Raw genomic sequence first — 95,569 nt, forward strand, 5'->3', positions numbered from 1 at the left:
ACGCGAGGAAGAACCATAACACAACTGACCGGCCGATCACAGAACTTTTCCGTGCGGCCGGGTCAATGCTGCCATGCGCAGAACATTCTTCCACGCTATTTCAAGGCCTTTTCAGGCGCTTAACCGATCAGTCGCCGGTGCCGGGCGCCTCGGACAGAAGTTCGGTCTTGCCCGTTTTGCCATTCCATTCATCGGCATCTGACGGTGCATCCCCTTTACGGGTAATGTTTGGCCAGATTTCGGCAAATTTACGGTTAAGTTCAAGCCAGTTATCCAAATTCGGTTCCGTATCGGGAATAATGGCTTCAGCCGGACATTCGGGTTCGCAGACACCGCAATCAATGCATTCATCAGGGTGAATAACCAGGAAGTTTTCACCTTCATAGAAGCAATCGACGGGGCAAACCTCGACGCAGTCCTGATACTTACACTTGATGCAGTTTTCCGTCACCACATAGGTCATGGTGTAACTCCGTACAGGTTGCGGGGCCTGTGGCGGCTGCGCCCACCGTCGGCCTATTGTTCTCTCTCTCGGGCATTGGTTATCACGCAGGGGGGCGGTGTGCAACTCCAATAAAACACTACTTTTTTTAGTAGTATTAATTTCAAAACCACCATTCGTGCCAATGTTATGAATGCGACATCATTTTGTAATTATTGTAAAATAATCCATCCCCAAGCAGGAATTATTTTGCCCTGCACACGCCCCGGAAGCCTTGCAACAATTGCAATTCTGCTGCCCTTAACATACTGTTTGCTTCCATGAATGGTCGTAGAACCATGTTTTGGGGTGTGGATAGCGGAGGCCAGCCTGAAAAATGCGCGGCTCCAGTGGCAGAATCGCCTGTCTTTCAAGCAGGCGCGGGCCGCTGTCATAATTACTTTGCTGATTGGTGTTGGCTTCAGTGCGCTCCAGATTCTCTGGGATTTGCATGGAGAACGTAACCAGATTGACAGGACCGTAAACCAGGTTCTGTCAACGGTGCGGGAATCTGCGACCCAGGCGGCCTATGGGCTTGATGAAACCCTGGCTGAACGCGTGGTTTCCGGCCTGTTTGAATATGAACCAATCTATCAGGCTCTTCTGCGCGATGATTTTGGCAATGTTCTGGCCAAACAGCAGCGCCAGCAGGCATCATCAAGCCTGAACTGGCTGACATCGATGATGTTTGGCGACAACCAGCATTACGAAATCCCGCTGACGATTGGCGACTCCGGCGATCTGGTCGGCTATCTGGAAATCGATGTGGATACCGGGCTGATTGCCGCAGGCTTCATCAACCGTTCCGCCATGATCCTGGCATCCGGGCTGGTGCGCAATTTCCTGCTGGGCATTGCCCTGACGGTCTTTTTCTATATTGCCCTGACCAAGCCCCTGTTAAGGCTGGTGCATTCGCTGCGCCAGGTGGACCCGGCCAGCCCCGCCACCACCAAGGTCGATATCCCCAGCAACCATTCGACCGATGAACTGGGCCTGCTTGCACAGTCGGCCAATGGCCTGCTGATGGAAATTGACGATAATTTATGGCGCCTGCGCGAGGCAGAACAAAACCTGCGCGAACGCGAAAGCCGCCTGCGCGGCATCATGCAGAACGTGGCAGACGGTATCCTCAGCATCGATTCGGATTGCCAGATCCTGCAATGCAACCCGGCCTGCCTGCAATTGCTGCATCTGCCCGAAGACACCGAACTGGTCGGGCATAGCCTGTATGACTATATCGTCGATGCTTCCCAGCTTAATCTGGCTCAGGTTCTTGAAAAGAACGAACGCGACGGCGATTCCTTCCGCCCGGTTCTGGACCGGTCTATCGAACTGGTTCTGCGCTGTGCCGATGGCAGCAAAATTCGTGTTGCGGCGGTTTTCCGCCCCATGCAGTTTGAAGAAAACCTGCTTTATACCGTTGTCTTCCACGATGTAACTGCCCAGCGCCGCTATGAAGAACGGCTGGTCTATATGGCCAACCATGACCCGCTGACCGGGTTGCCCAATCGGGCGATGCTCGAAATCAGCCTGCGGGAGGCCCTGCACAATTCTCACAACCCGGCAAACCCAACCTCCGAGGAGCAAAACCCCCGCCTGACGGCAACGGCCGTTCTGTTTATTGATCTTGATCGGTTCAAACTGATCAATGACAGCCTGGGACATGACTTTGGCGACCTTTTGCTCCAGGAGGTGGCCGATCGTCTGCGGGGGATCATGCGGCGCAGCGACACGCTGGGGCGTCTGGGCGGCGACGAATTCCTGATCATCGTGCCCCATCTTAGCGAAACGCAGGAAGCCGCGACACTGGGACAAACCGTAATTGACGCCTTCTCGCCCGCCTTTGAAATTCGTGGTCGGCACCTTTTTGTCACCCCGTCCATCGGCATCGCGCTGAGCCCGGCGGATGGTGACGATTTTGCCACCCTGATGCGCAGTGCTGATGCGGCGATGTATAGTGCAAAGGCGCGCGGCGGCGGGGCCTATCATTTCTTTACCAAGATGATGAACGAAAGTGCCGCCGCGCGGCTGGCAATGGAAAACGACCTGCGCGACGCCATCAAGCGCGAACAGTTCGAGGTTTATTATCAACCCAAAATCCACCTTGCGACCGGTCGCCTGTCCGGGCTGGAAGCCCTGTTGCGCTGGAACCGGCCAGGACGCGGGTTTGTTTCGCCCATGCAGTTTATCCCCGTTGCCGAAGAAACGGGACTGATTGGCAAAATCGGTGAATGGGTGCTGCGCCGCGTTTGCCAGCAGATCATCGAATGGGATGCCCAGGGTGTCAGCCCTGTGGTGGTTGCCGTCAATCTTTCCACCCGGCAACTGATCGAAGGCCGGATCACCGAAACCGTTGCCAACATTCTTCGGGAAACCGGTGTTCCACCTTCGCGACTGGTTCTGGAAATTACCGAAACCGTTTTGATGCAGGGCATGAACCGCGCCGTTGCCCTCCTGAGCGAAATCCGGCGTCTGGGTGTCCAGATCGCCATTGACGATTTCGGTACCGGCTATTCATCGCTGACCTATCTGAAACGCCTGCCAATCAATTCCATCAAAATCGACCGGTCTTTCATTCGCGATATTACCACCGACCCGGACGACGCCGCGATTACCAATACCATCATCCTGATGGGGCGAAACCTTGGTTTGCGCGTGATTGCCGAAGGGGTGGAAACCCCCGAACAGCTTGAATTCCTGCGCGCACATGATTGCGACGAGATCCAGGGTTTTCTCATTTCCGAACCCCGCCCCCCCGCCGAGATCGTGCCCCTGATGGAACAACTGGAACAGGCAGGGCAAACTGCCTTATACTAAACCATCAACACGCCTGTAGAAAACACCCGCCAGGTCTTTTGCTCCACCAGCTTCACGCTGCCCCAATTTGAGGATTTCATGTCACATCCCCGTTCCGTTCTTCTGGTTGATGACAGCAAATTTGCCCGCCTTTTGATCAAGGCCTTTATCGAAAGCGGGTTTCCCGGCTGGTCGGTTGACGAAGCCGCCGAAGCAAACAGCGCACAGCAAAAAGCCGATAGCAGCCGCTATGATTATTTTGTGATCGATTTCAACATGCCCGGCAAAAACGGGCTGGAACTGGGCGCGGATATCCGCAGGCAGCACCCCGATGCGACTGTCGCCCTGCTAACGGCCAATATCCAGCAGGACATTCAAAACCAGGCCGAGGCCCTTGGCATGGATTTCATTGCCAAGCCGCCCACGCAGGAAAAAATCACCGCCTATTTTTCAGCCAAAGAAGCCGCTCATGATTGATTTGTCCGATCTCGAACGCGATACCATTACCGAACTGATCAATATCGGGGTCGGACGGGCGGCAGCGTCACTTTCCGAAATGGTGGATCAATCAGTCGAACTGACCGTCCCCTCGATCAGTTTTGTGCAGCGTTTTTCCGATGCCAACCTGATTGCGGCCCCCGGTGAAGTTGTTTCCGCTGTCACGCAAAGTTTCAATGGCCCGTTTAACGGCGATGCCCTGCTGGTTTTTCCCGAAAAACGCAGCCTGGAACTGGTGCGTCGCCTGTTACAGGTCGATGTACCGCTCGACAGCTTGGGCGATCTGGAACAGGAAGCCCTGATGGAGGTTGGCAATATCATTCTCAATGCCTGCCTGGGCAGTATTTCCAATATCCTTGGCCATCCGATCAATTGTTCGATGCCGATTTTCCGCAAATGTGAAACCCGCAATCTGATGCCCGATGCCTGCCCACCCGGCACGTCGGAAACAGAAACGACCGCACCGTTTCTGTTGATTTTGCATGTTCAGTTCATGCTGCGGGAAAACGATATTGATGGATATGTGCTATTTGTTATGGACCTGGATTCAATCCAGACGTTAAAACGCATGGTAAATCGCTATCTGGAGAACGCACTCGGTTAGGATTATTCCGGCACCGCGTGCGACCGTCGCACCCGGCTGCAAGGAGCATCATAGCAATGTCTGATGGCAACAAAGACGGCCCGGCCAATATAAACCGTTCTTCAGCAAAAGACAGCGGAACGGTTTTGCACGACATTGCTGCATCATCACAGTCCGGCACTCCCCCCGCACCGGTGCAAACTACCTCCGGCCGCCCCGCATCATATGCGTTGCCAGATGCCAATCTGTCCCTTGCCCTGCTTGAAAACAGCGATGTTGGCATCATCGCGATCCGACGGGACGGTACCATATGTTTTTGGAATAGCTGGATGGAGCAAACCGCCGGCTTTAAAGCGGCTGATGTTTTTGGCAAAACCCTGAATGACGTTTTTGGCACGGCCCTGCCCAACCGCCTTCACACCGCGATTGACGACTGTCTGTCACTGGGAATGCCGGCGATGATTTCGCCTTCCCTGAACAAATCGGTGTTGCCCCTGCGCCCCCAGTCGCAATTTGCCCAAAAATTCCCGCAAATGCAGCAGTCGATCCGCATTCAGCCGGTTTCATTAAGCGACGAGGACGTTATTTGCGCCATTACCGTGCGCGACGTCACCCTGGCGGTACAGCGCGACCAGCTTTTGCGCCGCCAGGCCGCCGAACTGGCCGAACTCGTCACCAAAACCCGCCGCAGCGAGGACCGCACCCGCGCCATTTTGCAAAACACCATTGATGCCATCCTTGTCGCCTCCGAAGATGGCAACCTGGAACCGCTTAATGCCCGCGCCCAGGAGCTATGCGGTCCCCAGGGCGATCCGGAAATCAAGAATATCATTCAGTTTCTGCTGCCCGACTGCGGCAATAACCCGCCGCCCAAGCCCCCCAGCGACCGCCTGCTGACCGACCTTGGCACCGGGGTGATCGAAATTCTGGCCTGTCCGGCCAACGGGCACAATATTCCTCTCGAAGTCGCCATCAGCCATTTTACCGCCTATGGCCGCTATCATTACATCATTACCCTGCGCGATATTTCCCAGCGCAAACGCCACGAACTTGAAATCCAGAACACCATGCAGGAGCTTGAAAACTCCAATGCGGAACTGGAACAGTTCGCCTATGCCGCCTCGCACGATTTGCAGGAACCGCTGCGCATGGTCTCAAGCTATACCCAGCTTCTGGCCCGGCGCTATCGCGGGCAGCTTGATGATACGGCAGATGAATTCATTCACTATGCCGTGGATGGCACCCAGCGCATGCAGCGCATGATCGACGACCTGCTGACCCTCTCGCGGGTGGGGCGGCATGGCAAACCGTTTCAGCCAGTCCCCCTGACCGGCCTGTTTGACGCGATCGAAGCCAACCTGAAACGCGCCGAAGCCGCACCCGCGGGCAACGTCATCCGTCAACCCGGCCTGCCTGTTGTGACGGGCGATCCCAGCCAGCTTTTGCAGCTTTTTCAGAACCTGGTCTCAAACGGCCTGAAATACAGCGACCCGACCCATGCCGAAGTGCATATTTCCGCCCGCGAATTCGATAGCTTCTGGCGCATTTCCGTCTCCGATAACGGCATTGGCATCGACCCGCAATATCACGCCAGCATCTTTGAAATTTTCAAACGTCTGCATGGTTATGGCGATTATGCCGGAACAGGTATTGGCCTTGCGCTTTGCAAAAAAATTGTCGAACGCCACGGCGGCAATATCCATGTGGAAAGCGCACTTGGGGAAGGCAGTACCTTCCATGTCGATCTTCCCAAAGAGCACAACGTATTGTGATTGGGGATAAAACCGTGTAGTTTTCGTTTACGTAAGCGTAAACGTTAAAGATATTTCATGACCGACAGTTTTTCGATTACCGATCTTGCCCGCGAATTTGATGTCACCACCCGCACGATCCGCTTTTACGAGGATCAGGGCCTGATCGCGCCTGATCGCCAGGGACAAACCCGCATTTACGGCCAGCGCGACAGGGTGCGCCTGCGCCTGATCATGCGCGGCAAGCGACTGGGATTTGCGCTAAAGGAAATTCGCGACCTTTTGGACCTTTATGAAACCGACCGCAGCGAGATTACCCAGCTCACCATCCTGATCAACAAAATCGACGAACGCCGCGATACCCTGCGCAAACAGCGCGCCGATATTGATGCCACCCTTGAAGAACTTGATCTGCTTGAGGAAAACTGCCAGCAGGAACTCCGTCGCAAATCAGGCTGATGCCTTAAGATGCGGACTGATCGGTTTCTGGCAGGGGGACACGCGGCACCGAAGGACGGGAAAACAGAAAAACACATACCGGAATCGCCACCGCCAACTGCACCAGCGGCACCCAGTGCACCTGCACAAAAATCATCGACATGCCGATCATAACGGCAAAGGTCGCCGCCGCCATAATTTTGGCCCGCAGGCTGATCACACCATGATGTTTCCACTGCAAGATCGGCGGGCCAAGGCGCGGATGTTCATGCAGCCAGCGATGCAGGCGCGGCGACCCCTTGCCAAAGGCCCATGCCGCCAGCAACATGAAGGGGGTTGTCGGCAGCAATGGCAGAAAAATCCCCGCCACCCCCAGCCCGACAGACAGCCATCCCAACGCAACAAAAAGATGTCCCGGATGCAAAATTCAGCTCCTTGTACCGCCCGGCCCATTTGACGGGTTTCATTCTTTGGAATCTAGGGCTAGCATCCCTAAAGTTCAACTATTTGCAAATCATTATCAACACGACATGGCATATTTTCACATTTTTCCCGCTATCCTGCCCTGTTCCCGTGCCGGAGAACCGGCATGATTCAGGTTGGGAACGGCCTTTTTCTGGATGAAAGTCATCTGGAATTTCATTTTGTTCGGTCATCGGGGCCTGGCGGGCAAAATGTGAACAAGGTTTCAACCGCCGTACATATGCGCGTGCGGGTCAGCGAATTGACCGAATTGCCCGAACGCGTGCGCATCCGTCTGCGCGAACTGGCCGGCAGCCGTTTGACCAATGGCGATGAAATCATCATTGATGCCCAGCGTTTCCGCACCCAGGAACGCAACCGCCAGGATGCGATTGACCGTTTTGTCAATCTGGTACGCAAGGCCGCCGAGCGCAAGAAATTCCGTGTTAAAACCCGCCCGTCCCTCTCGGCCAAACGCAAGCGGGTCGATGCCAAGAAAAAACGCGGTGATGTCAAAAAGATGCGCCGCAGCCCCATCGACTGATCCTGTCGCCAACAAACCGGCCCCACCTATCCAACCTGTCCGGATAATACCTGGCCGTATCCTTATGGCGCATTGCAGCACGGGCATGGCCTGCCTATGGTTAAGCTATCACCCTGCGTTCCGAAAAAATGTGGAAACCGTCATGACCCCGGACTGGTCCCGAGTTGCACAGGCCCAAATGCCCGCCAATTGCGGATGGCAAGGCCATTATCGGGTGCGATATTCCGAAATTGGCGCAAATGGCCGTACCACCCTGCCCGCCCTGGCCGATTACATGCAGGATTCTGCCGGTTGGGGCGCAAAAGACCTGCAATTGGCCTATGACGATACGGTCTCGCGGGGTGTGGCATGGGTTTTGGCTCGCATGGTCATTCTGGTGCATCATTACCCGTCCAATGGCGAAGCACTGCGCCTTGAAACCTGGCCGTCAGGGTTTTCCCATCGCATGGCAAGCCGCGACTGGCGCCTGTATGATGAAGCTGGCGATATTTGTGCCGTTGCACAAAGTTTCTGGGCGCTATTCGACCTGAAACAACGGCGGGCGGCTCCCTGGCCGGACTGGCTGGTGGCACGCCTGCCCGATCCGCCCGGCCCCAAACTGCTTGAGGTATCGCCGCGCCCGGCTTCTCCGCCGGAAGATCTGGTCGCCCGCAACACCATGATCGCCCAGGCGTCGGATCTGGACATTTACGGCCATGTCAACAATGTCAGGCTGATGCAGTGGATCCTGGGAACAACCAATAACGGTCTTGCCAATTTTCAACCCAACGGCATCGATATTCAGTTCCGGGCCGAATGCCGCCTGCATGACCGCGTGATGATTCGTCAAACCGACGATTATGCAGCAATTTCCCGAACCGAAAATACCAGCGCGGCCGGTCATGCCCTCCCGACCGATCTTGTCCGCGCCCGGATCATGCGCTAACGCGATTTGTTTTGACCTCAGGCCTCTTCCATCGCATCGCATAACAGGGCAATAGGTTTAAAACTGCGGCGGTGATGAACCGTTGGCCCGGCATCGGTCAAGCCAGCCATATGTTTCTTCACACCATAGCCGGCATTGCCTTCCCATCCATAATGGGGGTAACGCACAGCCAGACGCGTCATGGCGCGATCGCGCACCACCTTGGCAACAATTGATGCCGCCGCGATAGAGAGCGATTTGCCATCGCCCTTGACCACGGTTTGCACCGGGCACGGCAGCCCCGGGTCCCGATTGCCGTCCACCAGCGCCTGATCGGGCACTTGCGGCAAACGGGCCACAGCCCGGCGCATGGCAATATAAGTCGCCTGCAAAATATTAACACGGTCAATCTCGCGCACCGACGCCGCCCCGATGCCAACAATCGCACAATCCATAATCCGGGCTGCCAGCAGGTCGCGCTTTGAGGCCGACAGCTTTTTGGAATCATTTAGCAGCGCGTACAAATCGCCAATGCGGGCGTCCTCGCGCGGTAACACCACGGCAGCCGCCACCACCGGCCCGGCCAGCGGCCCGCGTCCTACCTCGTCGATCCCGGCAATGATACCGCGATACTGATCTTCAATTTCAAAGTCGGGCATGGCTGTTATCGATCTGTGTTGCACTTGGTCTTACGGGTTGACTGACATCAAAGTCCCCTTGGTGACCCGCCCTTCATATCACGGGCCATACACCGAAAAACAGGGCGTTTTGGCGCATCGTTGCCTCTCGCCTAGTCTGGCCCGTAACAGACAGCCTGCAGTTTATTGCCATCCGGGTCGCGCACATAGGCGGCATAATAATCCGGCCCGTAATGCGGGCGTTCGCCCGGTGCGCCTTCATCCATACCGCCATTTTTCAATGCCAATTCGTGAAAGGACCGCACCTGTTCACGGCGTTCCGCCAGAAAGGCAATATGGGTGCCGTTGCCCCATGTTGCCGGGCGACCATCTTCGGGGCTGTAAATGTAAATCGTCGGCATGTGACTATCCCGTTCATAGGCCAGCGGCTTTTCAGGGGGTTTTGGCAGGCGGTCAAAACCAATTGCCCCCAAAACCGCATCATAAAACCGGGCCGACCGGGCCTTGTCATTGGTTCCCAGGGTAATGTGGCTTAGCACTGTCATCGAACGCGCGCCCCTTGTGTGGCATTAAGTTTTGTCTGCCCATGTCGGTCTTTGACACAGCATACCAGAAACCGCGCGCGGGTGTTTTCGCAAAAACCAGTGTGCAGAAACCCGCAAGACATTCCACCGCCCCAAACAAAACACCGGCCCTGCTGCCAGAACCGGTGTTTTTCATTTTCATGCCCAACAGATCAGAACGTCGCCTTCAGTCCTGCGGCAGTTTGCCCGGATCCCGGGGCTGTTCCTCGGGGTCACGCACATCAAAAGTGGCCCAGCCTTCGGCTTCGCCGGTATGGGGCAAATCATCCTTTGGGTCGACATGGCGCAGCAAATAGGCCTTGCCAATCAAATTCGCCGTGATCGGTGCGGTCAGAAACAGGAAAATCGTGATCAGCAATTCATGAATGGTAAATGTGCCGCGTTCAACCCAGAAAAACAGCATCGATGCAATCAGGATGGACCCGACCCCCACCGTCGTTGCCTTGGTCGGGGCATGAAGACGCATCAAAAGATTGGGCAGCTTGACCAGCCCGAACGACCCGATCAGGGTAAAAAGGCCCCCAATCACGATCAGAACGGAAATGACGAGTTCAACAATAAATTCCATCACATCCATTCCTATTCGATGATGTCGCCGCGCAGGACGAACTTGCAATAGGCCACGGTCGAAACAAACCCCACCATTGCAAACAGCAAGGCCGCCTCGAAATACATCGATGTGGCCCGGCCAATGCCATAGAGCACCAAAAGCGCGATACCGTTAATCGCCATCGTATCAACCGCCAGCACACGGTCGGCAATGGTCGGCCCGAAGGACAAACGCCACAGATTGATCAGCAACGCCAGGCCTGCGCAAACAAACGCAAAGTTCAGGGCATATTCAATCATTCAAAAATCTCCTTCAAACGGCGTTCGTAGCGCGATTTGATATCGTCAACCACACCTTGCGGGTCCGGGGCATGCAGGCAATGCACCAGAAGCGAGCGGGCATCACGCGATAAATCCACCGTTACGGTACCCGGCGTCATGGTGATGGTCCCGGCAAGGGCGGTAATCGCCTCGGGCGAGGTTAAATCCAGCGGCACGGTCACACTGGCCGGTTGCAGGCTATCGGCCTTGCGAAACAGCACCAGCCCCGCCACCACGACATTGGCAACCAGAATATCCCACAGCACAATCAGGCCATATTCGCAAATCGCCCAGATATTGCCGACCTTGGGCCGCCCCGGCCAGAAGCTCTGGCTGATCAGGGGAATAACCACCGCCAGAATAACCGCAAACAGCACGGTTCCGACCGAAATCTCGTTGGCCAGCATCACCCAGATACCAACCAGAGCCACACTCAGCAGCGGGTGGGGAAGATAACGTTTCAACATCATCACTGTCCTTTCTGCTGCTTATTGTGCAAAGGGCGCAACGGTGGTGACTTCGGCAACAGGGGCATCAGCCCCCATCACCGCACGAATATAACCGGTCGTATCAAACAGTTCGGCACTGGTATCATGCAAATACCCCGTGACCGGCCCGGCAAAAACCGTTAACGCCACCAGCATCGCCAGCATCATGCCCGTGGCGATAATGGCCTGTGGCGGAAAAGTCTGGTCCGATGCGGTTTGGATCTCGCCTTCGGTGGCCGAACTTTTCCAGAAAAGCACACTGCCCGCCCGGCCAAAGCCGATAATATTCAAAAGCGAGGTGCCCAAAATCGCCGCCCAGATCCAGATCATGTGGGGCGAATTTTGTGCTGCACTCAGGATTTGCAATTTACCCAGGAACCCCGAAAGCGGCGGCAGGCTGGCCATTGCAATCGCCCCCATGAAAAACAGGGCCGCGATCAGGCCGCTTTGACGAATTTCCGGAGCGGCATGCAAAATGCCGCCAAACTGCCCGCGCCGCGAAATCACCAGATCGGCAATCAAAAACAGCGCCGCACCGGCAAAGGTGGAATGCAGCATGTAATACAGGCCCGCTGCCACGGAATCCGGGGTAAACAGGGAAATTGAAATCATCAATGTCCCCATCGATCCAACAACAGCAAAGGCCACCATCCGGGTCAATTGTTTGGCCGCCAGCACACCGACCATCCCCACCACCAGCGTTACAAGCGCGGCTGGCAACAAATAAGGTGCGACAAGCCAGGAAAGGTCCCCTGCCGTTCCGCCAAAGGCCAGCGAATACAGCCGCAAAATGGAATAGGCCCCGACCTTTGTCATGATGGCAAACAGGGCCGCCACCGGCGCCGGAGCATTGGCATAGGTCCCGGGCAGCCAGAAGTGCATCGGCACCATTGCCGCCTTGATGCAAAACACCAAAAACAGCACCAGCGCCCCCGCCTTGAGCAAGGCCAGGTCACTATCGGGCACCAGCGGCACCTTCAGGGCCAGATCGGCCATATTCAGCGTACCGGTAACAGAATAAATCAGCCCCACGCCAATCAGAAACAGGCTGGAACCGGTCAGATTGACAACAATATACTGCATCCCGGCCTTAAGGCGCTCACCCCCGGCCCCATGCAGCATCAGGCCATAAGATGCGATCAGCAGGACTTCAAAAAACACGAACAGGTTAAAGAAGTCGCCGGTCAGAAACGCGCCATTGATGCCCATAAGCTGGAACTGGAACAGGGCATGAAAATGCTTGCCGCGTTTGTCCCATTCGCGCGAGGCATAAAACCAGACAATAATCGCCAGGATAGAGGTTAACAGCACCATCATCGCCGACAGACGATCCAGCACCAGGACAATGCCAAACGGCGTCGGCCAGTTGCCCAGCGCATACATTTCCGGCCCGGTATGGGCAGCATATGACACCAGGGCAATCGAGACGGCCAACAAGGCAACCACGGTAAAAGCCGAAAAAACGCGCTGCAATATCAGGTCATGACGGACTGCCAGAACAGTCAGTGCCCCCATAACCAAAGGCAGCACGACGGGAACGATCATCCAGTTACCCATTATTTCGTTTCTCCGGAATCAGTCGGGCCGCCGGGCAGGCCATCAACATGGTCATTACCGATTTCAAGATAGGTGCGCAAGGCCAGCACTACGATCACGGCTGTCATGCCAAAGGAAATCACAATCGCGGTCAAAACCAGCGCCTGGGGTAACGGGTCGGTATAACCGGTCGCGCTGTCGCTCAGGATCGGTGGCATATCCACCTGCAACCGGCCCATCGCGAACAAAAACACATTGACCGCATAGGACAGCAGCGACAATCCGATCACCACGGGAAAGGTCCTTCCGCGCAACAGCATGTAAACACCACATGCGCTTAAAAGGCCGATACTGCTTGCTACCAGAAATTCCATGATGATCAGACCTCGTTTCGCTGTGGCGACGTCAGGGGACGCGCCGTCGATGGATCATGGTCCATCGGTTCCGTATTGATGTCGCTATGTTCGGCCATGCGTTCCACCTGCGAGAGTTTGGCAAGGGCCAGCATCACAGCGCCCACCACCGTCAGGAACACGCCAAGGTCAAAGCCCATCGCACTGGCGAGTTCGATATCGCCAACAAATGGAATATGGAAATGTCCGAACGTGCTGGTCAGGAAGGGATAACCCAAAACCCAGGACGCCATGCCGGTAATCGCCGCCGCAATCACGCCCAGCGCAATCATCGCATGATAATTGGCGCGCATGCGGTTTTGCGTCCAGCCAAAGCCCGAGGCCATATATTGCATGATCAGGGCGATGGACACGACCAGACCGGCAATAAAGCCACCACCCGGTTCGTTATGACCACGCAGGAAGATGTAAACACCCACCATCAGGGACAGCGGCAGCATCACGCGTGTTGCAATCACCATCATCAACGGGTGGCGTTCGGCAGATTCCCGGTGTTCCTTCACCCAGTTCGCCAGCCTTTCGGCGGCTTTGCCGCTGGCAACACTTTCGATCAGGGCGAAAATCGTCAGCGCGGCAATACCCAGCACCGTAATTTCGCCAAAGGTATCGTAACCACGGAAATCAACCAGAATAACGTTCACAACGTTATGCCCACCGCCCTGCAATACCGAATTTTGCAGGTAATAATCGGCAATCGTCGTGCCATCGCGGGTCATGACCGCCCAAACAGCACCGCCCATGCCCAGGCCCGCCACTGCCGCAATCAGCAAATCGCGGAAACGGCGGCCCGATGTGCTTTCCTTCGGGGTTTCCTTCGGCAGGATGTTGAGCGCCAGCAACATCAGGATCACGGTGACAACTTCAACCGAAATCTGTGTCAGGGCCAGGTCCGGGGCCGAAAGGTAAATAAAGCCCAGCGAAACAATCAGGCCAATCACGCCGACAAACAGCAAAACCAGCAAACGGTTATAATGCAAAATCAGCGTTGCCGCACAGGTCAGCATCAAAAGTGCCCAGCCAATGACCACCGGCACACTGACCGGCAGCAATTCGCGCGTGCCCGGCATAAAGCCGTCATGGGTGAAGAACCCGGTAAAGCCAATCGCAACCGCCGCCAACAGCATAAATGCCAGATAAAACTGCAGTGATCCGCTATGGAACAGGTCGGTAACACCGCGTGCAACCCCCACCAGTTTCTGGATAAAGCAGTCAAACATGGCCTTGGCTTCGGGCCGTGACAGGTTTTTGGTCGCATTCATCAGGCCGCCATGCCGCCACAGCAATAACAGGCCGCCAGCAAGCGCAATCGCGCTTAACATCAGCGGGGTGTTAAAGCCATGCCACAGGGCAAGATGGAATTCCGGCAATTCACCGCCAATGACCGCGCGCGATGTCACATCCACCAGCGGCCCGGCAACCGCCGCCGGGAACAGGCCAATCAGCACCACCAGCACGGTTAACAGCGCAGGCGGGCCCCACAGACCAAATCCCGGGTCATGCGGATGATGGGGATATTCCTTCTGTTTCGGGCCAAAAAACACATGCACGATAAACCGGAAGGAATAGGCCACCGAAAACAGCGCACCAACCGTAACCAGCACCGGGAAAACCCAATCCTGCCCCAGCCACGCGGTATGCAGCGACTGATCCAGCATCATTTCCTTGGACAGGAAGCCGTTAAAGGGCGGGGTACCGCCCATTGATGCGGCGGCGATAATGCCAATGGTGGCGGCAATCGGCATCAGGCTGGCAAGCCCGCCCAGGCGGCGAATGCTGCGCGTGCCCGCCTCATGGTCAATAATGCCCGCCGTCATAAACAGGGCCGCCTTGAAGGTGGCATGGTTGATGATGTGAAACACACCGGCCACAGCCGCCAAAGGCGTGCCAAAGCCAAACAGCATGGTAACAAGGCCCAGATGGCTGACCGTCGAATAGGCCAAAAGCCCCTTGAGGTCATCCTTGAACATCGCAATCCAGGCCCCCATCACCATCGTGATCAGGCCCGATGTGGCGACGATATAAAACCATTCATCCGTACCCGACAGCACCGGCCACAAACGCGCCATCAAAAACAGCCCCGCCTTGACCATCGTGGCAGAATGCAGATAGGCCGAAACCGGCGTCGGGGCTGCCATTGCATGGGGCAACCAGAAATGGAACGGAAACTGTGCCGATTTGGTCAGACAGCCCAGCAGGATCAACACCGTTGCCAGGGCATAAAGCGGCGATGATTTGATCAGATCGCCATTCTGCAAAATCACGCTGATGTCATAAGAACCCACGACATGGCCCAGTATCAGCATCCCGGCAATCATCGAAAGCCCGCCGGCCCCGGTGACGGTCAGCGCCATCCGCGCGCCCTGTCGCCCTTCGGGCAGGTGTTTCCAGTAACCAATCAAAAGGAACGAGCTAAGCGAGGTCAGTTCCCAGAAAATCAGCAACAGCAGGATATTGTCGGATGTGACAATACCGACCATTGCGCCCTGGAATAACAGCAGGAACACATAGAACCGCCCCATCGGGTCATTCTTGGACAGATAAAACCGGGCATAAATGATAATCAGCAGCCCGATTCCCAAAATCAGGGTGGCAAACAGCAGCCCCAACCCGTCCAGGAAGAAATTCACATTCAGCCCCAGCGCAGGCAGCCATTCATAACGAACGTGTATAACCTCGCCCGCCATCACGGCCGGTGCCAGTGACGCCAGCAAAATCAGTGCCGTCAGCGTAACCGCACCCGTCGCGGTTGCACAGGTGTTGCGCCCGGCCCTTATCAGGATTGCTGGCAGCAACGCACCAAGAAAGGGGAGCAAAACAATGAGGGTAAGACTCATGAAAGACCCTTGTTTTTAGGAGAATGACGCAACGCCCCGACGCGCGCGGCAAGAAAATTCTGGCAGAACCTAATATTTGTGCGAAATGTGGTCAAGAAAACCCCACACGCTTTACTTTTCTTGCTTAGGGCGCAGACCCGGAGGGGTCAAGTGAACCTGATCACCCAAGAAAAAGCGATGTTTTTGCCGTTCTGGCAATAAGTTTTTCTGATTTTTCCATATAAAAGAAAGACTAACGCCGTCCGCGGGCCAGTTTTCGCGCATCGGGCATCGCCCGCAGGCGCGCCATTGCCATTACCCCCATCACAGGGCCAACCGCCAGCATGGCAAAGGATACCCACCAGCCAAAGGCATCGGCGACCACAGGCACCAGATGGATCGAGACCAGGGCAATGAAAAAACCCACCGCATTTTGCAGCGTCAGCGCGGTGCCCACATGGTCCGGTTCGGCCAGTTCAATCACGCAGGACGAAAACTGGGCGGAATCCGCAATCACGGAAATCCCCCAGATCAGGCAAACAATCACCAGTACCGGCAGGGGCGCCGCCGCCAGTGCGCCTGTGAACAGGGCGCACAGGCCGCTTATGCTCATGGCGGAAATGGTAATGGTGGTACGTCCCCAACAGTCCGCCCATATCCCGCCCAGCAAACTTCCCAGCGCACCAATGCCAATAATGGCAAAGGTGGTTAAGGCCGCCCACAGCGACGCATCATCAACGCCCCGTGCCTGATAAGTGCGAAACAGAAACAGCCCCGTCCAGCCCCACATGGCATAAAGTTCCCACATATGGCCGAAATAACCATAACCGGCATGGCGCAACGCCTTATTGGCAATGATATGCCGAACCGCGCCCGGATCAAACCGGGGGGACCGGCCAACAGCCCCGCCCAGTTTGACAAACAACACCCCCAGGGCCGCCAGCCAGGCCGATCCGCTTGCTGCGACCATCACCAGCCGCCAGTCCAGCGGTAGGGCGACCGAAAATAAATGTGGCAAAGCCGAACCCAGCGTAAGCGCCCCCACCAGCAAACCGACCAGAAAGCCGGTATCGCCCCGTGCCCAGGTCGCCACCATTTTCATGCCAATCGGGTAAATGCCCGCCATGCAAATGCCGGTTAACAACCGCAGGAACATAACCGCGATGCCATCCACCGGCACCGCCAAAATCAGGATATTGGCACCCCCCGCCACCAGCGCGGACAGGGCAAAAAAGCGCCTGGGATCCAGCCGGTCGGCCAGACCCAAAAAGGCGCTGGCAAGCGTGCCCAAAATAAAACCCATCACCACCGAACTGGTAAAAAGCGAGGATTGCACGGCCCCCAAATGGAATTCCGCCCGCAATTGCGGCAACACCGCCGTTGCCGAAAACCACAGCGACAATGCCAGCAACTGGCACACCGTGATCAGGCTGACGTCAAAGACTTTTTTCATGTCCACAACAGGTTGCCCATGCTGCCCCCATTTGTTGTCCAAACCTCCCGGCACGCCCGCCACGCCGGAAAGCCCCCAAAATCGTGATGTTACATAATTTCTGAAAATCAGGTTCACGACAATCGGTTGCCAGCGTCAAAAAACCACTCGACTTAACAGTCTTCCTGCCAATCAGCAAAACTATCAGGAACTCTCTCATGACGTCGAAACCCCAACTCAAAATTACAACATCACCGCTAACGGCTGATGGATTTCCCTATAATTACAACACGGTTTACAAAGACATCATTGATAATGCGGTGTCCGGCGGTGAAGGCACGCAATACTATTTGCAACATGTTGGAAAATTTGCCGATTTTGCCTCCTATTTACAAAAAAAGGGCGATGCGGCCTATCACTATGAAGATGGCCCGAACGGATCAAAACAGACGACGGCGACCGACGGGCAAACCACCTTGCGCATCAATCTTCAACTCGCCGGGCCGAACGACACGCCATTATATGCCGCCGCCCACGACACCATGCCGCCACCGGCACACGGTCTTGCCACCATTCAGCTTCAACTTCCCGCGCCGGAATCAATTAACAAAATCATCAATTTGGCCGTCGGCCTTGCCGAACTGCCGCCAGGCATTGCAGCAGGCAAAGCCCTGATCGACGCATTGTTCAAGCCGATCCTCAAAAAACTGGCAAACATGTTTCAAAAATGCCTGGATAACTGGGCAGACATGGAACTGGACGGCGATCTGGATGCCGCAGGTGACGCAATCAGCGATGCAGCCGCCGACGCCGCAGACAGTGTTGGCGAAGATGCCGCCGAAATTGTTGTGGAAGACGTCGCAGCCGATGCCCTGATTGATCTTTCAGCGGTGGCCCCGCCACTTGCCATTCTGGGCGCGGTCATTGCCATTCCCTTTATCGTCGGTGCCCTTGAAAAGAAATTCATCCTGCATTTTGAAGTCGATAACTTCACGGATTATGACGTTGTCTGGAAGGTGGAATATGTCGATGAAGGCTCCATGACCTCCCAGCCCAAAGAAACCACCATTCCCAAGCTGGGCAAAGCCACGGACATTTGGGGCGATGAAACAACAGTCAGTGTCGCCTACCAGGCCAATTACAGCTCGATGAATAAAAGCGGCTTTACCGGAATTGGCCTGGTGCTGCATCTCACTCCCCAAAATGCAGGCCCGGAAACCGATATTGCCGCCGTCATTTCCATCCCCTGGATTGCAGACAATGTCCTGTGGCTTGGCGATGTGCCTGCCAAACCGGACTGGCAACAGATTTACGATAATGCCGCGCGCCGCGACGCCAAAATCACGGTCGAACATACCAATCTGAAATTCTACACACGACTGGCGATCAATGCCCTGTCGGGCAATCATGACGAATATTACTGCGTCATTCGTCTTGAAGCATTGTGAGGCGGAAATTCCCATGACACAGCAAGTTAGCAGCGACACACTTCAGGTGCGCTATGCCCCGATTACAAACGGGTTTCCCATTCTGGAAACCGAACAGCTTTCCACCACCCTGAATGCCGCCCTTCAGGGCGGTGAACCCACAAAAGACTTCTTTTCCCAACTGAACCAGACCGCCATTTTCTGGCAGGACATCGCCGCGGGGACTCTCTCCTTTGTCGATGGACACGATAGCGCCGGTCAGCCGATCGTCATGGCGTCAAGCGGCAACATCAACATGCGGATTTTGGCCGAATGGTCCGGTCGTCCATTCACGCCTGATACGCCGATCGGCACCATTTTTGTTGAACTTGGCAATACTGAAACCAAAGTTCAGCAACTATTGGCCGCAAGTATCATGCTAGACAGTCAGCCGCCCGCAGGCACGATAGACGAGCCGTTTTTCAATTCGCTTCGTCCGACCCTGTATGCAGGGTTTGCTGATTTGTTGAAAGGCATTGCCGGTCAGCTTGCCAGCATGGCGTCAACCGAAGATCCCTCGATTGATCCGCAAACGGCCATTGTCAGCATCATTACCACGGCATCACAAAAAACCATCAGTGCGCTGGGTTCCCTGGCAAGCTGGGGACTTAAAAAGGTTCTCGCAGATTTTAACGAAATGGCCTTCAGTCTCGGGGTTGTTGCCCCCTTGATGGCGGTCCCCCTGGTTTTTGAATATTTGTCCCATCCGATGTTTTTATCCGTGATGGTCATCAATAAAAGCAACAGAACCATTGATCTGACACCACTTGACCAGATCCATGGCAAGGCTTCGGTGAACTGGCCTGCATCCAGTTTGCCCGTCCCGGCAGAGGTCCCTGGTAATGCCAGTGGCACCCTGACGGGCACCCTTCTGCAAACGGCACTGTCCCAATATATCAACAGCAACACCTATGGGGCGATCGGCCTCGTCCTTTCCTGCACAGGCACGGCAGAATCCCCCATTCGCGACGTTATCTCCGTGCCCTGGTCGGGTGACAATACCATTTGGGCCGGCGCGTCCAATGAAGATGCGGCAACAATCTGGGAGAGTCACAGCGGGTCCCCGCATCAACTGACATACCATACCGATGCCCAAAACCTGCAAATAGATATGGCAATCAGTGCGCTAAACGGCACCACGGATGACAGGTACTGGTATGGCGTTCTGATCGTCATTTCCTGACATCCAACTTTTCCACAATCCGATTTTTCATCAACGGAGCATTCTCATGTCTGCGAACGATACCAATACGGCCAAACTCACCACCAAACCGATTACAAGGGGCGGTTTTCCCAATGTTGTGAACGAAAATTTCAGCAAGGTGATCAACGAAGCCAAGGCCGGTGGCGATGCCTTGCAGAATTTTTATGACAGCATGAACCAGACATCCGATTTCTGGGGCTGGCTTGCCACCAATGCGCAAAGCCAAGACAACCCCTTTGCACCAGGCAAAGACAAGGATGGCAACCCCATCATGATGGGGTCCAATGGCAATGTCGATATGCGTTATGGCGCCTTCTATCGCGGCAATACCATGGCTGCCAGCGCGGATGCTGCGGGTGACAGCGATAACCCGCCGGTTGTTGGCGTGGCGACCATTCAAACGGGCAACACCACCAATGCCCTGTCAAAAACCATGTCCTTTGCCGTTTCGGTTGCCGGGCTTCCGGCAGGTATTGTACTGTCGCAAAAGCTGTTTGCCGACCTTCTGAAACCGCTTTATGGCAATATGAAAACCTGGCTGACGAAAAACGCCGAAACCATTCAGGAAGAATCCAGCGTCGAGGACCCGGCGGTTGACCCCGAGGAAGCCGCCGACGATGCCCTTTCCGATGCCTCGGAAGCTGCCGAAGAAGTGGGCGGTGAACTGGCAGAAGAAGGTGTTGAATATGCGACCATTGACTGGGCATCGGCGGGTCTGGAAGTGGCCGGTATGGGTGCAATTGCCGCCTTGCCGCTGATCGTTAGTGCCCTGGGCCATAAAATGATCAACTCGGTCTTGATCATCAATGAAACCGAATATGATTTTGCCTGGGACATCGCCTATCAGGATGCCGGCAAGACATCGGTTTCCCCCAAAACAGATAACGGCAAAATCATCCCGCAATTGTCCTACTATACCGACATGTGGGGAGATGAAACCTCGGTCAAATGTGCTTACGAGGCCTCGTTCCAGTTCATTAATTCCAGCGATCTGGGCTCGATTGGCAATCTGATTACGCTAACGCCCAAAAGTGGCTCTTCCACGCCAGCAAACCTTGTCATCTCTATCCCGTGGGACGGGGAAAATACCGTATGGGTCGGTGAAAGCAGCGGCAGCGCGAAAGATACCTACGACGCCAATTCACAATCGAACGGCAAGCTCAGCGTCACGCACGATTTTGACTGCTACAGCGTTACGGCGGCCATCAGCAAACTCGATGGCGAAACCAAGGGGCAGTATTTCTACGGTGTTCTCGTTCACATCACCCCGAAACAGTAAACCGTTTCGAACCTTCATTCCGTCCCGATTTCAAACAATTCCGCAGGAGAAATCCAATGGGTTATGGCGCCTTCATGAAAGTCACGAACAACCGTGACGAAGCGATGAAAACCTACGTCACCGACGTGAACTGCATGTATCAGAATGGCGGTGATGGCAGCCATCTTGAATATTTCAATGATCTTACGATCCAGGCAAACAGCAGCTATCCCGCCTCCGGCCACGGGGAATATATCGAGGCCAAGAACAGTGGCAGTTGCTTTTTTGAATCTGCCAGGTTCAAGATCAAAATTACCAACCCCACAACGGGGGTGAATTTTGGCACCCTCAGTTTCAGTGACAGTTCAGCCGATTGGAACCTCACCGACAATACCAACGAGGATTCCATTTACGTCAATATCGACAATTCGGGGGATCAGGCAGTCATTGCCATCACCCTGGCCTCGTCGGGCTGATCTTATCCAATCGGAGAATGCGGCCCGATTGACCCAAACCGGGCCGCATTTTAACCGTGCCTTATGTCAGGCCGCAAACCGGACTAACCATGCCGTGCGACCATTTCGACAATCGGTTCCAGATCGGCCCACAAATCTTCTGGGTCTTCCATGCCAATCGACAGGCGCAGGACAAGGCCATCGGGGGCATTACCGGCAAACTGGCGCATCTCGCCAATTGCCATTGGCACCATCAGGCTGTGCGTCCCGCCCCAGGATGCACCAATCGAAAAGGTTTTTGCCTGATCAATCAGGCTATTCAGCTCGCTTGCATTGTCCGCCGGGACGACAATGCTGAAAAGCGCGCTGGCCCCGGCAAAATCACGCTTCCACATTTCATGTTGCGGGTGGCTGGACAGGGCCGGATGCAACACCCGTTTCGGGTCCATCTTTTTGGCCATGCGGGTGGCGAAATCCAGCGCAACCGCGCTGCCATGTTTCAGGCGCACCGCCATTGTTTCCATGCCGCGCAACACCAGCGTGCAATCGTCAGGCGATACCCCGATGCCCAGCATGTGCAGGGTCGATTTCAATTTTGCATGCAGGGCATCGTCATTGACCGAGACCGAGCCCATCAGCAAATCCGAATGTCCGGCGAAATATTTGGTCAGGGCCTCGACGACAATGTCGGCACCAAAATTCAGAGGCTTGAAATGCAGCGGGCTGGCCCAGGTATTGTCAATCGCCACCGGAATGCCCCTTGCACGGGCGGCCCCGGCAATGGCGGGCAGATCCTGTACTTCCATTGTTGCCGAACCGGGGCTTTCCACCCAGACCAGTTTAACGCTGTCATCCAACATACTGGCAATATCGGCACCAATCAGCGGGTCATAAACCCGATGCGCAATACCACGTTCGGCAAGGTACCCGTTACACAGGGTGCTGACCGGCGGGTAGGCGCAATCAGGCACCAAAACCGTATCGCCCGGCTTTAACAAAGCCAGAAAGACCAGCGAAATGGCGGCCTGCCCGGAAGGTTGCACCATCGTGTATTTTGCGCCTTCAAGGGCCGAAATCGCGGCTTCGAGCGTGCGGGTGGTCGGCGTACCATGCAGCCCATAAACATACCCCTTATCGCCACGCTCCGCCCGGCTGGCATAGGCCGCCGAATTTTCAAAGGCAATGGTAGAGGCACGATAAGTCGGTGTTGCCAGGCTGGCAAAACCTTCATGGGATATTTCGGGCGGACAAACACAAACGGTTTGGTCTTTCATGTGGGGCGCTCCGTGGTGGCGGTAATTTCAGGGTATGACGGCAGACAAATGATGACGCGGACATCCGGACCGGCAAGGTAAATCCTTGCAATCCTTCCGCTTTGGCAAACAGTATTCATAACAGATCGCATTTCATCATACCATGCAAGGCCCGATAGCACGTAAGCCGCCCCAAATCGCAGAATGCAAAAAAAAGCTGTGCGAGGTCATCGCACAGCCAGGTAATTCCCGAGCGGGAATGAAAGTCCGGCACGGACAGAAATACGCCGGACTTTTTCAAATATAGCAATCAGATTTCAATTATAGTCGCGCTGATCATCGATCACCTTGCCATCATTGGGCAGGCTGCCCGGTGTGGCCGGTTCAACAATGCCGCGCAATTTGCATACATCATGCACGGTGGCCGCCACCGCATCGGCATCAAACCCGCTGGCATCGGTTTCACAGGCCAGTGTCATGACATCATTGTCATTCACCCGCGACACAACCAGCCGCGCCCTGGCAATTTCGGGGTGACGGCGCACCACCTCGGCCACTTGCTCCGGATGGACAAACATGCCTTTTACCTTGGTGGTCTGATCGGCCCGGCCCATCCATCCCTTGATGCGCTGGTTGGTGCGCCCGCACGGGCTTTGCCCTGGCAAAATGGCGGAAAGATCGCCGGTGGCAAAGCGCACCAGCGGATAATCCATATTCAGCGACGTCACCAAAACTTCGCCCACCTCGCCATCCGCCACCGGAATGCCCGTTCCCGGACGCACGATTTCCAGGATAATATCCTCGGCCACGATCATGCCGTCACGGGCCTCGCTTTCATAGGCAATCAGGCCCAGATCGGCACTGGCATAACATTGCAGCATGGTCACACCGCGTTCGGCAAACCAGCCCCGCAGGGATTCCGGCAGGGCCTCGCCCGAGACCAGCGCCCGGCTGATGGAGGACACATCCGCCCCCATTTCATCGGCCTTTTCGATCAGGATTTTCAGGAAGGACGGGGTGCCGACATAGCCGGTGGGGCGGATATCGGCGATCGCCGTCACCTGGCTTTCGGTTTGTCCAACACCCGCCGGAATCACCGCACAGCCACAGGCGCGCGCGCCACTGTCAAAAATGAAGCCACCCGGGGTCAGGTGATAGGACATGCAATTATGCACCACATCACCGGGCCTAAATCCGGCGGCATAATAGGCCCGGCCCATACGCCACCAGTCATCCCCCTTGCCCTCCGGGTCGTAAATCGGACCGGGGCTTTGAAAAACACGGCCCAGCGCACCAACTGGTGTGGCATTCAACCCGGCAAAGGGGCGATTTTCAGCCTGCATGGCAATCAGATCGGATTTGCGAGTAACCGGCAATTTTGCCAGTTCCGCCCGGTTGGTCACGGCCCCACTCGCCACCCCCTGCAAAATGGTGCCAAAGCCTTTGGTCTTGTCACGGGCATGGGCAATCAGGCCCGGCAATGATGCCATCAGGCGACCTTCGCGGGCGTCCGGGGCCAGGGTTTCCTTGTCGTCAAAATAGGTTTGCAATGTCATGGCCTGTTCCGTGTGCTTGAAAAGTGCCGGTGCGCCGTCCAAACGGCAATTCTGTCGGAACGCCGCATCACAGCCAGCGTTTGCGCCGTTTATAGGATTTGATGTTCTTGAAGCTTTTGCGGTCTTCCGACCCGCCGCCAAGGTAAAATTCCTTGACGTCCTCGTTATTCAAAAGCTCGTCGCGGGTACCATCGAGCACCACCTTGCCGCTTTCCATGATATATCCATAATCGGCAACCTTCAGGGCAAAATTGGCATTCTGTTCGACAATCAGCATCGTGATACCCTGATCACGGTTGATCTTTTCAATGATGCCAAAGACCTCCTTGACCAGCAAGGGTGACAGCCCCATCGAGGGTTCGTCCAGCAAAATCATTTTCGGGCGCGCCATCAGCGCGCGACCAATGGCGAGCATCTGCTGTTCCCCGCCCGACAAATAGCCAGCCAGCCCGGTGCGTTCACGCAGGCGCGGGAAATAGTCAAACACCATGTCGATATCGTCTTTAACGCCCTTGTCCTTGCGGGTATAGGCGCCCAGACGCAAATTCTCGAGGCATGTCATATCCTCGATAATGCGGCGGCCTTCCATCACCTGGAAAATGCCGGACCGCACAATATCTTCGGGGTAACGGTTGGAAATGGGCTGCCCGGCAAAGGTAATTTCGCCGCGCGTCACCTCGCCATCCTCGGTTTTCAAAAGACCCGAAATCGCCTTGAGCGTAGTGGATTTCCCCGCCCCGTTCGGCCCCAGTAACGTCACAATGCTGCCCTGTGGCACATCAAGCGACACGCCGCGCAAAACAAGGATCACGTCGTCATAAACGACTTCGATGTTATTGACCGACAACAGCGGCGGCGCGGTTTCAATTTTGCGGGCGGGTTCGGACATGGATCACCTTCGCAACAGCAGCTAAAAATAAAAAACAAATCAATACACTGAATAAGTATCCGGCGATGGTGACGCCGCCACCAGGGTGCCGGAACCGTTTTGGGGAAAACAGCTGGTTCCGGCACCCGGCGGGAGACATCGTTTCACACCGAAAGGCGACAGGTCCTAGTAGCCCAGCCAGTCATCACGACGCGGTAGGGTCACGGTTTCCAGTTTGGTAACTTTCACATCACCGCCGTGGGCTTCACCGCTATAGATATTGACGGTGTTAATGCCGCGATGGTCTTCGGCCGTCCAGGTGGCGGGCATGCAAACGCCTTCCAGACCTTTGGGCACCCAATCGGTGCGGGCATACATGCCCTGCTTGATATTCGCGCCGGTAATGCCGCCATTTTCCTTGGCCCATTCCATGGCTTCTTTCATGTAATAGACCGAGCAAATGCCGCGAATATAATGGTGGGTACGGAACTGCTCGCCGGTTTTATCCGATTCCATTGAAATCTTGCGCACCAGTTCCATGCCCGGCACCCCTTCGTCCGTCCAGAAGCTGGTCATGACCGGGAAAACATAATTATCAACATCGCCAATGGTTTTAAGGGTTTCGTAGTCCCCCGCCCAGATATTGGCAAGCCAGGTCGGATCAACCCCCACCGTGCCACAGGATTTCACCAGCGACACCACCGACGGCCCAAGGTTGCCAAGATAGCCATAATCGGTCCCCGCTTCTTTCAGGGTCAGGCACTGTGCCTTGAAATCCCCCGGCTTCATCGACACCACAACCGGGCTGGTCACATCAAAACCCAGCTCGGTGGCATATTCCGCGCAGGCTTCTTTGGGGGCATTGGGATAAGGGTGGTTGTCGCCGATATGGCTGAATACCGGTTTGCCCTCGCCGCCTTTTTTCTTCCAGTCCTCGGCAGCCCATTGCACCATTGCCCGGCAGGCATCGGAATAGGACGCCCCATAGAAAAAGTTATAGGGGGCCGGTTTTGCGGTTTTCGGGTTTTTGCCCGTCGGGTCGGTCAAATGGCCGGAATAGGAGGCCGAATAAACCGGCACTTCATCCTTGGCAACAAAGGAAATCAAAGCTTCGGTATCGCCCGTTCCCCAGCCCTGCATCGCGATCATATTGTTGCGCGAACGCCACTTTTTGTAATTGGCAATCGCCTGGGGCACCTTATAGGCGTAATCGACCGATTCAAATTCCAGCGGGGTGCCGTCAATCCCGCCATTTTCCTTGATATAGGACAGCGCATCACGCACACCATCGGCATAGAACTTGCCGATAAAGCCGGTTGCCCCGGTAATATCCATCAAATGGCCGACAAACACGCTGTCTTCCGCCTTGGCCGCGCCAACCGAAAGGCCGGTTGCCATCATCGCGGTTGCCGCAATCAGTTTCTTCATCTCGACGTCTCCCTTGGACGTTTCATTGAACACAAAAGCCTCCCGGTCTCCCCCGTATTTTTATTGTCCAGGCGGGGTTTAATCGCCCGCCCAGTGGGGGTTTGGTCAGTACGAGAAGGGATAAAGCTTCCAGTACGCCCTGATCTGTTGCCAGCGGTGAGCCAGACCGTCGGGTTCAAAAATCAGGAACAGGATGATGGCCAGACCGATCGCCATCTCCTTGATATAGGCCAGGCCATCGGTCACAGCGGTGCTGTTGGCCCAGTCAAAAACACTAAGTGCACTAACGCCGGTTTCCATCACTTCGGGCAGCAGCACCATAAACACGGTGCCCATCAGCGCCCCTTTAACCGACCCAAGGCCACCAATAATGATCATGCCGAGAAACTGGATGGAAAGCAGGATGGTAAAACCCTCTGCCGAGACATAGCCCAGATAATGCCCATAAAGCGCCCCGCCAATACCGGCATAAAAGGACGACACGGCAAAACTGAGCAAACGGTATTTCGTGAGGTTAATACCCATAATTTCAGCCGACAGATAATGGTCACGCACCGCGACAAAGGCCCGCCCGTCTCGCGACCGCATCAGGTTGCTACCCAGCACATACATGATCACAAGGAAAAACAGGCTGACATAAAAGAAGCTGAAATCATCCATGATTTCATAGCCAAACACATTGATCGGATTGGCCGCCGCCCCGTAAGATCCGCCGGTAAACCAGTCCGCACGGGCAAAGAAATCCTCAAGGATAAACTGGGCAGCCAGGGTCGCGATTGCCAGATAAAGCCCCTTGATACGAGCTGCTGGCAATCCAAACAACAGCCCCACTGCCGCCGTTGCCATGCCTGCCAGCGGAATGGAGAGCAAAACCGGAATGCCGGTATGATTGTTAATCCAGGCCGAGGCAAAGGCCCCAAAGCCAAAAAACGCCGCATGACCAAGCGAGATTTGCCCGGTAAAGCCAACCAGAATGTTCAGCCCCAGAGCGGCAATGGCGAAATAGGAAATCTGGATAAACAGATTAACGTAATAACCATCAAGAACAAACGGGATCAGCCCCACCGCGACAATGCCCAGAATGGCGGCATTGCGCACAAAGGTGGTGTCAAATATCCGCGTGTCCTGGCGATAGGTGGTTCGGAAATCGCCACAGGGACGCATTGAAAAACCGGCCATAATGGATCGTCCCCCTGATCAGATACGTTCGATGTCTTTGGTGCCAAACAGGCCGTATGGCTTGATGCACAGAATGATAATCAGCACATAAAACGGTGCGATGGAAAACAGGTTGCCCCAGTGCAGATACTGCCCGTCCACAAACTCCGCCCCGTTTTCCAGCAGGCCGATAATCACCCCGCCCACAATCGCCCCGATGATGGAATCCAGCCCGCCCAGAATAACCGCCGGAAACACCTTGATGCCAATCACCGACAGGCCCGATGACACACCATTGACCATGCCGATCACAATCCCTGCGACCCCGGAAACCAGGGCCGAAATCGCCCAGGACATGGCAAACACGGTTTTCACCGAAATGCCCAGGCTTTGGGCCACCTGCTGGTCAAAAGCGGTTGCGCGCATTGCCAGGCCCAGTTTGGAATATTTAAAAAACCAGTAAAACGCCGCCATGATCACCAGCGAGATCACGAAGCTCATGATATAGGCCGTTTCAATCTGCATGCCGAACAGGCTGATGGTGCGGGTATCAAACACCTGCGGATAGGTCGCCGTGGTGGCGCCAAAAATCCATTTTGTCGCCGCCTGAAAGAAAATAGACAGGCCGATTGTCACCATGATGACGGAAATGATCGGTTCGCCAATCATGGGGCGTAAAATCACCATTTGCAGGATAATGCCAAAGGCCATCATGAACAGCAGGGTAAAGACAAATCCCAGCCAGAACGGCATTTGAAATTCGACCAGAAACGCATAACAGACCCACGCCCCGATCAGCAGGAATTCGCCCTGCGCGAAATTGACCACCTGGGTTGATTTGTAAATCAGCACAAAACACATGGCGACCACGCCATAAAGCGTTCCGACAATCAGCCCGTTGAGCAATAACTGAAACAACAGTTCAAAATTCATGGTGCCATCCCTGTCATGGCGAGGATGCGGCCATCCCCGGTTTTGTTTTTTTGCCGCGTCTTATGGTTATTCGGCGGCTTTCGGGGCGTTCTGCACCCCGTTCGGACCTTCCAGATCGACCACGCGCACACTGGTCTGAATCCGGGTTTTTGATCCGTCCTGGAAGGTAATCATGGTGTCGATATCGACCGTCTCGGTGCCCGAATAAACCGCATCGATAATGTCGGCATATTTTTCGGCAACCACACCCCGACGCACCTTGCGCGTCCGGGTCAGTTCGCCATCATCGGCATCCAGTTCCTTATACAGCAGCAGAAACCGGCGGATGCGCTGTGCTTCGGGCAGGGTTTCGTTTACCTGGCGCACTTCCTCGGCAATCATGTCATAGACCTGTGGCTGGGCCGACAGATTGGTATAATTGGTAAAGGAAATACCGCGCTGTTCGGCCCATTTCGCCATGATCGAAAAGCGAATGCAGATCATGGCCGATAAAAACGGCAGGCCCTTGCCCAAAATCACCGCCTCGGCAATGAAGGGCGAGAATTTAAGTTTGTTTTCAATGAATTGCGGCGAATAGCGGATTTTGGTCGATGTTTCGGCCAAATCTTTCAAACGGTCAATCACCACCAGATGGTTATTGTCCTTTTTGAAATATCCGGCATCCCCGGTGCGCATCCAGCCATCGGCCACATCCTCGTCATAGGCGGACTGGTTTTTATAATAGCTGGTAAACATGCCCGATGTGCGGGCAACAATTTCGCCCACCCCGTTTTCATCGGTATTGATCACCTTGATTTCCGAATTATCAAACGCCACTCCGACGGTATCAAAATCAATATCGTCAGGTTGATGGATGGTATAGGCACCACACAGTTCGGTCTGACCATAAAGCTGGCGCAGCGGCACCCCCATGGCATGGAAAAACTTGAAGGTTTCCGGCCCCATCGCTGCCCCGCCGGTGGCGGCTGATCGCAAATTGCTAAATCCCAGCCGGTCTTTTAAGGCATTCATCAGCAAAATATCCGCTGCCTTGGAATGCCCGCCATTCTCCAGCGCGCCACGGGCCAGCTTCATGCCCCAGTCATACATTTTTTGCTTAAAGGGCGTTGAATCCATCATGCGCGCCCGGACATCGGCGGCAATGGCTTCCCACACACGCGGGGCCAGCAGCACGAAATTCGGCCCGATCTCGCGCAGGTCGGCCATCATGGTTTCCTGCTCTTCCACAAAATTGACGATCTGGCGGCTGACCAGCGATTGCCCGACGACATAGACCTGTTCCATGATCCAGGGCAGCGGCAAAACCGACACATAATTATCACCCGGCAATTTCGGGTCGGCCCGCAAATAGGCCGCACAATGATCCAGGAAATCCCCGGCATTGAGCATCGCCATTTTTGGTTTGGATGTTGTGCCCGATGTGGTGCACAAAATCGCGCATTCATCGCCCCGGGTTTCTGCCAGCAAGCGGGCATAGGCCTGAGCATCGCGCGCCTCAACCTTGCGGCCAAGCTCATAGAGGTCTTCCACCGCCATCAGGCGCGGATCATCATATTTGCGCATCCCCCGCGGGTCACAATAAATGATCTTTTCAACCGTTGGAATCTGGTCTTCCAGCTCCAGCAGCTTGTCGCACTGTTCTTCATCCTCGGCGACAATCACTTTTGCTTCGCCATAGGTGATCAGAAAGGCCACTTCATCATGCAGGCTGTCCTGATACAGGCCGAGCGACCATGCCCGCAGCGCATGGGCCGAAATCTCCGCCCACACCCATTCGGGCCGGTTTTCACCAATGATGCCCACAACATCGCCCGCGCCCACGCCCAGTTCGCGCAGGCCCAGGCTCATCCATTTCACACGGTCATTGTAATTGCGCCAGGTAAATTCCTGCCAGACGCCAAATTCCTTTTCGCGCATGGCAACATCGTTGGGCCAGTTTTTGGCGTTATAGGCCAGCACCTTGGGGAAGGTATCAAGTGCAGCAATATCGGCGTAGTCAGGCACGGTATATTTGTTCATTGTCAGGCGACCTTCCCCGATACGCTGTCGTCTTCGTCATCTTCCTCGCCAAGATAGGCTTTCTTGACGTGGTCATTGGCCATCACCTCTTCGGGCAGGCCTGCCGCAATTTTACGGCCGAAATCCAGCACCATGACCCGCGATGAAATATCCATCACAACACCCATGTCATGCTCGATCATGACAACGCTCATGCCCCATTCTTCATTCAGATCAATGATGAAGCGGGCCATATCTTCCTTTTCTTCAAGGTTCATGCCCGCCATGGGTTCATCCAGCAGGATCAGGTCCGGGCGCAGTGCAACCGCACGCGCCAGCTCCACCCGCTTGCGCAACCCATAGGAAAGGGTGCCCGCCGTTGCCTTGCGAATATGGGAAATTTCGAGAAAATCGATCACGTCTTCGCAGAATTTGCGGTGTTCCAGCTCTTCTTTCTGCGCGCCGGAAAACCAGTAAAGCGGGCCGGTCAGAAAATTGTTTTTCAAAAGGTGGTGGCGCCCGACCATGATGTTATCAAGCACCGACATATGGCCAAACAGGGCGAGGTTCTGGAACGTTCGTCCCACCCCCAGTTCGGCGCGGGCATTCGGTTTCAGGCCGGTTACGTCCTGGCCCTTGAAATGCACCGATCCGCTAGTGGGATGATAACGCCCGGAAATGCAGTTCAGCATCGATGTTTTACCCGCCCCGTTCGGGCCGATAATCGAAAACAGCTCGCCTTTCTGCACCGAAAAACTGACGTCACTCAACGCCCGCACGCCGCCAAAAACCAGCGACACATCGTTGATGCTCAAAATAGGGTCCGATGACGTCATCGTCCTGGTATCCTCCCTGACCTGGGCCGCGTTCACCTGCACCCCGCCCGTTCGGGCACCGTGCAATGAACCGTCCAAATTTCAGCGTTTCCCTGATTTGCGTTTGTTCTTTATTACCCGCCGGTCGATACCGAAAAGGTTGCAACGCAATTAATACGTATTTGAGTACCAAATTCACACAATAGCGTCAACGCGTTGCTGAGGCTGTATTTGACCACAATGCTGCCTACCGCAACGCACAACCATGCCGATACCGTCATCCACGCTGTCGGGACGTAACATTCCGTAAGGTTAATATCTGAAAGAATGAAGGCTGTGAAAAACAGCACTATCGCGGTGCGGCATCACACAAACTGCTTCTCAACCACACATTTCTTCGTCTGCGGCACCAATTTTGAAATTTCATTTCGCAAAATCCCTGCCGATTCGCAATTGGATAACATTTCAAAACTGTTTCACACTGCATTGAAACCGCGTTGCTTTCTTCTTTCTGCCTTTCCACTACAACACGGAATACCAAGGAAAGAACCAGGCACCAAAACAAGGTTGGGCAGGATGGGACTCGCACAGCAATCGCACTGTACGGCGACTGAAAATACCGCATTTTGGGCGTTAAATTTAAAACAGCGTCCCCAGCCATGCGGGCAAAGCCCTGTTATCAGGGTGATTTTGCGAAAGACCCTTTTCGGGGTCTGGACTTTCACCGGGATTTGTGGTGTAACGCCCTCGCACTTCTTATGTGTATCGTGACCCGCGTCACGGTTAACAGATAGCCCACCGCTCGGCGCTCCGACGGTCGGGGTGTCTTGTCACGACAAGCCCTTTAACCACCTTGAGGAGGGTCTGATGTCCATTTGTGGCAAAGACAACCTGCAAACGCGCCGCACTTTGAAGGTCGGGGATGAATCCTTCGACTATTTCAGCCTTAAAGCTGCATCCGAAAAAATCGGCGACGTTTCCAAACTGCCTTTCACGCTGAAGGTCGTTCTTGAAAACCTTCTGCGTTACGAAGACGATTTCACCGTAAAAGCCGACGATATCAAAGCCGTCGTCGAATGGCTGAAATCGCGTAAAAGCACCCACGAAATCAATTACCGTCCGGCCCGTGTGCTGATGCAGGACTTCACCGGCGTTCCCGCCGTCGTGGACCTTGCCGCAATGCGTGATGCCGTGGTCAATATGGGCGGCGATGCCCAGAAGGTGAACCCGCTGTCACCGGTTGACCTGGTCATTGACCACTCGGTCATGGTTGACTTTTTTGGCACCGACGACGCACTCGACAAAAACATGCAGGTCGAGTTTGAACGTAACGGCGAACGTTACGAGTTCCTGCGCTGGGGCCAGAACGCCTTTAACAATTTCCGCATCGTCCCCCCGGGAGCCGGCATTTGCCACCAGGTCAATATCGAGCATCTGGCAAAGGTCGTGTGGACCGGCAAGGACGGCGACGGCAAAAATGTTGCCTATCCCGACACCCTGGTCGGCACCGATTCCCACACCACGATGGTCAATGGCCTGGCCGTTCTCGGTTGGGGTGTGGGTGGTCTGGAAGCCGAAGCCGCCATGCTGGGTCAGCCGATTTCGATGCTGATCCCCGAAGTCATCGGCTTCAAGCTGACCGGTTCGCTCAAAGAAGGTGTTACCGCAACCGACCTGGTTCTGCGCGTCGTTCAGATGCTGCGTGAAAAAGGCGTTGTTGGCAAATTCGTCGAATTCTATGGCGATGCGCTGGATCATATGAGCCTGCCGGACCGTGCCACCATCGGCAACATGGCCCCGGAATATGGCGCGACCTGTGGTTTCTTCCCGATCGATGACGAAACCCTGAACTATATGCGTTCCACCGGCCGTTCCGACGAACAGGTTGCCCTGGTTGAAGCCTATGCCAAGGAACAGGGCATGTGGCGGGAAAGCGGCTTTGAAGCCGACTATACCGACACCCTGGAACTGGACATCTCGACCGTCGAACCGGCACTTTCCGGTCCGAAACGCCCGCAGGACCGCGTGCCGCTCAAGGATGCGGTTTCAAGCTTCACCAAAACCTTTGCCGATATGGCACCTGGTGTTGACGCCGAACGTACCGTCGATGTCAAAGGCGAAGACTTCAAGATGAAGGACGGTAACGTTGTTATCGCCGCCATCACGTCCTGCACCAACACCTCGAACCCGAGCGTTCTGATCGCGGCTGGCCTTCTGGCCAAAAAGGCTGCCGAGAAGGGCCTGTCGCGCAAGCCGTGGGTGAAAACCTCGCTCGCACCAGGGTCGCTGGTTGTGGCCGATTATCTTGAAAAGGCCGGTCTGCAGGATTACCTGGATCAGCTTGGCTTTAACGTCGCCGGTTTTGGCTGCACCACCTGTATTGGTAACTCCGGCCCGCTCGCCGGTCCGATTGCCGGTGCGATTGAAGACCAGGACATGCTTGTTACGGCCGTTCTGTCGGGCAACCGCAACTTTGAAGGCCGTATCAGCCCGCATGTGAAGGCAAACTATCTTGCCTCGCCGCCGCTGGTTGTGGCCTATGCCATCGCCGGGAACCTGAAGGTTGACCTGAACAATGACCCGCTGGGTCAGGATCAGGATGGCAATGATGTTTTCCTGAAGGACATCTGGCCGTCCAACAAGGAAATCGCGGATACCATCGCGGCCTCGATCTCGGCCAAGATGTACAAGGACCGTTACGACAATATCTTTGCCGGTCCGAAACCGTGGCAGGAAATCCAGATCACCGAAGGCGAAACCTACGAGTGGGACAGCAAATCCACCTATGTTCAGAACCCGCCCTATTTTGTCGATATGGCAGCTGAACCGGGTGAATTCTCCGACGTCAAGGGTGCGCGTCCGCTGCTGATCCTGGGTGACTCTGTCACCACCGACCACATTTCTCCGGCCGGTTCGATCAAGGAAGAAAGCCCGGCAGGTGAATACCTCAAGGCCAATGGCGTTGCCGTTCGCGACTTCAACTCCTACGGCGCACGCCGTGGCAACCACGAAGTCATGATGCGCGGTACCTTTGCCAATATCCGTATCCGTAACGAAATGGCACCAGGCACCGAAGGCGGTGTTTCGGTTCATTACCCGTCTGGCGAACAGAACTGGGTTTATGATGTTGCCATGCGTTACCAGGAAGAAGGCACGCCGCTGGTCATTGTTGCCGGTCAGGAATACGGCACCGGTTCCTCGCGTGACTGGGCAGCCAAAGGCACCAATCTTCTAGGTGTGAAGGCCGTTATCGCCGAAAGCTTTGAACGTATTCACCGCACCAACCTGGTCTGCATGGGCGTCCTGCCGTTGCAGTTCAAAAATGGTGAAGGTCGCAAGTCGCTCAAGCTGGACGGTACCGAAACCTTCGATATCGTCGGCATCGCCGATGGCATCACCCCGCAGCAGGATGTGACCGTTCGCATCACCCGCAAGGATGGTTCGACCGAGGAAACAACCGCCATGTGCCGCATCGATACCGAAAACGAAGTTCTGTATTTCCAGAATGGCGGTATCTTGCAGTTCGTGCTGCGCAACATGATCAAAGACGCGGCCTGATCACGCCCCTTCGGGGTTTTCAGGACAGTCAAAAATACCCCGTCAGTTCTGCTGGCGGGGTGTTTTTTGATTTTGAATTGATCTATCTCCTGAACTTCACCCTAAAGACTGTTTAAATTATTCATTCTGCTCTTGTTTGCCTTTTGACACGGGTGACAGAAATGTGTTTTGCCACTTATAATTATACTACCTGAAGAATGACCAGCGACGACAAAATGCAACACCCGCGTGCACCGATACGTATTGGAACCCTAAGCCAGGGAAAAGTCCTGACCTGCGGCCCGGATATGCCGCTCGGCGAGGCGATTGCCCTGATGCACCAGCAGCGCCGAAGCTCTATCGTCGTCACGGAACAAAACCGCCCGCTCGGCGTCTGGACGGAACATGACTGTCTAACGATCCGTGCAAATGATGACGCTGCATTTTCGCGCCCGATTTCTGACTGGATGTCATCGCCGGTCCGGACAATGTCCGCCCACGCCTCTGTCGAGGCGGCGACCTTTCGCATGCGGCGCGACAGGCTGCGTCACCTGATTATTATCGACGATGCCGAATGTCTGGTCGGTATCATCAGCCAAAGCGACCTGATCCGTGTTCCCGGTGCCATTCATCCGCTGCGTGAACGCAATGTTGCCTCGATCGTCCGGCGCAATACCGTGTGTATGCCGGGCGATACTCCGATTGATGAGTTACAGGCCGCAATGCGTGACAATGAATGTGACAGCGCCATCGTTTTCAAACCCGCGGCCGATGCAAAACAATCACTGCCGGTGCAATCTCCGGCAGAAACGGAAACAACGGGCATCACCCATGACATCGGCATTGTGACGGAACGCGACATTGTCGGCTATCTGGTCAAACGCGGTAAATCCGTCACCGCCTGGGAAATTACCAGCCGCCCCGTGCGTCAGATCCCGGATTCCACAAGCCTGCAAGACGCCCGCCAGATCATGATGGATCATCAGATCCGCCATCTGGTCGTGACGGACCCGCAACATAAAGTTCCGGGCATCCTTTCATTTAACGATCTTCTGGCATCGATCGAGCATGATTACCTGCAACACATGCACAATGCGATGGAAGATCGCGATACGGCCCTGGCGCGGGCGCAAAAAGCCCTGCATCTGAGCCGCAAGATCATTGAAAGTTCGCCTGACGGCATCATCATTGTTGATGATCAGGGGAAAATCGAGGACGTCAACCCGTCCTTTACCCGTGTCACCGGTTACAGCCGCAGCGAGGCCATTGGCAGCAGCCCCAATATTTTGCAGTCCGGCCGCCATGACCGCGCCTTTTACCAGGATATGTGGCAAAGCATTACCCGGGCCGGGCGCTGGCAGGGCGAAATCTGGAACCGGCGCAAATCGGGCGAGATTTACCCCGAGTGGCTGTCCATCATTGCCATTCGCGACGAGGAAGGCCGGGTGTTGCAATATGCCGGTATTTTTTCCGACATTACCGATCGCAAACAAACCAGTGAAGATATTCGCCGCCTGTCGCATTACGACGAACTGACCGGTTTTCCCAACCGGCGACGGTTTCTTGATGTGCTGGGACGCACCTTGAACGAACAGCGCGGCAGCAAAAACAATGTGGCGGTGCTGCTGATCGATATTGATAATTTTCAGCGCATCAACAACACACTGGGCCACAGCGTGGGAGATGACGTGCTGGTCGATTTCGCCGGTCGCCTGAACCGTGCCCTGCCGACCGATACCATGCTGGCGCGCATGGGGGCAGATGATTTTGCCATCCTGCTGCCCCAGACGCATGAAAACGACACGCTTGAAACCATCGCCCAGGATTTGATGGAAGTTTTCAATCAACCGCATTTCTCGGCCAATGGCACCGAACTGTTTATTACCGCAAGCATGGGCATCACGCTGTATCCCCGTGATGGCAATGACACCACCATGTTGCTGCGCAATGCCGAAATTGCCATGCTGCGGGCAAAGAACCACGGGCGCAACCGGTTCAATTATTACAACCGGTCCATGAACACCGTCAGCCGCGATACCCTGGCTTTGGAAAGCGATTTGCGCCACGCGGTGGAAAGGCGCGAATTTTATCTCGCCTATCAACCACAATTCCTGGCCTCAAACGGGCAACTTTCCGGGTTTGAAGCCCTGATCCGCTGGCAGCATCCCAAACATGGCGAACTTGGGCCCGACCGGTTCATCCCGCTGGCCGAAGAAATTGGCATGATTGATGAAATCGGCCTTTGGGTGCTGCGTACCGCCTGTATGCAAACCGTTCAATGGCGTCAAAAGGGGCTGCATAACATTACGATGGCCGTCAATGCCTCGCTCCAGCAATTTAACAGCCCGATCGAGTTTGGCGACCTTGTGGCCTCTGTCCTGAATGAAACCGGGCTTGCTGGCGACCGGCTGGAAATTGAGATTACCGAAAGCCTGTTCATGCAGGACATCGAGGATACCTGCCGCAAGTTGCAGCGTATCAGTGATCTTGGCGTTAAAATCGCGCTCGATGATTTTGGCACCGGCTTTTCCAGCCTGAGCTATCTGCGCCATGTGCCGTTTGATGTGCTGAAAATTGACCGGAGTTTTGTCAACGATATTGGCAAGGGCATCGGGGGTAGCGAACTGGTTCGCACCATCATCAATATGGCGCACAACCTGGGCAAAAGCTGTATTGCCGAAGGTGTTGAAAACCTGTCCCAGGAACAATTCCTGCGCGATCACGGGTGCGATTTCCTCCAGGGCTTTTTGCGTGGTCGCCCCGCCCCGGCCGATCAAATCGAAAAAAACTTCGCCCCGCTTTTTAGCCAGCCGCACAGCCAAACCGGTTATAAACCGAATTAACCCGTTTAAAGGGCCCGTGAAAAAGGCGGAAACGCGATGCCGTTTCCGCCTTAATTCTATCGCGCAGCAGCAAGATGCGGATAAAGCCAATAACTTAACTGATCAATCCGCTGATCAGGATAAAGGCAATTGCTGCCGGGGCGATGAACTTCACCAAAATCCCCCAGATATTGATCCAGGCCGGAACCTTGCCATTGTGCGAGGCGAGATCTTCCCTGGCGGCGCCCCAGATCACCCAGCCGACAAACAGCGAAATGAACAGACCGCCAATGGGCAACAGCAATTTCGCCGAGACAAAATCCATCAGGTTAAAGAACGTCATACCAAAGAATGTGGTGTCCTTCATGATCCCGTTTGACAGGGACGACGGAATGCCAAGCACAAAAATGATCAGCCCCATAATGATGGAAGCCACCTTGCGGCTAAGGCCCCGATCATCAACAAAATAGGCAACCACCACTTCAAGAATGGATACCGACGAGGTCAACGCGGCAATTGCCAGAAGCAGGAAGAACAGGAAGGCAAAAAATTCGCCAAACGGCATCTGGGCAAAAACGGCAGGCAACGTGATAAAGGTCAGGCCCGGCCCTGCACCCGGATCAAAGCCAAAGGCGAAAACCGCTGGCAAAATCAAAAGGCCGGCCAATACCGCAACCGCCGTATCAAGCAGAACAACCCAGCCTGCCGCCCCGGCAATATTCTCCTTTTTTGACAGATAAGACCCATAGGTAATCATGGCCCCCATCCCCAGTGAAAGCGAGAAAAACGCCTGGGAGAGCGCATCGGAAACCGTGTTCCAGGTGACTTTTGAGAAATCCGGCTGCAACAGAAAGGCAAGACCTTTGCCTGCCCCTGGCAGGGTTACGGCACGCCCGATCAGGATAAGAAGCAATACAAACAGGGCTGGCATCAGAATTTTCGATGCCCGTTCAATGCCGCTGCCAATCCCCGAAAGCACGACAAATACCGTCAGCGCCATGAAAATGGCATGGTAAACCAGCGGCGAGATATTGCCCGCAATAAAGCCGTCAAACGCGGCACCCAGCACGGCCGGATCGCTGCTGGAAAGGCCACCGGTCACGGCCTTGACCATATAGGCAATCGTCCAGCCCGCAACGACACTGTAAAATGACAGGATGGTAAAGGCGGCACCAACACCGCACAGACCAACCAAAGGCCAGGCCCCACCCTTAAGCTTTTTAAAGGCACCAATGGCGTTTTTCTCGGACAAACGGCCAATCACCATTTCCGCCAGCATCACCGAGAGGCCAATGGTAAAGACCAGTGCGAGATAAATCAGCAGAAAGGCACCACCCCCGTTGCTTCCTGCCATATAGGGAAATTTCCAGATATTCCCCAGGCCAACCGCCGACCCGGCTGCGGCCAGAATAAAGCCGAGGCGTGACCCCCAATGCTCACGTTGTATCATTTCCTGCAAACCCTCTTGTCTTGCCAGTCTCTTTATGTGCCTTAAAGAAGGTCGATGGACCGGCTTTCTTTTGCGTTACAAAAACAGGGGCACCCCGGCCCCCTTGCATTATCGCGAACGATAAACATCCCTTAATATCACCGTTTTTAAGATATTTCGCAGAAATATTACGCTTGTTTGCGCAACAAACGTTCATTTTACGGGCCCGGGGTCGGTTCAACCGCTTGTGATTGGCAGGTGAGGACACAATCGGCAATGATGGGCCCATGAAAATGGAAAAGCTCAAAAAACCGCACTATGGCGTCCTGACGGCCTTGCTCTCGCTGGCTGTTTCAGGCCCTGTTTATGCGGCCACAGCCCAAAATGCCAGTGTTACGCCGCAAGCGGTTGTTGAACTGTTTACTTCCGAAGGATGCAGTTCCTGCCCGCCAGCCGATGCGGTGCTGCGTGATATTTCCAGGGAAACAGACAATCTGCTTTTGCTGTCTTTCCATGTTGACTACTGGAATTATCTGGGATGGAAAGACCGCTTTTCCGAACCCGCCTATACTGACCGCCAGCGCAAATACGCATCTTTCAATCATGAAAGCTATGTCTATACACCGCAGGTCATTATCAATGGTGCCGGTTCCGTTCGTGCCACAAACAAGGATGCCATCCTTGCCGCGGCATTCACAAAACCCTCGCCGCTGGAATCGTGGATTACCATCACCACCGACAATACAGCGGGGCAGAAACCCGGTGGCATCGTTCATCTGGCGGCCCCTGCCAACACGGTCCCGCACAAACCGCTTAAGATATGGCTGCTGGGATTTGACCGGCACGCCAGCACCGACGTCGATGCCGGTGAAAATGCCGGTCGCAACCTCCGGCATGTCAATATCGTGCGCGAGCTGGACGACCTTGGCACCTGGGATGGCAAACCGCGCGATATTCCCGTCCGGCTGGAATATGAATGCAATGGCGGCATCGCCGTTTTGTTGCAGGAAGAAAATGGCGGACCGATCCGCAGCGCGAGCATGGCACGGTTCGATTGATACCGGCGCGCCACGTTTTTATTAAAATAATGTGCAAAAACCCGCCTGCCCGGGCGCGAGATTGACCTGAAACAAAGTCTCTTGGGCAAATGTCGGATAAAGCATGATTCCAATGACACTTCACGGTATAGAAGTGCATGACTTGTGAATGGTTTGTGTGGCCTGGATGATTGTTTTTACCGGTTCTGATCTGACCTGCCGCCGGGGTGAAAGGCTTGTTTTCACCGATCTGGCGTTCGATGCGCGTCCGGGGGATGCCCTGATGCTGCGCGGACGCAATGGCGCGGGGAAATCCAGCCTGCTGCGCCTGATGGCCGGGCTGTCCGAACCGCTGGCTGGTACCATTTGCTGGGAAAACGAAAATATCCGCGAAGACATGCCCGCCCATCGCGCCCGGATGCAGTATCTGGGCCATCAGGATGCGGTCAAACCCGTTCTGACAGTGCGCGATAATCTGCGCCTGTGGGCCAGTCTGCGCGACGTTGATAATGTGGATGCCGCCATTGACCAGGCGCTTGATGCGCTGGGTATTTTGCACCTTGCCAATAGCAGCGGCCGGTTTCTGTCAAGCGGGCAAAAACGCCGGACTGCCCTTGCGCGTATTCTGCTGGGCGAAAGCGAGCTTTGGCTGCTTGATGAACCCACCGTCGGGCTGGACCGCGAATCCTGTGCCGATCTGGCCCGGTTAGTTGATGATTTTCGCGCCAAAGGCGGCATCGTTGTTTATTCAACCCATGTCGATCTGGAGATTGCCGCGCCGCGCATCCTTAACCTTGATGAATTCGCCATTCCGATGTTTGACTGGCTAAGGGACGAAATCGGGGAAGATGCAGATGCGCAACATCCCGATGCCAGCACCACACCAGCCAGCACGACACGGGACGGCACATCACCTTCCCGGCGGAAGAAGATACACAGCCCCTCGACCGATTTTGAGGGGATTGCATGAAGATACTCATCGCCATTCTCGCACGGGATTTGCGACTTGCGCTTCGTCAAGGCGCGGATTCCATCATGGTGGTAGCGTTTTTCATTGTAACGACCACGCTGTTTCCTTTTGGTGTCGGGCCGGAAGCCAATATTCTGGCACGCATCGCATCGGGGGTTATCTGGGTGTCGGCCCTGCTTGCCGCGATGCTGTCACTGGAACGGGTGTTCCAGACCGATTTCGAGGATGGCACGCTGGAACTGCTTGCCATTTCACCGGTGCCGCTGGAACTGGTGGTGCTGGGCAAGGTTTTGGCGCACTGGCTGACCACGGGCCTGCCGCTGATTATTGCCGCCCCGTTAATGGCGGTGATGCTGAATATGAACAGCGCCGGGTTTGGTACATTGATGCTGGCGATGCTGGTGGGTACCCCGGCGCTCAGTCTGATTGGCGCGATTGGCGCAGCCCTTATTCTGGGCGCGCGACGGGGCGGGGTTCTGGTTTCGCTGCTGGTCTTGCCGCTGTATATTCCGGTGCTTATTTTCGGGGCCGGTGCGGTCGAGGCATCCTTGTTGGGCTTGCCTGCCGGGGAACATTTGCAAATTATGGGGGCCATCCTGCTTTTAACGCTGGCCCTGGCCCCACTGGCTGCGGCGCGCGCGCTGCGGCTGGCTGTTGAATAAACAAGACTATCGGCAAGCAGGACGCACGACAATCCCTGCCCGCCACGACACAAACCGAGAGAAAGACCGTCAAACCGGTGTGGGGCATCTCCCGCCGTGATGCGAATGGACAAGGAAAAATGCATCGTTTCGCCAAACCAAGTGTCTTCCTTAAACTGGCCAGCGCCATCATGCCCTGGGCCATTGGCATCACGGTTGTCACCCTTGCTGTCGGGTTATATCTGGCATTGGTGGCATCCCCGGCCGATTATCAGCAGGGGGATACGGTGCGCATCATGTATATTCATGTGCCGGCCGCCTGGATGGGCCTGTTTTGTTATGTCGGCATGGCAATTTGTGGTGCCATGAGTTTGATCTGGAAACATCCGCTGGCCGACATTGCCGCCCGTGCCACCGCACCGATTGGCGCCACCTTTACCGCACTTTGCCTGATTACGGGGTCGCTGTGGGGCGAACCGATGTGGGGCACCTGGTGGGTGTGGGACGCCCGGCTGACATCGATGCTGATCCTGCTGTTTTTGTATCTGGGTTACATGGCGCTGGTAAATGCCTTTGATGACTCTGAACGCGGGTCAAAGGCCGGGTCGGCCCTGGCCCTGGTGGGTGTGATCAATGTGCCAATCGTGAAATTTTCCGTCGATTGGTGGAACACCCTGCATCAGCCCGCATCGGTGGCGCGCATGGGCGGACCCAGCATTGACCCCAGCATGTTGTGGCCGCTGTTTTTGATCGCGATTGGTTTTACCGGCTATTATGTGATCGTGCTGATCGTGCGGGTCCGCCTGGAGTTGAATGAACGGCGCATTCGCGCCCTGCAACTGGGCGGTGTCGGCCAGAGCGTGGCCGATCAGCACCATCTGGCCGTCCCGGCCAAGCAGGCAGGAGCAGGCGAATGAGCAATTTTTTTGAAATGGGCGGTTATGCCGGTTATGTCTGGTCCAGCTATGGTCTTGCCACCATTGCGCTGGTTGTTCTGTTGATGGTCAGTCTGCGGGGCCTGAAAAAAAGCCGCCGCGACCTGGCCCATCTTGAAACCCTGTTAAAATCACGGCGACCGCGGCGCAAAAAAGCGCAGCCGGATGCCCAATCCTGATCGGAGGGTACAACCTTGTCCCTGTCACGCGCAAAATCACGCAAACGCCAACGCCTGTATCTGGCGAGCCTGGCTGTACTGGCCGCTGCCGGTGCGGCGGCCCTGGGCCTGACCGCCTTTCGGGATTCGGTTGTTTTCTTTTTCAGCCCGACCGAACTGGCCGAACAGTCGCCGATGTCACCGGACCGCCGCCTGCGCATTGGTGGCCTGGTCGAGGAAGGGTCGCTGCAAAAACTGGCAGATGGCAAAACCGTCACCTTTACCGTGACCGATATGCAGCATGATGTGCAGGTTGCCTATACCGGCATCCTGCCAGACCTGTTTCGCGAAGGCCAGGGCGTGGTTGCCGAAGGCCACATGAACCCCAAAGGCCAGTTTGTTGCCAGCGAAGTACTGGCCAAGCATGATGAAAACTATATGCCGCGCGAAGTGGCCGATGCCCTGAAAAAAAGTGGACATTGGGAAGAGATCGAAGCGCAAAACGCCAAAAATATGCGTAATTAAGCCATATTTTTGAACCATCAGAAGTATCGGGGATATTTCTTTTTGGGATGGTTCCAATTTTGGCACATTTTCAGATAGCCTTACCGCCCATCACCAGATGGCAGGGGAAACCCTGTTTTTCTTATGACAGGACGAAGCACCAGACGGCATGATCGCAGAAACCGGACATTTCGCGCTTATTCTTCTTATGATGCTGGCCTTCTGCCAGGCCATCCTGTTTTCGCCACTTGGCATCGTTTTCCGGCGCGGTTCGCTTGGGCTGCGCAATACCGCACATCTGCAAACCGCCGGGGGTGTGTCGTCGCTTGACACCGGGGGCCAGCACGGTTTCTGGCATCATTTTTCATCCGCTCTTCTAACCCCCGGGGCGGTCCGCATCAGCCCCGGCGCATCCCTTTCGCCCATGCCACTCTGGCCGCTGCCGGTGTTGATTTGCCTTTTGGCCCTGGGTGCCCAGGCCAGCCAGATATACAGCTTTGTCACCAGCGATTTTACCCTGGCAATGGTGGCGCAATACAGCCATTCCTCCACCCCGCTGATGTATCGTATCGCGGCGGCCATCAGCCCGGATTGCGGGGCGACCCTCCTGTGGGTCACGCTGACATCAAGTGCGGCCATTCTTTTTCTGATTCAGAACGCGATTTTCAAAAAGGCTGAAAACCCGCAGGCAATTGTCTCCGTCATGGGGCTGGTTGTCGGCCTGCTGGCCGCCAGTGTATTGATTGATGGCACCCCTTTTGCCCGTCTGGCCGCCCCGCCGCTTGACGGGCAGGGTTTTGATCCGCAATCGCAGGATATTCTCGATCTTTTTTATTCACCCGCACTTTATGCCGGGCTGTCGGGGTTATCGGTTATTTTTGCCGCCACCATTGCCGCCCTGCCCCGCGCCGCCCTGCATCGCGCCTGGGCCGAAATGCTGCGCCCCTGGACCCTTATCTCCTGGACCCTGCTGGGGGCGGCAATGGCGATCAGCGCCTATCGGGCCTATTCCCAGCAAAGCTGGGGGAACTGGTGGTATTGGGATGCCTCGGAAAATGCGGTATTACTGCCCTGGCTTCTGGCAACCGCCTTTTTACACTGCCTGGCCGTTCTGGAAAAAACCGAAGCCCTGAAACCCTGGACTGCCCTTTTGGCCCTTTCGGCCTTTGGCGCCGGGTGGTTTGGCACCTTTTTATCCCGATCAGACCTGCTGGGTCCGCTGCCTGCTGCCCTACGCTCCAGCGGGGATAACGCGGTTCTGCTGGTCGGTTTTTGTGTGCTGTTTGCCGGGGCCTATTACCTGTTTGCGCGTGTGGCCGGGCAATTGCGCGAAAATGCCGATTTTACCCTGGTGTCACGCGAAAGTGCCATGTTCATCAATAGTGTGATGCTGGCTGTGGCGGCGGCCATTGTGTTAATTGGCACTGTTTATCCGCTGTTTTTACGCTGGCTGGGGGGCACCATCATAACCGTTGGCCCGCCCTTTTTTGTTCAGGCGCTGATGCCCGTTACCCTTGCCATGCTGCTGCTCATGGGGCTGTCGCCCACATTGCGCTGGCGGGTTGACGGTGCGGCATCGGTTGGGCGGCGCATGAAACTGGCGCTGATCCTGTCCATCATTGTTACCCTGTTTGTCTGGATGCGCCATATCGATGCGCCTTCGCTGCCGTTACTCGGCATTGGCCTTGCCGCCTGGGTGGTGACAGCCGCCCTTGGCGATTTGTGGGAAAAACTGTGGCGCCATCGCGATCACGGCGAAAGCAAATATCGCAATATCCAGTTGCTTGGCCCGCGTTATCTGGGCATGTCACTGGCCCATATCGGCATGGCCCTGCTGATCGCCGGGGGATCGGCCAGCAGCATATGGGAAGAACAATCCGTGCTGTCGGCGCGCACCGGGCAAAGCATCGAAATTGGCCCCTATAATTTGCAATATGAAGGGGTTTCCCTGCTGCCGGGCGAAAATTTTGCCACCCGCAAGGCCAAATTCATTGTTTATCGCAATGCACAGCCTGTGACCGAACTTTATCCTGAAGTCCGCTATTATCCGATTCGCGGGGTTGAAACCAAGGAATCCGCCATCTGGCATGGTCGCGATGGCGACCTGCATGTGTCGATTGGCGACCGCGCCGAGGATAGTGGCCGTATTGTTGATGTCCGTTTTCTGCCCATGATGCCGTGGGTATGGGCGGGCATGCTGCTTATCCTGCTGGGCGGGATCATAAATGTGCTGACCCGCATGATCCTGCTTTTCAAGAAGAACGGAGTTTCCGCCCCATGAGGTTCTGGATCGCTGTCATACCGCTGGTGCTGTTTGCGGCATTGGCCGGTATTTTTCTGACCAATATCGGCAAGGACCAGTCCGTCATTCCATCGGCCCTGATTGGCAAACCGGCCCCGGAATTTTCGCTGCCGCCGCTGCCGGGCCGGGAGACGGGCATTTCCCATGCCGACCTGACACAGGGCCATGTTTCCGTCATTAACGTTTTTGCCTCCTGGTGTGTGCCCTGCCGGGCCGAACACCCGATGATCAAACGCCTTGCCGCCGAGGCCGATGTGCCGGTCTATGGTCTGAACTACAAGGAAAAGGACCCGCAGGACGGCGTAAACTGGCTTGATGAAATGGGCGATCCCTACACCGCCGTCGGCATGGATATTTCCGGGCGCACCGCCATTGATTTTGGCGTTTATGGCGTGCCCGAAACCTTCATCATCGATGGCGAAGGCAAAATCGCCTATAAACAGGTCGGTCCGATTGACGAAAAAACACTCGAAGACGTGCTGCTGCCCAAAATCAGGGAGTTGAAAAAAGGATGATACGCCTTCTTCGCCTAAACGGGCCGTTAATGCTTCCGATGCTGGCCCTGGTCATGGCCCTGGCCTTTTATGCCCGCCCGGCCTATGCCGTGAACCCCGATGAAATGCTGTCCGACCCGGCGCTGGAAGCGCGCGCGCGCGAAATCAGCGAGGAATTGCGCTGCCTGGTGTGCCAGAACCAGTCGATTGACGATTCCGATGCCGATTTGGCCCATGATTTGCGCGTTCTGGTGCGCGAGCGCCTGCTGGCAGGCGATACCAACCAACAGGCGATCAATTATATCGTCGCGCGCTATGGTGACTATGTGCTGCTAAACCCGCCGCTCAAGCCTGATACGTACATTCTTTGGGCCAGCCCGTTTATTCTGGTCGGACTTGCCGGGTTGGCCGTGTTCGGATTTTATCGCCGCAAAAAGCGTGAAGGCCGCACCACACCGGCCAACCTGACCGATCAGGAACGCAAACGCCTTAATGAAATTCTAAATCCTTCGGGGGATTAAGCCGCCCATGACCGGCACGAAAGACAGCATCGCCAGAACCTTTTCCCGGACAGGCACACCATGATCTGGCTGGGTATTGCGGGACTTTCCATACTGTCATTCATTACCGTGTTTTTCACGGCCTTTTGGCGCGGCAAAAATCCGTCGGCAGCGGGCAATATCACCGCCGCCACGCACAGCCATGCAGCCCCCCAAAAGGAGGCCAAACCCCAATACCAGATTGGCGACGTTGTTGATGACGACGACGATGACGATGACGATGATCTGGAGGACGAGACGGATTATATCACGGGCCGACATGGCCGTGATCAGGATGTCCCGAATACGCCAGTGGTCGTTGCGGACCCAGGCGACAAACCGGTTGAGGCTGAAAGCATTGATCGAAAACGGGCCGTCGGCGTTGGTTTGATCGCTATTGTCCCCGTTCTGGCCGCCCTTGGCATCTATTTATGGCAGGGCCACCCGGAAATGCCCGCCCGCCCCTATGCCGAACGGGCAAGCGAACGCAATATCGCCGCCGCCGCCGCGGCATCCGTTGATGCCGACGACCCCGATGCCCAGACTGATAAACAAATTCGCCGGTTGCTGGGGCAGATCGTGATTTCGCTGGAATCCAACCCGCGCAATCTGCAGGGCTGGCTGGTTCTGGCGCGCGGATCCTTGCGGCTTGGCGATATTGACCGTGCTGTTGCCGCCTATCGCCGGGCCTATGCCCTGTCGGGGCAAAACCCGCTGCTGGCGATTGAATATGCCGATACCCGCATTACCGCCCAGGGCGGCCATATTGACGAGGTATCGCGCAATCTGGTGCTTCACGCGCTGGGGCAAATGCCCAATCACCGTCTTAGCCGCTATTATTATGGCGTGATGCTGGAACAACAGGGACATCTGGAACAGTCCCTTCATGTGCTAAAGGATCTTGTTCGGGACCTGCCGGTCGATGCGCCGCTTCATGCCTCGACCGCGGCTGAAATCGCCTCCCTGCAAGCCCAGATCGATGCTGGCAAAAACGGCGACAACGTTGAAAACGGTAAAGACGATACCGCAAAACAAAACAACCAAGACCCGGTTGCCAGTGAGCGGCCTTGAACGCCTTGAACGCTTTTAAAGGCCGTTTACCCATCCGGCAACAAACAGCCCCAGGACAATCAGGGCAACAAGCATTCCCAATGTACCGACCAGTCCGATGATCCGGGTCAGCAACGGCCATTCCGCCAGCGCCGAAAGATCGGCACGGGACGAAGCCGCCCGCCCGGTTGGTGTTTTTCTATCCTGGCCGTATGTTGCGTAATTGTCCCGCCCCTGCTTGGAGTATCCCTGATGGTCCTGTACATTTAACGTGCTGTCCGAGGCCGTTAACTCCGGTTCCTGTACCGCGTCCTGTTGCCCGGAATCTTGGTTATCCCCATGCCCGGCATATTGCCGCAAGCGCCCGTCATAACGGCGCAGGGCTTCCTCGCCGCTCATGGCGGGCAGGTTGATGCGGTCCAGAAAAGTCCCGTGCGACCTGCGGCGTGCATCACGGTTCGCCTCGCCTGCCGAATGAACAGGGGCCGAGCTTTTCTGTAAATTGTGCCGGTCGTGCGCGTTTCGCGGTTTTGTCACTTGTCAGGACTCGGGTTGCAATGATGATGGCAGGGCGTTCTTTTGCGGGCGGAATAACAAAAACCGCCATTGGCCATTTTATCGCCAATGACGGTTTTTCAAAACAGATGTTCTGCCCATCCCGAAATGTCGCATGCGAACACGCAGAAAAAATCCCTACTCGGCCGAGGCAATGCCGTCCGCATCATCCTGGGATTGGTAAACCGGCCATTTACCGGCTGCCAGACGGTCCAGCGACGGGCGATCCTGCCCCAGACGGGACCGATACATCCAAAGGTTAGCCATCACCCGTTCAATAAACAGGCGGGTTTCCCGCGACGGAATGCTTTCAATAAAATAAAGCGGATCCTCGTTATCCTTAAGCGCCTTTTGCCAGCGCCCCAGATTGCCAATGCCGCCATTATAGGCCGCCATTAACTGCAAAAAGCCGTTATCCACCCCGTTCTGATCCAGCAAATGACCAACATATTTTTGCCCCAGGCCAATATTGACTTTCGGCTCATAAAGCTCTGCCCGTTTGGCCCCGCGATAACGGGTATTGCCAATATAGCTGGCGGTTGCCGGCATTAACTGCATCAATCCACGGGCCCCGGCATGGCTGCGTGCCTCGGCATTAAAGCCCGATTCCTGGCGCATCAGCGCATAAATCAGGGCGCGATCGACGTTATAGCCGCCTTCGGGCACCCATGACGGCACCGGATAGAGTGCATTTACAATCACCTCGCCCGATTTCTGGGCGATGTAATTGCCAAGACGCATGGTCAGCGCGGCGAATTTTTCGGTATCGGCAAGGGCCAGAACCGCACGACGCAGGCTGGGATCGTCGGAAATGGCTGCCTTGCGCAATTCCCGTTCCGCCTCGTGGCGATTGCCAATCTGCAACAGGGCCAGGGCACGCCGTCCCATCGGGTCAAGGCGCAACTTGTTGGCCCGGTCCTGGGTCAGGCTCAGGCTGTCCCAGTCAAATACGTCGTCACGGCCCAGCGCGCGCAGGGCCAGCAAACCATAAAAGGACCGCGGATATTTTGCCGCACGGTTCAAAAGTTTGTCCGCACGGTCAAACTTGCCTTCAGCCAGATCAATCCGTGCCGCCCAGAAGGCCCCGGCAGAACGGGTCCAGCTTGAGGCATACTGGTTGGTTGAAACATCATCGAACTGCTGATGGGCTTCGTCAAACTTGTTCAAACGCCAGGCCGTCAAACCGGCAACCCACAGGGCTTCGGGCAGATATTTACCGGACCGTTTGGCAGCGCGCGCCGCATGTTTAAGGGCAAGGTCGGGCTTGCCAAAATAATAATAGCCCGAGGCAATTGCCGCGCGGGCCTGATCCTGTTCATAGGCATCAAATAAATGCTGGGCTTCCTTGCCATTCAGGATTTCAAGCGCCCCTGTCGGCCAGCCCGAACGGATGCGGGCGTGAATGCGGCGTTTCAAGACAGAAACCCGGCTGCGCTGTGCGGCAGACAGGCTTTTGGTCGATTTATGATAATAGGGACGGATATCCTCGTAATCGTATCCAGCGCCCTTGAGATAGGATCCAACCGGGCTTTTGGGCTTTGCCGCGGAGCCACGGCGCATCATCGCAAGTTTGTAAATGCGCGGCGCTTCGGGCAGGTCGGCATATTTCGCCAGCCAGTCACGCAATTCGGAAAACCGCGACCGATAGGCCGTTGGATGCAGGTAACGCTGGGCCATGACATGGCCCATCAAAACATCATCCGACAGACGCGAAATCAGCCTGTCGGCATCTTTCCAGCGCCCGTCTTCCTGCACCTTGAAAATCTGGCGATACAGTTCGGCATCACGACTGGACAGAACTGCCGGAATTTTCACCGCATCGCTGTCAGACACGTCATCAAGGCCAGGACTGCTTAACGCGGCCTGCTCCTGGGCGGCATGCACCACTTTTGGCCCGGTCACACACAGGGTGGCCAGTGCAAAAACGGTAAAGCTACGCTTGATCCGCGCTGAAATACGCGAACTGAACACTGTGCTTGCTTCGATCAAAACCTGTTTTCCCCAATCGGACCCCGGTGTGAACGCGGCTTTTTCTAACCCGAAGCAGTTTGCCCCCGCAACCTGTGTCAGCGGATTTTTCCACTTTTCTGCGCCAATATATACCAGCAATTTCGCAGGCAACGAAGCCTTTTTATCCTGTAATCAGCACCTTGCCCGACCCTGGGTTGCGTTTGCATAGCAGCCTTGCCCGCGCCATGACGCGAGTCTCCATTCTGGCAATTTTCCAAAAACAGTTATCGACTCCCGGCCAGCATCCTGCACGGCAACCTTTTTAAAAGCCCTATCCCGCAGGCAACACTTAAAAATAACCGGGCACCGAGACGTAATGGCATGGTCATGTTATGGTCGAAAACGCATTTACACGCTTGCGGGGCCCCGCCATTTTTTAACGACAGCACGCAAATCCTGCCAGGCCACGCGTTTTTGCTCGGGCGTCTTGATCAAATATTCCGGATGATACATGGCCGTGACATCCACCTGAAGCGAATCGGAAAACGCCACATCTTTCCAGGTCCCGCGCAGGCGGGTAATACCCTTGTTTTCCGCCAGCAGCACCTTGGCCGCATTGCCGCCCATGCACACCACGATACGCGGCGACACCAGCGCAATATGGCGACGCACAAACGGTTCGCACACCATCAATTCATCCGGGGTGGGCTGGCGATTGCCTGGTGGGCGCCAGGGCAGAATGTTGGTCAGATACACCGTCTCGCGCGAGAGCCCGATGGATCGCAACATCGCCTCAAGCAACTGTCCCGGTGCCCCGGCAAAAGGCACGCCCTGCCGGTCTTCGTCGGCATCGGGCATTTCCCCCACCAGCATGATTTCCGCTGCCGGATCGCCCGCGCCAAACACCGTATTGCTGGCCGATTTTTTAAGGGCACAGCCATCAAAGGCAATAATGGCCTGGCGCAAGTCATCAAGCGTTTGAGCATCGGACGCCGCCCTTTGCGCCGAGAGGCGGGCTTCGTGCGGGGCATCAGACAAAACAAAACCGCCCGTACCAACCGGCGGCATCATGCCAGCACCCGCCCCCGCGCTAGCACCGGATGTGCGGCCCGCGCCCGCGCCTTTCAGGCCAAAGGTTCCGCGCCCGCCCGGCGCGGTTTTCGGCCCGGTATTCTGGCGCGAAAGACTTTCCGAAGCCCGGAACCGGTCTAGCGGTTCTTCGGCAATGGCTTCGTCAACGCCCATTTCATATTGCCAGATAAGGGCTTGCAGCGCATCGAGACTATTTACATCAAAATCTGATATTGGTTCACTCATTTACACAAAAAAGACGCATATATTCTTGCGCACGGTCATGGGAATGGTAAAATTTGCCCTGACTTTAACGGTTTTGATGGCGATGCGCCATATACAAACAAAGGTTTAATCGGTATAGATTTACCGATTAAATACGAAGTGCCATGCGGGGCCTGGGCGAGACCCCGATCATAAAGATACCGCCGCAGCACTAATAACGGCAAAAAGCCCATGCTGCGACAAAGGAGAGAGACGAGATGGAACGGGAATCCATGGAATTTGACGTGGTGGTCGTTGGTGCAGGCGTTTCGGGCCTTGCCGCTGCCATCCGCCTGATGCAACTCGCCCAGGAACAGGAAAAGGAAATCACGGTTTGCGTGGTGGAAAAGGGACCTGAAGTCGGCGCGCACATATTATCTGGTGCGGTCGTTGAGCCCCGCGCGATCAACGAGCTTTTCCCTGACTGGCAGGAACGCGGCGCACCGCTGAATGTTGCTGCAACCGACGACCAGTTCATCATGCTAAGCGAAACGGGCGCACGCAAACTGCCCACCCCGCCGCAGATGCACAACAAGGGCAACTACATTGTCAGCCTGGGCAATGTATGCCGCTGGCTGGGCGAACAGGCCGAGGCACTGGGGGTAGAGGTTTATCCCGGTTTTGCCGCCGCCGAGGTGCTGTTTCACGAGGATGGCTCGGTCAAAGGCATTGCCACGGGTGACATGGGCCTGAAACGCGATGGTTCGCCCGGCCCCAACCACGAACCGGGCATGGAATTGCATGCCAAATACACCTTCTTTGCCGAAGGCTGCCGGGGCTCACTGTCCGAACAACTGATCCGCAAGTATGATTTGCGCCAAAATGCCGATCCGCAAACCTATGGCATCGGCATCAAGGAATTGTGGGAAGTTGACCCGGCTGTGCACAAGGAAGGCACCATCCAGCATACGGTCGGCTGGCCGCTGGATAGCAAAACCTATGGCGGGTCGTTCCTCTATCATCTGGATAATAACCAGGTCGCGGTGGGTTTTGTGATTGGCCTGGATTACGAAAACCCGCACCTTAGCCCGTTTGACGAGTTCCAGCGTTTCAAAACCCACCCGGAAGTACGCAAGATTTTTGAAAACGGCCGTCGTATTTCGTACGGCGCACGCGCTCTGAACGAAGGCGGTTTTCAATCCCTGCCCGATCTGGTTTTCCCCGGCGGTTGCATCATTGGCTGTTCGGCCGGCTTTATGAATGTGCCGAAAATCAAGGGTTCGCACACCGCGATGAAAACCGGCATGCTGGCTGCCGAGGCCGCGTTCGAGCAACTGACCAGTGACAGCCCGGCACCGGTGCTTGATGCCTATCCCAAGGGTGTTGAAAACAGCTGGATTTACCCGGAACTGTACAAAGTCCGCAATATCCGCCCGAGCTTTGCCAAATGGGGCTTTTGGGGCGGAATGGTCTATAGTGCTGTTGATACCTATGTCTTTGGTGGCAAGGCCCCCTGGACCTTTAAAAACCACGCGGACCATGCCTGCCTGAAACCGGCAGCGGATATGCCGAAAATTGACTATCCCAAGCCGGATGGCAAGATCAGCTTTGACAAGCTGTCATCGGTTTTTCTATCGAACACCAATCATCGTGAAGATGAACCGATCCACCTGACCTTAAAAGATGACAGCGTGCCGGTGGATGTGAACCTTGCCAAATATGCCGGGCCCGAAGCCCGCTATTGCCCGGCCGGGGTTTACGAATTTGTCGAGGATACGGAAAAAGGCGGCCAGCGTTTGCAAATCAATGCCCAGAACTGCGTGCATTGCAAAACCTGCGACATCAAGGACCCGACCCAGAACATCGTCTGGGTGGTGCCCGAAGGCGGCGAGGGCCCGACTTACCCGAATATGTAAGCTGGCTTAAGCACATAAACGACCAAAGGGCCGCATCCTGTGATGCGGCCCTTTGACCTCATAAATAACAACAACGCGTTCGTCCCGTTATTCGGGGGCGTATCCGAATGCGGCGGGCGGATTGGCCGCCGTTTCCGTCCAAATGCTTTTGGGTTGCATATATTCCATCAACCCTTCCTTCCCGCTGGAGCGACCATAACCACTGGCCCCAAAACCGCCAAAGGGCGACATGACATTGATGGTTTTGTAACTGTTGATCCAGAAGGTCCCTGCCCGCACATGTGCCGCCACCCGGTGCGCACGATCCACCGATTGCGTCCAGACAGCTCCGGCCAGGCCAAACTTGCTGTCATTGGCGATTGCCACCGCCTCGGCCTCGTCCTCGAACGGAATGACGGAAACTACCGGACCAAAAATTTCCTCGCGGGCAATTTTCATGTCATTGCGCACATCGCCCAAAACCGTCGGGCGCAGGAAATAGCCATTCTCACAAGCCGCACCGTCCGGGCGCATCCCACCTGCCAGCAATGTGGCCCCTTCTTTCTGGCCGTCCGCCACCAGGCGACAAACGGTCTGATATTGGGCGTCATTATTGATCGGGCCAATCTGGGTGGCGCTGTCCATCGGGTCGCCAACCGGAATACGGTTGGCCCCCTCCACCAGCATATCAAGGAAGCGATCCATAACGCTTCGTTGCACCAAAAGGCGCGACCCGGCAACGCAGCTTTGCCCCGCCCCGCTAAAGATGGCGGCCTGTGCACCCAGGACCGCGCGTTTCAAATCAGCATCCTCAAACACAATATTGGCCGATTTCCCGCCCAGTTCCAGCACACAGGGCACGATGTTTTGTGCGGCCTGGCTGGCAATAATCGCCCCGGTCCGCGGGGAGCCGACAAATACCACCTTGCGGGTGGCATCATGCGTGGTGGCGGCAACGCCGGTTGTGGCACCCAACCCCGCCAGCACCGTTATCACCCCGTCGGGCAGCCCGGCCTTTTTCGACAAAACCCCCAGGGCAAGTGATGAAAGCGGCGTCATTTCCGATGGTTTTAACACCGCTGCATTGCCGGTACACAGGGCCGGGGCCAACTGCCAGCCCGCCGTAAAAATTGGCGCGTTCCAGGGGGTAATCTGTGTGACCACACCATAGGGTTCGTAACGGGTATAGTTCAAATGGCTGGTCGGCACCGGGATGACATCGCCATGCAGCTTGTCGGCCCACCCGGCGTAATATTCAAACATCTCGGCGACTTTTAGCACCTCAACCTTTGTATCACGGATCGGCTTGCCCGCCGTCATGGTTTCCAGCAAGGCCAGCTCATCGAGATGATCACGCACCTGCTGCCCGATCCGCCACAAAATGCGCCCGCGTTCAGCCGCGCTCAGGGCCCACCAGACTTTCTGCCCGGCAACAGCAGCACTCATGGCGGCGTCCACCACTTCGGCCCCGGCATCCCTGATGCTAAAAAATGCCTTGCCGGTGGCCGGGTCAGTCAGCTCGAACGCATCGCCGCGCCCGGGCATTATTGTGCCATTCACCCAACTTCCGATGTCGTCTGCTCCGAAAAACGGGGCCATCGCCTTTTGGTAATCACGCGGCATCAATTTGGCTTGCTGGCTCATGCTTTTTCTCCTGCCAGGATGGGCGCACATTCGGTAATCCGGTTAAAATCGGCATCATCAGACAACAATTTGGCACTATCGGCCCAAATTTTTCCGGCCAGTTCACAAACCGGAAGGGGAATATCCTTTTGCTCTGCCAGGCTTATGGCAAGGCGCATATCCTTGCGCATCAGGCCCATTGTAAAGCCGCTGTCAAATGCGTCATTCATCACCCATTTTGGATAATTCACCTCGCTGATCGCGCTACGGCCCGACCCGGCATTCAGCGCGGCAATCAGGTTTTCGGTGGTCACACCGGCGGCATTTCCCAAACGCACCGCCTCACGCATGGTCAAAAGATGGCTTGCCACCAGCATGTTATTCACAATCTTCACCGCATGGCCCGCCCCCACCGGGCCGACATGGGTGATTTTGCCGCCCAGCGCATTCAATACCGGCCGGGCACGGGCCACATCGGCCTCGGCCCCGCCGACCATCATGGTCAAATTGCCGCTATTGGCCCCTGCCGGGCCACCACTTACCGGCGCATCAATCAGGATGTGGCCCTGCTGGCGCAATGCCGCATCAATCTCGCGCGTTACATCGGGTTCGGAGGTGGTGGTATCAATCACCAGGCGCGGGTCCAGGTCGCGGGTGGCAAGGCCCCCATCGCCGGTTAAAACCATACGCACATGGTTTGCCGTTGGCAGGGACAGAATGATGGTCGGGCAGGCGTCAAACACCGCGCCAAGGCTGGCCACAATTGTTACCCCTGCTGCGGCGGCATTGGCCTGGCTTGTCGGCGACACATCAAACCCGGTCACGGAAAAACCATCCCGAAGCAGGGTGCGGGCCATGCCCAGCCCCATATTGCCAAGACCCACGACGCCAATGGCACCTGTTTGCGGATTGCTCACGATATTTGCCTCATTACTATGACTGCCAGACAGCAGGGATGCCGGATAAAACCGCGTCTTCCTGTCGCCACCCTGCATGATCCGATGTGATTTTTGATTTTGCCCCGGAACTTTCCAATCGATACCCGGCGAACTCAAGATCAATTGCCGGAACATATTGTTGCCGAAACAGCAACAGGTATGGTCTGATTGCGTGATCCGTTTTATAAATCAGGCAAACTTGGCACTCCGCCAAACATCCCTGCATCAGGCCGATATGCCATGAAGATCGACGATAAACCGCTGCGCTATTTTCTGGCTGTGTTTGAATGCGGCTCCATTCGTACGGCTGCCGAAAATTTGCGTATTGCACCATCCGCCATCAGCCGGCAAATCGCCGCACTTGAGGCGCATCTGGAAACGCTTTTGATGGAGCGCACAAAACGCGGCATCATTTTTACCGAATCGGGCCATATGGTTGCCGCCCATGCCCGTCGCCGCTTTGAAATGGACGAGGCCTTTGCCGTGGACCTAGCCGCCGCACGCGGGGCCATTGCCGGCACGGTGCGCATCGCCACCGGTGAAGGGTTTGTGGTGGACCTGGTCAACCATGTCGTGCGCCCGCTGCGCGATGAATTTCCCGATGTGCGCCTGGAAATTGATGTCGCCGGGACCGAAAAAATGACCCACGGTATTTTGCGCGATGATTATGATATGGGCCTGGTTTTCAACCCGCCGCGCAACCCGGACCTGGAATTGCTGGCCGAAGGCCACGCGCCGCTTTGCGCCCTTGTGCCCCCGGAATTCGAGCTGGCAAAGCAGACAAGCTGCGTTTTGGCCGAAACCCTGACTTATCCACTGGCCCTGCTGAACCCGCATTTTGGCGTTGCCAAACTGCTGGCCAATGTCGATCAGGGTCACAGCCTGACACGCGATGCCTTTCTGACTGCCGATTCGATCAATGTCGCCATTCATTTTGTCCTCTCGGGTGGCGGCATCACCTTTTTGCCTGCCTTTGCCGTATCACGACAACTACGCAGGGGCGAGGTTGTTGCCGTCCCGCTGACGGACCCGTATCTGGACCGTGTGCCGTCGCATTTGCTGGTCCGCAAGGAAAGACCCAAAACCGCTGCCGTGCGGGCCGTTTCCAAGATGATTTGCGAGCGGATGGAGGCCTTTGGCGCCGCCTGGTACCCCGACGAACATCCCTGAACGCCCATAGGTGTTGCCGTTTTGGCAACAAAGCCATCCCAAAATGGCACTTGCACCGGCTTGGGCGAGTTTTCATTCTCGGTCAAAATCCCCGGCACAAAAAATGGCAAAATTGTGAAATCCGCCACGGCCAAAGACCGGGGACAGGGCCGTATCACGTCAAGGAGACTGGGAAATGAACGCGCTTCGGGGGCAGTTGGAGCTTTGGCGGCTTCACCTTGCTGTTATTGTTATTGGGGCCATTGCCGAACTGATCGGCATTCAGAAAATTCCGCTGGGGATTGGCGCAATTTTGCTGCTGCCGCTGCTTTATGCGTTTGTCATGGCAGCATTGATGAACCCCAACCTGATGCCGAAATTCGGCAAAATCATCCGTCAAAAGGAAGTCCAGGCGGCATCACCGTTAATCGTGGTTGCGATCATGCCGTTTATTGCCAAATTCGGCACCACCATTGGCCCGGCCATCAACACAATTATCGAGGCGGGCCCCGCCCTGATTTTGCAGGAACTGGGTAATCTTGGCACCATTGTGCTGGCGTTTCCGCTGGCGGTGTGGGGGCTTAAAATGGGGCGCGAGGCCATTGGCGCAACCTTTTCGATTGCGCGTGAACCCAACCTTGCCATCATTGCTGACCGTTACACCCTCAAAAGTCCGGAAGGCACCGGGGTGATGGGCGTTTACGTGATTGGCACCCTGTTTGGCACCTTTATCTTCGCCATCCTGGCCTCGCTGTTTGCCAGTTCCAACCTGTTTGATCCGCGTGCGCTGGCAATGGCGTGCGGCATTGGCAGTGGCTCGATGATGGCCGCCTGTACCGGGGCGCTGACCGAAGTTGTCCCCTCGATGAAGGATGAAATCCTGGCTCTGGCCGGGGCAAGCAACCTTCTGACCTATGCCACCGGGCTGTATGCCGGGCTGTTCCTGGCCCTGCCGATTGTTGAAAAAATCTATAACGCGACGGCAGGCAAAAAAGACCTTGCCAACGCCAGCAGGACGGAGGGCTGATCATGTCGGAAAGTGCCGTTGCAACCAAATCAACCCGCGCGAAAATTGATCTGGTCGATCATGCGCTGACCCTGATCATTGTCTGCCTGGTCGGGCTGGTAATGAATACGGTGGGGCCGAAAATTCCGCTTGCCGATGGCTTTATGGGCATGGTGGTGATTTATGTCATCTCGCTGGTGGGTCTGGCGCTCACCCGGTTTGCCCCGTTTTATCTGCCCAGCGTTGCCTGGATTTCGCTGGTGGGCATCGTTGCGACCCTGCCGGGTGTTCCCGGGTCGGAATGGGTTGTCGCCCAGGCCAAATCGGTCAATTTCCTGGCCCTTGCCACCCCGGCCCTGGCCTATGCCGGGTTTGCCATTGCCAAAAAAGAAATCGAGGTTGCCAAACATTCCGGCTGGAAACTGGCGCTGGTGGCGTGTTTTGTCTTTCTGGGCACCTATGCCGGTTCGGTATTGGTGGCAGAACTGATTTTGCGCCTGCAAGGCGTTTGATCGGCAATCACATTGTACAATCTTGCAAAGCGGGGGCATCATGTTCCCCGTTTTGCCCCCCATTCGCCCCTTCCAGCCTGTAAAGAGTAAGCAAATGACCGCCTCAAAACCTGTTCTTCATCCGCGTGCCACCGAACTAGTTGATGAATTTACCGCCTGGCGGCACCATTTGCACGCCCATCCCGAAACCGCGTTCGAGGAAAAGCTGACCAGCGCCTTTGTCGCGGAAAAGCTGCAATCCTTCGGGCTGGAGGTCAAAACCGGCATCGCCAAAACCGGCGTGGTTGCGACCCTGAAAGGCAAAGGCGGTGCAGGCAAACGCATTGGCCTGCGTGCGGATATGGATGCACTCGATATTCACGAAACCACCAATTTGCCCTATGCCTCCCAACATCCGGGTAAAATGCACGCCTGCGGCCATGATGGTCATATGACGATGCTGCTGGGGGCTGCGAAAATACTGGCGGAAAACCCCGATTTTACCGGCACGGTGGATTTCATTTTTCAGCCTGCCGAAGAAAATGAGGGTGGCGGCCGCGACATGGTGGAAGAAGGCCTGTTTGACAGCCATCCGGTTGATGCCGTTTACGGCATGCACAACTGGCCGGGCCGCGATGTTGGCACAATGGCGATGCAGGCCGGGCCGATGATGGCAAGTTATGATATCTTTGAAATCAATATTGACGGTCGGGGCTGCCATGCCGCCATGCCGCATTTGGGCCGCGACCCGATCACGGCGGCGGGCCAAGTACTTTTGGCCCTGCAAACCATTCCGGCGCGCAATGTCAACCCGCTGCAAAGTGCGGTGATTTCGCCAACCCAGATGTTGGCGGGCGATACCTGGAATGTCATCCCCGAAACCGCCACCCTGCGCGGCACGGTGCGCACCTTTGACCCGGCGGTGCAGGATATGGTGGAGGACCGCCTTAAAACCGTGGCCGATGCCACCGCGCGCGCCTTTGAGTGTACCGCGCGCATGATGTATCAGCGCCGCTACCCCGCCACCATCAATAGCGAGGCCGAAACCGCCATCGCCCTGGATGCCGCAACACAGGTTATCGGGGCCGATCAGATCGACACCAGCCCGGAACCCTCGATGGCGAGCGAGGATTTCGCCTTTATGCTCAATGCCAAACCCGGTAGTTACGTCTGGCTGGGAAATGGCCCGACCGATGGCAACTGCCTGTTGCATAATTCGGCCTACAATTTTAACGATGCCGCCATCCCCTATGGCGTCAGTTACTGGATTTCGCTGGTCAAACAGGCGCTGGCAGCATGATTTTGCGGGCATCATACGTATTTTTCTTGTCTAAGGGGCAAACTGCGCGTTCAATAGCCGCCCTTTTTTAACTGCGCGGCGGTAGGACGAATGAAAATCGCGATTGTGACACTGGATGGCTTTAACGAAATTGACAGCTTTGTCGCCCTGTCCATTTTGGGCAGGGTCCAGGCCGAAGGCTGGTCCGTCCAGATCACATCGCCGGAAAAAACCGTTACCTCGATGAACGGGGTGATGGTCACGGCCCAACAGCCGCTATCCTTTGCCAACAAGGCCGATGTGGTTTTGTTTGGCAGTGGCAGCCGCACCCGCGACCATACCGCCGATGGCATCATTGCCAGCGAACTGAAACTGGACCCGCGCCGTCAATTGATCGGTGCGCAATGTTCGGGCGTTCTGTTTTTGCATCAATTGGGCCTGTTGCCCGCCACCGCCACCACCGATGCCAAAACCCGTCCGCTGCTGGCGGCCACCGGCTGCATTGTCGAGGATAAACCCCTGATCGCCCAGGGCAATATCGTCACCAGTGGCGGCTGCCTGGCCGCGCAATATCTGGCGGGCTGGGTCATTGCCCGGACCCTGGAGCTGGATACCGCGCTGACTATTCTGGAATATGTCGCTCCGGTCGGACAAAAATCCTTCTTTGTCAAAACGGCGGGCGATATTATCCGCGCGCAATTGAATGTCCCCGCCCAACCGGCCCTTTATTGCTAACCCCCTGTTGCCAAAACCCTGGCAACAGGCCGCACCCCGCAGTTTTGCCTGCGCCTGAAAGGCCGGAATCGCGGCAATGTGATGAAATCCATGTCCAATGGCAGGCAAATGTTTTGCCTTATATGGGCCGAATGAGTAGGGTAACGACATATGTTTAAACGGATTGCCATGCCGTTTGATCATCCCGGCGGCCCACCGCGAGCAAAAACAAAACGCAGGAAAAATTCTTGAAGCGCAATCTGTTACATCTGCTGGTCCCGGTAACGGCCCTTGCCCTTTCTGCCTGTGGCACGCTTGGCCCCAATGCCCGAAACCAGCCTTTTGACTATCCGCAAAGCGACGGTTTTGCCGGCAATTTCCTGGCAGGCAAGGTTGCGCAAGGCGACAATGCCGATGACGCGGCCGCACAATATCTGTTTCGCGCCCAAAAACTTGAGCCCGGCAATGACGATTTGCGCCGCCGCACCTTTCTGGCCCTGATTTCCGATGGCCGGATTGCCGATAGCGCGCCCATCGCCCGGCAATTGCTGGCCGAACAGCCCCAGCAGGACCTGTTTGCCGTTCTGGCCGTGACCGATGCCGATATTCGCGCCAAAAATTACCAGGCAGCACTCGATACCATCAATACCCTGCCCAATCGCGGCCTGAATTCCATTATCCGGCCCCTTGCGCGGGCCTGGCTTTTTACCGCGCTGGACCGCCGCCGCGATGCCCTGGCCGCCCTTGATGAATTACAAATCAATAAAAGCCTGTCGCCGCTTTCGGAATATCACCGGGGCCTGATTCTGGATTATTTTGGCGATCTGAACGGCGCGGAACAGGCCCTTGCCAATGCCTATGGCGACCCGGCCGATGCGCCGCTGCGCGCCGCCGAGGCATTGGGCGCGATTTACGAACGCAAGGGCCAGAACCAGAAAGCCGAACTGCTCTATCAAAGCTATATGGACCGCCATCCGCAGTCCCTTGCCATGCCCTATCATCTTGAACGCCTGAAAAAAGGCGAACCGCCCATCAGCACCGCGCTGACCCCGGCCTCGGGCCTGGCGGAGGGGTATCTGGATATTGCCACCCTGTTAAGCCAGGAAAATGCCGTTGACCCGGCGCTGATCATGGCGCGGTTTTCGCTATCCCTTCGGCCCGGCGATGCCGTGACCAAACTTCTGGTGGGCGAGGTCATGGAAATCCGCAAACGCTGGGACGATGCGATTGCGATTTACACATCCATCCCGAAAAATTCCCCGCATAGCTGGAATGCCCGCCTGCGCGAGGCCGCCTGCCTGACGGAAATCAACCGGAATGACGAAGCCGTCGCGCTGTTGCGCCGCATGGTCAGCGAACGCCCGGACCGGCCCGATGCCCTGATCCAGCTTGGCGATGTGTTGCGCGCCACCAAACAGTTTAACCCGTCCGCCGATGCCTATAGCCGCGCCATTGCCCAGCTTGGCGGGGCGGAGAATGTCGGCTGGCGGCTGCTTTATCGTCGCGGTATTGCCTATGAACAGGGCGGCGAATGGGACAAGGCGGAGAAAGACTTTCTCCTCGCCCTGAATATGGAGCCTGACCAGCCCTATGTCATGAATTATCTGGCCTATAGCTGGGTGGACCGGGGCGTGAATTTCGACAAGGCCCAGGACATGCTCAAACGCGCTGTCGAGCTAAAACCCGATGACGGCTATATCGTCGATAGTCTGGGCTGGGTCTATTACAAGCTGGGACATTATGAACAGGCGGTGACGGAACTGGAACATGCGGTTTCGCTGATCCCCGATGATCCAACCCTCAATGACCATCTCGGCGATGCCTATTATCAGGTCGGGCGTATTCACGAGGCGGAGTTTCAATGGCACCGCGCGCTGTCATTTGATCCATCTGCGGACCTGCGCAAGGAAGTTCTGGCAAAACTGAATGGCAAAAAACCCGCAACCGGCACGGTTGCAACCAATTAACCTGTTAAAAAATGGGCAGGGCCATGCACAACCAGTTGATCGAACCGGCACAGGCCAAGATTAACCTTTTCCTGCATGTCACCGGCAAGCGCGAGGATGGCTATCATACCCTTGACAGCCTGGTCTGCTTTGCCGATTGCGGCGATATCATTCGCGCCCGCCCGGCCGATGACGACACCCTTACCCTTGCCCTCACCGGGCCAATGGCCCCGGCCCTGGCCGATGCCAGCACCGCCGATAACCTGGTGATGCGTGCAGCCAACCTGCTGCGGGACCGTTTTGGCATTCGCCAGGGGGCGGAACTTATTTTGGAAAAAAACCTGCCCGTGGCCTCGGGCATTGGCGGGGGGTCGGCCGATGCGGCGGCCACCCTGCGGGTGTTGTGCAAATTATGGGGCATTCCTGCCCGCCCGGCGGAGCTGGCCCCGCTGGCGCTGGAACTTGGGGCCGATGTGCCGGTCTGCCTTGAAGGCGGCACGGTATTCATGCAGGGCATTGGTGAACAGCTTACCCCGCTGGCCCCGCTGCCCGGTTTTTCAATGGTGCTGGTTAATCCCGGCAAGGCGGTTTCCACCCCGGCAATTTTTAATGCGCGGGATGGCGAGTTTACCGAGGCGGATTTGTGGGCCAAGGACCAATCCTTTGCCGATGTCACCGCGCTTGCCGATGCGCTGCGTGAATGCCGCAATGATTTGACCCTGCCTGCCGTTACCCTGCTGCCGGAAATTTGCGATGTGATGGATGCCCTGGCCCGCGCCGATGGCTGCCTGCTGGCCCGCATGTCGGGCAGCGGGGCGACCTGTTTTGGCCTCTATCCCGATGCGCAAATGGCCGCCCGTGCCGCCAGCGCCATTGCAAATGCCAATCCCGACTGGTGGGTCAAGGATTGCAAAATTGCGCCCCCACAGGGTTAAACCCCGCAGGCAGGCCCCGCCAAGCCCCTGAAAACGCAGCCAAAGCAAAAAAATCCGCCGCAAAGAAAAAAGGATCAAAATAGAGGGTTGCACTTGGCGGAATAGGACGCTATTTTCCGCGCCACACACGCTGATGGGGCGTGGCCAAGTGGTAAGGCATCGGTTTTTGGTATCGTGTACCGTAGGTTCGAATCCTACCGCCCCAGCCAAGACAAACCCCTTTGAGGTTTTCCTCAAAGGGGTTTTCTTTTGCGGCTATCTTTGCACAATCTTTGCCCGAGCAAGGCTGCAAAATCCCCATCCCTCGCCTGCCTAACCAATTGCGAAAAAACCGCTATGCGCTATGGTGTTTTCTTACACCTTTAGCGTGCCTTAGTTGCAGGGAAATAGCGGTTACATGTCTCAGTTGACACTTCAGGAACTTGAGTCACACCTTTGGGGGGCAGCCAATATTCTGCGCGGCTCCATCGATTCAGGGGATTTCAAACATTACATTTTCGGCCTTTTGTTTTACCGCCGTCTTTGTGATGTCTGGGAGGAGGAATATGAACGCAAACTGGGCCAGTATGGCGATAGCGACCTTGCCGCCGACCCCGACGAGCACCGTTTTCACATTCCCGAAGGCCATTTCTGGCGTGATGTGCGCCAGCACACCACCAATATTGGCGAACATTTAAACGCTGCCTTCCATGCCATCGAAGACGCCAATTTGCGCCTGCGCGGCGTGTTTCAGGATGTGGATTTCAACAATAAACAGCGTTTCCCCGATGCCACCCTTGAAAAACTGTTGCAGCATTTTGAAAAGCACCGCTTTCGCCATGCCGATGTCGAAGCCGATATGCTGGGCAATGCCTATGAATATCTGATTGCGCAATTTGCCGATGATGCGGGCAAAAAGGGCGGCGAGTTCTATACCCCCAAGATGGTCGTGCGGTTGATTGTCGAATGCCTCAAGCCCGATGAAGGCATGTCGGTCTACGACCCAACCTGTGGCTCTGGCGGAATGTTGCTGGAATGTTTCCACCATCTTGAACGCCAGGGCAAGAACCCGCGTTCCCTGTCGCTCTATGGTCAGGAAAAGAACCTCAATACATGGGCGATCTGTTCCATGAACCTGTTCCTGCACGACATTGACGATGCCTTTGTCGAACGTGGCGATACCCTGCTCGACCCCAAGCATCTGGTGGGTGATGGCACAAAGGCCATTCGCACCTTTGACCGTGTCCTCGCCAACCCGCCATTCTCGCTAAAGGAATGGGGCTATGATACTTGGTCCACCGGGGACAAATTCGGACGCGATACCTATGGCTGCCCGCCAAAATCCTATGGCGATCTGGCCTTTGTTCAACACATGGTCGCCAGCCTCAAGAAAGACGGCATGTTGGGTGTGGTCCTTCCGCACGGCATTCTGTTCCGGGGCGGGGCAGAAGCCAAAATCCGCAAAGGACTTCTGGAAGATGATCTGATTGATGCGGTAATCGGGCTGGGACCAAACCTGTTTTATGGCGCGGGTATTCCGGCCTGTATCCTGATCATTCGCAAGAACAAACCAGCAGAGCGCAAGGGCAAGGTTCTGGTGATCAATGGATCTCAGGAACTCGTGGAAGGCAAGGCGCAGAACCACCTGTCACATGCCAATTTGAAACGGTTCACCAATGCCTTCCACAGCTTTGCCGATGAAGAACGCTTTTCCCGCACCGTCCCCCTTGATGAAATCCGCGACAATGACCACAATCTCAACATCTCCCGCTATGTCAGCACCGACGAAGACGACGACGAGATCGATGTCGCCGCCGAGGTGGTCAAACTAAAGGCCCTGCGCCAGCAACGTGATGAAGCCGAAGCCAGAATGATGGGTTTCCTCAAGGAGCTAGGCTATGACGCATGAAGTACCGGAAGGATGGCGTAAATCAACGATTGGCGATATTTCTGATGTGGTTACCAAAGGAACAACGCCAACAACATTAGGCTACGGCTACCAAACAAAAGGCATACCTTTCTTGAAAGTAGAAAATATTGATGAATCTGGAAATATTCAGAAACCATCTACATTTATCACAGAAGAATGCCACTGTGCTTTCAGGCGCTCCATCATTAAGAAAGACACCATCCTTTTTACCATAGCCGGAACTCTTGGAAGAATTGCTGTTTATAAGGAAAATCAAGAAGCCAATACAAATCAAGCTGTTGCATTAATCAAAGGAATCACTGAAAATCTTTGTTTCGTATCTTACTACCTTCAAAGTCACGGTGTAAGAAAGTTAATTGAAGACCAGAAAACAACGGGTGCACAGCCAAATATAAGCTTAACTCAGCTAAAAAGATTTCCCATCGCCCTCCCTCCCCTTCCTGAACAAAAGAAAATCGCGGAAGTTCTGAGCAGCGTGGATGAGGCGATTGCCGCGACCAAAGCCGTCATTGACCAAACCAAACAGGTCAAAAAAGGACTGCTTCAAACCCTCCTCACCAAAGGCATCGGTCACACCAAGTTCAAACAAACCGAATTAGGGGAGATTCCAGAAAGTTGGGAGGTTTTATCTTTAGACGATATTACTCCACCTGACCGCAAGATCACCTACGGAATAGTTCAAGCTGGACCGCATGTTGATGATGGCGTTCCATATATTCGTGTTTCGGACATGAACGAAACAGGGCTATCCCTTAAAGGAATGATGCGAACAAGCCCTGACATTGCGGCCAAATATAAAAGGTCTGAGGTTAAGGGGGATGATATTGTTTATGCCCTTCGAGGAAAGATTGGGCATGTTCTTCCTGTGCCAGATTTTCTCTCAGGAGCAAACTTGACGCAAGGGACTGCTCGGATAGCTCCAGGCGAAAGAGTTACATCTCGTTATCTCTTCTGGGTAATGGCTGCCCCCAGAACAGTCCAACTCGCTCTAAGAGAGGTTAAGGGGTCCACGTTCAAGGAAATCACGCTCAAAAAACTCAAATCGTTGCTGATCACGGTTCCTCCTATAGAGGAACAAAATCAGATCGCCGAAAAGTTTGATGGTATTGAGACAGCATTGAATGTGAGCTTGGAAAAACTCGCCCAGCTTCAAGTTCTAAAATCTGGTCTCATGTCCGATCTACTCTCTGGTCGCAAACGGGTATAGGTGTAAGATGTCTAAAAAAAGCCAACACCCACCACTTGGCGATATTCCAGAAACGACCGCGTTTGAGATTGTCGCCAGCGGCTTCGGAGCGATCCCAGTTATTGGTCCAACTATTCAAACCGTTCTGAACAAGACCATTCCCAATATTCGCGCGGAACGGGTAGAAACATATCTCCGTTATCTCCAAGATCAGATTGATGAACTCAAGCTTAAACTCGCCTTGGAAAGGCCTGAAGGGCTTGACCTATTTGAAGAAGGCCTATGGCAATCCGCCAGAGCAGTGTCTGAAAAGCGAAAAAAATACATCCAATCTTTGGTAGCAGACGGTTTGAATAATAACCGTGAACATAGTGAATCGCAGTATTACTTAAGGCTTTTAACACAGTTAGGCGATGACGATATTATAAGGCTTTGGGACGAGCTTACGTGGTTTCGAGATCACCCGAACGCTACCGATGAAGAAAAGGCAAAACGGTGGACGGGTTTTTCTGAAACCGAAAATGCGCGGCGACTTTACCTCGCATCCTTCGGCTTGCTGAAGGCACACGCAACCTACGGAGGAGGGAACGTTGCTGGAGAACCAACAGAAGTTTGCAAGAAATTTCTTGAGTTAGTTGGGCTTTGGGTATGAGTGAATGGCAACTAGCCGAAAAGCCGACGATCCAAACCTTGGAGGATATGGGCTATACATTCGTGACCAAGGCGGAACACGAAGCCCTGCGCGATGGCGAAAACCAGGTTCTATTCCGCCCCCATCTGGTTGATGCGATCAGGCGCCTGAACGGCCTGTCTAATGAAGATGCCCAAGCGGCCTATGTCGAACTGGTTGGCAAGAACGACAATGAGGAATGGCTGCATATTTTGCGCGGCGATTACAGCCGCAAGGTGCAGGGTCAGGCCGAACACAAGACCATCCGCGTCATTGATTTTTTGCACCCGGAAAACAACCATTTTGCTGTGACCAACCAGCTTTATGTGAAGGCGGAAAAGTCGCGTATTCCTGATATTGTGGTTTATATCAATGGTATTCCCGTGGTGGTGATCGAGGCGAAATCGCCGATCAATGCCAAGGACAAAACCGGTGAAGCGTTTGAGCAGATCAAACAATATGAGCGCGATATTCCCCGGCTGTTTTTTGCCAATTGTTTTAACATTCTGACCGATGGCACCAATTGCCTGTATGGCACCACCGGCAGCCCGTCGCGATTTTATGGATCGTGGGGCGACCCGTGGCCGCGCCCGGAAGGCGATTTTACCAATAAGCTGGACAAGGGGTTATGGTGCCTGCTGTCGCCCGCGCGCCTGCTGGATTTAATTGCCCATTTTATTGTGTTCGAGAAGGCCGATGTCGGCAAAATCAAGAAGATGTGCCGCTATCAGCAGTTTCGCGCGGTCAATAAAATTGTCGAACGGGTGGTTGAAAACACCCATCGCAAGGGGCTGGTCTGGCATACGCAGGGGTCGGGCAAATCACTGACGATGGTGTTTGCCGCCCTGAAGCTGAAAACCCATTTGACCGAAGCCTCGCCAGAGCTGGCAAACCCCAACCTGATGGTGCTGACCGACCGGGTTGACCTGGATGACCAGATCAGCGGGACGTTTCAGGCCTGCGGCCTGCCCAACCCGGTACGAGTGGAGAAAGTGGACGAACTGCACAAGCTGATTGGCAGCGGCATTGACGGCATTACCGCCCTTTCGACGATTTTCAAATTTCAGGGATCGAAAAAGCCTGTTGCCCATTCGCAGAACTGGATTGTGATGGTGGATGAATGCCACCGCACCCAGGAAAAGGATTTGGGCGCCTATTTGCGCGTAACCCTGCCCGATGCGCGCTTTTTTGGCTTTACCGGCACGCCGATTAAAAAATCCGACAAGGACACCTATAAAAACTTTGGCATTGTTGGCGAGGGGTATCTGGACAAATACGGCATTGACGATGCCGTGGCAGATGGCGCAACGGTGCCGATTTATTATACCGGGCGCAAAACCGACTGGCATATTGACGAGGCCAAGATCGACATTCTGTTTGATCAATGGTTTGCCGACCTGCCCGATGACAAGCTTGAAGAGCTTAAAAAACGCGGTGTCAGCTTTGCCGATCTGGTCAAGCATCCGAAACGGGTGGATTTGATTGCCTATGACATCTGGACCCATTTCAGGGAACATGCTGCGCCGGACGGGTTTAAGGCGCAAATCGTGGCCATCGACCGCGAGGCGGTGATTTTATATAAACGCGCGCTGGACCGGGTGATTGCCGAGGATTTGATCTCGCAAGGATTATCGCCCGAAGATGCGCAAAAGCAGGCTACGTTAAAATCGGCCTGTGTTTATTCAAAATCTCAGGAAGACAACAAACCATCGGAAGATGCGCATATTGTTAAATTGCGCGAGGGGCTGGAGACGTATTTTCTAGACCGCGATGCCGAAACCGCCGTGAAGCAGGCCTTTGGCAAAAAAGGACAAAACCCGGATTTTCTGATTGTCTGTGACAAGCTTCTGACCGGGTTTGACGCGCCGATTGAATCGGTGATGTATCTTGATAAACCGCTTAAGGAGCACACGCTGCTTCAGGCCATTGCGCGCACCAACCGGGTTGCAGATGCCAACAAGGAATATGGCCTGATTGTCGATTATATCGGTGTGTCGCAAAATCTGGATAATGCGCTGTCATCCTATCGTGCCGACGATGTGCAAAACGCGATGCAGGACCTTGATAACCTGCGCTCGCAACTGCATACCGCCCATGCCACCGTGCTGAAAATGATGAAGGGCCTAAAGCGCAATACCGGCGATATAAAGGCCGAATATGATGCCTTTGTCGAAATGCTCAAGGCAGAAGACCAGTGGCTGACCTATCGCACCTGCGCGCGGGAATTTATTTCCCTTTATGCCGCCCTAAGCCCCGATAAATCGGTGCTGGATTACACCAAGGACCTGAAATGGATCGCAAATTTTTTACAATATGCCACCCAGGCGATTGATAAAAAGGAAGCCCTTGACCATCGCGAATACAGCCAGAAGATCCGTCAAATGCTTGAAGAGCATCTTGATGCCACGGGCCTGAGTGTCACGGTAAAATTGCGCGGCATTACCGACCCGGATTTCTGGCAGGATTTCGAGATGGAAGACAAACCGGAAAGCGACATTAAGACCGCCGCGATCCGCAAGGGGACGGAGCTTCGCAAAACCGTTTATGAAAAGCTGGATGATAATCCGCATCAATACGGCAAATTCTCGCAGCGGTTAAAGGAACTGCTGGAGAAAATGGATGATGCGCAGTTTTCCTGGGCCGATAAACTGAGAATGGCCGAAGACCTTGCGCGCGACCTTGAGGCGGAATCGAAGGCCCATGAAGACACAGCCATGTCACAGGCGGCCTATGGCATCATGAAGGTTCTTGAAAGCTATCAACCCGACGATATTTCCGCCGGGGATCTGGTGGAACTGGCGGTGTTTATGGAAGGCATTTATGCCCAAACGCCGCCCCATTGGCACGAAAAAACGGAGCTTCGCAAAACCCTGCGCCAGCAGGTCCGCCAGAAGCTTCATGCAATGGGCTTTGGCAGCCTTAAACTTGTTTCCGAGGACGTCGAAGAATTCGCGCTTAAAGCTTTTGCAAAGTAACGATGTAACGATGATGCGCAGCCTGATCATTGGTAATACTGAAATACCCTATGCGCTAAAACGGACCGGCAGCAGCGAAAAGGCGCGCATTACCGTCACGCCTGATTTTGTCGAGGTGGTTGTGCCGCCTCACGCCACCGATGCGCAAATTGACCAGGCGATAGAACGGCGGCGACGCTGGATTTTTGAACAAACCCGCAAAATGCGCAATATCGCGGAAAATGCGCCCTCCATTTCGCGCTTTGTTAGCGGGGCGAAAATACCGTTTCGCGGGCGCATGATGCGGCTCAAGGTGGTTTCCACCGATGACAGCCTTGTCCATATCTCCTACCGCAATGGCTTTTATATTGAATATCCCGCCTCGGCCGCTGCACAGTCGCAGGATATGCTGATCGAGGATGCCTTGCGCCTGTGGCTTAAAAAGCGGTTGCGACAGGATGTAGGCGACTTCATTCGCCATTATGGCCCCAAATACGGCCTTGTTCCCAAATCCTGGCATATCAAGGACCAAAAGCACCTGTGGGGCAGTTGCGGCAATGATGATCGTATTCATATCAACTGGCATCTGATCTTTGCGCCCAAAGCCGTGCTGGAATATGCCGTGGTGCATGAACTTTGCCATCTGCGCCACCGCAACCACGATAAACCCTTCTGGAATCTGGTGGGCTCGATCCTGCCCGATTATTCGGCCCGCAAAACCTGGCTGGATCAAAACGCGCATATGCTGGCAATCAACCGGGTCGAAACACGCTAAAGCGGCTGGACAGAATCCTGCTATCTTTTTATGCTGACCTGACAACATAAAGTGCAGTCATAACAGGCTTTTCCATGAAATCTGCGGACCGAACCATCTGAATAGTGCCCTGGCTTTTGTGCCGGGGCGGGCGCGTGATGTGCTTTGCCATCGCGCCCTGTTGTCTTGTGCAAAAACAGCCTTTATTCAGAGAAAAGCCTATCATGACCAACTATTTCGCAAGCCCGTTTCGCGGCGAAACCCTGGACCGTCAAATTTCCAACCCGAATATCATCGTCGGTCGCTACAGCTATTATTCCGGCTATTATCACGGCCACCGTTTCGAGGATTGCGCCCGCTACCTTTTGCCCGATGACGGGGTGGACCGCCTGATCATTGGCAGTTTCTGCTCGATCGGCTCGGGCGCGGCCTTTATCATGGCGGGCAATCAGGGCCACCGCCATGACTGGATCAGCACCTTTCCCTTTTACTGGATGGCGGAAGTTCCGGCCTTTGCCGAGGCGGCCAACGGGTATGAACCCGCAGGCGATACCGTGATTGGCAACGATGTCTGGATTGGCTCGGAAGCCATCATCATGCCTGGCATTAAAGTGGGCGACGGGGCGATTATTGGCACCCGCGCCCTTGTCACCCGCGATGTCGACCCCTATGCCATTATCGGCGGCAACCCGGCAAAACCCATGCGCAAACGGTTTGACGAACGGCACATTGCCCAATTGCTGGAAATGCAATGGTGGCATTGGGACGAGAATGCCCTGGCCCGCGCCATGCCGCTTCTGACCAGCGGCGATGTGGACGGGCTTTATCATTATTGGGCCGAAAATATCCGCCAGGCATAACGGCAGCTCTGTGCGCCCGCTCCGCGCCTCCCCGACAGGAGCGGGCGTCTTTCATCAGTGAAATCAGTGATCCATCGCCCGGCGCAGCGCACGCACCGCTTTGGCATCGGTGGCAACGCGGCCTTCTTCGCCCGCGCCTGCCCCGGCAATTTTCTTGCACGAGGCATGAAGCTGCGACGCCCCGGTTTTGGCCCGCAACGTGCTGGCATTGGCCGCCGTCACGCCACTGCCAGGCAGGATGATGATGCGCCCACCCGCCCTGGCGATCAGATCGGCAATCAGGGTACAGCCTTCCTCGGCGGTTGGTTGCTGGCCCGATGTCAGGATGCGGTCAAAGCCCAGCTCCACTGCAGTTTCCAGCGCGGCGAAGGCATCCGGTGTGATATCAAAGGCGCGATGGAGCGTTTTTGCCAGGCCACCTGCGGCATCACACAGCAATTTCAGGGCCTCACCATCCAGGCTGCCATCGGCCTTGCAGGCACCAAAAACCACCCCTTGCGCCCCGGCATCGCGGGCCAGGGCGATTTCGCGGGTCATGGTTTCCAGTTCGCCAGCACTATACACAAAATCGCCTGGTCGCGGGCGGATCATGGCAAAACACGGCACCGGAATATCGCGCATCCGCGCCAGTGCGCCCGGTGTCGGCGTTAAACCACCCACCGCCAGGGCCGAACAATATTCAATCCGGTCTGCGCCATTTTCAGCCGCAATCAGTGCGTCCTCAAAACTTTCAACACAGACTTCCAGTGTCATATGACTGATACGGGTCACAGGACTATTCCCTTCATTTTTCAGGCCGGCACATCATGCAGCAGGGCCGCCCCGCGCAGGCCGCCATCGGCAAAAAACTGCCCCGGCACCACCAGGGCATGGTCATATCGGCCCAGCACATTGGCCCGCACGGCGGCGTCAATCCGGGCGATCAGGCCCTGTTCGGCGGCAAGCCCGCCCCCCACCGGCACAATATCCGGGTCCAGCACATTGACCATCAGGCGCAATTGCCCGGCAACCAGATCAACAAAAACATCAATGGTTTTAAGGGCATCGCCATTGCCCGCCCGCCAGGCGGCCGTAATCTCCTGACTTGGCAAATCCTTGCCATGCAGGGCAGCATGAATACGCTCCAGCCCGCGTGCGCCGCCCCACGGGTCCAGGCAGGATGCCCCGCCACAGCCGCACTGGCGCGGCTTGATGCCGTGGCGCATCAGGGGGCCGGAAATATCATTGCCATGCCCCCATTCGCCGCGTATGCCGCTGCGCCCGCCAATAAACTGCCCATCGACAACAACACCACCGCCCACACCGGTGCCGAGGATAATGGCAAAAACCGTGCGGCTGCCCTGCCCGGCCCCAAGGCGGGCCTCGGCCAGGGCAAAACAATCGGCATCGTTTTCCACCCGCACGGCGCACTTTAAAATATCGCCAAGGCCACGTGCGATGGGCCAGCCCTTGATTGGCGGGATATTGGCCGAAATCACAGCCCCGGTTTCCGGGGCCAGCCCCCCGGCAAAGCTGATGCCAACCGGCGGCGGCGGTGTGTCAGCATCCGCATCACACCCCGCAAATCGGGCATCCGCTTCTGCCACCAGCCCGGCAATCACGCCGGTAAAATCATCGCGGTTCTCAAGCGGAGTGGGGACCTTTTGCCGGTGCAGGATGTCGCCCTGATCGTCAATAACGCCAAATTCTATTTTTGTGCCGCCAATATCAAATGCGTATTTCATTGAACCTTGCCTTGCGATCCCGAACCATGCCGGACCAACTGCAATCATCGAAGGGAATTTCCCGCCCAAACCGCCCGGGTTCCAGCCAGAATTACCCTCTCACACAGCGCCAAACAGGCGACTTTGGCAAAGGGCACACCAAAACATGAACGGGGCAAGATATCCGACCGGGAGGGATGACAGAAAGAATGCGCACCCAAACAGAACGCTCCGCCATCTTCCCGCATTTCGCCCTTTGCAGACAAGGCACTATTTCAAAAAAAGCCGTTTTATCGCTGTGTTTGGTGCAGATCGAATGATCTGCAAACACAAAAAAGGCGACTATCAACACATAGCCGCCTTTTACACATTTTGATAAATCAAAGTCGGATCAGGCGCGGAGCCGGTCCACCAGCGTGTCGTATTCCGGCATCCTGGCGACGGGGCCAAGGGCGGTGACGGTGGGTTTGCCGGAAATCAGGGCTTCGCCTGCGGCAATAACGCGTTTGAGGTCGACCGCTTCGATCTTTTCCATGATTTCAGGAATGGTCTGCGGGCCGCCATGCACCTGGATTTGCCGGGCGAGCGTTTCGCAGCGGGCCGAATTGCTTTCCATGCCCATCACAACCATTGCCTTAAGCTGCGCCCGCGCCCGGTTAACTTCTTCCTCCGTCAAATCGACGGTGGCGCGTTTCAGCTCGTCACACATGACGGGCATAAGCTCGCCAAGGTCATCTGGCCCGGTGCCGGCATAGATCGAAAACAGGCCGCCATCGACATAATGCGACGAGAAGCTGTAAACCGAATAGACCAGCCCGCGTTTTTCACGGATCTCCTGGAACAGGCGCGAGGACATGCCCCCGCCCAGCAACATGTTGAATACCTGCACGTCATAGAAGGCATCATCGGCATAGGGAACCGTGGGCAGGCCAAAAATGACATGGGCCTGTTCAAGGTCGCGATTTTCGATGCGCTGGCCCCCTTCGTAGCGCAGCTTTTCCATGTCGTGGTCTTCGTGGGTCGGCAAATTGGTGAATTTGGTTGCGACCATATCGACCACTTCGTTATGGTTCACATTGCCCGATGCCGAAAACACCATGCGTTTGGCGCTGTAGCGGCGTGACATGAAATCAAACAGGTCATCGCGCGACAGGCTGGAAACATTTTCCGGGCTGCCCAGAATGGAGCGGCCCAGTGCCTGGTTCGGCAGCGCTGTTTCCTGAAAATAATCAAACACGATATCGTCAGGCGTATCATTCGCCTGGCCGATTTCCTGCAGGATCACCTGGCGTTCGCGTTCCAGTTCTTTTTCATCCAGCGTCGAATTTTGCAGGATGTCGGCAATCACATCAATTGCCAGCGCCTGGTCTTCGCGCAGCACCTTGCAGTAATAGGCGGTATTTTCCCGCGAGGTATAGGCATTCATCTGCCCGCCGACGGCTTCGATTTCCTCGGAAATCTGAAGGGCGGTGCGCTTGCGTGTTCCCTTGAATGCCATGTGTTCGAGCATATGGGAAATGCCATTGATTTCGGGCGTTTCATTCCGCGCCCCGACATCCACCCACGCCCCCAGGGCCACCGACTGCACATGTTCCAGGCGGTCCGTGGCGACAATCATGCCATTGTCAAGCTCGGTCAGCTCGACTGTCATTCAGATATTCTCCTGTTTAAACAATACGACCCATGTCACCATCCGCCCGGTATCAGGCCGCACGCCGGTTTTTCCGAACATGCGCCATCAGGGCATCGGCATCGTTGGACATGGGTTCAACTTTCTCTGGTCGCTCATATAGATCGGACAGGCGTTCGGGCAAGTCCGGGTAAACGCCGCTGGCCTGTTTGACCGCATCGGGGAACTTTGCCGGATGTGCGGTTGCCAGGGCAATCATGGGAACCGAACGGTCCCGGTTGCACGCCCGCCCGGCTGCGATGCCAATCACGGAATGCGGGTCAACCAGTTCGCCGGTTTTCTGGTACACATCCAGGATCGCCGCACGGGTCTGCGCGTCATCCAGGCGGTAACCGTCAAAATGTTCGCGCGCCTTGGCAAACTGGCCCTGCGACATTTCCATAAGGCCGGTTTTACGAAATTCGGTCATCAGATCGACAATGGCGGCACCATCGCGATCATACAGATCAAATAACAGGCGTTCAAAATTGCTGCTGACCTGAATATCCATCGACGGGCTGATGGTGGGGTGAACCCCATCCATTTTCATCACACCCTTGTCAAAGAAGCGCGCCAGAATGTCGTTGGAATTGGACCCAACCACAAACTGTTTGATCGGCAGGCCCATTTGCAGGGCGGCATAACCGGCATAGACATTGCCGAAATTACCCGACGGGACCGAGAAAGAGACTTCGCGATCCGGCGCGCCAAGCTGCACACCGGCCCAGAAATAATAGGCGATCTGGCACATGATGCGCGCCCAGTTAATGGAATTGACCGCAGAGAGGCCGATTTCATCGCGGAAGGCGTGATCATTAAACAGCGCCTTCACCAGATCCTGGCAATCATCAAACGAGCCATCGACCGCAAGGTTATGGACGTTATCGGCAATCACCGTGGTCATCTGGCGGCGCTGAACTTCGGACACACGACCGGCCGGGTGCAGGATGAAAATATCGACATTTTCACGATCCCGGCAGGCCTCAATCGCGGCAGAGCCGGTATCGCCCGAGGTTGCACCGACAATGGTAATACGCTGACCGCGCTTTGCCAGCACATGATCAAACAGACGACCGACCACCTGAAGGGCATAATCCTTGAATGCCAGGGTCGGACCGTGGAACAGTTCCATCACCCAGTCATTGCCATCAAGCTGCTTGAGCGGGGCAACGGCGGTGTGATTAAAACCGGCATAGGTTTCATCAAGAATGGTTTTCAGCGCATCATCATCAACAGTTCCGCCCGTCACAAACGGTTTGATTACGGCAAAGGCGACTTCGGCGTAGCTCATGCCGCGGAACGATTTGATCTCGTCTGCCGTAAAGTGCGGCCAGGTTTCGGGCACATAAAGCCCGCCATCACGGGCCAGGCCCGCCAGAAGAACATCATCGAATTGCAAGACGGGGGCACTACCCCGCGTGCTGATATAACGCACTTGAATGCTCCTGATACAAACATACGGTCATCAGGCAACGGGACGCGCCACGTCTTATCAGGTTGGCGGCAGCATCACCATTTCCACAGAATATCGAGTTAGTGCGGACTTCCCCCGCCATAGTCAAGGATGAATAGCGGGCAGGAGGCCTGCATTGGCAAAAACCTTAAAGCCCACATGAAAAGAATTTAAACAATACATGCAAGAAGTTTTACCAATATCAGCGAGTTATGCTTCTCCCTTATTTTCCAGGAGAGCAGGTGATCAGATGGCATGGTCCGATATCGCCCGGAGTGGGAATAGCCGGATCAATTTGATGATATCTAGGAGAATTGACGGAAGGCAAATAAACTTTCATCTCAAACATCCGCATGTTCGCAAGACGCGCTACAAAGCTTTACTTCAATTCATGAACATTTTGGAAGAGGCTCTCTGAAGTTCGAAATCTCGTCAACGAAATCAAAACCTAAACAGAGCCAATTTCCAGACCCGGACACTAAAAAAGGAGCGATTCAAACAATAAACACTACTCTGGACCCGGAGAAAACGCGCTGTTCACACGCTCCATGGCCGAACCGGGGCGCAAGAAGAGCTCAAGAGCTTGGATGGCTTTCGGTTCAGCTCGTCTGGAAATTTCTGATGTAAGAATAAGTCGTTCAATAGGAACTTCATATCCTCCTTCAGAAAGATCAGGCGCAACTTCCCAGTGTATTCCTTTCTCAACCCAAATCATCACAGGTTTTGTAACGGAATTTGCCTTTGCCTCTTGGAGCGCTTCTTCATAGGTTATGCCAGATAGCGCATCGTCCTCGAGCATGAAATTGGGGCCAAACAAATTTTTCTGCTCAGCATACTCTTCTTCGGAAATAGGTTGATTTTCCTTCATGAGCATATTGGCGTCCCCAAGAACGCTGTAAGTTTGCAGGTTTATTTCTTTTTTTAACTTGAGAGAGATAATATCAACGACCTTTCCAAGATACATATCGTCTTCAAGTTCGATGGGACGTACTCTTGGCTTCCAATCACTTTCCACAAAACCTGGTACTGATCGCAAAACGCGAAGCCAATATTGCGTCGCCGATATGTGCTGATTTACGCTTTCAAAATATCTTTCAAAGGGAAAATCAGGAACTGAAGTGAACTCATCAAGTATCATTATACATCTCCAAATGCACGCCCGGCATGTACTTCCAAATCAACACGAGGAGCATTTTTCCCAGCGACGATATTGGGCCTGAGTTTCCCTTCGGGTGTTATCCCAAACCCTTTTCTATAACCTGCCCGAAAACCATCTGAAGAAACGCTACTGATATGCTTTGACATAGCAGAAAACGCTTTTCCTCTCAGGCCAGCAGATCTGTAGTTAACACTTTGTGTTTCCAGAAATAGGTTGGAAACAGCCGCTAAACCTTCTGGTCTAAGTGGAGGAATACACTCTCGCATCCATGGCCATGACAATTCAATGGGATATGGGTCAACACGCGGTGAATACCCCTGCACCTGTAATCTTCCCCTGTGCGGCCCGTCACACCGCTGTGTCACATCATTGGTATTTGTTTGGGGAACGGCCTTTGTATCATCCTTCTCATCCGTGAAGACATCCATCGCGGCCCGACCCACATCCTTGACCTCATCAACAGCGGCAGCTCCACCTTCGTACATAGCTTCACCCAAAGTTTGCGAAGCTCTTCGTCCTGCTGGCGTAGAAAGCCATGCAGCTCCAGCCAAAAGCGCAGCTCCGACAATATATACCCCGGCAACAGGGGCTGCAGCAGCAGGTGCAACCATTTATATTTTTCCTTTTGGTATGTTGTTCAGAGTTTCGAAATAAGATGATTTGGCGAATGCAATTCTCAAACCAATCAGCAACAAGGGATCATCCATAAGCTGTCCCTTCAAAATAGCATCCGTCGCATTCCCCCATAAAATTGCAAGAAAAGACAGCGTGAAACAATCATCTGCATCAATCAGTGAGCCAGCATTACGCTCTTGAATATATTTGAAAGCCATCTCTACGGTTCGCGGAATCTGCTGTTTTTTGTCGTCCGGAGCATTCTCCATTTTCTTGAGCAAACGTGCCTTAACTCTGTTTTTGAAACGCTCATCTATAAAAGATTGGAAAAACGCATGATCTTCGGCTGTCAATGCAAAGGATGTGACTTTTTCCTGGGAGATTTTCAGATCTTCAACCTTCGGCACAAAATGCGTCAAAATACCCGCATGAATGAAGTAAATCTGATAGATCTGTGTAAAATCCCTGGAGCAGTAAAAACGCGCAACCCGAGCATATGATGTCGCGAAATGCTTCCAATACGCGATGAAAATAGATGGTTCCCAAAAGCGGAAGTGGAACCACTTGCCATTATCTCCCTGAAATCGAGTGAACCTGCGAAAATGATGCCAGACTTCATCCAAAGACGCTCTGGATCTAACCAGCATGCAGGCCTCTAACTGCCACAGATGGGCACTTTCCATATCGGGTGGCATTGTTATGTCATGAGTAAACAGGCGGCGAGTAAAGTCAACGTCTTGAGATAATTCAATAAGATAGGGGGCTTCATCCTTGCGTTCTTGCGCTGCTTTTCCCTGAAACAAGCAGCGATGAGGCAAACCGCAGAACTCTATTTCACTGGAACGCCACTGGAATCTATCAGCATTTACAATTGCGTAGGTTTTCATCGAGGGAACAGCATCAGCGCTGCCGTAATGCGCGATCTCCGCTACCCCTGGAACCGATTGCCCAAAGATCGGCTCGATAAGCACGTCCGGCACGGTTTTGCGCGGATAAACGCCAAATTGCAGGTCAAGCGGTTCGACGCCCTCAATCTCCTCAATAAACAAATAGCGTGCCGGTTCTCTGGCATCTTCGGTCACCATGCACTGCATTGGCCCGAGCTCGACGGTGTGCCCCGGATGAACAGCTTTCGCAAGAGCACCGATCTGGCGGTACTGTCCGCTGTGACGGGCAAGATATTGCGAAGCGGGAAGAACTTCTTCGAGCCAGAAGATTGAATAGCCAAAACGTTCAATTTCGGCTAAAAGAGTTGTCCGAAAGCTGTTGGAATCCTGCGCCCAAACTGCCACCTGACAGCGATACTCGCCATCGTCAACTTGGCGCAAATGGCAGTCACCAATCCATGCTTCAAAATTACTCATACGAAAATACCCAGCAAACGCTTATCTTCCCTAGAAGCTCGCTTAAAAAGGAGTTGAACAATATAAGCAGTGCTGATCCTCCTTAATATTATCTTGGCAGACGGAGGATCACATAACGTGCGCCAGAAACAACCATAGCGAGCATACCCCGGTTGATTTGAAATATCCAGACGGTTTAACAGACGGCAAATGGGCCCTTGCCGAACCACTTATTCGCACCTTACAAAAGGATGACTAGTCCCATATAACGGCTTTGCAAGAGGTAACGCGGTCCTCTATCGGTCGACGGACCGTCACAAATGAAAGTGCATTTCACGCTGATTGCGGCAATCAATCCTCGAACGGAATGCCGTGTTTGCGCAACAGGGCTTCCATCTTGACGGAGCGCCGGGTGATCTGGCGGTAGTTTGACAGCAAAATACGCAAAATGGCGCGAATGAAGCGGTCAGACGCGTTCATTTTATGTTCAAACTGGCGGCGGGAAATCGCAATCACCACGGTGCGGTCGCGGGCCCGGGCGGAGGCCATGCGCGGGGCGTCATCGATCAGGGACAATTCACCAAACAGGCCCCCTGCCTCGATATGGCCCAGCACAACGTCTTCGCCGCCAGAGGTGGTTTTATAAATCTCGACAGACCCTTCCTGCACCACATAAGCCGCACCACCGGGCTTGCCCTCGCGGAAAATAATTTGCCCCGCCGCGAAAACCTGACGGTCCATTACCTTAGCTGACATCTGCGTTTCTGGTCCTGTTCGATATATAAACGGGTCTGTTTGCCCATTGATTTTAAGACATAGCCGAAATTTTCCCGCCATCCACCGGCGAAAACATCCCCTTCGGCTTACGCCCCGTACCGGGTTTGCAAATGGGTAATGAAAGCCTTTGTTTGAAGAGGTGCGCCGGTTGCGCCCTGCAAAATCTCATCCGTCGTCGCACTGGACCCCTTGCCATGCACATTGGCCCGCAGCCAGGCCATCAGGGGGGCAAAATCCCCGCGTGACAGATTTTCCATCAGTCCCGGCACCTGATCCCGCGCGCTCGCAAATAACTGGGCCGCGGCCATTGCCCCCATCGTGTAGGTCGGGAAGTATCCCCACGCCCCGGATGGCCAGTGAATGTCCTGCAAGCAGCCATCGGCATCATTGGGCGGGGTAATGCCCAACAGCGATTGCATCATGTCGTTCCAGGCGGCGGGCAAATCGGCCAGTTTCATATCGCCTTCGATCAAGGCGCGTTCAAGACGATAACGCAAAATCACGTGTGACGGATATGTCACTTCATCAGCATCCACCCGAATAAGGCCCGGTTCCACACGGGTATAAAGCCGATAGAGGTTTTCCGCCTCCCACGCGGCCCCATTGCCGTTAAAGGCCTTTTTGAACATGGGTGCTGCATAGGTCAGAAATTCCTGCGACCGGCTGGCCTGCATTTCAATCAGCAGGGACTGGCTTTCATGGAGGCTCATGCCCCGCGCCTTGCCCACCGGCTGCAAACGCCAGTCCGCAGGCAGGCCCAGCTCATACATGGCGTGCCCGGTTTCATGCAGCACCCCCATAATGGCACTGGTAAAATCGGCCGCGTCATAGCGGGTGGTCAGGCGCACATCATCGGCCGTGCCGCCACAAAACGGATGATGCGAAATATCAAGACGGCCATGATCAAAATCAAAGCCCACCGCCTTCATCAGTTCCAGGCCAATCGCCTTTTGCGTTTCAATCGGAAACGGGCCATCGGGCAGCAAGGCCGGGGCTTCGGCCTTTTGGCGTTCGATCACGCTGGCGGTAAAGTCCGGCAGAAATGCCTCCAGATCGGCAAACAGGGTGTCGATCTTGGCACAGCTCATGGAGGGATCATACTGGTCCAGCAGCGCATCATAGACCGAACAGCCCAGCGCCTCGGCCTTGGCCGTGCCCGCCTCGATCGACAGGTCCAGCACGGTTTGCAATTTGGGGAGCAAACCGGCGAAATCATTTTCGGCCCGTGCGGTGCGCCAGGCCACCTCGCAGGCGGTTGAGGCCCGTGACATCGCCTCGACCAGATCGCTGGGCACGGCATTGCCATGCACCCATTCGCGTTTCATTTCATTGAGGTTGGCGCGCTGCCAGTCCGATAGTTTTTCCGTTTCGGCCTCGGCCAGCAGGTCCTTTAATGCCGCATCCTTGATCAGTTCATTGGACATGACATCCAGGGTGGCAAGCTGTTCGGAGCGTGAAGGTGCGGCCCCATCGGGCATCATCGTCGCCATATCCCAATGCAACATCCCGCCAATATCCGCCAGAACGTTCATACGGCGAAAACGGCTTTCAAGCGCAAGATAGGCTTTGGTCATGGTGACGGCTCCGATCGGTTGGCGAAAAACAGGGCGAGCAGACTAGGCCCGACCAGACAAAGGCCATTTGCGCATGTTAACTGCGCAAATGGCCGTTGCGTTTCACAATCAGATTGAAAATAGTCTGCCAGCGGGGCGTGCCGCAAGCTCATTTCGCCGAAGAATCGGGCGGGCGGCGATGATAAACGATAAAAATAACAACCAGCGCAACCGCAAGGCAAAACCACGTAATGGCATATTGCAAATGGTTGTTGGGCAACATCACCCGGGCCTGCCCGCCAATGGGGAACCCGCCGGGATTCGGGGTTGCATCGGCTTCCAGATAATACGGGCTGGCAAGATCGCCCCCGGCCTCTTCGGCCATATGGGGCGGATCCACATAAAACCACTGGTTTTTAACCGGGTCATTTTCGGGCTGGGCCCAATGGCGCGGACGTGCGATCCGGATAACGCCGGTCACGTCCACAAGCCCCTGAAGCTGCCCTTCGGGACGCGTGGCGAGATCGCGTTTGTCGTCGGGCACCCAGCCGCGATTGACCAGAATGATGCGACCATCGGCCTGTTCAAGCGGCGTAATCACCTGATAGCCCACACTGCCCTGCATGGTACGCGCCATCAGATACATTTCCTGGTCATGCAGGAAACGGCCATGCGCTATGGCGGCACGAAACGCCATGTCAGGGTTTACTTTATCGACATCAACCGGAAATTCGACGGGCGGCAAACCGGCGCGGGCCTCGCGTTCGGCGATCAGGTTTTCTTTCCAGAACAGCCGTTCGATTTGCCAGACACATAACGCCATCAGGACAAGAAAGGCCAAGCCTGCCGTAATTGAAATTGCGACCGTGGGCCGCGATTTTAAAAGCGCCATAACGAACGGGCCTAATCCTGTTGCGTGGTTGAGCGGTGACGGTATTGCAGGGCAACCATCACCCCTTTGAGGGGCCGCAACAGCAAAAGGGTCAAACCGATTACAGTTGGAAACCACATCACCACATGCAGCCACAAAGGCGGTTGGTACGTCAATTCCACCCATAAGGCAAGGGGCACCACCAGAAAGCCCAGAATGAAAATGATGAAAACCGCCGGACCATCCCCGGCATCATGGTTGCGCATGTCCAGCCCGCAGACATCGCAGGCCTCGCGCACCGTCAAATAGCCCGAAAACAATTTTCCCCCACCGCAGCGCGGACACTTGCAGGCAAGGCCGGTGCGAATGGGGGAAAGTGGCGGATAATAATCCAGATTCATAAGATGCGTTTACCAGTCAGGCCAAACAGCCATTTTGGGGTCTCGCGATGGGGCAGCGTTATTGGCCACCCCAAATGTAAACCGAGAAAAACAGGAACAGCCAGACCACATCGACAAAATGCCAATACCAGGCCGCAGCCTCGAGACCGAAATGATGGTCCGGTTTGAAATCCCCGCGATTGGCACGATAAAGGCACACCGCCAAAAATACCGTACCGACAAACACATGGAAGCCGTGAAACCCGGTCGCCATATAGAATGTGGAGGGATAAATCCCCTCATCAAAGGCAAAGGCCGCGTGATGATATTCATAAGCCTGACAGGCCAGAAACGCGATGCCCAGCAGCACGGTCAGGGTCAGCCCCTGCACCATATGTTTCTTGTCGCCCTCCAGGCAGGCATGGTGCGCCCAGGTCAGCGTACAGCCCGACAGCAACAGTACCAGCGTATTGATGAAGGGCAGATCCCACGGGTCAAGCACCTCGATCCCGGCGGGCGGCCACTGGGTAATGGCAGGGTTGAATTCCAGAAGCGCGCTTTGGAAAAACGCCCAGAAGAACGCCACAAAGAACATCACCTCGGAGGCAATAAACAGCGACATGCCGTAGCGCAGGCCGATCTGAACCACCGGATTATGATAGATGCGTGATTCGCGCACCACATCACCCCACCAGCGGAACATCACAAACAAAATACCGGCAATGCCAATGGCGGCCAGCCAGAAATCGGTCAGCAGCCGGTCAGAATGCATGAAATAAACCATGCCTCCGGTAAACAGGCCCGCCGACAGCGATGCAACCAGCGGCCACGGGCTCGGGTCTACCAGATGGAACGGATGTTTCTGAGCATGATCACTCATTCCTCGCCCCCCTTAATCCTTGAATAAATTAATTGTCAAACCACTCTCGCGCGGATGCCGCTCCACCGGATCAGCCTCCACCTATCCAGGACCTGGCTTTTGCCCCGTTTGCGGCGCAACGGCATAAAAGGCAAAAGACAGCTTTATTTCCGTCAATCCACGCAAGGCCGGATCTTCGGTAATCGCCGGATCAACAAAAAAGCTGATCGGCATATCCACATTTTCACCCGGTTCCAGGCGCTGGCTATCGAAACAGAAACATGCCAGCTTGCTGACATATCGCCCTGCCTCGACCGGGGTGACGCGATAGGCGGCCTCGCCCGTCACAACCCTGTCCGACCGATTATGCGCGGCATAAAATGCCAACCGGTTTTCCCCCAGCGGCACGATCATCGCGGCCTGCTCCGGGGCAAAATCCCACTCCATTGACGGGTCTGACGTGCCATCAAAGGATATTTTGATCTTTCCTGTACCAATGGCGGCATCATCCTGCGCCGTGGCATTTTCATTCGTTATGTTCGCTGCCAGAATTCCCCTGCCCGTTGCCGCGCCTTTCAAAACCGGTGCGCTGGCAAGCAGGGCATTCGGCCCAACTGTATTTCCATCCTGCCCGGCCATTGCCCCCTGATCCGGGATGACCGGGCTGGCACCGGCCCTGTCCTTAAACAGCCCCGGAACCCGGGCAAATTTGTATCCGGCAAACCCGCCCATCAGGATCGCAGCACAACAAAAGACCAAAATACCGGTCTGTCTGCGATTTTCCTGATGTCTGCGTTTTCGCCGCGTCATATTTTCAACCACTCATTTTCAAAATCGTGATTACAAAAAACAAAACGGCAAGTCCCGTCAGGATCGCCAGAAGAACCCAGTTTTTACGTTTGCGACTGGCGTAAAACGCGGCGAGTTCCTCTTCGCTCATTTTGGGCTGCTTGCTCATGTGATAAAGCCCTCAAGCCAGATATCGGCCACCATCGCGCCAAACAGCACAAACAGATACAGGATCGAATAGCCAAACATTTTCTGCGGTGCCTTTTCCTCGGCATTGCGCAAAACACGCCAGGCATGGCGCAAAAACCACAGCCCCGTCATCGCGGCCGTTGCCGCATAAAACAGGCCCAAAAGCCCGGTAAAATAGGGTACCAGCGTGACCGGCAACAGCAGAATGGTATAAAACAGCATCTGCTTTTTGGTTGCCAGATCACCGGCCACAACCGGCATCATCGGCACCCCGACTTTGGCATAATCCCCGCAGCGAAACAGCGCCAGCGCCCAAAAATGCGGCGGCGTCCACATGAAGATGATCATGAACAGGGCCATCGAATTCAGATCAATGCCGCCCGTTACCGCCGCCCAGCCAATCATCGGCGGAAAGGCCCCGGCCGCCCCGCCAATCACAATGTTTTGCGGCGTGCGGCGTTTGAGCCACATGGTATAGACAAAAACATAAAACCCGATCGAAACAGCCAACAGGGCCGCCGCTGCCAGATTAATGGCAACCGCCATCACGGTAACGGACACAATCGACAGTAAAATGCCTAGCGACAGGGCTTCATCCGCCGGGACGCGCCCTGCCGGAATCGGGCGGTTCATGGTGCGTTTCATGTGCTGATCAATATCGCGGTCATACCACATATTGATCGAGGCCGCCGCACCACTGGCAACGGCAATGCAGGCAATGGCGACCAGGGCCAAAAACGGATGGATATGGCCCGGCGCAATCAACAGGCCAACGGCACCGGTAAAGACGACAAGCGTCATCACGCCGGGTTTTAACAGCGTGAAATAGTCCCGCACGGTGGAAACCGGTATGGCGGGAACGGTGTCGATGGTCAGTGTCTGATCAAGTGCGGTCTTGCTCATGACAGGGGCGGTCTTCTTTCTGGCTTTGGTGGTTGTCTTTCGCCGGATCATCCCGGCGAAAGACAAAAGATCGCATGGTTACTTGATGCGCGGCAGTTCATCAAAGGTATGGAACGGCGGCGGCGAGCTGACAGTCCATTCCAGGGTGTCGGCATATTCGCCATACGGGTTTGCGGCCGCTTTCTTACCACGAATAAAGGCGTGTGCCACCACACCAAGGAAGAAAATCGTCGCTGCAAACGAGATATACGCACCATAGGATGAAACAAGGTTCCAGCCCGCAAACGCATCTGGATAATCGGCATAACGACGCGGCATGCCGGCCAGCCCGAGGAAGTGCTGCGGGAAGAAGGTCATGTTCACGCCGATGAAGAAAAACCAGAAATGAATCTTTCCGCCGAGATCGGAAATTTCATAGCCGGTCATCTTGCCAAACCAGTAATAAAAACCGGCAAAGATCGAGAAGACAGCGCCGAGCGACAGCACATAATGGAAATGCGCCACCACAAAATAGGTATCGTGCAACGGCAGATCCATGCCAGAATTCGCCAGAATCACCCCGGTCACACCGCCAACGGTAAACAGGAAGATAAAACCGATTGCCCAGAGCATGGGGGCACGCAGCTCGATCGAGCCGCCCCACATCGTCGCAATCCAGGAAAAGATTTTAACCCCGGTCGGCACCGCAATCACCATCGTTGCCGCGGTGAAATAGGCACGGGTATCAACATCCAGGCCAACAGTATACATGTGATGCGCCCAGACGATAAAGCCGACAACCCCAATCGCCACCATCGCATAGGCCATGCCGAGATACCCGAAAATCGGCTTGCGCGAGAAGGTGGAGATGATGTGGCTGATAATGCCAAAGCCCGGCAAAATCATGATGTAAACTTCGGGATGTCCAAAGAACCAGAACAGGTGCTGATAGAGGATCGGGTCCCCGCCCCCGGCCGGATCAAAAAAGGTCGTGCCAAAGTTACGGTCGGTCAGCAGCATGGTAATCGCACCACCGAGAACCGGCACGGCGAGCAACAGCAGGAACGCCGTGACCAGCATCGACCAGGCAAAAAGCGGCATTTTATGCAGGGTCATGCCCGGCGCGCGCATATTGCAAATGGTGGTGATGAAGTTGACAGCGCCCAGAATGGAACTGGCACCGGCCAGGTGAAGGGCGAAAATCGCCATATCGACCGACGCCCCCGGGTGGCCCAGCACGCTTGAAAGCGGCGGATAAACCGTCCAGCCCGTTCCGGCCCCCGCCCCGATGGTTGCCGAGAGCATCAGCAGCAAAAAGGCCGGCACCAGCAGCCAGAACGAGATATTGTTCAGGCGCGGAAAGGCCATATCGGGTGCACCAATCATGATCGGTACAAACCAGTTGCCAAAACCGCCAATCATGGCGGGCATGACAACAAAGAACACCATGATCATGCCGTGCGCGGTGACAAGCACGTTAAAAAACTGGTGATCCTCGATAATCTGGGTGCCGGGATGGGCAAGCTCCATGCGGAACCAAACCGAAAACGCCCCGCCGATCAACCCGGCCACCAGCGAGAAAATCAGATAAAGCGACCCGATATCCTTATGGTTGGTGGACAAAAACCAGCGGCTGAAAAATCCCGGCGTATGATCGTGATCATGCGCATGTGTATCAGCGTGAGCCATTGAACTCTCCCTCACTCGGCCGAAGCAACCGAAACAGATTTCGGCAGGGTTGCCGATGCAAACTGTTCCTGTGCCTGCTTGACCCAATCTGCATATTCTTCCTTGGTCACGGCCTTGACCGCAATCGGCATAAAGGCGTGATTGACACCGCACAGTTCTGAACACTGACCATAAAAAGTGGTCCCGGCATATTCGGCCGGAATGCGGGTCCAGGTTTCGTTTGTGCGCCCCGGAACGGCATCAAGTTTAATGAAAAGCGACGGCATCGCCCAGCTATGAATAACATCATCAGAGGTCATCAGCAGGCGAATATCGGTGTCAACCGGCAGAACAACGGGATTATCCACATCAAGCAGGCGTTTCTTGCCTTCGGCAACGGCCGTATCCTCGTCAATCATCAGCGAATCAAAGGTGAAATCGCCATTGTCGGGATATTCATAGGTCCAATACCACTGCTTGCCGATAATTTTCAGCGTCATGTCGGCATCTTCGACATGATCGGCATAATACAGCAAACGGAAAGACGGGATGGCAATGATCAGCAAAATCAGGACCGGCACCACCGTCCATGCCACTTCAAGCAGGGTATGGTGCGTGGTTTTGGAGGGTTGCGGATTGCGTTTTCTGCTGAAACGAAACAGCACATATAACAGCAATACCAAAACGACGACCACAATCGCGGTCATCAACCAAACCAGCAGGGTAAAGAATTTTTGACCCTCAACCGCCACTGGCGAAGCTGCGTCCTGAAGACCCAACTGCCAGGGCTCGGGCTGTCCGACTGCGGCAACCGCAGACGAATCCAGTCCCGTCAGAACTGCCAATCCCAGCAACAAAATGGGAAACAGCATCTTGATCGACATGCGAATCTGCCCCCTCGCATTACAACTCAAGGCATTAGTGCCATTTTCGGCAAGGCCGAACAGCGTGACATCTTTGCAATCGGGAAGACCCGATCTCTCCCCGAAAACGCCCCGCCATGACATTGGACCGCGGATCGGTCCCGATATCAAAACGTTAAACGAATTAGACAAGACTAATTCTATTATTCCGTCCTGCCAAGCATATCGGCATGCGTGGCAAATAGCGTATCTTTTCAACCTCTTCCACAAAAAACCTTGCTGCAGCGCACAAATAAAATTTGTGTTTCCTCATAGGGTTTTAGCCAACTTCACCATTTTTCCAAACTTAAACCTATGGATCAAAAGGAATATTTTTAACCAGACAACCCAACCAGAGCGACCGCAGCGCAATGTCGCCCTGCAATAGAGATAAGATATAAAACAATGTGCGCCGGACGTTTGGCACAACACAACCTAAAAATTTTTCTGAATTTATTTAATTCACCCCAAAGGCGTTTGGCCGTGTCGCAACCTGAAATTAGCATATTTTGGTATGACTTTGCCGGAATACGCACAAAATCCTCGCGAATCGTCCGGCATTTTTCCCGTCACATCGTTAAATCGGCTTTCCTCCCCGTAGGGGCTCGCCCTGGCCCGCGTCAGACAGGCACATTCAGATGCAACGCCCCGAAGTTCTGATACGCATGTTTTCCAGCGGCATAACCCACAATCGTGGCCACCATAGCCGCTACCGATACCGCCACCGCTACCGATGACCATTCTCCCCCCATTTGATGACAGTTGAATGTCTTTTGACTGTCTTTGGGGGGTATAAACGCCATGCCACATGATTTACGGGCATAAATATGCTATGAACGATTATGGGTGCGATGGAGGAAGTGGGCTTTTGCGCAGCAGAATCGTCAGCAAAACACCCCCAGGGGGCAAAATCGCGGCTGGTATAGGGTATAATTAAACCTTTCAAGACCCGACTGTCGGTATTTTTTGTAAAATTTACCGGCAGTGATCTCTTTACTTGTCGCCAGCTTTCCCCATTATCAAAGCATGGCAGGCAGTAAAGCCCGACTTGTGCCCCTGGAATGCGCGGGGAATTCACAGGAAAATTTAACGGCGAAACCCTGTCGCGAAAATTTCGCACCCCGCGCTTAGGTATAGTAACGTATCGTTAAGACAGATTTCCGCTATTGAGGTTTGCCTATGGCCCGTCAGAATCAAAAGAAGCTGTTCACCGCCGAAATGCGGCTGTTAAACAAGCTGGAAAGCATGAGCGACATTGTGTCGCTGCCAGAACCGGCAAATTATGGTGGTGGACAGGCACAGGGCACGGGGCCAGGGCCGGATCTTTCATCCCTGCATAATGCGATTGAAGATCTGAAACTGGAACTGCTTTCCGACATCAAGATCATGATCGAAGAGCAAAAGAAACTGGTGCGCGAACCGGAAGAGCAGGATGATGCCCGTAACGAATTGCGGATGTTAAAAACCGAAATTCGCGCCCTTGCCAATTCGATCCAGGAAACCAAAAAGGAAATCGCCGCCCTTTACACAGCCCCCGATGATACCAGCGGGACCCGCCTGAACATCGTCAAGGGCGAGCTTGATTCCATTGTCGAAGCCACCGAGGAAGCGACAGCCAATATTCTGGAAAATGTCGAAAATATCGATTCAGTTGCCCATAACATCCGTTCCAGTGCCACGGACGATTATGTTCAGGGCCTGGCCGATGACATTGTGGAACTGGTGGTCAAAGTGTTTGAATCCTGTAACTTCCAGGACCTGACCGGCCAGCGTATCACCAAGGTCGTCAATACGATGAAATATATCGAGGAACGGGTAAACCGCGTCATCGAAATTTGGGGCGAGGAGGATTTCGAGGAATTCGACCTGCCGCCAGACCCGAAGGGCCTCGACAATCTCGACAAAACCGTGACCCGCGCGCCGGCGAACCAGGAAAAGAACAACCAGACAGAAATCGACCAGATTTTCTCGCAAGACGAAATCGACGCCCTGTTCGATTAAGGGCACAAGGCCTAAAGGAACGATCAGCTTCAGGCTTTTACATCAAACCAGGGCAGCATTCCCATGACGGGAACGCTGCCTTTAAGGTCAACGGGCCATCGCAATCGAATTGCGCTTAGGCGTGCCCGGCCTCGCCAGACAGAAGTTCGGGCGCAAAGCCCAGTTTGGCAAAGGCGCGCTGCCATTTATCCTCGCAGTCGGTGGCAAAAAGCAGGTCCGGGTCGGCATCGACATGCAGCCAGCCATTGGCACGGATTTCGGTTTCAAGCTGGCCGCTGCGCCACCCGGCATAGCCCAGGGCGAGAATGCTGTTATGCGGGCCTTTATCAAGCGCGATGTTTTCCAGAATATCCACCGTTGCCGTAACCGATACATCCCGGTCTACCTGCAAGGTGGCATCATTGCGAAAATCGTTGGAATGCAGCACAAAACCACGACCCGATTCAACCGGGCCGCCAAAATGTACCTGAATATCGGAAATGGTGGAGGCCGGGCGCGCGATGCCCAATTGTTCGAGCAGTTCGGGGAAGGTGATCGAATCAATCAACCGGTTGACGACAATCCCCATTGCACCGTCTTCGTTATGGGCACAAAGATAGACCACACTTTGTGCAAAGCGCGGGTCGCGCATACCGGGCATTGCAACCAGTAGCTTGCCCGATAGATATTCTCCGTCGCTGCCTGCAATTGCCATTTTACGCCATCCTTGTTCTCAATTACCCAACACTACCCTGTTAACGCGGTTTTCGCCATGAAGGGTTTCAAATTATTCGTGCGCCCTGTTCTTAATCAAAGCCGTTCGATTTTCATATGGGTATAATTCGCAAGTTCTACCAGTAACCCTGTAACGCGCCGGCAAGGCTAACGGGCTGGTAACATGTTCGTGGGTTGCATTGAAACAAACATCATCGTACCCCTGCGTGCCTGACAATTTTCCGGGAATAACTGTCGTGATCAAGCGTATTTTAGCCCTGTTGATCGTAATCCTGCTGCCGCACCTTGCGCTGGCGGCCCCTGCCGAAAGCACCTGGCAGGACCAGGATTTTGCATCTGTAAGGGTGATCAGCGCGCGTGACGGGGTAAAGGACGTACACACCCTGCGGTTGGGGCTTGAATTTGCCTTGAAACCGCACTGGAAAATTTACTGGCGCAGTGCGGGGGATGCTGGCTTTCCCCCCGGCATCAACTGGCAGGGGTCAGAAAATATTGATAGCGCCAGCGCCACAATGTTGTGGCCTGCACCGATCCGTTTTTCCATTTTCGGGCTGGAAACATTTGGCTATCAGGACCGGGTGATTTTGCCCATTGATGTGCCGGTCCAGAACAATACCGATCCCGTGCTGCTGAAAATGACGGTCGATTATCTGGCGTGCAGCGACATTTGTGTCCCGGCAACCGCCAATCTGACGCTGGATTTACCCGCTGATCGCGGCGAAATTTCAAACCATGCCCATGAGATTGAAAAATTTGCCGCCAAGGTACCGCTAAAGGGGCACAACCTGCCGATCGGCGTTCATGACATCTGGGAAAGTGGCACAGGAAAGAACAGCTTTCTTAATATTGTCCTGCGCGACATTCCCGAGGGCGTCAAACCCGATATTCTGGTCGAGGGCAAACCAACCGACAGCTTTGGTGCCCCGGTTGCGACCGGCCAGTTGCTTGCTGGCAACCCGGTTTATCAGTTGAAAATTCACAATAATGCCAAGGCTGAAACACTGGCCGGGCAGAACGTAACCGTTACGGTCCTGGCTGGCGACCTTGCCGTGGAACAACCTGTTGCCATTGCAGATGCCCCGGCAAACGACATGGTTGCAGATGCGTTAGCCCCCCTCGCCAATAACACTGCGAACAACCAGATCGCCCCAAACAACGTCACTTCCCCATCGCACACCGCCTGGTGGGTGATTGGCGGCCTGGCCTTGCTGGGCGGGCTGATTTTGAATGTCATGCCCTGTGTGTTGCCGGTGCTCTCGCTGAAAGTCATGGGGGCCATTCAGCTTGGTGCACGGGACCGACGTGGCACGCGGCGCGGGTTTCTGGCCAGTGCGGCGGGCATCATGGTGTCGTTCTGGATCATTGCCGGGGCACTCGCCATTTTAAAGCTGGCGGGCGGGTCGATCGGCTGGGGCATTCAGTTTCAGCAACCGCTGTTTTTAACCACCATGACCATCATTGTCGTGCTGTTTGCCTGCAACATGTTTGGCCTGTTTGAAATCAGTGCCAACCGCCTGAATGATCTGGCAAATGAGGCTATCGACCAGCAAAACAGCCGGGCGGCGCACAACACGGACAATGGTGCCACACCGGGCCCTAACCCGCACAGCATGGGCGGGCATTTTCTGACCGGGATGTTTGCCACCCTGTTGGCAACCCCCTGTTCAGCCCCGTTTTTGGGAACCGCCGTTGGGTTTGCCCTGGCAGGCAGCATTTTTGATATTTTCTGGGTGTTCAGCCTGCTGGGCTTGGGCTTTGCGATACCATACCTGCTCATTGCGGCGCGCCCGGAAATCGCCCGCCTGCTGCCCAAACCGGGCCGCTGGATGGCGGTTGTCAAGTTCGTGCTGGGGCTGGCATTGCTGGGCACGGCGGTTTGGCTGTTAAGCGTGCTTGCCAACCAGATTGGCCTAACAGGGGCGATTGCCGTGGGGGGCGGCCTTGCCCTGGCAAGCGGACTGATCTGGTGGCGGCATGTCACATCACAGCAGCGGCGCAAACCCCTGCTGGCCGGGCTGGCAACACTGGCCGTTCTGGTGGCCCTGTTTGCGCCAGGATTTTCGCGCCCGCCATCCCATGCCCCCCAAACCACTGCCAGCACAGACACCCCAAACAGCAATGCCCTGCCCTGGCAACCCTTTGCCCCCGATAAAATCAGCAAACTGGTTGGCGAGGGCAAAACCGTGCTGGTCGATATTACGGCAGACTGGTGTGTCACCTGTCAGGTCAATAAACGCCTGGTAATCGATACCGATGACGTCCGATCCGCCTTGCTGGCCGATAATGTGGTGTTGATGCAGGGCGACTGGACCCGGCCAGACCCTGAAATTGCGGCCTTCCTGGCGAAATATGACCGCTATGGCATTCCGTTTAATGCCATTTATGGGCCAGAGGCCCCGGGCGGCATTTTGCTTTCCGAACTGTTAAGCAAGGATCAGGTTCTTTCCGGCCTGAAAGCAGCCCAACCGAAAGAAGGGCTTGCGAACAACCAGGGTTAATTCCACCTGTTGGGAAGCGACTGGCATTGAATGATTTTTTAAGTCATTCTAGCCCACAACTTCTTCCTGCCGGTGGTATGCCGGTGATGACGGCCGCAAACAGGCGGCATAAATTTTGGAGAATTGCCATGACCATTGCTGTAGGCGACACACTACCCGACGTCGTATTGCACCGCGCAACCCCCGATGGCCCGGAAGCCGTGCAAAGCAAAGAGCTGTTTGCCGGACGCAAGGTTGTACTGTTTGCGGTTCCTGGCGCATTTACCCCGACCTGCTCGATCAAGCATCTGCCAGGCTTTATCAGCAAGGCCGACGAAATTGCCGCCAAGGGCGTTGATGAAATTTTCTGCCTTGCCACCAATGACGCCTTTGTCATGCAGGCATGGGCAAATGCGGAAAATGTTGGCGAAACCGTTACCATGCTGGCAGACGGGGATTTGAACTTCACCAATGCAACCGGCCTGAAGCTGGACCTGCGCGGCAAGGGACTGGGCGAACGCGCCAACCGTTATGTGATGGTGATTGAAGACAACAAAGTCACCCATCTTGCCGTCGAGGAAGCCGGTGCATTTGACGTTTCCAGCGCCGAAGCCGTGCTGGGCGTGCTTTAAAAACGCTGTTCTGCGCAAGCTAAAAATTAAAACAGGCCGCCTATGTGTCACAATGATCAGGGGCGGTCTTTTTATTTCTCTGCCCCCGTCTGTTGCTGTCTTTCCGACAAGCAAAAAGCCCGGTGACAGAGCCAGACGGCACAGCACCAGGCGACAATTTCACATTGGTGCTAACGTGGCAGCATGACGGGAATGGCGTCTTCATTGCTGTTAAAGTCGCATTCAAATACCGGCTTGATGCTGCGCGCGAGAAAATGCACGACACCATCGCGAAACTCGGATTTGATGGGCGACCAACTGATGAACACTTTGCCGCGATTTTCATAATCACGAATGTCGCGATCTTCGAGCAAATCGCGAAACACATCACCCAAATCGTTGGAACTGCCAGCCAAAAGCCATTCGGGCTTTACGCCGCCATGCCAAACCAGATAAACCCCGCCGACGCCATCCACATTCAGCGTGCTGACATCATCAAGCATGAACAGGCGGAAATAATCACCACGCGGGCTAGCGCGCCATTTGATATCCTGCGCCTTGGCCTGGACCGCGTTATTTTTTGTTGTTGACCAGAATGCCATTACTTTCGTCCTCCTGAACTTTCGGCCCTGACCCGAACGTTCAAATTTTATTTAGCTCGATGCTGTCAACCCAAAGGAAAGCAACACCTTAAAGACGATTTTATAATGCCAAAGCATTGTAAATACCATCCTTAAGAATACCGAGCATACGACAGTTTTTATATTGGCAGTCCTGGCCTGAATTAAAAGGGTCCTAGGGTCAGAACTCATTAACCTTTAACT

The 95,569-nt window shown here is 55.1% G+C and carries 84 protein-coding genes and 1 tRNA gene; 41 read left to right on the forward strand and 44 right to left on the reverse strand.

The genetic code is table 11. The annotated features are described in order from the left end of the window. Nucleotides 1-127: 127 nt before the first annotated feature. The gene (gene fdxA / locus TH25_RS15470; RefSeq protein WP_114089265.1) at nucleotides 128-463 is read right to left on the reverse strand and encodes a ferredoxin FdxA; all 336 of its coding nucleotides are present in this window, start codon (nucleotides 461-463) and stop codon (nucleotides 128-130) included. A gap of 303 nt (nucleotides 464-766) precedes the next feature. On the opposite strand from fdxA, the gene TH25_RS15475 reads away from it, so the two are divergent. The 5 genes from TH25_RS15475 (at nucleotide 767) to TH25_RS15495 (ending at nucleotide 6,568) form a co-directional block, all read left to right on the forward strand. Continuing rightward, entirely contained in the window at nucleotides 767-3,298 is a 2,532-nt protein-coding gene (locus tag TH25_RS15475; protein ID WP_258549180.1) for an EAL domain-containing protein, read from the forward strand. A gap of 78 nt (nucleotides 3,299-3,376) precedes the next feature. Then, complete coding sequence (locus tag TH25_RS15480) at nucleotides 3,377-3,754, forward strand: response regulator transcription factor (protein WP_114089266.1); 378 nt, start codon at nucleotides 3,377-3,379, stop codon at nucleotides 3,752-3,754. Next, a complete protein-coding gene (locus TH25_RS15485; RefSeq protein ID WP_114089267.1) occupies nucleotides 3,747-4,379 on the forward strand; it encodes a chemotaxis protein CheC in 633 nt (210 codons plus the stop codon). The genes TH25_RS15480 and TH25_RS15485 overlap by 8 nt, the downstream gene beginning before the upstream one ends. Nucleotides 4,380-4,435: 56 nt before the next feature. Next, complete coding sequence (locus TH25_RS15490) at nucleotides 4,436-6,130, forward strand: ATP-binding protein (RefSeq protein WP_114089268.1); 1,695 nt, start codon at nucleotides 4,436-4,438, stop codon at nucleotides 6,128-6,130. A 57-nt stretch (nucleotides 6,131-6,187) separates the two neighbouring features. Continuing rightward, entirely contained in the window at nucleotides 6,188-6,568 is a 381-nt protein-coding gene (locus TH25_RS15495) for a MerR family transcriptional regulator (protein WP_114089269.1), read from the forward strand. 4 nt (nucleotides 6,569-6,572) lie between these two features. Here the strand turns inward: TH25_RS15495 and TH25_RS15500 are convergent, their stop codons facing one another. Then, complete coding sequence (locus TH25_RS15500; protein ID WP_114089270.1) at nucleotides 6,573-6,971, reverse strand: YbaN family protein; 399 nt, start codon at nucleotides 6,969-6,971, stop codon at nucleotides 6,573-6,575. A 165-nt stretch (nucleotides 6,972-7,136) separates the two neighbouring features. Here TH25_RS15500 and arfB point away from each other — a divergent pair, with 165 nt between their 5' ends. Both arfB and TH25_RS15510 read left to right on the forward strand, forming a co-directional pair. Beyond that, complete coding sequence (arfB, locus tag TH25_RS15505) at nucleotides 7,137-7,553, forward strand: alternative ribosome rescue aminoacyl-tRNA hydrolase ArfB (protein WP_114089271.1); 417 nt, start codon at nucleotides 7,137-7,139, stop codon at nucleotides 7,551-7,553. Nucleotides 7,554-7,695: 142 nt separating this feature from the next. After that, complete coding sequence (locus TH25_RS15510; RefSeq protein WP_114089337.1) at nucleotides 7,696-8,478, forward strand: acyl-[acyl-carrier-protein] thioesterase; 783 nt, start codon at nucleotides 7,696-7,698, stop codon at nucleotides 8,476-8,478. A 17-nt stretch (nucleotides 8,479-8,495) separates the two neighbouring features. On the opposite strand, the gene TH25_RS15515 is transcribed toward TH25_RS15510, so the two are convergent. From TH25_RS15515 to TH25_RS15555, 9 genes are all read right to left on the reverse strand, one after another. Beyond that, a complete protein-coding gene (locus tag TH25_RS15515) occupies nucleotides 8,496-9,116 on the reverse strand; it encodes a ribonuclease HII (RefSeq protein WP_114089272.1) in 621 nt (206 codons plus the stop codon). Between the two features lie 131 nt (nucleotides 9,117-9,247). Next, nucleotides 9,248-9,640 carry a VOC family protein gene (locus TH25_RS15520; protein WP_114089273.1) on the reverse strand — a complete coding sequence of 131 codons (393 nt, stop codon included), beginning with the start codon at nucleotides 9,638-9,640 and terminating at the stop codon, nucleotides 9,248-9,250. Between the two features lie 205 nt (nucleotides 9,641-9,845). Continuing rightward, entirely contained in the window at nucleotides 9,846-10,247 is a 402-nt protein-coding gene (locus tag TH25_RS15525; RefSeq protein ID WP_114089338.1) for a Na+/H+ antiporter subunit G, read from the reverse strand. Nucleotides 10,248-10,258: 11 nt separating this feature from the next. Beyond that, nucleotides 10,259-10,528: a K+/H+ antiporter subunit F gene (locus TH25_RS15530; RefSeq protein ID WP_073955598.1), complete on the reverse strand. Its 270-nt coding sequence runs from the start codon at nucleotides 10,526-10,528 to the stop codon at nucleotides 10,259-10,261. Further along, nucleotides 10,525-11,019 carry a Na+/H+ antiporter subunit E gene (locus TH25_RS15535; RefSeq protein WP_258549181.1) on the reverse strand — a complete coding sequence of 165 codons (495 nt, stop codon included), beginning with the start codon at nucleotides 11,017-11,019 and terminating at the stop codon, nucleotides 10,525-10,527. The genes TH25_RS15530 and TH25_RS15535 overlap by 4 nt, the downstream gene beginning before the upstream one ends. 18 nt (nucleotides 11,020-11,037) lie before the next feature. Beyond that, nucleotides 11,038-12,594 (reverse strand): monovalent cation/H+ antiporter subunit D, encoded by a 1,557-nt coding sequence (locus tag TH25_RS15540; protein WP_114089275.1) that lies wholly within the window; start codon nucleotides 12,592-12,594, stop codon nucleotides 11,038-11,040. Continuing rightward, nucleotides 12,594-12,947 carry a Na+/H+ antiporter subunit C gene (locus TH25_RS15545; protein ID WP_114089276.1) on the reverse strand — a complete coding sequence of 118 codons (354 nt, stop codon included), beginning with the start codon at nucleotides 12,945-12,947 and terminating at the stop codon, nucleotides 12,594-12,596. Before TH25_RS15545 ends, TH25_RS15540 begins: the two co-directional genes overlap by 1 nt. A gap of 5 nt (nucleotides 12,948-12,952) precedes the next feature. Continuing rightward, nucleotides 12,953-15,820 (reverse strand): monovalent cation/H+ antiporter subunit A, encoded by a 2,868-nt coding sequence (locus tag TH25_RS15550; RefSeq protein WP_114089277.1) that lies wholly within the window; start codon nucleotides 15,818-15,820, stop codon nucleotides 12,953-12,955. A 232-nt stretch (nucleotides 15,821-16,052) separates the two neighbouring features. Further along, the gene (locus tag TH25_RS15555; protein ID WP_114089339.1) at nucleotides 16,053-17,252 is read right to left on the reverse strand and encodes an MFS transporter; all 1,200 of its coding nucleotides are present in this window, start codon (nucleotides 17,250-17,252) and stop codon (nucleotides 16,053-16,055) included. A gap of 197 nt (nucleotides 17,253-17,449) precedes the next feature. Between TH25_RS15555 and TH25_RS15560 the strand changes: the two genes are divergently transcribed. Genes TH25_RS15560 through TH25_RS15575 form a run of 4 tightly spaced genes read left to right on the forward strand, consistent with a single transcriptional unit; the run spans nucleotide 17,450 to nucleotide 21,635 of the window. Continuing rightward, nucleotides 17,450-18,679 (forward strand): hypothetical protein, encoded by a 1,230-nt coding sequence (locus tag TH25_RS15560; RefSeq protein WP_114089278.1) that lies wholly within the window; start codon nucleotides 17,450-17,452, stop codon nucleotides 18,677-18,679. 13 nt (nucleotides 18,680-18,692) lie between these two features. Beyond that, a complete protein-coding gene (locus tag TH25_RS15565) occupies nucleotides 18,693-19,880 on the forward strand; it encodes a hypothetical protein (protein WP_114089279.1) in 1,188 nt (395 codons plus the stop codon). Between the two features lie 46 nt (nucleotides 19,881-19,926). Then, entirely contained in the window at nucleotides 19,927-21,180 is a 1,254-nt protein-coding gene (locus TH25_RS15570) for a hypothetical protein (RefSeq protein WP_114089280.1), read from the forward strand. A gap of 56 nt (nucleotides 21,181-21,236) precedes the next feature. Continuing rightward, a complete protein-coding gene (locus TH25_RS15575) occupies nucleotides 21,237-21,635 on the forward strand; it encodes a hypothetical protein (protein ID WP_114089281.1) in 399 nt (132 codons plus the stop codon). A gap of 83 nt (nucleotides 21,636-21,718) precedes the next feature. On the opposite strand, the gene TH25_RS15580 is transcribed toward TH25_RS15575, so the two are convergent. From TH25_RS15580 to TH25_RS15615, 8 genes are all read right to left on the reverse strand, one after another. Beyond that, entirely contained in the window at nucleotides 21,719-22,888 is a 1,170-nt protein-coding gene (locus TH25_RS15580) for a trans-sulfuration enzyme family protein (protein ID WP_114089282.1), read from the reverse strand. A gap of 296 nt (nucleotides 22,889-23,184) precedes the next feature. Then, nucleotides 23,185-24,423: a phenylacetate--CoA ligase family protein gene (locus tag TH25_RS15585; RefSeq protein ID WP_114089283.1), complete on the reverse strand. Its 1,239-nt coding sequence runs from the start codon at nucleotides 24,421-24,423 to the stop codon at nucleotides 23,185-23,187. A 67-nt stretch (nucleotides 24,424-24,490) separates the two neighbouring features. Then, on the reverse strand, nucleotides 24,491-25,312 hold the full coding sequence (locus TH25_RS15590; RefSeq protein WP_114089284.1) for an ABC transporter ATP-binding protein: 822 nt from the start codon (nucleotides 25,310-25,312) through the stop codon (nucleotides 24,491-24,493). Between the two features lie 165 nt (nucleotides 25,313-25,477). Next, nucleotides 25,478-26,719, reverse strand: a complete 1,242-nt coding sequence (locus TH25_RS15595) for an ABC transporter substrate-binding protein (RefSeq protein WP_114089285.1) — start codon at nucleotides 26,717-26,719, stop codon at nucleotides 25,478-25,480. Nucleotides 26,720-26,824: 105 nt separating this feature from the next. Then, nucleotides 26,825-27,898, reverse strand: a complete 1,074-nt coding sequence (locus TH25_RS15600) for a branched-chain amino acid ABC transporter permease (RefSeq protein ID WP_073955588.1) — start codon at nucleotides 27,896-27,898, stop codon at nucleotides 26,825-26,827. Between the two features lie 18 nt (nucleotides 27,899-27,916). Further along, nucleotides 27,917-28,810: a branched-chain amino acid ABC transporter permease gene (locus tag TH25_RS15605; protein WP_114089286.1), complete on the reverse strand. Its 894-nt coding sequence runs from the start codon at nucleotides 28,808-28,810 to the stop codon at nucleotides 27,917-27,919. Between the two features lie 66 nt (nucleotides 28,811-28,876). Beyond that, entirely contained in the window at nucleotides 28,877-30,829 is a 1,953-nt protein-coding gene (locus TH25_RS15610) for a long-chain fatty acid--CoA ligase (RefSeq protein ID WP_114089287.1), read from the reverse strand. A gap of 2 nt (nucleotides 30,830-30,831) precedes the next feature. Beyond that, entirely contained in the window at nucleotides 30,832-31,644 is an 813-nt protein-coding gene (locus tag TH25_RS15615) for an ABC transporter ATP-binding protein (protein ID WP_114089288.1), read from the reverse strand. An 846-nt stretch (nucleotides 31,645-32,490) separates the two neighbouring features. Here TH25_RS15615 and acnA point away from each other — a divergent pair. Further along, nucleotides 32,491-35,181, forward strand: coding sequence for an aconitate hydratase AcnA (gene acnA / locus TH25_RS15620; protein ID WP_114089289.1), 2,691 nt, complete (start codon nucleotides 32,491-32,493; stop codon nucleotides 35,179-35,181). Between the two features lie 215 nt (nucleotides 35,182-35,396). After that, complete coding sequence (locus tag TH25_RS15625; RefSeq protein ID WP_258549182.1) at nucleotides 35,397-38,003, forward strand: EAL domain-containing protein; 2,607 nt, start codon at nucleotides 35,397-35,399, stop codon at nucleotides 38,001-38,003. A 94-nt stretch (nucleotides 38,004-38,097) separates the two neighbouring features. On the opposite strand, the gene TH25_RS15630 is transcribed toward TH25_RS15625, so the two are convergent. Then, a complete protein-coding gene (locus tag TH25_RS15630; RefSeq protein WP_114089291.1) occupies nucleotides 38,098-39,432 on the reverse strand; it encodes a sodium-dependent transporter in 1,335 nt (444 codons plus the stop codon). Between the two features lie 272 nt (nucleotides 39,433-39,704). Here TH25_RS15630 and TH25_RS15635 point away from each other — a divergent pair, with 272 nt between their 5' ends. From TH25_RS15635 to TH25_RS15680, 10 genes are all read left to right on the forward strand, one after another. Next, on the forward strand, nucleotides 39,705-40,469 hold the full coding sequence (locus TH25_RS15635; RefSeq protein WP_258549183.1) for a DUF1223 domain-containing protein: 765 nt from the start codon (nucleotides 39,705-39,707) through the stop codon (nucleotides 40,467-40,469). A 166-nt stretch (nucleotides 40,470-40,635) separates the two neighbouring features. Then, a complete protein-coding gene (ccmA, locus tag TH25_RS15640) occupies nucleotides 40,636-41,418 on the forward strand; it encodes a heme ABC exporter ATP-binding protein CcmA (RefSeq protein ID WP_114089340.1) in 783 nt (260 codons plus the stop codon). Continuing rightward, nucleotides 41,415-42,080, forward strand: coding sequence for a heme exporter protein CcmB (gene ccmB, locus TH25_RS15645; RefSeq protein WP_114089293.1), 666 nt, complete (start codon nucleotides 41,415-41,417; stop codon nucleotides 42,078-42,080). Before ccmA ends, ccmB begins: the two co-directional genes overlap by 4 nt. A gap of 119 nt (nucleotides 42,081-42,199) precedes the next feature. Then, nucleotides 42,200-42,976, forward strand: a complete 777-nt coding sequence (locus TH25_RS15650; protein WP_114089294.1) for a heme ABC transporter permease — start codon at nucleotides 42,200-42,202, stop codon at nucleotides 42,974-42,976. Further along, a complete protein-coding gene (gene ccmD, locus TH25_RS15655; RefSeq protein ID WP_114089295.1) occupies nucleotides 42,973-43,173 on the forward strand; it encodes a heme exporter protein CcmD in 201 nt (66 codons plus the stop codon). Before TH25_RS15650 ends, ccmD begins: the two co-directional genes overlap by 4 nt. Before the next feature lie 15 nt (nucleotides 43,174-43,188). Beyond that, entirely contained in the window at nucleotides 43,189-43,677 is a 489-nt protein-coding gene (gene ccmE, locus TH25_RS15660) for a cytochrome c maturation protein CcmE (RefSeq protein ID WP_114089296.1), read from the forward strand. Nucleotides 43,678-43,825: 148 nt separating this feature from the next. Beyond that, complete coding sequence (locus tag TH25_RS15665) at nucleotides 43,826-45,937, forward strand: heme lyase CcmF/NrfE family subunit (RefSeq protein ID WP_114089297.1); 2,112 nt, start codon at nucleotides 43,826-43,828, stop codon at nucleotides 45,935-45,937. Then, nucleotides 45,934-46,473, forward strand: coding sequence for a DsbE family thiol:disulfide interchange protein (locus TH25_RS15670; protein ID WP_114089298.1), 540 nt, complete (start codon nucleotides 45,934-45,936; stop codon nucleotides 46,471-46,473). The genes TH25_RS15665 and TH25_RS15670 overlap by 4 nt, the downstream gene beginning before the upstream one ends. After that, nucleotides 46,470-46,973, forward strand: coding sequence for a cytochrome c-type biogenesis protein (locus tag TH25_RS15675; protein WP_258549184.1), 504 nt, complete (start codon nucleotides 46,470-46,472; stop codon nucleotides 46,971-46,973). Before TH25_RS15670 ends, TH25_RS15675 begins: the two co-directional genes overlap by 4 nt. Before the next feature lie 60 nt (nucleotides 46,974-47,033). Then, entirely contained in the window at nucleotides 47,034-48,062 is a 1,029-nt protein-coding gene (locus TH25_RS15680; RefSeq protein ID WP_114089300.1) for a tetratricopeptide repeat protein, read from the forward strand. A 15-nt stretch (nucleotides 48,063-48,077) separates the two neighbouring features. On the opposite strand, the gene TH25_RS15685 is transcribed toward TH25_RS15680, so the two are convergent. From TH25_RS15685 to TH25_RS15695, 3 genes are all read right to left on the reverse strand, one after another. After that, on the reverse strand, nucleotides 48,078-48,578 hold the full coding sequence (locus TH25_RS15685) for a hypothetical protein (protein WP_114089301.1): 501 nt from the start codon (nucleotides 48,576-48,578) through the stop codon (nucleotides 48,078-48,080). Between the two features lie 156 nt (nucleotides 48,579-48,734). Continuing rightward, nucleotides 48,735-50,585, reverse strand: coding sequence for a lytic transglycosylase domain-containing protein (locus TH25_RS15690; RefSeq protein WP_114089341.1), 1,851 nt, complete (start codon nucleotides 50,583-50,585; stop codon nucleotides 48,735-48,737). A gap of 369 nt (nucleotides 50,586-50,954) precedes the next feature. Next, entirely contained in the window at nucleotides 50,955-51,863 is a 909-nt protein-coding gene (locus tag TH25_RS15695) for a uracil-DNA glycosylase (protein WP_114089302.1), read from the reverse strand. A 236-nt stretch (nucleotides 51,864-52,099) separates the two neighbouring features. Here TH25_RS15695 and TH25_RS15700 point away from each other — a divergent pair, with 236 nt between their 5' ends. After that, complete coding sequence (locus TH25_RS15700) at nucleotides 52,100-53,737, forward strand: electron transfer flavoprotein-ubiquinone oxidoreductase (protein ID WP_114089303.1); 1,638 nt, start codon at nucleotides 52,100-52,102, stop codon at nucleotides 53,735-53,737. 87 nt (nucleotides 53,738-53,824) lie between these two features. Here TH25_RS15700 and TH25_RS15705 read toward each other — a convergent pair whose 3' ends face one another. Both TH25_RS15705 and TH25_RS15710 read right to left on the reverse strand, forming a co-directional pair. Beyond that, nucleotides 53,825-55,360 (reverse strand): aldehyde dehydrogenase family protein, encoded by a 1,536-nt coding sequence (locus TH25_RS15705; protein ID WP_114089304.1) that lies wholly within the window; start codon nucleotides 55,358-55,360, stop codon nucleotides 53,825-53,827. Then, nucleotides 55,357-56,256 carry an NAD(P)-dependent oxidoreductase gene (locus tag TH25_RS15710; RefSeq protein WP_258549185.1) on the reverse strand — a complete coding sequence of 300 codons (900 nt, stop codon included), beginning with the start codon at nucleotides 56,254-56,256 and terminating at the stop codon, nucleotides 55,357-55,359. Before TH25_RS15710 ends, TH25_RS15705 begins: the two co-directional genes overlap by 4 nt. Nucleotides 56,257-56,517: 261 nt before the next feature. On the opposite strand from TH25_RS15710, the gene TH25_RS15715 reads away from it, so the two are divergent. The 14 genes from TH25_RS15715 (at nucleotide 56,518) to catB (ending at nucleotide 72,130) form a co-directional block, all read left to right on the forward strand. Then, complete coding sequence (locus TH25_RS15715; protein ID WP_114089305.1) at nucleotides 56,518-57,447, forward strand: LysR family transcriptional regulator; 930 nt, start codon at nucleotides 56,518-56,520, stop codon at nucleotides 57,445-57,447. Between the two features lie 175 nt (nucleotides 57,448-57,622). Beyond that, nucleotides 57,623-58,453 carry a DUF3100 domain-containing protein gene (locus TH25_RS15720; RefSeq protein ID WP_114089306.1) on the forward strand — a complete coding sequence of 277 codons (831 nt, stop codon included), beginning with the start codon at nucleotides 57,623-57,625 and terminating at the stop codon, nucleotides 58,451-58,453. A 2-nt stretch (nucleotides 58,454-58,455) separates the two neighbouring features. Next, nucleotides 58,456-58,944 carry a hypothetical protein gene (locus TH25_RS15725; protein WP_114089307.1) on the forward strand — a complete coding sequence of 163 codons (489 nt, stop codon included), beginning with the start codon at nucleotides 58,456-58,458 and terminating at the stop codon, nucleotides 58,942-58,944. A gap of 94 nt (nucleotides 58,945-59,038) precedes the next feature. Further along, nucleotides 59,039-60,223, forward strand: a complete 1,185-nt coding sequence (locus TH25_RS15730; protein ID WP_114089308.1) for a M20 aminoacylase family protein — start codon at nucleotides 59,039-59,041, stop codon at nucleotides 60,221-60,223. Nucleotides 60,224-60,313: 90 nt separating this feature from the next. Continuing rightward, the gene (locus TH25_RS15735) at nucleotides 60,314-60,937 is read left to right on the forward strand and encodes a DJ-1/PfpI family protein (RefSeq protein WP_114089309.1); all 624 of its coding nucleotides are present in this window, start codon (nucleotides 60,314-60,316) and stop codon (nucleotides 60,935-60,937) included. A 227-nt stretch (nucleotides 60,938-61,164) separates the two neighbouring features. After that, on the forward strand, nucleotides 61,165-62,883 hold the full coding sequence (locus TH25_RS15740) for a tetratricopeptide repeat protein (protein WP_114089310.1): 1,719 nt from the start codon (nucleotides 61,165-61,167) through the stop codon (nucleotides 62,881-62,883). Between the two features lie 23 nt (nucleotides 62,884-62,906). Beyond that, nucleotides 62,907-63,797, forward strand: a complete 891-nt coding sequence (locus tag TH25_RS15745) for a 4-(cytidine 5'-diphospho)-2-C-methyl-D-erythritol kinase (RefSeq protein ID WP_114089343.1) — start codon at nucleotides 62,907-62,909, stop codon at nucleotides 63,795-63,797. A 134-nt stretch (nucleotides 63,798-63,931) separates the two neighbouring features. Further along, nucleotides 63,932-64,006 (forward strand) — tRNA-Gln (locus tag TH25_RS15750). Nucleotides 64,007-64,194: 188 nt separating this feature from the next. Next, nucleotides 64,195-65,685 (forward strand): type I restriction-modification system subunit M, encoded by a 1,491-nt coding sequence (locus TH25_RS15755; RefSeq protein WP_114089311.1) that lies wholly within the window; start codon nucleotides 64,195-64,197, stop codon nucleotides 65,683-65,685. After that, entirely contained in the window at nucleotides 65,675-66,913 is a 1,239-nt protein-coding gene (locus tag TH25_RS15760; RefSeq protein WP_114089312.1) for a restriction endonuclease subunit S, read from the forward strand. The genes TH25_RS15755 and TH25_RS15760 overlap by 11 nt, the downstream gene beginning before the upstream one ends. Nucleotides 66,914-66,920: 7 nt before the next feature. Continuing rightward, on the forward strand, nucleotides 66,921-67,544 hold the full coding sequence (locus TH25_RS15765; protein WP_114089313.1) for a hypothetical protein: 624 nt from the start codon (nucleotides 66,921-66,923) through the stop codon (nucleotides 67,542-67,544). After that, complete coding sequence (locus tag TH25_RS15770; protein WP_114089314.1) at nucleotides 67,541-70,537, forward strand: type I restriction endonuclease subunit R; 2,997 nt, start codon at nucleotides 67,541-67,543, stop codon at nucleotides 70,535-70,537. Before TH25_RS15765 ends, TH25_RS15770 begins: the two co-directional genes overlap by 4 nt. 10 nt (nucleotides 70,538-70,547) lie before the next feature. Further along, nucleotides 70,548-71,291 (forward strand): M48 family metallopeptidase, encoded by a 744-nt coding sequence (locus TH25_RS15775; RefSeq protein ID WP_220151420.1) that lies wholly within the window; start codon nucleotides 70,548-70,550, stop codon nucleotides 71,289-71,291. 203 nt (nucleotides 71,292-71,494) lie between these two features. Further along, nucleotides 71,495-72,130 carry a type B chloramphenicol O-acetyltransferase gene (gene catB, locus TH25_RS15780; protein ID WP_114089315.1) on the forward strand — a complete coding sequence of 212 codons (636 nt, stop codon included), beginning with the start codon at nucleotides 71,495-71,497 and terminating at the stop codon, nucleotides 72,128-72,130. A gap of 63 nt (nucleotides 72,131-72,193) precedes the next feature. Here catB and TH25_RS15785 read toward each other — a convergent pair whose 3' ends face one another. From TH25_RS15785 to coxB, 17 genes are all read right to left on the reverse strand, one after another. Then, on the reverse strand, nucleotides 72,194-72,901 hold the full coding sequence (locus tag TH25_RS15785) for a copper homeostasis protein CutC (RefSeq protein WP_258549186.1): 708 nt from the start codon (nucleotides 72,899-72,901) through the stop codon (nucleotides 72,194-72,196). 20 nt (nucleotides 72,902-72,921) lie between these two features. Then, entirely contained in the window at nucleotides 72,922-73,854 is a 933-nt protein-coding gene (locus TH25_RS15790; protein WP_114089317.1) for an ROK family protein, read from the reverse strand. A gap of 370 nt (nucleotides 73,855-74,224) precedes the next feature. Next, the gene (locus TH25_RS15795) at nucleotides 74,225-75,484 is read right to left on the reverse strand and encodes a M16 family metallopeptidase (RefSeq protein ID WP_114089318.1); all 1,260 of its coding nucleotides are present in this window, start codon (nucleotides 75,482-75,484) and stop codon (nucleotides 74,225-74,227) included. 52 nt (nucleotides 75,485-75,536) lie between these two features. Continuing rightward, the gene (gene thrC / locus TH25_RS15800) at nucleotides 75,537-76,937 is read right to left on the reverse strand and encodes a threonine synthase (protein WP_114089319.1); all 1,401 of its coding nucleotides are present in this window, start codon (nucleotides 76,935-76,937) and stop codon (nucleotides 75,537-75,539) included. A 526-nt stretch (nucleotides 76,938-77,463) separates the two neighbouring features. Continuing rightward, nucleotides 77,464-78,093, reverse strand: a complete 630-nt coding sequence (locus TH25_RS15805) for a hypothetical protein (protein WP_114089320.1) — start codon at nucleotides 78,091-78,093, stop codon at nucleotides 77,464-77,466. Then, nucleotides 78,093-78,725 (reverse strand): hypothetical protein, encoded by a 633-nt coding sequence (locus tag TH25_RS15810; RefSeq protein ID WP_114089321.1) that lies wholly within the window; start codon nucleotides 78,723-78,725, stop codon nucleotides 78,093-78,095. Before TH25_RS15810 ends, TH25_RS15805 begins: the two co-directional genes overlap by 1 nt. Continuing rightward, the gene (locus TH25_RS15815; protein WP_114089322.1) at nucleotides 78,726-80,093 is read right to left on the reverse strand and encodes a DUF4123 domain-containing protein; all 1,368 of its coding nucleotides are present in this window, start codon (nucleotides 80,091-80,093) and stop codon (nucleotides 78,726-78,728) included. 330 nt (nucleotides 80,094-80,423) lie between these two features. Continuing rightward, nucleotides 80,424-80,828 carry a cyclic nucleotide-binding domain-containing protein gene (locus TH25_RS15820; protein ID WP_114089323.1) on the reverse strand — a complete coding sequence of 135 codons (405 nt, stop codon included), beginning with the start codon at nucleotides 80,826-80,828 and terminating at the stop codon, nucleotides 80,424-80,426. Nucleotides 80,829-80,935: 107 nt separating this feature from the next. Next, nucleotides 80,936-82,423, reverse strand: a complete 1,488-nt coding sequence (locus TH25_RS15825) for a carboxypeptidase M32 (RefSeq protein ID WP_114089324.1) — start codon at nucleotides 82,421-82,423, stop codon at nucleotides 80,936-80,938. Between the two features lie 148 nt (nucleotides 82,424-82,571). Further along, nucleotides 82,572-83,294 carry an SURF1 family protein gene (locus TH25_RS15830; protein WP_114089325.1) on the reverse strand — a complete coding sequence of 241 codons (723 nt, stop codon included), beginning with the start codon at nucleotides 83,292-83,294 and terminating at the stop codon, nucleotides 82,572-82,574. Between the two features lie 11 nt (nucleotides 83,295-83,305). Then, on the reverse strand, nucleotides 83,306-83,674 hold the full coding sequence (locus TH25_RS15835) for a DUF983 domain-containing protein (RefSeq protein ID WP_114089326.1): 369 nt from the start codon (nucleotides 83,672-83,674) through the stop codon (nucleotides 83,306-83,308). 58 nt (nucleotides 83,675-83,732) lie between these two features. After that, nucleotides 83,733-84,533: a cytochrome c oxidase subunit 3 gene (locus tag TH25_RS15840; RefSeq protein WP_114089327.1), complete on the reverse strand. Its 801-nt coding sequence runs from the start codon at nucleotides 84,531-84,533 to the stop codon at nucleotides 83,733-83,735. Between the two features lie 81 nt (nucleotides 84,534-84,614). Then, complete coding sequence (locus TH25_RS15845; protein WP_147253032.1) at nucleotides 84,615-85,322, reverse strand: cytochrome c oxidase assembly protein; 708 nt, start codon at nucleotides 85,320-85,322, stop codon at nucleotides 84,615-84,617. Nucleotides 85,323-85,326: 4 nt separating this feature from the next. After that, on the reverse strand, nucleotides 85,327-85,470 hold the full coding sequence (locus TH25_RS25090) for a hypothetical protein (protein ID WP_181847653.1): 144 nt from the start codon (nucleotides 85,468-85,470) through the stop codon (nucleotides 85,327-85,329). Then, nucleotides 85,467-86,393 (reverse strand): heme o synthase, encoded by a 927-nt coding sequence (gene cyoE / locus TH25_RS15850; protein ID WP_114089329.1) that lies wholly within the window; start codon nucleotides 86,391-86,393, stop codon nucleotides 85,467-85,469. Before cyoE ends, TH25_RS25090 begins: the two co-directional genes overlap by 4 nt. A 78-nt stretch (nucleotides 86,394-86,471) precedes the next feature. Beyond that, nucleotides 86,472-88,061 carry a cytochrome c oxidase subunit I gene (ctaD, locus tag TH25_RS15855; protein WP_114089330.1) on the reverse strand — a complete coding sequence of 530 codons (1,590 nt, stop codon included), beginning with the start codon at nucleotides 88,059-88,061 and terminating at the stop codon, nucleotides 86,472-86,474. A gap of 11 nt (nucleotides 88,062-88,072) precedes the next feature. Further along, nucleotides 88,073-88,924, reverse strand: coding sequence for a cytochrome c oxidase subunit II (gene coxB / locus TH25_RS15860; RefSeq protein ID WP_114089331.1), 852 nt, complete (start codon nucleotides 88,922-88,924; stop codon nucleotides 88,073-88,075). 1,197 nt (nucleotides 88,925-90,121) lie between these two features. Between coxB and TH25_RS15865 the strand changes: the two genes are divergently transcribed. Next, nucleotides 90,122-90,943, forward strand: a complete 822-nt coding sequence (locus tag TH25_RS15865) for a protein phosphatase CheZ (protein ID WP_114089332.1) — start codon at nucleotides 90,122-90,124, stop codon at nucleotides 90,941-90,943. 115 nt (nucleotides 90,944-91,058) lie between these two features. Here TH25_RS15865 and TH25_RS15870 read toward each other — a convergent pair whose 3' ends face one another. Continuing rightward, nucleotides 91,059-91,637 (reverse strand): YqgE/AlgH family protein, encoded by a 579-nt coding sequence (locus TH25_RS15870; protein WP_114089333.1) that lies wholly within the window; start codon nucleotides 91,635-91,637, stop codon nucleotides 91,059-91,061. A gap of 256 nt (nucleotides 91,638-91,893) precedes the next feature. On the opposite strand from TH25_RS15870, the gene TH25_RS15875 reads away from it, so the two are divergent. Next, entirely contained in the window at nucleotides 91,894-94,155 is a 2,262-nt protein-coding gene (locus TH25_RS15875; RefSeq protein WP_114089334.1) for a protein-disulfide reductase DsbD family protein, read from the forward strand. Between the two features lie 128 nt (nucleotides 94,156-94,283). Next, nucleotides 94,284-94,766 (forward strand): peroxiredoxin, encoded by a 483-nt coding sequence (locus TH25_RS15880; protein ID WP_114089345.1) that lies wholly within the window; start codon nucleotides 94,284-94,286, stop codon nucleotides 94,764-94,766. Nucleotides 94,767-94,936: 170 nt separating this feature from the next. Here the strand turns inward: TH25_RS15880 and TH25_RS15885 are convergent, their stop codons facing one another. After that, nucleotides 94,937-95,347, reverse strand: coding sequence for a hypothetical protein (locus tag TH25_RS15885; protein ID WP_258549187.1), 411 nt, complete (start codon nucleotides 95,345-95,347; stop codon nucleotides 94,937-94,939). Nucleotides 95,348-95,569 lie beyond the last annotated feature (222 nt).

This window comes from Thalassospira profundimaris (genome assembly GCF_003326755.1).
In the GTDB taxonomy this organism is placed as follows: domain Bacteria; phylum Pseudomonadota; class Alphaproteobacteria; order Rhodospirillales; family Thalassospiraceae; genus Thalassospira; species Thalassospira profundimaris_B.

Coding starts and splice junctions, on each gene's coding strand:
- fdxA (WP_114089265.1), bottom strand. CDS start 463: ATGACCTATGTGGTGACGGAAAACTGCATCAAGTGTAAGTATCAGGAC.
- TH25_RS15475 (WP_258549180.1), top strand. CDS start 767: ATGGTCGTAGAACCATGTTTTGGGGTGTGGATAGCGGAGGCCAGCCTG.
- TH25_RS15480 (WP_114089266.1), top strand. CDS start 3,377: ATGTCACATCCCCGTTCCGTTCTTCTGGTTGATGACAGCAAATTTGCC.
- TH25_RS15485 (WP_114089267.1), top strand. CDS start 3,747: ATGATTGATTTGTCCGATCTCGAACGCGATACCATTACCGAACTGATC.
- TH25_RS15490 (WP_114089268.1), top strand. CDS start 4,436: ATGTCTGATGGCAACAAAGACGGCCCGGCCAATATAAACCGTTCTTCA.
- TH25_RS15495 (WP_114089269.1), top strand. CDS start 6,188: ATGACCGACAGTTTTTCGATTACCGATCTTGCCCGCGAATTTGATGTC.
- arfB (WP_114089271.1), top strand. CDS start 7,137: ATGATTCAGGTTGGGAACGGCCTTTTTCTGGATGAAAGTCATCTGGAA.
- TH25_RS15510 (WP_114089337.1), top strand. CDS start 7,696: ATGACCCCGGACTGGTCCCGAGTTGCACAGGCCCAAATGCCCGCCAAT.
- TH25_RS15515 (WP_114089272.1), bottom strand. CDS start 9,116: ATGCCCGACTTTGAAATTGAAGATCAGTATCGCGGTATCATTGCCGGG.
- TH25_RS15520 (WP_114089273.1), bottom strand. CDS start 9,640: ATGACAGTGCTAAGCCACATTACCCTGGGAACCAATGACAAGGCCCGG.
- TH25_RS15525 (WP_114089338.1), bottom strand. CDS start 10,247: ATGGAATTTATTGTTGAACTCGTCATTTCCGTTCTGATCGTGATTGGG.
- TH25_RS15530 (WP_073955598.1), bottom strand. CDS start 10,528: ATGATTGAATATGCCCTGAACTTTGCGTTTGTTTGCGCAGGCCTGGCG.
- TH25_RS15535 (WP_258549181.1), bottom strand. CDS start 11,019: ATGATGTTGAAACGTTATCTTCCCCACCCGCTGCTGAGTGTGGCTCTG.
- TH25_RS15540 (WP_114089275.1), bottom strand. CDS start 12,594: ATGGGTAACTGGATGATCGTTCCCGTCGTGCTGCCTTTGGTTATGGGG.
- TH25_RS15545 (WP_114089276.1), bottom strand. CDS start 12,947: ATGGAATTTCTGGTAGCAAGCAGTATCGGCCTTTTAAGCGCATGTGGT.
- TH25_RS15550 (WP_114089277.1), bottom strand. CDS start 15,820: ATGAGTCTTACCCTCATTGTTTTGCTCCCCTTTCTTGGTGCGTTGCTG.
- TH25_RS15555 (WP_114089339.1), bottom strand. CDS start 17,252: ATGAAAAAAGTCTTTGACGTCAGCCTGATCACGGTGTGCCAGTTGCTG.
- TH25_RS15560 (WP_114089278.1), top strand. CDS start 17,450: ATGACGTCGAAACCCCAACTCAAAATTACAACATCACCGCTAACGGCT.
- TH25_RS15565 (WP_114089279.1), top strand. CDS start 18,693: ATGACACAGCAAGTTAGCAGCGACACACTTCAGGTGCGCTATGCCCCG.
- TH25_RS15570 (WP_114089280.1), top strand. CDS start 19,927: ATGTCTGCGAACGATACCAATACGGCCAAACTCACCACCAAACCGATT.
- TH25_RS15575 (WP_114089281.1), top strand. CDS start 21,237: ATGGGTTATGGCGCCTTCATGAAAGTCACGAACAACCGTGACGAAGCG.
- TH25_RS15580 (WP_114089282.1), bottom strand. CDS start 22,888: ATGAAAGACCAAACCGTTTGTGTTTGTCCGCCCGAAATATCCCATGAA.
- TH25_RS15585 (WP_114089283.1), bottom strand. CDS start 24,423: ATGACATTGCAAACCTATTTTGACGACAAGGAAACCCTGGCCCCGGAC.
- TH25_RS15590 (WP_114089284.1), bottom strand. CDS start 25,312: ATGTCCGAACCCGCCCGCAAAATTGAAACCGCGCCGCCGCTGTTGTCG.
- TH25_RS15595 (WP_114089285.1), bottom strand. CDS start 26,719: ATGAAGAAACTGATTGCGGCAACCGCGATGATGGCAACCGGCCTTTCG.
- TH25_RS15600 (WP_073955588.1), bottom strand. CDS start 27,898: ATGGCCGGTTTTTCAATGCGTCCCTGTGGCGATTTCCGAACCACCTAT.
- TH25_RS15605 (WP_114089286.1), bottom strand. CDS start 28,810: ATGAATTTTGAACTGTTGTTTCAGTTATTGCTCAACGGGCTGATTGTC.
- TH25_RS15610 (WP_114089287.1), bottom strand. CDS start 30,829: ATGAACAAATATACCGTGCCTGACTACGCCGATATTGCTGCACTTGAT.
- TH25_RS15615 (WP_114089288.1), bottom strand. CDS start 31,644: ATGACGTCATCGGACCCTATTTTGAGCATCAACGATGTGTCGCTGGTT.
- acnA (WP_114089289.1), top strand. CDS start 32,491: ATGTCCATTTGTGGCAAAGACAACCTGCAAACGCGCCGCACTTTGAAG.
- TH25_RS15625 (WP_258549182.1), top strand. CDS start 35,397: ATGCAACACCCGCGTGCACCGATACGTATTGGAACCCTAAGCCAGGGA.
- TH25_RS15630 (WP_114089291.1), bottom strand. CDS start 39,432: ATGATACAACGTGAGCATTGGGGGTCACGCCTCGGCTTTATTCTGGCC.
- TH25_RS15635 (WP_258549183.1), top strand. CDS start 39,705: ATGGAAAAGCTCAAAAAACCGCACTATGGCGTCCTGACGGCCTTGCTC.
- ccmA (WP_114089340.1), top strand. CDS start 40,636: ATGATTGTTTTTACCGGTTCTGATCTGACCTGCCGCCGGGGTGAAAGG.
- ccmB (WP_114089293.1), top strand. CDS start 41,415: ATGAAGATACTCATCGCCATTCTCGCACGGGATTTGCGACTTGCGCTT.
- TH25_RS15650 (WP_114089294.1), top strand. CDS start 42,200: ATGCATCGTTTCGCCAAACCAAGTGTCTTCCTTAAACTGGCCAGCGCC.
- ccmD (WP_114089295.1), top strand. CDS start 42,973: ATGAGCAATTTTTTTGAAATGGGCGGTTATGCCGGTTATGTCTGGTCC.
- TH25_RS15665 (WP_114089297.1), top strand. CDS start 43,826: ATGATCGCAGAAACCGGACATTTCGCGCTTATTCTTCTTATGATGCTG.
- TH25_RS15670 (WP_114089298.1), top strand. CDS start 45,934: ATGAGGTTCTGGATCGCTGTCATACCGCTGGTGCTGTTTGCGGCATTG.
- TH25_RS15675 (WP_258549184.1), top strand. CDS start 46,470: ATGATACGCCTTCTTCGCCTAAACGGGCCGTTAATGCTTCCGATGCTG.
- TH25_RS15680 (WP_114089300.1), top strand. CDS start 47,034: ATGATCTGGCTGGGTATTGCGGGACTTTCCATACTGTCATTCATTACC.
- TH25_RS15695 (WP_114089302.1), bottom strand. CDS start 51,863: ATGAGTGAACCAATATCAGATTTTGATGTAAATAGTCTCGATGCGCTG.
- TH25_RS15700 (WP_114089303.1), top strand. CDS start 52,100: ATGGAACGGGAATCCATGGAATTTGACGTGGTGGTCGTTGGTGCAGGC.
- TH25_RS15705 (WP_114089304.1), bottom strand. CDS start 55,360: ATGAGCCAGCAAGCCAAATTGATGCCGCGTGATTACCAAAAGGCGATG.
- TH25_RS15715 (WP_114089305.1), top strand. CDS start 56,518: ATGAAGATCGACGATAAACCGCTGCGCTATTTTCTGGCTGTGTTTGAA.
- TH25_RS15720 (WP_114089306.1), top strand. CDS start 57,623: ATGAACGCGCTTCGGGGGCAGTTGGAGCTTTGGCGGCTTCACCTTGCT.
- TH25_RS15725 (WP_114089307.1), top strand. CDS start 58,456: ATGTCGGAAAGTGCCGTTGCAACCAAATCAACCCGCGCGAAAATTGAT.
- TH25_RS15730 (WP_114089308.1), top strand. CDS start 59,039: ATGACCGCCTCAAAACCTGTTCTTCATCCGCGTGCCACCGAACTAGTT.
- TH25_RS15735 (WP_114089309.1), top strand. CDS start 60,314: ATGAAAATCGCGATTGTGACACTGGATGGCTTTAACGAAATTGACAGC.
- TH25_RS15745 (WP_114089343.1), top strand. CDS start 62,907: ATGCACAACCAGTTGATCGAACCGGCACAGGCCAAGATTAACCTTTTC.
- TH25_RS15755 (WP_114089311.1), top strand. CDS start 64,195: ATGTCTCAGTTGACACTTCAGGAACTTGAGTCACACCTTTGGGGGGCA.
- TH25_RS15760 (WP_114089312.1), top strand. CDS start 65,675: ATGACGCATGAAGTACCGGAAGGATGGCGTAAATCAACGATTGGCGAT.
- TH25_RS15765 (WP_114089313.1), top strand. CDS start 66,921: ATGTCTAAAAAAAGCCAACACCCACCACTTGGCGATATTCCAGAAACG.
- TH25_RS15770 (WP_114089314.1), top strand. CDS start 67,541: ATGAGTGAATGGCAACTAGCCGAAAAGCCGACGATCCAAACCTTGGAG.
- TH25_RS15775 (WP_220151420.1), top strand. CDS start 70,548: ATGATGCGCAGCCTGATCATTGGTAATACTGAAATACCCTATGCGCTA.
- catB (WP_114089315.1), top strand. CDS start 71,495: ATGACCAACTATTTCGCAAGCCCGTTTCGCGGCGAAACCCTGGACCGT.
- TH25_RS15790 (WP_114089317.1), bottom strand. CDS start 73,854: ATGAAATACGCATTTGATATTGGCGGCACAAAAATAGAATTTGGCGTT.
- TH25_RS15795 (WP_114089318.1), bottom strand. CDS start 75,484: ATGACAGTCGAGCTGACCGAGCTTGACAATGGCATGATTGTCGCCACG.
- TH25_RS15805 (WP_114089320.1), bottom strand. CDS start 78,093: ATGATACTTGATGAGTTCACTTCAGTTCCTGATTTTCCCTTTGAAAGA.
- TH25_RS15810 (WP_114089321.1), bottom strand. CDS start 78,725: ATGGTTGCACCTGCTGCTGCAGCCCCTGTTGCCGGGGTATATATTGTC.
- TH25_RS15815 (WP_114089322.1), bottom strand. CDS start 80,093: ATGAGTAATTTTGAAGCATGGATTGGTGACTGCCATTTGCGCCAAGTT.
- TH25_RS15820 (WP_114089323.1), bottom strand. CDS start 80,828: ATGTCAGCTAAGGTAATGGACCGTCAGGTTTTCGCGGCGGGGCAAATT.
- TH25_RS15825 (WP_114089324.1), bottom strand. CDS start 82,423: ATGACCAAAGCCTATCTTGCGCTTGAAAGCCGTTTTCGCCGTATGAAC.
- TH25_RS15830 (WP_114089325.1), bottom strand. CDS start 83,294: ATGGCGCTTTTAAAATCGCGGCCCACGGTCGCAATTTCAATTACGGCA.
- TH25_RS15835 (WP_114089326.1), bottom strand. CDS start 83,674: ATGAATCTGGATTATTATCCGCCACTTTCCCCCATTCGCACCGGCCTT.
- TH25_RS15840 (WP_114089327.1), bottom strand. CDS start 84,533: ATGAGTGATCATGCTCAGAAACATCCGTTCCATCTGGTAGACCCGAGC.
- TH25_RS15845 (WP_147253032.1), bottom strand. CDS start 85,322: ATGACGCGGCGAAAACGCAGACATCAGGAAAATCGCAGACAGACCGGT.
- TH25_RS25090 (WP_181847653.1), bottom strand. CDS start 85,470: ATGAGCAAGCAGCCCAAAATGAGCGAAGAGGAACTCGCCGCGTTTTAC.
- cyoE (WP_114089329.1), bottom strand. CDS start 86,393: ATGAGCAAGACCGCACTTGATCAGACACTGACCATCGACACCGTTCCC.
- ctaD (WP_114089330.1), bottom strand. CDS start 88,061: ATGGCTCACGCTGATACACATGCGCATGATCACGATCATACGCCGGGA.
- coxB (WP_114089331.1), bottom strand. CDS start 88,924: ATGTCGATCAAGATGCTGTTTCCCATTTTGTTGCTGGGATTGGCAGTT.
- TH25_RS15865 (WP_114089332.1), top strand. CDS start 90,122: ATGGCCCGTCAGAATCAAAAGAAGCTGTTCACCGCCGAAATGCGGCTG.
- TH25_RS15870 (WP_114089333.1), bottom strand. CDS start 91,637: ATGGCAATTGCAGGCAGCGACGGAGAATATCTATCGGGCAAGCTACTG.
- TH25_RS15880 (WP_114089345.1), top strand. CDS start 94,284: ATGACCATTGCTGTAGGCGACACACTACCCGACGTCGTATTGCACCGC.
- TH25_RS15885 (WP_258549187.1), bottom strand. CDS start 95,347: ATGGCATTCTGGTCAACAACAAAAAATAACGCGGTCCAGGCCAAGGCG.